Source organism: Streptomyces sp. NRRL B-1347, from assembly GCF_000720325.1.
GTDB lineage: Bacteria > Actinomycetota > Actinomycetes > Streptomycetales > Streptomycetaceae > Streptomyces.
This window is the reverse complement of sequence record NZ_JOJM01000063.1, coordinates 1-102429: the sequence shown is the minus strand read 5'-3', so window position 1 is coordinate 102429 and position 102429 is coordinate 1. Positions and strand designations below refer to the sequence as shown.

Genomic DNA, 102429 nt, shown 5'->3' with positions numbered 1-102429 from the left:
CCCGCGGGCCCCGTCACCTTCCCCTCCGCGCCCGAGCGGCCCGCCGCGCCCCCCACCCCGGCCTCCACGGAGAGCAGCTCCGCCACCGTCCCGGCCTCGCGCACCCCGGAGACCCCGGCGGAGCCGGACGCCCAGGGACCCGTCGTCGAAGCCCTCGAACTCCCCGCCAGGGCGTACGTGGGCGACGGCCCCCCGACCTACGAAGCCGAGCCGACCGGCCTGCCCGCCGCCGACCCGGACGACCTTGACAGCCTCGTCGCCGACACCGTGCTCGACGGCGCCCGGTACGGCTCCAGCACGCTGCGCGCGGTCTCCGTACGCGGGGACTCCGCCCGGTACCGGGCCGAGCCGCGCCGGGACGCGCTGCTCACCGCCCGCTTCGGGTCCGGCGACGACGCCCTCGTCCTGGTCGCCATGGCCACCGGCGCCCGCGCCACGGCGGGCGCCCACCGCGCGGCGGCCGACGCCTGCGCGTGGATCGGCCGGGCCGTGGGCCGCAGCCACGCCCGGCTCGCACAGGACATCAGGGCCGCGCGGCGCGGCGACCTGAAGTCGGGCCTGCACCGGCTCACCGACCGCAGCCTCGGCAAGCTGCGCGCCCGCGCCGCCGACCTCGGCCTCGAACCGGAGGAGTACACGGCATCGCTGCGCTGTCTGCTGCTGCCCGCCGACCCGCGCTGCCGCACCCGGGTGTTCTTCGGCGTCGGCTCCGGCGGCCTGTTCCGGCTGCGCGGCGGTGAGTGGCAGGACATCGAGCCGCGCGTCGCCACCGCCACGGGCGCCGCCGTCGTCGGCTTCGGCTCGCCGCCCGCCGAGACCTCCGACGGCGACCGGCTCACCATGGACCTGGGCATCACCACGCCCCCGAGCCCGTACGAACCCGCCCCGGCCCCGCCCCGCGACCCCTTCCGCTTCCGCGCCTCCGTCGCCCGCCCGGGTGACGCGCTGCTGCTGTGCACCGGCGGCCTCGCCGAACCGCTGCGCGGCGAGCCCGAGCTGTCCCGGCACCTCACCCGCCGGTGGGCCGAGGGCGGGCCGCCCGGCCTCGCCGCGTTCCTCGCCGACACCCAAGTACGGGTCAAGGGGTACGCCGACGACCGGACCGCTGCGGCCGTTTGGGAGGCGTGAGGGCGCCCCCTGTGAATTCATGGACCCATAGCGACCGAAGGGGTGCATGAAGACATGGCCAAGCAGAACGTCGCCGAGCAGTTCGTCGACATCCTCGTCCGCGCCGGGGTCAAGCGGCTCTACGGAGTCGTCGGCGACAGCCTCAATCCCGTCGTCGACGCGATCCGCCGCACCCCGCAGATCGACTGGATCCAGGTCCGGCACGAGGAGACCGCCGCCTTCGCGGCCGGCGCGGAGGCCCAGATCACCGGCACCCTCGCCGCCTGCGCGGGCTCCTGCGGCCCCGGCAACCTCCACCTCATCAACGGCCTCTACGACGCCCACCGCTCCATGGCCCCGGTGCTCGCCCTGGCCTCCCACATCCCGTCGTCGGAGATCGGCCTCGGCTACTTCCAGGAGACCCACCCCGACCAGCTGTTCCGCGAGTGCAGTCATTACAGCGAACTGATCTCCAACCCCCAGCAGATGCCGCGCCTGCTCCAGACCGCCATCCAGCACGCCGTGGGGCAGTCCGGCGTCAGCGTCGTCTCGCTGCCCGGCGACATCGCGTCCGAGCCCGCCCCGGACCAGGCCGCCGAGACCGCCCTCGTGACCTCGCGCCCCTCCGTGCGCCCCGGCGACGCCGAGATCGACCGGCTCGCCGCGATGATCGACGAGGCCGACAAGGTCACGCTCTTCTGCGGCAGCGGCACCGCGGGGGCGCACGCCGAGGTCATGGCCTTCGCCGAGAAGCTCAAGGCCCCCGTCGGGCACGCGCTGCGCGGCAAGGAGTGGATCCAGTACGACAACCCGTACGACGTGGGCATGAGCGGGCTGCTCGGCTACGGCGCCGCGTACGAGGCGACCCACGAGTGCGACCTGCTGATCATGCTCGGCACCGACTTCCCGTACAACGCGTTCCTGCCCGACGACGTGAAGATCGCCCAGGTCGACGTGCGGCCCGAGAACCTGGGGCGCCGCTCGAAGCTGGACCTCGCCGTCTGGGGCGACGTGCGCGAGACGCTGCGCTGCCTCACCCCGCGCGTCTCGCCGAAGTCGAACCGCAAGTTCCTCGACAAGATGCTGAAGAAACACGCCGACGCGCTCGAAGGCGTGATCAAGGCCTACACCCGCAAGGTCGAGAAGCACGTCCCGATCCACCCCGAGTACGTGGCCTCGGTCCTCGACGACCTGGCCGACGATTCGGCGGTCTTCACGGTCGACACCGGCATGTGCAACGTCTGGGCGGCCCGCTACCTCACCCCGAACGGCAAGCGCCGCATCATCGGCTCCTTCAGCCACGGCTCCATGGCCAACGCGCTGCCCCAGGCGATCGGCGCCCAGTTCGTCGACCGCGGGCGGCAGGTCGTCTCCATGTCCGGCGACGGCGGCTTCACCATGCTGATGGGCGACTTCCTCACGCTCGTGCAGTACGACCTGCCGGTGAAGGTGGTCCTCTTCAACAACTCCTCGCTCGGCATGGTGGAGCTGGAGATGCTCGTCGCGGGCCTCCCCTCGTACGGCACCGCCAACCACAACCCCGACTTCGCGGCCGTGGCCCGTGCCGCCGGGGCCTACGGGGTGCGCGTGGAGAAGCCCAAGCAGCTCGCCGGGGCCCTCAAGGGCGCCTTCGCCCACAAGGGCCCCGCCCTCGTCGACGTCGTCACCGACCCCAACGCCCTCTCCATCCCCCCGAAGATCAGCTCCGACATGGTCACCGGCTTCGCCCTCTCCGCCAGCAAGATCGTCCTGGACGGCGGAGTCGGCCGCATGGTCCAGCTGGCCCGCTCCAACTTGCGCAACATCCCGAGGCCTTGAGCCACCGCCCGCCGCATCAGGCCGCCAGGGCCTCACGGAGCGTTGCAGGCTTGAGTCCGAAGGTGGCGCGGGCGTCGCTGTCGTCCACGGTGAACGGGCGCTCGGACATGTAGCTCATCTCGGCGAACTCGCGCCACAGCGGATCGGTGAAGGACAGCAGCGCCAAGTCCCGTTCGGTGAGCGGATCCAACCGCGGTTCGGGCGCTCCGTGGAGTGCGGCGAGCTCGGTCGCGGCCTCGCGCACGGTCGTGGTGATGACCGGGGCGTGCCAGGCCCGTCCCCAGGCCCGCTCGTCGCCGCTGACCGCCACCAGCGCCGCCGCGACGTCCTCGGTGTAGGAGAACGAATGCGCGGCATCGGGGTTGCCGAGGACGAGAGCCAGTTCGCCCTCGCGGACCCGGGGCGCGATCAGCAGGGTGAACGGTGAGACCGCGCCGGAGCCCAGGTACTGGCCGGCTCGCACCTCGGTGACCCGCAGCCGCCCTTCGTCGTGCGCGTCCTTGGCCCGCTGCCACAGGTCGGCCCGCAAAGGCCAGGACCGACTCCCGGGCGGGAAGCACCCCGCCGCGGGGGAATCGCTACGCCGGGCGCAGCCGTAGCGTCAGGATCTGGAAGGGCCGCAAGGAGACGGCGAGGCCCGCTGCGGTGGTGGTGGCGGGGCGCAGGGGCCGTTCGAGGAGGTCCGTGACCTCCGCGCGGGCCACGGGGAACGCCGCCGTCAGCACGGCGCGGGCCCGGCCGCCCCGGGACTCGTAAAGGCGCACCACCACGTCCCCGCTCCGGTCCTCCGCCAGCTTCACCGACTCCACCGTCACCCCGGGGTGGTCGACCCGCACGAGCGGCGCGACGTCGCCCGCCTCCGCCACCCGGAGCGGCAGGTTCAGCGCGAGCCCCTCGGCGACGGCGTCCCCCACCTCCGCCCCGGGGAGCAGCGCGTACGTGAAGCGGTGCGGGCCCACGTCCGTGTCCGGGTCGGGGCTGTGCGGCGCCCGCAGGAGCGTGAGGCGCACGGTCGTGCCGAGCCCGTCGGCGTGCTCGGCGCGCGTCACGTCGTGCCCGTACGTCGAGTCGTTGAGCACCGCGACTCCGTAGCCGTCCTCCGCCACCCGCAGCCACCGGTGCGCGCAGATCTCGAACCGGGCCGCGTCCCAGCCGGTGTTGGCGTGCGTGGGCCGGTGGACGTGCCCGAACTGGATCTCAGCGGTGGACCGTTCGGCGTGCACGTCCAGCGGGAACGCGGCCTTGAGCACCTTCTCCGACTCGCGCCAGTCCACGTCCGTGACCACGTCGAGGCGGCGGCTGCCCGCCGCGAGCCGCAGCTCCTGCGTGATCCGCGAGCCGTTCCCGAAGGCGCGTACGACCCGTACGGAGGCGCGCAGCGGCCCGTCCTCGACCAGCTCCACGGACTCGGCGGCCGTCAGGTCGGCGTGCCGGTGGCGGTAGTGCTTGTCCAGGTCCCAGGCGTCGTAGCGGGTGGGGTGGTCCGGGTGCAGCTGGAGGAGGTTGCCGCGGGCGCCGGGCGCGAGGACCTCGCGGTCGTGGTCCAGGTCCCGCACGGAGGCGAGCAGCCCGTCGGCGTCGACGGTGACGCGCAGGTGCTCGTTCGTCAGGATGATCTCGGTGCCGGTCCGCGTCGCCGACGTCACCGCCTCCGGGGCGCGCTCGTGCCCCGCGGCCACGGTGAGGCCGCGGGTGCCGAGCGGGCCCACGTGCACATGGGTGAGCGCGCCGCCGTGCTCGACGACCTCGCTGCGCGCGTACGGTGACGCGTTCAGCACGCAGATGCCGCCGGAGCCGGAGCCGGACCCGGACCCGAGGTGACGTACCGCGTCCGTCGTGATGCCGTCGAGCTCGGCGAGCACGCGCGCGTAGGTGTCCCGCGCCTCCCGGTGCACCCACGCGATGGACGAGCCCGGCAGGATGTCGTGGAACTGATGCAGCAGGACCGTCTTCCACAGCCGGTCGAGGGCGTCGTACGGATAGGCGTAGCCGGAGTCCTTGAGGGCGGCGGTGGTGCACCACAACTCGGCTTCCCTGAGGGCGTGTTCGCTGCGCCGGTTGCCGCGCTTGGTCGCCGCCTGCGTGGTGTACGTCGCCCGGTGCAGCTCCAGGTACAGCTCGCCGGACCACACCGGGGCCCGCTCGCCGTACTCCTCCTCGGCCGCCGCGAAGAACGCCGACGGCTTCTCGATCTCGACCCGCGGCGAGCCCTCCAGGGACCGCAGCCTGCGGGCCCGCTCCAGCATCTCGCGGGTCGGCCCGCCCCCGCCGTCGCCCCAGCCGAACGGCACCAGGGAGCGGGTCGCGCGCCCCTTCTCCGCGAAGTTCCGCTCGGCGTGGGCCAGTTCGGAGCCGAGGAACTGGGAGTTGTACGTGTCCACGGGCGGGAAGTGCGTGAAGACGCGCGTGCCGTCGATGCCCTCCCACCAGAAGGTGTGGTGCGGCATCTTGTTGGACTGGTTCCAGCTCAGCTTCTGGGTGAGGAACCAGCGCACGCCCGCAAGCCGCGCGAGCTGCGGGAAGGCGGCCGTGTACCCGAAGGAGTCCGGCAGCCAGATCTCCTCGGTCTCGACCCCGAACTCCTCCTGGAAGAACCGCTTGCCGTGCACGATCTGCCGGGCCAGGGCCTCCCCGCCGGGCATGTTCGCGTCCGACTCCACCCACATGGAGCCGACGGGCGCCCAATTGCCCGCCGCCACCGCCTTCTTGATCCGCTCCCAGATGTGCGGCTGGTGCTCCTTGACCCATGCGTACTGCTGCGCCTGCGAGCAGGCGAAGACCAGCTCCGGATAGTCATGCGCGAGCGCCGTCACGTTGGCGAACGTCCGGGACGCCTTGCGCACCGTCTCGCGCAGCGGCCACAGCCACGCCGAGTCGATGTGCGCGTGACCGGCCGCCGATACGCGGTGGGAGCTGGCGTGCGCGGGCCGCGCGAGCACCTCGGCCAGCTCCGCGCGGGCCGCGGCGGCGGTGCCCCGCACGTCGTGCAGATCGAGCGCGTCGAGCATGTCCTCCAGGGCCCGGAGGATCTCGTGGCGCCGCGGCCGCGCCGCGTCCAGCTCGCCCATCAGCTCGGACAGGACCTCGATGTCCAGGAGCAGATGCCATACGGCCTCGTCCAGTACGGCCACGTCGGCAGCGGCGAATCGGTACATCGGCTGATCGCCCGCGGTCAGGACGTCGCCGAGCCGGGTCGGCACGAAGTCGTGCAGGACCGTCGGGTTGGCCGCAGCCTCAAGCAACAGGCGCACCGGCTCCCCGCCCTGGGCGCGGGCCGCGACGGGAACGTGGCGGTTGCGCGGGTGAATGCCCTTCAGCGGGACCCCGGAGGCGTCGTAGACGAGGCCCTCGGCCTGGAACCCGGGCCCCTCGCCGGTGAACCCCGGATCGACGACGACCTCCACCCGCCGCCCGCGCCACGCCTGAGGCACCTGCCCCTCCAGCCGGAACCAACTCGTCGACCAGGGCTTTCCCCAGGCGGTGCCGGTGTCGAAGGGCTCGTACACCGCGTCGAGCGCCTCGGTGACGGGCGCAGGCTCGCCGACCGCGTGCCACACGGAGAGCGCGAGCGGCACGCGGTCGGCGTACTGGGCGGGCCGGATGAACTGCCGCACCGCGCGCTCCAGGCGCTCTTCCACCAGCAGTCGGTCGTCGTGCACGGCGGCTCCTCCACATGGTCGATCCCGAGTGGTACTCGGCTTCACTTCCCCTCAACCCATCGGCGCATCCGCTTCGTTGGTTGACGAATGGACATGAGTGGCGCCAAGTGGGGCGGGCATGCATCCCGTGAGCATGTTCGATGACGGACTTGTGGGCGGGGGTCATGGTCAGGTACGCGCAAGGAGGTGCCGCCATCGGTTGGGGGGCGGCCTCGGTGAGACGAGAGGACCATCAAGTCGACGGTGTGACGAGTGAGAGCGGGCTCCAGCTGCGGCGCAGACTGGTCCGCTCCGACCTGCGGGCGGTGTCCGAGGCCCGGGCCGCGCTGCGGGACCTGCTGCGGCGCTGGGGGCGCACCGGCTCGTCCGACGTGGCCGAGCTGCTCACCAGCGAACTGGTCACGAACGCCCTGGTGCACACCGACCGCGACGCGGTCCTGACGGCGACGGTGGGGCCGCGGCGGCTGCGGGTCGAGGTCCGGGACTTCGTGGGACGGCGACCACGGGTGCGGACCCCCGCGGCGGGCGACGCCACGCACGGCCGCGGCCTGATGCTCGTCCAGTCCCTGGCGGACGCGTGGGGCGTACGGGCGCACGGCGTGGGCAAAGCGGTGTGGTTCGAGCTGGACGCGGACAGCTTCTAGCCCTTTGCCGGTCCGGGGGCTCCGCCCTCGGACCGCCGGTCCGGGGGCCGGGCCCCCGGACCGGTGAAGGGCGCCCCGCGAGGTCAGCCGAACTGCTGCTCCAGATCCTTCAGCTTGCGCTCCAGCGAGTCGAGGCGCGGAATCGTCTGCGTGTCGTCCTCGGCCGTGAGGTCGACCGTCACGGTCTCAGGTCCGCCCTTGACGGCCTGGAGGGAGGGACGGGACCGCACGGGCAACTGCTCCTGCTGCGGCGGGGCCGCTATGGCAGGGTCCGCGCCGACCTGCGCGGACCCCACCGACTGCGTCACGGCCGGGACGTCGACCTGCCGGCCCCCGCGCCCGTGGTAGCCACGGCCCCTGCTGATGGCCTTCAACTGCGCCCGCTCCAGCTTCTCCTGGTCGCGGCGGCGCGTCCTGGCCTGCTCCTTCTCGCGCCGGTCCTCGCGGACCTCCTCGACGGCCTCGTCGAGCGTGCGCACGCCTTCGAGGAGCATCAGCGACCACGCGCCGAACGTCTCCCGGGGCGCCCGCAGCCACCGTACGATCCGGATCTGCGGCAGCGGCCGCGGTACGAGGCCCTGCTCGCGCAGCGCGGCGCGGCGGGTCTGCTTGAGCGCCCGGTCGAAGAGGACGGCGGCGGACAGGGACATCCCGGCGAAGAACTGCGGGGCGCCCGCGTGGCCGAGCCCGCGCGGCGCGTGCACCCAGTTGAACCAGGCGGCTGCCCCCGCGAACGTCCACACCAGGAGCCGCGAGCCGAGCGCCGCGTCCCCGTGGCTGGCCTCGCGCACCGCGAGCACGGAGCAGAACATCGCGGCCCCGTCGAGCCCGAACGGCACCAGGTACTCCCAGCCGCCCGACAGGTTCAGGTTCTGCCGGCCGAAGCCGACCAGGCCGTGGAAGGAGAGGGCCGCGGCGACGGCCGCGCAGCAGAAGAGGAGGACGTAGGAGGCGGTGCCGTAGACGACTTCCTTGCGCCTGCGGCGCTCCTCGTTGCGCTCCCACGAGTCCTCGGCGGGGGCCGCCTTCGTCTGGGCTTTCTTGCCCCGTGCGAGCACCGCCACCGCCACTGCCATGCCCAAGAGCAGGACGCCGCCGGGCAGCAGCCAGTCCAGCGATATGTCGGTCAGTCTCATCTGGGGTCCCTTGCGTCGCGGTAGGGCGTTTCGGGCGCCATAGTGACCCACGCCCGACGGCGCTCAAGGGGTTTTCCGGCAAGAGGACGCCAAGTGGGTGGCAAGGACCGCGCCACGCCGGGAATCGTTCGAACTACTGCCAGGAATATGCGAGTTGAGTTCGATTAGGTGTGCGCGGGGGGGTGGCGGGACGGGCCCGCGCGGCGGCCGGGACCGGCGGCGGGCGGGCCGGAGAGCGTCAGGCGGCGGCCGTGGCGGCCAGCTTGGCGACGCGGTCCGCGTCGCACATGCGCGGGCAGGTGACGCAGGTGTCCTCGGGCTTCAGCGTGTAGAACATGCAGCAGCTGGCCCGGTCGCGGGTGGGCAGCTTCTCGCCGTTCGGCCCGGTCAGCTCACGGAACGCGGCCGTGCCGACGTACGGCTTGGTGGCGCCGGGGAGCAGCCGCTCCAGCTCGGCGGTGGCGCGCTGCTCCTCGCCGAGGAGGTGGGCGACGTACCAGATGCCCTCGACGATCTCGTCCGTCGCCATGGCCCACAGCGCGCGCCCGCGGCGCCGCATGCGCGGCCCGAAGCCGTCGAGGAGCGGGCCCAGGTGCTCGGCCACGGCGGCCCGCACCTCGGCGCGCAGCGCCTCCTCGTCCGGTACGACGACGGCGCCGGGCAGCCCGGCCGCCGGGTCGTCCGGCAGACAGGCGAAGGAGGTGGGGCGCACGGCAAGCGTGCCGAGCGCGCGCTGGAAGGAGACGTGCTCCACGGGGTAGCGCGGGACGCGGCGGTGCAGGAACCACGGCACGGTGATCAGCAGGACGGCGGGCCAGGCGTAGCGGTGCAGCGCGAAGCTGGCCACGACGTCGGGGCGGGCGCGCTGTCCGTAGTCCTTGAGGACCTGTGCCTCGTCCCAGGCGAGGAACTCCTCGAACTCCGGACCGGCCGCGGCGAGCCGGGCGACGGAGACCCAGCCGTCTCCGTGCGGCGCCTGTTCGTCCTCGGCCAGCTCCTGGATCCGCAGCCCGGGGTACACCTCGGTGAGGCGGGCGTAGGAGCCCGTGACGGGGCTGTGGCGGGGCGCCGTGTGCCGGGCGCCGGGCTCCAGGGTGGGAACGGACATGCGGGACCGCCGAATCACGATCGATTGCAGGTAAGCCTAACCTTACCCAACATGATCGAGGTTTCAACTGGAGTGCGGTCCGCCTAAGGTGCTTCTCGGATGATTCGGGTCGTACGTTTTGCGTCCGGCGCGATCCCATACGTGACGGGTGGGCCGCGGGAGCGCGGGAGCGGGAGGTAACAGTGGAGCGGGCCGGAGCGCGTGCGACGGAGGCCTCCCCCCGCTGCGCCGGCGCGCGGGTCCCGGAGCAGGCCGGGGCGGAGGGCGCGGACCGGGGGACGCGCGGCGGCGTGCGGCGCAGCTCCGTGCGCGGCCAGGTCCTCGACGCCCTGCGGGCCGCGCTCGTCGACGGCGACCTCGCCCCCGGCGAGGTGTACTCGGCGCCCGCCCTCGGGGAGCGCTTCGGGGTCTCCGCGACGCCCGTGCGCGAGGCCATGCAGCAGCTCGCCCTCGAAGGCGCGGTCGAGGTCGTACCGAACCGGGGGTTCCGGGTCGCGCGGCGCGGGGCGCGGGAGCTCGGGGAGCTGGCCGAGGTGCGGGCCCTGATAGAGGTGCCGGTGATGCTGCGGCTCGCCCGCAGCGTGCCCGCTGGGCGGTGGGAGGCGCTGCGGCCGCTCGCGGAGGCCACGGTGGCCGCCGCCGCGGCCGGTGACCGGGCCCGCTACGCGGACGCGGACCGGGCCTTCCACCGGGCCCTGCTCGGGCTCTCCGGCAACGGGCAGCTCGTCCAGGTCGCGGACGATCTGCACCGGCGGTCCCAGTGGCCCCTGGTCACCGGGCCCGTGCACGCCCGCCGCGCGGACCTGGTCGCGGACGCGGCCGAGCACACGGCCCTCCTCGACGCGCTGGTCGCGGGCGACCTGGGCGTGGTGCAGTCCCTGGTGCGGGAGCACTTCGCGGGCAACGGCTGAGCCGCGCCTTGTCGCGCTGACGCGCTCGTCCTCAAACGCCGGACGGGCTGAATGACCTCGGTGCGGGCCGGACGCTTTCCGCGGATCCGCGGACGAGATCCGGTCCGCACCGGCAACCATCCAGCCCGTCCGGCGTTTGAGGACGAGGCGCGGAGCGCCGACAAACGGGGGGTACGGGGGGCGGAGCCCCCCGGAGCGGGAAGGGGCGGGTCTGGGGCGCGCCGCGTGGGTTAGGCCGCCGGGGCCGGTGGGGTCAGTTGGGGGGCCAGCCAGGAGGGGACGTTGCCGAGGAGGCGGAAGAGGCGGGTGGCCTCGGCGCGGAGGCGGGAGGCCTCGGGTTCGGGCTCGGCGTCGGCGAGGGCGGCGAGTGCCGGGGCCGTGCCGACGAGGAAGCCCAACTCCTCCCGGAGCCGCAGGGATTCGGTGAAGCCGTGCCGGGCCTCCGCCAACTCCCCCTCGCGCAGGGCGAGTCCGGCGAGGTGCCGCCAGGTGAAGGAGAGCAGGAGGGAGTCCTCGTGCGCGGTGGCCCCGGCGTGGGCGCGCCGGTACGCGGCCCGCGCGGCCTGCGGCGAGTCGGCGAGGTGCTCCGCGACCAGGCCGCGCCGGAAGTCCAGGAGGGCCCGCCCGATCGCCCCGGGCGCGAGCAGCGCGGCGGCGCGGCCGAGCGCGGTGCGGGCCTCGTCGGCCCGGTCACGTACCCCCAACACAGTTGCGGCGTAGGCGAGTTGGCCGCGCTCGCAGGCGGCGGCGCCGCGCGCGTCGTCATCGTCGGCGACGGCCTCCGCCGTCCGCAGGCTGTCCTCGGCCTCGCCCCACCCCTCCCCGGTGAACAGGCAGCGCTCGACGAGCAGGGAGGTTCTCTGGAGCGCGGCGGCCGCGCCCTCCCGGGTCGCGAGCAGTGCTGCGGCGTCGGTCCAGCAGCCGCGCGAGCGCAGCCGCCATACCGCGGTCTGGAGTGGATCGTGCCCTGAGCCATTTCCCGTACCAGACATGGCGGTATGCGCCACGTTGCCCTCCCCTAGCGCACCATTGAGCTGTTGAGTCGTGGGCGAATCTCAGCACGGATCGGCGCGCCTGGCCAAGAGGGTGGGTGAAGGATTTCACAAAGTTGGGGGAGGCGGATGGTGTCGTTTTGGGCCGGGCCGACCGGCTCGCGCCCGCGCGCGCGGCTCAGCTCATCCGCAATGCCAAGAAGAAATCCAGCTTGTCTTCCAGGCGGGCGAGGTCACGGCCCGTCAACTGCTCGATTCGGCCCACGCGGTAGCGCAGTGTGTTGACGTGGAGGTGCAGCCGGGTCGCGCAGCGCGTCCACGAGCCGTCGCAGTCGAGGAACGCCTCCAGGGTGGGGATGAGCTCCGCCCGGTGGCGGCGGTCGTACTCGCGCAGCGGATCCAGAAGCCGGGCGGTGAACGCCCGGCGCACGTCGTCGGGCACGAATGGCAGCAGCAGCACGTGGGAGGCCAGCTCCTGGTGGCCCGCGGCGCAGACCCGGCCGGGCCGGGCGGCGGCCACCCGGCGGGCGTGCCGGGCCTCTTCCAGGGCGCCGCGCAGGCCCTCCGCCGAGTGCACGGCCGCGCTGACGCCGAGGGTGAGGCGGCCGTCGTCGGCGAGGCCCGCCGAGAGGGGCTCGCGCACGGCGGCGAGGAGCGCGTCGGCGAGCAGGCCCGCGTCGCCGCCCTCGGCCTCCGGGGACATCGCGGGCAGCGGCACGAGCGCGATGGCCTCGTCGCCGGTGTGCGCGACGGCGATCCGGTCGGACGGGTCGGGGCCCGCGGTCGCCGGGTCGACGAGGATCTCCTCCAGGAGCGCCTGGGCGACGGGACCGCTCTCGATCCCCGCGCGGCGCCCGCCCGCGGCGTCGGCCGAGGGCCCGCCCTGCACGTCGTCCCACTCCACCCGGGCCACCACGACCTGCCAGTGCGGGGCCGCGCCGAGCCCGGGGAGCAGCACCGGCGCCGCGACTCGCAGGCGCGCGGCGATCTCGGCGGGCGCGGCACCCGTCTGGACCAGTTCGAGGACCTCCTGCGCCAGGCGGCGGCGCACCGTGCGCGCCGCGTCCCTGCGGTCCCGCTCCACGGCGATCAGCTGGGTGACGCCCTGGAGCAGGTCAAGCCGCTCCTCGGGCCAGTCGCCCGCGTCGGCCTCGACGGCGAGCAGCCAGTCGGAGAGCACGGTCTCGCGCACGTCCCGGGAGGCGCTCGCGCTGCCCCGGCCGCTGGAGCGGATGGGGAACAGCGAGTACGTCAGGCCGTCCACGGCCACCCGGTGCGGCCCGCGGCGGCCGGTGCGGGCGGCGGCCAGGTGCTCCCCGGCGAGCCGCGCGCGGATCCGGGCGGACAGGCCGGGCGCGCCCGCGGCCGCCCCTGCGATGGCGCGCCCGGCGGGGGAGAGCACCCAGGCGCGCAGGTCCAGGTCGGAGCCGAGCAGGTCGAGGACCACGTCCGGGCCGCCGCCCGCGGGGCCCGACGTCATCAGGCGGCGGTGCCGGTCCACGACGGCCGCGAGGTCGCCCGCGCGCTCGCCGGAGACCTGGCGCACCACGTGCTCGGTGATCGTCGCGAACGCCACCGACTCGTTGACGGCGAAGAGCGGGAGCCGGTGCCGGGCACAGGCCTCGACGAGGTCCTCGGGGATGTCGCCCAGCTCGGCCTCGCCCGCCGCGAGCGCCGCGACGCCCGCGGTCGCGAGGATCCGGACGAAGGGCTCCGTGTCGGCGGCGTCCCGGCGCCAGGCGAGGCCGGTGAGCACCAGCTCGCCGCCGCCCAGGTAGCGGCTGGGGTCGCGCAGGTCCGTGGTCATCACGCCCCGCACGGTGCGGTCGAGCTCGTCCTCGCCGCCGAGCAGCCTGAGGCCGAGGGCGTCGGTGTCAAGGAGTGCGCGCAGCCGCATGGTGTCGTCGCCGCCGATCTGTCTCGATTTCGTGTGCGCCCGGCCGCGCCGGGGGCTCCGGGGGCCGTGGGCCCCGGTGTCCTGGCGGTTTCCGGGGGAATCCGAAGAGGTTACTGAGGCCTGTTCTTCATATGAATCTACAAGACTCGCGGCTTGGCCTGCCAACTCCTTCATGGTTTCGGTGACTGACCCCATCGGAGGAGCGGGCGGTGTACTTGCCCCACTCCGCGTTAACAGCACATGAACGAGCAGTCGAGAGGCGAACGGCCCACTTGGCCGGATCGATCGCCTCCACTCGGAAGCCGCGCCCCCGCCTCCACCCGGAAGGCGGACAGCCGCTTCCCCCGGAAGGCCGCGACAGGCGTTCACGATCAGCAGCACCGCCACCGGTACCCGAGCACCGCGTACGAGCACGACGTACGAGAGCGACGTACGAGCACCGGTCGCGCGCACCGCGTACGAGCACCGCGTACGCACACCGAGCACGATGACGACGCACGATTACGAAGAGAGAGCCACTCATGGACTTCCTTCGCCCCGCCAGCTGGGAGGAGGCGCTCGCCGCGAAGGCCGAGCACCCCACGGCTGTGCCGATCGCGGGTGGCACCGACGTCATGGTCGAGATCAACTTCGACCACCGGCGGCCGGAGTACCTCCTGGACCTGGGCCGCATCGGTGAGCTGCGGGAGTGGGAGGTCGGCGAGGACACCGTCCGGCTCGGCGCCTCCGTTCCGTACACCGACATCATGGAGAACCTGCGCGCCGAGCTGCCCGGTCTCGCGCTCGCCTCGCACACCGTGGCATCGCCGCAGATCCGCAACCGCGGCGGCGTCGGCGGCAACCTGGGCACCGCGTCCCCGGCCGGCGACGCCCACCCGGCGCTCCTCGCCGCGGGCGCCGAGGTCGAGGTGGAGTCCGTGCGCGGCACCCGGCTGATCCCGATCGACGACTTCTACACCGGCGTGAAGCGCAACGCGCTCGCCCCCGACGAGCTGATCAGCGCCGTGCACATCAAGAAGGCGGAAGGACCGCAGCAGTACTCGAAGGTCGGCACCCGCAACGCGATGGTCATCGCCGTGTGCGCCTTCGGCATCGCGCTGCACCCCGGGACCCGCACCGTGCGCACCGGCATCGGCTCGGCCGCTCCCACCCCGATCCGGGCGAAGGCCGCCGAGGAGTTCCTGAACGCGGCCCTGGAGGAGGGCGGCTTCTGGGACAGCAAGAAGATCATCACCCCGTCGGTCGCCAAGCAGTTCGCGGAGCTCGCCTCGGGCGCCGCCAACCCCATCGACGACGTCCGCGGCACCGCGAGCTACCGCCGCCACGCCGTCGGCATCATGGCCCGCCGCACGCTCGGCTGGACCTGGGAGTCCTACCGCGGCACGGGCCGCAGCACGGAGGGAGTCGCGTAATGCGTGTCAACTTCACGGTCAACGGCCGTCCGCAGGAAGCCGACGACGTGTGGGAGGGCGAGTCCCTGCTGTACGTGCTGCGCGAGCGCATGGGCCTGCCGGGCTCCAAGAACGCCTGCGAGCAGGGCGAGTGCGGCTCCTGCACGGTCCGCCTCGACGGCGTGCCGGTGTGTGCCTGTCTGGTCGCGGCCGGGCAGGTGGAGGGCCGGGAGGTCGTCACCGTCGAGGGCCTCGCCGACTTCGCCAAGCAGCGCGCGGAGCACGCGGGCTGCGCCGCCGAAGCCTCGGGCGCCTGCGGGGTCTCCCTGGACCAGGCCAAGCGCTGGCAGGCCTCTCCCGCCGACTCCCAGACCGGCGAGGGCACGGAACTCTCGCCCATCCAGCAGGCGTTCATCGACGCGGGCGCCGTCCAGTGCGGCTTCTGCACCCCGGGCCTGCTGGTCGCCGCCGACGAGATGCTGGAGCGCAACCCGGACCCGTCGGACGCCGACATCCGCGAGGCCCTCTCCGGCAACCTGTGCCGCTGCACGGGCTACGAGAAGATCCTGGACGCGGTCCGCCTCGCCGCCGCGCGCCAGACCGAGGAGGTCTGAGGACATGGCCGACACCCGTACGACGGGCATTCCCGCCAACGTCACCCAGGGGGCGCAGACCAAGGGCGGCATCGGCGAGTCCACCCTCCGCCCGGACGGCACGCTCAAGGTCACCGGCGAGTTCGCGTACTCCTCCGACATGTGGCACGAGGACATGCTGTGGGGCCAGATCCTGCGCTCCCCGGTCGCGCACGCCGAGATCGTCTCCATCGACACCGGCGAGGCCCTCGCCACCTCCGGCGTCTACGCGGTCCTCACGTACGACGACCTGCCGACCGACGTGAAGAACTACGGCCTGGAGATCCAGGACACCCCGGTCCTCGCCCACGGCAAGGTCCGCCACCACGGCGAGCCGGTGGCCCTGGTGGCCGCCGACCACCCGGAGACCGCGCGCCGCGCCGCCGCCAAGATCAAGGTCGAGTACCGCGAGCTGCCCGTCATCACCGACGAGGCCAGCGCGACGGCGCCGGGCGCGGTGCTCGTGCACGAGGGCCGCGACGACCACCACGCGGGCCACGTGCCGCACCCGAACATCGTGCACCGCCAGCCGATCGTGCGCGGCGACGCGGCCGCGGCCGCGCGGCGGGCCGACGTGATCGTCACGGGCGACTACACCTTCGGCATGCAGGACCAGGCCTTCCTCGGCCCCGAGTCCGGCCTCGCCGTGCCGGGCGAGGACGGCGGCGTCGACCTGTACGTCGCCACCCAGTGGCTGCACTCGGACCTCAAGCAGATCGCCCCGGTCCTCGGCCTGCCCGAGGACAAGGTGCGGATGACGCTCGCCGGCGTCGGCGGCGCGTTCGGCGGCCGCGAGGACCTGTCGATGCAGATCCACGCCTGCCTCCTCGCGCTGCGCACCGGCAAGCCCGTCAAGATCGTCTACAACCGCTTCGAGTCCTTCTTCGGGCACGTCCACCGCCACCCCGCCAAGCTCCACTACGAGCACGGGGCCACCAAGGACGGCAAGCTCACGCACATGAAGTGCCGGATCGTCCTGGACGGCGGAGCGTACGCCTCCGCGTCCCCTGCCGTGGTCGGCAACGCCTCCTCGCTCAGCGTCGGCCCGTACGTCGTCGACGACGTGGAGATCGAGGCCATCGCGCTCTACAGCAACAACCCGCCGTGCGGCGCCATGCGCGGCTTCGGCGCGGTCCAGGCGTGCTTCGCGTACGAGGCGCAGATGGACAAGCTGGCCGCGGCGCTCGGGATGGACCCCGTCGAGTTCCGGCAGCTCAACGCCATGGAGCAGGGCACGATCATGCCGACGGGGCAGCCGGTGGACTCGCCGGCCCCGGTCGCCGAACTCCTGCGCCGGGTCAAGGCGATGCCGCTGCCGCCCGAGCGCCAGTGGGAGACCACCGAGGGCTCGGACGTGCGCCAGCTGCCCGGCGGCCTGTCCAACACCACGCACGGCGAGGGCGTCGTCCGGGGCGTCGGCTACGCGGTCGGCATCAAGAACGTCGGCTTCTCCGAGGGCTTCGACGACTACTCGACCGCCCGGGTCCGCATGGAGGTCGTCGCGGGCGAGCCGGTCGTCACCGTGCACACCGCGATGGCCGAGGTCGGCCAGGGCGGCGTCACCGTGCACGCGCAGATCGCCCGCACCGAGCTGGGCGTCACCCAGGTGACCATCCACCCGGCCGACACCCAGGTCGGCAGCGCGGGCTCGACGTCCGCGTCGCGCCAGACGTACGTCACCGGCGGCGCGGTCAAGAACTCCTGCGAGGCCGTCCGCGAGAAGGTCCTCCAGATCGGCCGGGAGAAGTTCGGCACGTACCACCCGGCGTGGGCCACCGCCGAACTCCTCCTGGAGGGCGGCAAGGTCGTCACCGACGGCGGCGAGGTCCTGGCCGACCTCGTCGACGTGCTCGAAGGCGAGGCCGTCGACATCGAGCTGGAGTGGCGCCACCGGCCCACCGAACCCTTCGACCTGCGCACGGGCCAGGGCAACGGCCACGTCCAGTACTCCTTCGCCGCACACCGCGCCGTCGTCGAGGTCGACACCGAGCTCGGCCTGGTCAAGGTCATCGAGCTGGCCTGCGCGCAGGACGTCGGCAAGGCGCTCAACCCGCTGTCCGTCCTCGGCCAGATCCAGGGCGGCACCATCCAGGGCATGGGCATCGCGGTGATGGAGGAGATCGTCGTCGACCCCAAGACCGCGAAGGTCAGGAACCCGTCCTTCACGGACTACCTGCTCCCGACCATCCTCGACACGCCGACCATCCCGGTCGACGTCCTCGAACTCGCCGACGAGCACGCCCCGTACGGCCTGCGCGGCATCGGCGAGGCCCCGACCCTGTCGTCGACGCCCGCGGTCCTCGCCGCCATCAGGAACGCGACGGGACTCGAACTGAACAGGACGCCGGTCCGCCCGGAGCACCTCACCGGAACCTGACCGGCCCCCCCCGCTCTCCGGGCGGTGTGCGCCTCCCAGGAACGTCACACTTCCCTCAGCCCACACCGCCCGGAGCTCCAAGTGCCGCGCCGCTCGCGGTCCTCGTGCTCCCTGTGAGCCCCCCGTTCGTCTCGGGCCGTCCCCCGGGTCGTGCAGCCAGTCACCATCCCAAATCCCGCGGCTTCACGCGGGTGCCCCTGTGAACCTTGGGAGTAGGCACCATGACCCAGCAGTCCCTGGAGCCCAAGACCACCGCGGAGGACGCGGGCCGCGGCTCGCGCGTCCCCGCCGGGCGGTCTTGGCTCGACCGGTACTTCCACATATCCCACCGGGGATCGACGGTCGCGCGCGAGGTGCGCGGCGGCATCACGACCTTCATGGCGATGGCGTACATCGTCCTGCTCAACCCGCTGATCCTGTCCGGCAAGGACGCCGCGGGCGACACGATGGGGCAGAAGGCCCTCATCACCGCGACCGCCTTCGCCGCGGCCGTCACCACCCTGCTCATGGGCTTCGTCGGCAAGGTGCCGCTCGCCCTGGCGGCCGGGCTCTCGGTGTCCGGGGTGATCGCCTCCCAGGTGGCGCCCGAGATGACCTGGCCGCAGGCCATGGGCATGTGCGTGATGTACGGCGCCGTGATCATGCTCCTGGTGGTCACCGGCCTGCGCGAGCTGATCATGAACGCGATCCCGCTCGCCCTCAAGCACGGCATCACCATGGGCATCGGCCTGTTCATCGCCATCATCGGCCTGGTCAAGGGCGGCTTCGTCCACCAGGGCAAGGCGACCCCGCTCACCCTGGGCCCCGCCGGTGAGCTGGCCGGCTGGCCCGTCCTGCTGTTCGCGGGCACCCTGCTGCTGATCTTCATGCTCCAGGCCCGCGAGACGCCCGGGGCGATCCTCATCGGCATCGTGACCGGCACGGTCGTGGCCGTCGCCCTGAACGCGATGGACGTGATCAACCCCAAGCAGTGGGCCAACGGCGCCCCCGAACTGCACGGCAGCGCCGTCTCCACGCCCGACTTCTCGCTCTTCGGGGACGTCGAGTTCGGCGGCTGGGGCGAGGTCGGCGCGATGACGGTCGGCATGATCGTCTTCACCCTGGTCCTCGCGGGCTTCTTCGACGCGATGGCCACGATCATCGGCGTCGGCACCGAGGCCAACCTCGCCGACGACAAGGGCCGCATGCCCGGCCTGTCCAAGGCCCTGTTCATCGACGGCGCGGGCGGCGCGATCGGCGGCGTCGCCGGCGGCTCGGGCCAGACCGTCTTCGTGGAGTCCGCGACGGGCGTGGGCGAGGGCGCCCGCACGGGCCTGGCCTCGGTCGTCACCGGTCTGTTCTTCGCCGCGTGCCTGTTCTTCACGCCGGTGACCGCGATCGTCCCGCAGGAGGTCGCGTCCGCCGCGCTCGTCGTCATCGGAGCGATGATGATGATGAACGCCCGGCACGTCGACTGGGCCGACCGAGCCACCGCGATCCCGGTCTTCCTGACCGTGGTCCTGATGCCCTTCACCTACACCATCACCACCGGTGTGGCCGCGGGCGTCATCAGCTGGGTCGCCATCAAGGTCGCCCAGGGCAAGGCGCGGGAGATCGGGGCCTTCATGTGGGGCCTGACCGTGATCTTCCTCGTGTACTTCGCCCTCAACCCGATAGAGAGCTGGCTGGGCGTCCACTAGGCGCTTCGCCGTCCGCGAGGCGCCCGGGCACCCCGCCCCACGTTCCGAACCCCAAGGAGGCCGACATGCTGGACATCGCCGAAGAGCTGCACCGGTGGGTCGAGCAGGGGCGCGACTTCGCGGTCGCCACCGTGGTGGCCGTCAGCGGCAGCGCGCCCCGGCAGCCCGGCGCCGCGCTCGCCGTCGACCGTGACGGCACGGCGATCGGCTCGGTCTCCGGCGGCTGCGTCGAGGGCGCCGTCTACGCGCTGTGCGAGCAGGCCCTGGAGGACGGCGAGACCGTCTTCGAACGCTTCGGCTACAGCGACGAGGACGCCTTCGCCGTGGGCCTGACCTGCGGCGGCGTCATCGACATCCTGATCACACCGGTCCGCGCGGACGGTCCCGCGCGGCCGGTGTTCGCCGCCGCCCTCGCCGCCGCGGCCCGGGGCGAGGCGGCGGCGGTCGCGCGGATCACCTCCGGGCCCGACGAGCTGCTCGGGCGGGCGCTCCTCGTGCGCGGCGACGCGCGGACGGCCGGGTCCCCCGGCCACGAGGGCGGGCTCGGGGGACACCCCGAGCTCGACCGGACGGTGGCGGCGGAGGCCCGCGCCCTGCTCGACGCGGGCCGCACCGCCGCCGTGGAGATCGGCGCCGACGGCTCCCGCTGCGGCCGCCCGCTCACCGTCCTGGTCGAATCCTCCGTACCCCCGCCCCGGATGATCGTCTTCGGTGCGATCGACTTCGCGTCGGCGCTCGTACGGGTCGGCAAGTTCCTCGGCCACCACGTCACCGTGTGCGACGCGCGGCCCGTCTTCGCCACCCGCGACCGCTTCCCCGAGGCCGACGAGATCGTGGTGCGCTGGCCGCACGAGTACCTCGCGGACACCGAGGTCGACGGCCGCACCGTGCTGTGCGTGCTCACCCACGACGCCAAGTTCGACGTGCCCCTGCTGCGCCTCGCGCTGCGCCTTCCGGTCGCCTACGTCGGCGCGATGGGCTCGCGCCGCACCCACCTGGACCGCGAGGCGCGCCTGCGCGAGGTCGGCGTCACGGACCTGGAGCTGGCCCGGCTCCGCTCCCCGATCGGCCTCGACCTCGGGGCGCGTACGCCCGAGGAGACCGCGCTCTCCATCGCCGCGGAGATCGTGGCGAACCGCAGGGGCGGCGGCGGCCGCTCCCTGACGGGCGCCCACACGCCCATCCACCACGACGCCCCCGCGCCCCGCAGCATCACCTCGGTGGCGTGAGCCACGGCTCCGTGCGCCCTTCCTCGCGCCCGTGCCGCTCCGGCGGGTTTCGGGAGCCGGTGCGGAGCGTCACCATGGAGGCATGGATCCCCAACGGCACGCCAGAGTGGACGAGTTGACGCGCGATCCGTATCCGCTGTACGCGCGCGCCAGGAGTGCCGAGGGGCTCACGTACGTGCCCGAGTTCGGCGCCTGGCTGGTCGCCAGGGACGCCGACGTGCGGGAAGTGCTGCGGCGGCCCGACGTCTTCTCGTCGGCGAACGCGGTCCGCGGGGGCGTGCGGCCGTCCCCCGCGGCGCTGGCGGTCCTCGCCGACGGCGACGGCGGCAGCCCCCGCGGCCGCGTGGTGGTCACCTCGGACGGCCTCGCCCACCAGCGCCTGCGCGCGCCGATCGTGCGCGGCCTCGGCCCGGCCCGGGTGGCCGCCGCACTGCCGTTCGCGGCCGCGCGCGCCGAGGAGCTCGTCGAGGCGTTCGCGGACGACGGCCGCGTGGAGCTGATGGAGGCGTACGCCATGCGCCTGCCGGGCCAGGTCATCGGGCACGTCCTCGGCTTCGACCCGGCGGACGTGCCGCTCGTCGTGCGGGCCGGGCACCGCACCGAGGCGCTGCTCTCCCAGCCGCTGAGCGAGGAGGAGCAGGTGGCGGCCGCGCACGACATGGTCGCCCTCAAGCGCCTCCTGGACGGCTATGTGCGCGAGCGGTACGCCGCGCCGCGCGACGACCTGTGCAGCGAGCTGGTCACCTCACTGGTGCAGCCGGACGACGCGGAGGAGGGCGAGGCGGGGCTGCTCACGCTCGCCCAGCGCACCGAGCTCGTGGCCCATCTGAACAACTTCCTGCTCGCCGGGCACCTGACCACGACCGCCCTCATCGGCACGGCGTTCCTGCACCTGCTGAGCCACCCCGACCAGTGGCGGATGGTGTGCGCGGACCCGGAGCGGATGATCCCGGCCGCCATCGAGGAGACGGCCCGCTTCGACGCCGCGCTGCAGGCGTTCCGGCGCGTCACCACGCGGCCCGCGACGCTCGCGGGCACCGAGCTGCCCGTGGGCGCGGAGCTCCTGGTCGCCTTCGGCGCGGCGGGCCGCGACGACGCGCGCTATCCGCGCCCCGACGTCTTCGACATCACCCGGCCCGCCGTCGCCCGGCACGTCGCCTTCGGCCTCGGCGCGCACGCCTGCCCCGGGGCCCAACTGGCCCGGGAGCAGGTGCGGTTGACCCTTGAGCTGTTCATACGCCGGTTCCCGGGGCTGCGGATCGCCGAGGACGGTCCTCCGGTCACGATGCGGCCCACGCTCATCCACCGCGCCCCGGAGGCCCTGCACCTCACCTGGTGAGGGCGCCTCGCCCGGTGAGGCGGCCCGTCAGCGGTAGACCTTGCCCGGCTCGGCCTTGCCCGGCGCGAGGAGCTGGGGCACGGTGACGAAGACGTAGCCGCGCTTCTTCAGCTCGGTGATGATGCCGGGCACGGCGGGCACGGTGCCCTTGTAGATGTCGTGCAGCAGGATGATGCCGTCGCGGCCCGACTGTTCGAGCACCCGCTTCTGGATCAGCGCGGAGTCCTCGGTCGTGTAGTCCTTCGCCGTCACCGTCCAGAGGATCTCGGCCAGGCCGAGCTCGCGGGAGATCTTGTTGACGGTGTCGTTCGTGCGGCCCTGCGGGGGCCGCATCAGCGTCGGCTTCTTGCCGATGAGCTTCTCGATCGCCTTGTTCGGGCGCTCCAGCTCCGCGCGTGCCTCCGCGGGCTTGATCTTGGTGAGGATCTTGTGCGACCAGGTGTGGCTCGCCACCTCGTGCCCCTCGCGGTCCATCTGCTTGACCAGCTCGGGGTACTTCACGATGTGGTTCTTGCCGAGCGTGAAGAAGGTCGCGGGCACCTTCTCCTTCTTGAGGATCTTCAGCAGGCGCGGGGTGTTCTCACTGGGGCCCGCGTCGAAGGTGAGCGCGATGCACTTGGCCTTGCGGCAGTCGACGGTGCCGAAGGCGGCCCGGTCCTTGCCCTTCGCGTCCGCAGCGTCCTTGCGGACGGAGCTCGGGGAGACGGTGTCGAGCTTGGTGCAGCCGGTGAGGGCGAGAGCGGCCGCCACGCTCGCGGCGAGCGCGGCACCGGCGAACCTGGTGCGCGGGAGCAACCTCTTCCCTGTGTTCGTCATCTTGCGGTACGGAGTGGCTATCGGACGCATGCGCGCACTATACATGCTGTGTATACGTCCCGTTCATAGCGCCTCGGGAGCCCGATGAGCGGGACGTTCACGCCGCCCGCCCTCCACGCGCGCCGAGCGCCGGGCGGACGCGTCACCAGGCTTTGCGCGATCGCTCCTGCGACGGGTGGGGCGGGTGTGCCGCACGCGCCTGCCGTGGGTGGCCGGTAGTCGGCGCAATCTCATCTGGCGGTCCGGCCGCGTCGCACCGCAGCATGGCCAGTTGCCCGCGACCTCGCCAGGGGGTCACGGGTGTGCGAAACGGGGGAACGACCATGCCAGGGACAGGACTGTCATCAGCCATGCCCGCACGCGGGCGGGGCACGTCGAAACGGGGGGCGCCCCGCCAGGAACTCCGCCAGGAAATCCGCCAGGAACTGGGCAAGGAACCGCGGCCCGACGGGGAGGCGGCGCCACCGAATGATCAGGGAGCATCCCTTCAGCAGGGCAGGGGGGTGCTCGTCGGAGCCTTCGCCCTGCTCGACGCCCTGCGCCGCCGCGGCGGCGAGGCCGGCCTCACCGAGCTCGCCCTCGCCTGCGCGCTGCCCAAGGGCAGCGCGCACCGCCTCCTCGACCAGCTGGGCCTGCTCGGCGCCGTGGAGCGCAGGGGCAACCGCTACGCCGTCGGGCCGCAGCTCTTCCGGCTCGGCCAGGCCTGGCAGCCCTACCCGGGGCTGCGCGCCGCCGCCCGCATTCCGGTGCACCGGCTGCGCGCCTCGACCGGCGCCAGCGTCGTGCTGACCGTGCTGCGCGACGAGCTGGCCCTGACCGTGGCCTCGGTGCCCGGCCGGGTCGAGGGCGTGGTGCCGGTGCGCAACGGCATGAGCTTCCCGCTGGACACGGCCGCGGGGCGGGTGTTCACCGACGGCCCGCGCGGCCCGGTCCTGGACCGCGAGCAGATCCAGGAGGGCGTGTCCTGCGTCGCCATGCCCGTGCGGGCGCCGGACGGGCTCACGGTGGCGTCCCTCGCCGCCGTGGTGCCCGCGCGGCAGCAGCTCACGCAGGTCGCGGCCGCGACGGCCGCCGCGTCCGCCGCCATCGAGAGCCGTCTGACGCGGATGCCGCCGCGCGAGGTGGCGGCGCGCTCGGCACTGCTGCGTTACTGAACGCCGGCTTCCGTACGCGGGGGCCGCGCGGGTGTTCCGGTGAGCGGAACTCCCATAGCGCGGCCCCCGCCGCATTCGTCAGGGTGAGGTCACCCAGGGGTCGGGGAGACACCGGCCGGATTCGGGAGAGGGCAGCACCCGCGCGGGGCCGAGGCAACGGACGCGGCCCCCGTGTCCCTCTGAGCCGCACGGCGCTCCTGGGACGGGTCGAGCGGGCGACGGTGACGCCCTGGCCGCGGCCGCTCGACTCCGGCTCCGACGGGCCGCGGACGGGAGCGCGGTCCCACGGCGGGGGAGCGGTCTCCCAGGGACAGGGAGCGGGCTCCCACAGGAAGGGCGGGGGCTGTCCGGATGGTGGTGTCGATCTTGGACGCACAGGATGAACGGGTCGGGGTTCCGGCCCCACCATCCTGTCCTTCCAAGGGAGTTCACTGTGATCGACCGATCGGCAACCGATGTGGCAACCGATGCGGCACCCGACCGTTGCGGCCGCTCCTCCCCGCGTGCGCGCTCGGCGTCGTCGTCCCGGCGGCGGGCCGTCGCGGCGGTGGCGGTCCTTGCCGCCGCCCTGGGCGCGGCGGGCGCGCTGCCCGCCTCCGCGGCGTCGTCCCACGGCCCGCGTGACGCCGTGCGCAAGGACGTGGAGCGCCTGGTGACCGACGCGAAGTTCCCCGCGGCGCTGGCCGCCACGGTCGGCCGCGACGGGCGTGCGCGCGACTACACGGCCGGTGTCGCGGACGTGCGGACGAAGGGGAAGGTGCCGGTCGACGGGCGGGTGCGCGCGGGCAGCAACACCAAGACGTTCACCGCGACGGTCGTCCTCCAGCTGGTCGGCGAGGGCAAGGTCGACCTGGACGCGCCCGTCGAGAAGTACCTGCCGGAGCTGCTGCGCGGCGACGGCATCGACGGCCGGGACATCAAGGTCCGCCAGCTGCTCCAGCACACCAGCGGACTGCCCGAATACACCGTCCACATACTCAAGGACGTCTTCGGCAAGGCCCGCCACACCTACTACCAGCCCCGCGACCTGCTCGACATCGCGCTGAAGCACAAGGCCGACTTCGCCCCCGGCGACGGATGGGCGTACAGCAACACCAACTACGTCGTCGCGGGACTGCTGATCGAGAAGGTCACCGGGCGGCCGCTGGCCGAGCAGCTCACCGAGCGGGTCATCGACCGCGTCGGCCTGCGCGACACCTACTTCCCCGGCGTGGGCGACGAGGGCATCCGGGGCCCGCACCCCCGCGCCTACGACGCGGTCAGGCCCGGGGCGCGGCTGACGGACGTCACGAGGATCGACCCCTCCTGGGGCTGGGCCGCGGGGCAGCTGATCTCCACCCCCGGCGACCTGAACCGGTTCTTCTCCGCGCTGCTCGACGGCAAGCTCCTGAAGCCCGCGCAGCTCGCCCAGATGCGCACCACGGTCAAGGTGCCCGACGGCTTCAGCCAGGTGAAGGGGGTGCGGTACGGACTCGGCCTGATCCGCACGCCGCTCAGCTGCGGGGGAGCGATGTGGGGGCACGGCGGGAGCATCCCCGGCTACTACACCTACCCCGGCGTCACCGAGGACGGCCGCGCCGCCACGGTCGCCGTCACCGCCAACAGGGAACCCACCAAGGACGCCTTCGCCAAGGCCGACGCGCTCGTGGACGCCCAGCTGTGCCGGAAGTGAGCGGGGCCGGTCCTGCGGTGCGCCGGTGCCGCGCCCGTCCACCGCGCCGCTACGGCGCGTTGGTGAAGGCGCGGCGGTAGGAGCGGGGCGGCACGCCCCGGCGGCGTACGAACTGCTCGCGCAGCACGGCGGCGCTGCCGTAGCCGACCCGGCGGGCGATCTCCTCGACCGGCAGGTCCGTGGTCTCCAGGAGCTCCTCGGCGCCGCTCAGGCGCAGGTTCCGCAGCCAGGCGTGCGGGGTGGTGCCGGTCGCTGCGGTGAAGCGCCGGGCGAAGGAGCGCTTGCTCATCATGGCGCGCCGGGCCAACTCCGCGACGGGAAGCGGCTCGTGGAGGTGTGCGCGGGCCCAGGCGAGCACGTCGGCGAGCCGCTCGTCCCGGGCGTCCTCGGGGACCGGCGCGGCGAGGTACTGGGCCTGCCCGCCGTCGCGGTGGGAGGGCAGCACCATGTCACGGGCGACGGTGTTGGCGAGGGCCGCGCCGTGCTCGCGCCGCAGCAGGTGGAGGCACATGTCGAAGCCCGCGGCCGCCCCCGCGCCCGTGACGATGCGCCCCTCGTCGACGTACAGGGCGTCGGACTCGACGCTGACGTCCGGGTGGCGGCGGGCGAGGAGTTCGGCGAACCGCCAGTGCGTGGTCGCCCGCAGGCCGTCGAGCAGACCGGCCGCCGCGAGCGCGAACGCGCCGACGCAGTGGGCCGCGACCAGCGCCCCGCGCTCGTGGGCGGCCGTCAGGGCGTCGAGCACGGCGGGTCCGGGAGGAGTGCGGAATCCGGCCGACGGCAGGGCGATCAGCAGCTCGGCGGCGGCGAGCCGGTCCAGGCCGTGCGCGACGGTGACCGGCACGCCGACGTCGGTGGTGACGGGGCCCGGCCGGTCGGCGCAGAGCGCGAAGTCGAAGGCGGGCAGGCCCGCGCCGTGCGGAGCGAACACCTCGGCGACGACGCCGACGGCGAGCATGCCGACCCCGGGCGGAGCGTAGGCGGCGACGTTGGTGAAGGGCGGCACGGGGGGCAGTGTGCCATGTGGCACGAATCCTGCGATCGTCGGCAGTACTGCCACTCGTGGGCCGCTGACCTGCTCGGAAGGATGGAGGGCATGACAGACGCACCGCCCGGCCGCAGCGCCGCGTACACGATCCTGACCACCGGCTACGTGGGCTCCACGGGCCCCGGCGTCGCCGCGACCGTCTCCTACGTCTCCGACGCGGGCCGCCACTTCGTCTTCGACCCGGGCATGGTGGCGAGCACCGACGACATCCTCGGCCCGCTCGCCGGACTCGGGCTCGGCCCCGACGACATCACCGACGTGGTGCTCAGCCACCACCACCCGGACAACGTCATGAACGCGGGCCTGTTCCGGCGCGCCCGGGTCCACGACCACAAGGTGGAGTACCTCGGCGACCAGTGGCGCAACCGGGATGCCGAGGGGCACGAACTCACCCCGTCGCTGCGGCTGATCCGCACTCCCGGGCACAGCCCCGAGGACATCACGCTGCTCGCGGGCACGGCCGACGGCGTGGTGGCCTTCGCCGGTGACCTGTGGTGGCACGCGGCGGGCCCGGCGGACGACCCCGTCGCCCCCGACCGCGACGTCCTGCGCGCCTCCCGGCGCCGGGTCGTGGCGGTGGCGGACCTGATCGTGCCCGGGCACGGCGCCCCCTTCGCGCCCGACGCGACCACGCCGCTCTAGCCGCTCCAACAGCTGTGGCCGGGCCCCCACTTGGGTGGGGGCCCGGCCACAGCTGTTGGAGCCCAACCCCTCAACATCTCCGGGGCGAAACGGGATTGTCAACGCTTCGGCGGCCGCGCGGGGCGCGGGGTTTGCGCGGCGTGCCGGACGGTGCGGGACGTGCGGTCGCGGCCGGGTGTCCCGTCCGTCCCGTCAGCGGGACATTCCATTCGGGGTGAACAACAAGTCACCTCTGGCGCGATATCGCTCAGAAAGTCTTGTAGGGATTCCGTCGGCCGGTCTAACGTGACGAACAACCGTGGTCGATGAACATCATTTTCCCTTTTGGGCAACTTCCGTGCAGGAGGCAGCAATGCGTTTTTTCGAGTGCTGTCGATGCCTGCCGGGTTCCGGACTCTGGAAGCCCATAGGGAAGTGGCATTACGCTCGGCCAGGCGAAGGGGCCAGAAGGTTTTATGATACATGCTTTTCTTGAATCGATGAGTCCGCTTACTGGACTTCCGATTTCGTCAGGGGCGTGAATCGATGGGGAGGGCTGTCGTCCTGCCGTCCCGGAAATCACTGGTTCCGGCTGCACGCCGTTCGATTGTCATTCGGACTTCCGGCACCCGCCGCACGCAGGGCGTGCCGGTTCAGGACCGCTCACACCGCACACGGAGAGATCAAAAGAAGGGCGCCCCCATGCAGGGTTCAGCAACTAACGAAAAGGAAGCTCGCGCAGTGAGTGCAGCGGATGTGGAGCAGTCGGCTCTGAAGTGGCTGCGTACCGAGTTGGACGACCAGGAGATCAGTGGCTCCGACAACTTCCTCGACATCGGCGGCCACTCGCTGACCTTCTCGAAGCTGAACGTCTTCCTCGGGGACTCGTTCGGCATCGTCCTCGACATGAAGACGACGTACGACGGGACCCTGGCCGCGGCGCTCGTCGCCGCTCAGCCGATCGACAACACCGCGCCGACCAGTAAGTAAAGGGAGTCACCAGACATGACCAGCAGCCCCGTGCGTACGGAGTTCTCGCTGTCGGACGAAGAACTCGCGTTCTTCCGCAAGAACGGCTACATCGGTCCGCTCACCATCTACACGCCCGAAGAGATGGACCAGATGTGGAAGACCGTCCAGCGCGAGACGCTCGACCGGTCCCACGCCGCGTACCCGGAGGTGGACAAGGGCGTCGGCGCCCCGAACATCTTCAACTACGACCGGCACCTGGACGTCGACCTGCTGGCGCGGCACGTCATGAACCAGCGGATCACCGACCGCGTGGCCTCGATCCTCGGCCCGGACCTGCTGTGCTGGCGTTCGGAGTTCTTCCCGAAGTACCCCGGCGACGAGGGCACCGACTGGCACCAGGCGGACACCTTCGCCAACGCCAGCGGCAAGCCGCAGCTGCTGTGGCCCGGTGAGTCCGAGGACTCGTTCGGCGCCGGCACGCTCACCGTGTGGACCGCGTTCACCGAGTCCAACCGCGAGAACGGCTGTCTGCAGGTCATCCCCGGCACGCAGCACCAGATGAACTACGACGAGACCAAGCAGATGGACTACAACGAGGGGCGCATCAACTCCGAGGTCAAGGACGGCGTTCCGCGCGGCTTCTTCGGGTACGACTACCGGCAGCTGCAGAAGGACCCGAACTGGAAGCCCAACGAGGACGACGCGGTCGCCTTCGAGATGGAGAAGGGCCAGTGCATCATCTTCTGGTCCACCCTGATGCACGCCTCGCTGCCGAACATCGCCACCGGTAAGAACTACCGCATGGGCTTCGCGACGCGTTACGTGCCCACCTCGGTCCAGATCTACCCCGGCACCGACCACATCGAGGAGTACGGCGGGAACATCTCGCTGGACAAGTGGTCGGCCGTACTGGCCCGCGGCCGCGACGAGTACGGCCACAACAAGATCGCCACGGAGACGCTGCGCGGCACGAAGTACCTGCCCGCGTAACCCCGACGGCGACGAGCCCCGCGCCGCAGCCCAGCGGCGCGTCGGAGAGGTGACGACCCGCGGCCCCGCCCCGGCCGCGGGTCGTCACTTGGGCGCTGTGCCGGGGCACACCGGTGCGGCGCCAGGGGCACAGCACCACCAACTGCCGATCACAGCCGGGCCGCCCGCCGGAGCTTCGCGCCCGCGGCGGCCCCCGCGATGCCACCCGGGGGACTGCACCACCGTGACCACACCGAGCACACCCCGACCCGCGGTCGCCTTCATCCCGCCGTCCTGCTGCGGAGCGGGCTACTTCCGCCGCCTGCGGCGGGAGCTCGGCGACCGGGTCGCCTTCCACGCCCTGGAGCTGCCCGGCCACGGCCGCCGCTACCAGGAGGCCCCGCTCACCGACGCCACCGAGGCCGTCGCGGACCTCGTCGCACGGATCGACACCCCGCTCGACGCCCTGTACGGCGAGAGCCTCGGCGCCTACCTCGCCCTGGGCGTGGCGGACGTCCTGAAGCAGGAGCGGCCCCCGCTGCTGCTCGCCGCGTCCAACTCCCCGCCCTCGGTGCGCGATCGCATCGACGTCGAGGGCCTCGACTCCATCGAGTCCGCGGTCGCCGCGCTGCGCGCGATGGGGGGAGAGATCCCCCCGGAGGTGATCAGCGACCCCGAACTCGCCGCGGGCGCCTACCCGTTGATCCGCGCCGATCTGAACCTCGGCCAGTCGTGCATCGACCTCGTCCGCGGGAGCGCCGCGGCCGGGAACCTGACCGTGCTCGCCGGGACCGAGGACACCGCGCTTACCCGTCTGGAGGCGTGGGCCGCGCACACCCGGGGCCGCTGCGAGGTGACGTCGCTGCCCGGCGGCCACCTGCTGTCCGCCACGAACCCCGCGGCCGTCGCCGAGCGGGTCCTGGAGGCGCTGGCCCGCGGCTGAGGCCGCCCCCTCTTCCGCTGTTCCCCCTTCTGCTGTTCCCCGTCCGCCGCCCTGTCCCCACGTGTTCCACCCCGGGCGCCCGTCCCCCTTCGTTCCCTTCCTCGAGAGGAATCCCGATGGTGCTGTCCCAAGCGCCTCTTCCCGCGATCAGCCACCATCAGATGCTGGTCTTCCTGCTGCAGGTCGGACTGCTCCTCGGTGTCGCGGTACTCCTCGGCAGGCTCGCGACCTGGCTCCGCCTGCCCCGCGTGGTCGGTGAGCTGTCCGCGGGCGTGCTGCTCGGCCCTTCGGTGTTCGGGAACCTGCTGCCCGACCTCCGTGACTGGCTGCTCCCGCACGACGCGGCGCAGATGCACCTGCTGGCCGCGGTGGCGCAGTTGGGCGTGCTGCTGCTCGTCGGCATCACGGGCGCCCACATCGACGTCGGACTGCTCCGCCGCAAGAGCAAGGTGATCGGGTACGTCAGCGTGGGCAGCGTGCTCCTGCCGCTGGCCCTGGGGGTGGGGCTCGGCTTCCTCATGCCGGAGTCGCTGATGGCCCCCGACGCCGAGCGCGGCACCTTCGCCCTGTTCGTGGGCGTCGCGATCGCGGTCAGCGCGCTCCCGGTGATCGCCAAGACCCTGCTCGACATGGACCTGCTGCACCGCAACGTCGGCCAGCTCATCATCGGCGCTGCCGCGATCAGCGACATCGTCGGCTGGATGCTCCTGTCGATCGTCGCCGCGATGGCCACCCGCGGTCTGCACACGGGCCTGGTCCTGGAGTCCGTCGGCTATCTGATCGCGGTCCTCGCCTGCACGCTCCTGGTGGCCCGGCCGGTGGCCCGCAAGGTGCTCCAGTACACCGACCGCTCGCCGCAGTCGGACGTCAGCGTCGCCGCGATCGCCGTGATGATCCTGCTGTCCTCCGCGGGCACGCTCGCCCTGGACATGGAGCCGATCCTGGGCGCCTTCCTCTGCGGCATCGTGATCAGCTCGCTCGGCGTCACCGCCCGCCGTTCCCTCGACTCCATGCGTACGTTCGTGATGTCGACGCTCGCCCCGCTGTTCTTCGCCACCGCGGGACTCCAGGTCGACCTGGGCGCGCTGACCCGGCCCACGGTGCTCCTTGCCGCGGTGGTGACCCTGCTCATCGCCACCCTGGCCAAGTTCGCGGGCGGTTACATCGGCGCCCGCATGGGCAGGCTCGACCACCATGAGGGCCTTGCCATCGGCGCCGGTCTCAACGCCCGTGGTGTCGTGGAGATCGTCATCGCCACCGTCGGACTCAACCTCGGTGTCCTGACCACCGCCACCTTCACGATCGTGGTGCTGATCGCCGTGGTCACCTCGATGATGGCCCCGCCGTTCCTGCGGCACGCCACCCGGGGCATGCCGACCACCACCGACGAGCACGAGCGGCAACGGGAGCTGGCCGGACAGGCCTCCTGACCGCCGCCTCAGACCCACGGGATCCGGTAACGCCAGGGCCCGCCCCCGAGATGCGGGGGCGGGCCCTGGCGCTGTCCGGATCCTTCGGCTACGCGGCGCCGAGGTGCTCGGCGAGCAGCGCCGGGGTCGGCGCCTGGAACACCGCCCGCACCGGCACCCGCAGGCCGAGCTCCGCGCGCGCCCGCCCGCTCAGCCGCACCGCGAGCTCCGACGTCCCGCCGAGGTCGAAGAAGTTGTCGTCGACGCCGACCTCCTCCCGCTGGAGCAACTCCGCGAACAGGTCGGCCAGGGCGCCCTCCCGCCCGGTGCGCGGCGTCCGGCCCGCGTCGGCGTCGCCCGCGCTGCCCGCGCCGCGGCGCGGAGCGGGCAGCGCCGCCCGGTCCAGCTTCCCGTTCGGGGCCAGCGGCAGCCGGTCCAGGACCACGAACGCGGACGGGATCATGAAGGTGGGCAGCCGGTCGACCACGTAGCGCCGAAGCACCCGCGAGGTCAGCCCGGCCGCCGCCGTGCCGCCCGGCTCGGCCGGCACCACATAGGCGACGAGCGCACCGCCGCCCGAGCCCGCCGCGGGCCGGAGCGTGACCACGGCCTGGACGATGTCGGGGTGCGTGACCAGGGCGCCCTCGATCTCGGCGGGCTCGATGCGGATGCCGCGCAGCTTCATCTGGCCGTCGTCGCGCCCGAGGAGCTCCAGCTGCCCTTCGGCGTTCCACCGGGCCAGGTCGCCGGTGCGGTACATCCGCTCGCCCGCAGGGCCGAACGGGTCGGCCAGGAAGCGCTCCGCGGTCTGCCCCGGCCTGGCGTGGTAGCCGCGGCCCACCGCGCCCGCCACGAACAGCTCGCCCGCCACGCCCTGCGGGACCGGCACCAGGCCGGGGCCGAGCACGTAGGTGCGCATGTTGCCCAGCGGCGTTCCGATGGGCACGCCGCCCTCGCCGCGCCAGCCGTCGGGCACGGTGAACGTGGTGGCGTAGAAGCTCTCCGTCTGGCCGTAGGCGTTGACCAGGGTCGTGTCCGGGAGCGCCGCCCGCACCTGGTCGGCCAGGGCCGCCGTGAGCTTCTCCCCGGCGAACACCGCCGTGTCCACGGTCAGGCGCCCCTGGAGCCGCTCCAGGACCTCGGCGAACACCGAAGGGACCGTGTGCAGGACCGTGCCCGACCACTGCCCGCGCTCGCCGAGCTCCAGCACGTCCCGGACGACCTCGACGGTGGCGCCGGTGCTCAGCGCGGTGAACACCTCGAACACCGAGACGTCGAAGTTGATGGAGCTGCTCGCCAGCATCCGCGCGCCGGGCCGCATGTGCACGGTGGCGGCAAGGCGGATCACGCCGTTGACGATGTTGGCGTGCGAGAGGGCCACGCCCTTCGGGGTGCCCGTCGAGCCGGAGGTGTACATCAGATAGGCGAGGTTGTCGGGCCGCAGCGGCTGCGCGTGGATCACGCCGGAGCCGTCCCCGGTGGGCTCGTCGAGGCCCAGCTCTTCGATCAGGCAGCACGTGATGTCGTGCTCCGGCAGCGTCCGCACGGTCTCGGCGTCGGTGAGGATCAGGCCCGGCGCGGCGTCCTGGAGCAGATGGCCGAGGCGGCGGCTGGGGTAGCGGGGGTCGATCGGCAGATATCCGGCGCCGGACTTCAGGATGCCGAGGAGCGCCACCACCAGGTCGGCGGAGCGCGGCAGGGCCAGGCCCACCACCGACTCCGGGCCGACCCCGGCGGCGAGCAGCGTGCGGGCGAGCCGGTCGGTGCGCTCGTCCAGTTCGCGGTACGTCAGCGACACGTCCCCGCAGACCACCGCCACGGCGTCCGGGGCCGCGGCGAACTGCGGCGCCACCAGCTGCGGGATCGTCACCGGCGGGGTGGGGGCCGCGGTGTTCACGAAGTCCACGAGCAGCCGCTGCCGTTCGGCCTCGTCGAGGACGTCGACCGCGCCCACCCGCACCGCGGGGTCCGCGGTCACGTGCCGCAGCGCGCGGAGGTAGCAGGCCGCCAGGTACTCCGCGCCGTCGGCGTCGAACAGGTCGGCGGCGTACTCGACCGTGCCGTGCAGCGCCGCGCCGTCCGCCGCGGCGCGCAGCCGCAGCGCCAGGTCGTAGGGCGTGCTGTCCAGCGGCGCGGGCCACGCGGTCACGCTCACGCCGGGCAGCGCGACGGTGGGTGCCGGACCCTCGCGCAGGTCGAACACCACCTGGAACAGCGGGTGGTGGGCCAGCGAGCGCTGCGGGGCGAGCGCCTCCACCAGGCCGGCGAACGGCAGGTCCCGGTGGGCCTCGGCGGCCGCCGTCCTGCGGCGCACCTGATCGAGGAGGTCGGTGAAGGCCGGGTTGCCGCTCAGGTCCGCCCTGAGCACCCAGGCGTCCTCGAAGGGGCCCACACAGCGCGCCCAGGCCGCGTCGGGGCGCCCCGCGGCGGACGAGCCGATGGGGATGTCGGCGCCGCTGCCCAGCTGGTGCAGGACCACCGCGAGGGCGGCGCGAAGGACCGCGTCGGCGGGCACCCCGCGCCGCTCGGCGAGGCCGGTCACCGCCGCGGCGAGCTCCTCGTCCACGACCAGCGGGACCCGGCCCGCGCGGTGGCTCGCCTCCGGCGGCCGCGGCCGGTCCGCGGGCAGCGGCAACGGCGCGGGCGCGCCCGCGAGTTCGGCGCGCCAGAAGGCGGTGTCGCGCGCGAAGGCGCCGTCCGGCCCGCTCTCCTCCTCCAGGAACTTCTGCTCCCACCGGGCGAATTCCGCATAGGGAACAGGCGAGTCGGGCCAGACCGGTGCGACGCCTTCCCGGCGCGCGGCACAAGCGGTCGCGAGATCGTCGGCCAGCGGCCGCAGCGATTCCTCGTCCGCGGCGATGCGGTGCGTCACCAGGACGAGTACGTGTTCCTCGGGAGCGGACCGTACGACAGCGGCGCGTACCGGAATGTCCGTGGTCAGATCGAAGCGATGGGAAACCCGCGCGGAAATCTCATCGGCCACCTCGTCGGGCGCCACTTCGACCACGGGAATATCGAGGCCGATCTCCGCATCGGGCACCACGCGCCGACCGGGAACTCCGTCGGCGTCCTCGGCGCATATCGTGCGCAACCCTTCGTGACGGGCCACGACGTCCCTGACGGCGCGCACGAGGGCGGCCGTTTCGAGGGCTCCGGTCATCCGCAGCACCAACGGAATGTTGTGCATGGCCGACGGGCCCTGAATTCGGTGGACGAGCCACTGTCGGCGCTGCGCAAGCGACAACGGATTCATGCGTGCCTACTCCCTGTTTCGTCCGGCGTGGTTCGAGTCTGTCGGGACCGTCCGCGCCGTGCCATAGTTCCGAGGTATTCCTCGGAACACTGCCTGCGCATTGCCGTGGCCGACCTCGATGCGCGATTCTCGACGCGTCATTTTCGACAGAACCCGGTCGCGTTCCGGCTGTCCCGTCGACGGGACCGGCGGAGCCGAATGCCGTGGCGGCCGGGGCCCTCTCACGCATGAGCCGGAACCGACCGGAGCCGAACGGAGAAATCGTGCACATCACCGTCGATGAACAGTCCTGTGTCGGGGCGGGCCAGTGCGTCCTGTCCGTCCCCGACGTCTTCGACCAGGACGAGATGACCGGCCGGGTCGTCCTCCTGGAAGGGCGTCCGCCCGCGGACCTGGAGGACGACGTGGTCGAGGCCACCCGCGCCTGCCCGGCCCAGGCGATCACCGTGACGGACGACTGATCCTCCGGGCCGCACGAGCCGAATCCCCCGGTCGCCGGTAGGCGGCCGGGGGATACGGCTTTGTGGGGGGATGGGGTGCCGGACCGTCCGATGTGGAGCGGAGGTCCGGCGCCCCGAGCACCCGAGGGCGAGCGGGGCGGCGCTGCCCTCGTGGGGGTGGGTCAGCTCGTGAGGACCGCCTTCATGACCGATCCGTCGGCGACCGCGGCCAGGGCGTCCGCGTGCCGGTCGAGCGGGAAGGCCGTCACCAGGCTCGCCAGGTCGAACCGGGCGGCCAGCGTGGGCAGCAGCCGCACGTACTCGACGAGGTGCGCTCCGGTGAAGGCCCAGGAGCCGATGACGTCGAGCTGGCGGTAGACGATCTGGTGCGGGTTGACCAGGGTGTCACCGGCGTCCGTGTACTGGCCGATGACCAGGTAGGTGCCGCCCCTGCGGGCCAGGTACAGGCCCTGGGCGACGGCCTGCGGGACCCCGGCGCACTCGATGACGAGGTCGGCGCCCTGGCCGCCGGTGAGCGCGCGCACCTCGTTGAGGATGTGGTCCGGGTCCGTGGCGTCGGCGATGTTCAGGTGGACGTCGCCGATGCCGGCCCGCGCCGCGGCTTCGAGGCGCTCGGCCGGGCCGCCGATGACGATGACCTTGGCGGCCCCGGAGATCTGGGCGAACGCGGCGGCCGCGAGGCCGACCGGGCCGCTGCCCTGGACGACGACGACCTCACCGAGCCGCACCGGGCGGCGCTCGTACAGGGCGTGCACGACGGTGGGGCCCGCGCAGGCGAGCGACATCGCGGCGAGCGGGTCGACGCCCTCGGCCGCCTTGACGACGGTGGTGCCCTCCTGCAGGACGATGTGGTCCGCCCACGAGCCGGACAGCTCCGGGCCGTCCACGGTGGAGCGGTTGACCCCGTACGTACGGCGGTTCTCGCACAGCGTCGGCTCGCGGTGGATCCGGCACGGGGGACAGGTCCCGCAGGCGATGGACGAGGCCCACATGACGGAGTCGCCGGGCTTGAGCTCGGCGCCGAGGGCGTCGTGCGTCAGGCCCTCGCCCAGCTCCCGGATCACGCCGAGGCCTTCGTGGCCGAGGACGAGCGGGGTGGGGATCGGCAGGTGGCCCTGGTGCAGATGCAGGTCGGTGCCGCAGATGCCGCCGTAGCCACAGGCGACGATCATGCCGCGCGCCGGGGCCGCGGGCAGCGGGTACTCGCGCAGCGCCAGGGGCTTGCCGAACTCCTCCAGGACGACGCCGCGGCCGGTGCGGGCGGTCATACGGTCACCTCTTCGAGGTCGTCGAGGAAGGTGCCGTCGAGGGGGGCGAGCGGCGTCGAGTCGCGGCACACCACGTAGTCGGGGCGGGACTCGCCGGGCCAGCTCGGCAGGTTGCTGACCTCGTTGTACGTCGCGATGAGCAGACGGCGGGCGAACGGCGACATGTTGGGGGCCGAACCGTGCACGATCTCCGAGGAGAAGAGCACCACGGACCCGGCCGGGCCCTTCGGGCTGGTCATGCCGTGCCGGTCGACGAGGGCGGCCAGCTGCTTCGGGGAGAGCGAGATGTCGTCCGGGTCCAGGTGCTGGCTGGACTTCCGCTCCTCCTTGCGGCCCTCGTGCACGAGGCCGTCGCGGTGCGAACCGGGCAGGAAGATGACGGGGCCGTTGAACTCGGTGACGTCGTCGAGGAAGACGCCCACGTTGACCTGGACCGGGGCGGGCAGGTTGTCGGAGATCTGCCAGGCGAGGAAGTCCTGGTGCCAGGCCCACTTGTCGCCGCCGAAGGCGGGCTTGGCGTTGATCTTGAACTGGTAGACGTACACGTCGTCGGTGAGCAGCTGCTGGGCGGGGACCAGGATGCGCGGGTCCCGCATGAGGCGGGCGTATTCGGCCTGCCGGAGGTGCGAGGAGTAGACCGCGCGCACCTCGTCGCCGCCGTCCTCGATGATGCGGTGCGGCCCCGGCGTGTTGCAGTCGCGCTGGAACGCCGTACGCAGCCGGTCCACCTCGTTCTCGTCCAGCAGGGAATCGAGGAGTAGGAAACCGTTGTCCCGGTACTGCTCCAACTGCTCCTGGGTCAGACGCATGGTTCTTTTCGCTCCTTAGGCGAGGGGAGTTCACGTAGGGGGCGCGCACCTGAGTTCGCGCCGGGGTTTCACCCCATAAAGTGGCCGCCGTCCACGATGAGCTGCTGCCCCGTGATGTAGGCCGATCGCGACGTCACAAGGAATTCGAGAGCGTCGGCGATGTCCTGCGGGGTGCCGATCCGCTTCTGGGGAATGGAGTCGATGACGGCCGCGCGCCGTTCCGGCACGTCGAGCCGGTAGCGCTCGGTGACTTCCGGGGTGTCGGTAAAACCGGGGAGCAGGGCGTTGACCTGGATATGCGGAGCCAGTTCAAGGGCCATGCACTTGGTGAGCTGGAGCAGCCCCGCCTTGCTGGCGCAGTAGTTGGCGCCGTTCGCCCGCGGGCGGATCGCCGTGGTGGCACCGATATTGACGATGGAGCCGCCGCCGGCCTCGATCATGGCGGGCGCCAGTGCCTGGCTGAGATGGAAAGGACCGGACAGATTGGTCGCGACGACCTGGTCCCAGTCCTCTTCGGTCATCGAGAGGAAGGACCGGTCGCGGTTGACCCCGGCGTTGTTCACCAGGATCCGGGGGGCGCCGTGCTCGTCGAGGATCCGCGCGCAGGCGTCGCGGATCTCGGCGGGCCTGCCGACGTCGACGCGGACGGGCACGATGTTTCCCTCGCCCGCCTCCGCCGCCTCTTTGGCCGCGGTCTCGTCGCTCCGGTAGAGGGCGAGCACCCGGTGGCCCAGGGCGCACAGGCGCAAGCTCAGCGTCAGTCCGATGCCCCGGGTGCCGCCGCTGATCACTGCCGTCGCCATGAGAACTCCACAGAGGTGCGTGCTGCGGGGCGGTCGGCCGGCCACGAGGTCGCCCCGGCGTCGGGCAGCCCGGGCAGATCGCGCACGTCCATCACCCCGCACAGACGAATGGATCGGAAGAAGTGGTTCGGATCAGGCCGTCGCCCGCGGTGAGTTGGGCGGGGAATATCCCCGGGCGTACCGCCGGTGGAATTCCGGACGCGTCGCCCAAGGCTCCCGGCCTGCGCACACACCCTCATGCCTGCGCCCTGCCGGGGTCAAGCAGGGAAAGAGTGCCTGACAAGACCGCTTCGCGGCATCTCGGATGTCCTGTCCACAGGACACGGGGGCGTCGCACGGGCGAGCTGCCGGTGAATGACGTGCGGGCGGGTGCGGGGAATTGCCGGTGCGCGCACTTCCCGGGTTTCGCACCCCATGGAAGGGGAAAGTCGGGCCCCCGCACGTGTGGTGCAGAACACTACGGGCCGGGCCGCCGGACATCGACCCCTGTGCCGAAGAGCCTCCTTCGTGGAGGTGCGCGCGAGCTCGCCGGGCAACGCGGGGGAAACACCCGGCAGATGCCCGGCGATTGCTCTTCCGCGGCTTTCCGTGAACGCTGTTCGAGCCGCGCCCGACCTGCCCGCGGGCCGCATCGCCGGAGGCCAATCGGATGTCCTGTAGACGGGACACGCGGGCCGTCTCGCAACGCCCTGCCAGGGACTCTTCATTGCTTGACCCCGGCAGGGCGCAGGCATGAGGGTGTGTGCGCAGGCCGGGAGGCTTGGGCGACGCGTCAGGAATTCACCGGCGCCGATGCGCCCGGGGATATTCCCCGCCCGGTCATCGCGGGTGACGGCCTGATCCGAACCACTTCTTCGATCCATTTGTCTGTGTGGGGTGATGGATGTGCATGCTCCGCTGGAGCGAAACCGTCCGCTGACGACCAAGGATGGTGCGGCCGGACGGATCCTCGACACGACGGTGCTCGAGCTGTTCGCCCAGCAGGTCCGGCGGACTCCCGACGCGCTCGCCGTGGTCTCCGGACCCGAGACCCTGACCTTCGAGCAACTCGACGCCAGGTCCGACGTGTTGGCCGCGGGCCTCGTGGCGCGCGGCGTGCTGCCCGAGTCGCTCGTCGCGGTCGCGCTGCCGCGGTCGCCGGAGACGGTCGTGGCCGTCCTCGCCGTACTGAAGGCGGGCGCCGCCTATCTGCCGCTCGACCCCGACTACCCCGTAGAGCGCGTCGAGTTGATGCTGAGCGACGCCCAGCCCGTCCTCCTGGTGAGCACCGGGGCCGACGTGCAGCGCCTCAGCAGCTCCTACCGCACCGTGGACGTGGCCGAGCTCGCCGACGCCGGAGCCGGGGCCGTCGACGTCGTCGTGCACCCGCTGACGCTCTCGTACGTGATCTACACCTCCGGTTCGACCGGCAGGCCCAAGGGCATCGGCGTCACCCACCGCGATGTGGCGGCCCTGGCCCAGGACCAGCGCTGGCACCACGGCATGCGGATGCTGCTGCACTCGCCGATGGCCTTCGACGCCTCCGTCCTGGAGATCTGGGTGCCGCTCCTCAACGGCGGCGCCGTCGTCGTCGAGCCGTCCCCGGACCTCACCCCCGCCGTCCTCGCCGGCCAGGTGGCCCGGCACGGCGTCACGGTCGTCTGGCTCACCAGCGCGCTCTTCAACCTCCTGGTGGAGGAGGACGCGAGCTGCCTGACCGGCCTCCACGAGGTGTGGGTCGGCGGCGACCGCGTCTCGCCGCAGTCCGTCGCGCGGGCCCTGGAGGCCTGCCCCGACACGGTCGTCGTGAACGGCTACGGGCCGACCGAGACCACCGTCTTCACCACCAGCCACCAGGTCGACCCCGCCGTCGCCAAGCCGGACGAGGAGGTGCCCATCGGGCAGCTCTTCGACACCCTCGAGGGCTACGTCCTCGACGAGCGGCTGCAGCCCGTGGAGCCCGGTGCCATCGGCGAGCTGTACGTCGCGGGTGCAGGCGTCGCCCGCGGCTATCTGCGCCGTGGCCCGCTGACCTCGGACCGGTTCGTGGCCAGCCCCTTCGGCCCCGCCGGCGAACGGATGTACCGCACCGGCGACCTGGTGATCCAGAACGCGGACGGCGAGCTCGTGTACCAGGGCCGCGCCGACCACCAGGTCAAGGTGCGCGGCTACCGGATCGAGCTCGGCGAGATCGAGGCGGCCCTGCTCGCCCATCCGGCGGTCGCCCACGCCGCCGTGATCGCCCGTCAGATCGGCGCGAGCGACGCGGCCAAGCAGCTCTTCGGCTACGTGGTCCTCTCCCAGGACGGCGCGCCCGCGCCGGACCCGGCGGACTTCCCCGCCGAGCTGCGCGAGTTCATCGCGCAGCGACTTCCGGAGTTCATGGTTCCGGTCGCCCTCATGGTGCTCGACCGGTTCCCGCTGACCCCGAACGAGAAGCTGGACCGGGCCGCCCTCCCGGAGCCGCGCTTCACCAGCACCGCCTACCGCGCGCCGCGCACCGGGACCGAGGAGGTCCTGACGGCTGTCTTCGCCGAGGTCCTCGGCCAGCCCCGCGTCGGCGTCGACGACGACTTCTTCGCCCTCGGCGGCGACAGCATCCAGTCCATCCAGGTCGTGTCGCGGGCCAAGGCCCAGGGCGTCCTGGTCACCTCGCGGCAGGTGTTCGAGCACCGGACCGTGGCCGAACTCGCCGGCGTCGCCGCCGCCGACACCGGGGACACCGGCCCCGTCCTGGCCGAGCTCGACGGCGGCGGAGTGGGCCACATGCCGCTCATGCCGGTGGCGCACTGGATCCTGGAGAACGGCCCCGGCTTCGACTCCCTGCTCCAGGCCGTGGTCCTGGAGCTGCCGCACGACATCGACCGGGACGGCCTGGCCGCGACCCTGACCGCGGTCCTCGACCGGCACGACCTGCTGCGCGCGCGGCTGCGGCCCGACGGACTGCTCGTCACCCCGCCCGGCTCCGTGGCCGCGGACCCGCTGATCCGCACGGTCTCCTGCGACGGCCGGTGGTCGGGCGAGTCCTGGCGGACCCTGCTCGTCACCGAGCTCCAGGACCTGGCGGGCCGCCTCGACCCGGTGGCCGGGACCCTCGCGCAGTTCGTCTGGTTCAAGCCGCCCACCGGCCCCGGACGACTCCTGGTCGGCCTGCACCACATGGTCGTCGACGGCGTGTCCTGGCGGATCCTGATGCCCGACCTCGCCGCCGCCTGGCAGCAGGTGCGCGCTGGCGAGACACCGAAGCTGACCGCCCCCGCGACCTCCGTACGACGCTGGGCGCACGCCCTCGTGGAGGAGGCGGGCAGGCCGGAGCGGGTGGCCGAGCTCGCCCAGTGGACCTCGATCCTCGACGGACCCGACCCGGTCCTGGGCACCCGGCGCCTCGACCCGGCCGTGGACGTGCAGTCCACCGTCGAGAAGGTGCGCGTGGTGCTGCCGAGCGCCGCCTCCGAAGCCCTCCTCACCTCCGTCCCCGCGGCCTTCCGCGGCGGCGTCAACGACGTGCTGCTCGCCGCCCTGGCGATGGCCGTGGCCCGCTGGCGCCGCACGCGCGGCGTCGAGGAGCCGTCGACGCTGCTGCGCCTCGAAGGGCACGGGCGCGAGGAGGAGTCGGTGCCCGGCGCCGACCTCTCGCGCACCGTCGGCTGGTTCACCAGCTTCTTCCCGGTCCGCCTCAACCTGTCCGGGATCGACGTCGAGGACGCCTTCGCCTCCGGCCCGGCCGCGGGCGCCGTCATCAAGGCGGTCAAGGAGCAGCTGCTCGCCCTGCCCGACAAGGGCCTGGGCTACGGCCTCCTGAGGTACCTCAACCCCGAGACCGCACAGGCGCTGCGCCCGCGCGGCCTCGGCCAGATCGGCTTCAACTACCTGGGCCGCTTCGCCACCGGCGACCTGCCCGACGAGCTCGGCTTCACCCAGACGTCGGACGCCGCGGACTTCACCGAACTGGCCGAGCTGGACGCCGGGCACGACCCGGCCATGCCCGCGCTGTGCGAGGTGGACATCAACGCGATGGTCACCGACACCGCGGCGGGACCGCGCCTGGGCGCGGTCTTCGGCGCCCCGACCGGGGTCCTCACGCCGGCCGAGGTCGGCGAACTGGCCGAGCTGTGGCAGTCCGCCCTGGAAGCCCTGGTGCGGCACGCGTCCGCCCCCGGCGCGGGCGGTCTGACGCCGTCGGACGTGCCGCTGGTCAACGTCTCGCAGGGCGAGCTGGAGACCTGGGAGAAGCAGTACCCGGGCCTGGCCGACGTGTGGCCGCTGACCGATCTGCAGGCCGGTCTGCTGCACCACTCCAAGCTGGCGGGCACCGGCGTGGACATGTACCAGGTGCAGCTGCTCTTCGGCTTCGACGGGCCGGTGGACGCGGCGCGGATGCGGGCGGCGGGCCAGGCCCTGCTCGACCGGCACGCGAGCCTGCGCACCGCCTACGTGCCCGACGTCTCCGGCGACATGGTGCAGCTCGTCGTCTCGGGCGTGACCCTGCCGTGGCGCGAAGTGAGCGTGACGGAGGACGCGTTCGAGTCCTTCCTCACCGAGGAGCGCACCACGACCTTCGACACCACCGAGCCGCCGCTGCTGCGGATGACCCTGGCGCACGTCGGGGCCGACCGCACCGAACTGGTCCTCACCGCCCAGCACGTCCTCTTCGACGGCTGGTCCGAGCCGATCCTGCTGCGCGAGCTGCTGTGGCTGTACGCCGACGCGTCCGCCCTGACCAAGGCACCGTCCTTCAAGGAGTTCCTCGGCCACCTCCAGCGCCGCGACGACGCGCAGCGAAAGCTGTCGGTACGCGCCCACACCGACGCCCTCGAAGGAATCGACGAGCCGACGCTGCTCGTGCCCGCGGAGACCGAGGGCGGCGACAGCGGCTTCGGCGAGCTCGACCTCGCGCTGGCGCCCGACGAGGCCCGCGCGCTCGTCCGGCGGGCCGCGGAGACCGGCAGCACGCCCAGCAACGTCGTCCAGGCGGCCTGGGCCGTGGTCCTCGGGGAACTCACCGGCCGCACCGACGTGCTGTTCGGTGCCACGGTCTCCGGCCGCCCGCCCACGCTCGCGGGCGTGGCCGACACGGTCGGCCTGTTCATCAACACCGTGCCGGTCCGCGCGCGCTGCGCACCGGGCAAGACCCTCGCCCAGGTGGCGACCGAACTCCAGGCCTCGCAGGCCGCCCTGCTCGACCACGACGACTGCGGCCTGGCCGACATCCACGAGGCCACGGGCCTGGACGCGCTCTTCGACACCCTCGTCCTGGTCCAGTCCCACCCCTTCGATAACGCTGCCATCTCCGAGGCCAGCGAAGCGGCCGGCCTTCCCGTGCCCACCTTCCGCAACATCGCGGGCGGGAACTACCCGCTCATGGTGATGGCCGAGCTGGACCCGCTGCTGCGCCTGCGCCTGCAGTACCAGCGCGGCGCCTTCGACCGGGCCGGCGCGGCCGACGTCGCGGAGCGGCTGCTGCGCGTGCTGCGGGCCTTCCTCAGCGACCCCCACAGCCGGGTCGGGGCGATCGGCGCGACCGAGGCCGACGCCCGCACGTCCGCGGACCGTCCGGCGGCGGCCCGGGCCGCCTCCGACGAGCTGGTGCCGCAGTTGTTCGCGCGGCTCGTCGCCGAGGCCCCGGACGCCGTGGCCTTCGTCGCGGACGGGGTGACGACCAGGCGCGAACTGGACGAGCGGGCCGACCGCCTCGCCGGTGAACTCCTGCGGCACGCCGTGGAGCCGGACTCCGTCGTGGCCGTCTGCTGCGTCGACCCGGTGGACCGCACGGCCGCCCTGCTCGCCGTCCTGAAGGCGGGCGCCTGCGCCCTGCCCCTGGACGCCGAGGACTCCGCGGAGTGGACCGGCTCCGTCGTCCGCGACGCCGCGGTGAGCGCCGTCATCGTCGACAAGGAGACCGACGACCGCGGCTGGGGCGCCCTGCCCCGGATCACGGTTCCCCTCAGCGCCCTGGACGCCGCTCCCGCCGCCCCGCAGGTCCGTCCGCTTCCCGGCCGGCTCGCCCTGCTGGCGTACGCCGCGGACGCGACGGCCAGGCCGCGGGCGCTCGCCGTCACCCACGCCGCTCTGGTGCGCGGCGTGCCCGGCTTCGCCGCCGAGGCGGCGGCTCTGGAGACGGGGCCCGCCACACCGGCCGCCGACCTCCTGCTCGCCCTCGTCGCGGGCCGCACCGTCGAGATCCGCGACGGCGCGCCGGAAGCCCGCCCGCAGGTCGCAGAGCCCGCCCGGGCCCGCGTCCTCAGCCCCTCGCTCGCCCCCACCGCGCCCGGCGGCACCGGCGAGCTGTACGTCACGGGCGAGTACGGGCGCGGCTACCCCCGGCACGCCGCCCGCACCGCCGAGCACTTCGTCGCCGACCCCTACGGCCCCGCCGGAGCCCGGCTGTACCGCACCGGACTGCGGGCCCGCGTCACCGCCGACGGCGGATTCGAGCCGCTCGGCCTCACCGCGGACCAGGCCGGGGGCCAGCAGGCGCTGGCAGGCGTCCTGTCGGGCCGCGCCGACGTGGCCGACGCCACCGTGGTCACCGCGGGCACCGGACCGGTCGCCTACGTCGTCGCCGCGGACGGCGCCCGTCCCGACCTCGACGAGCTGCGGGACTTCGCCGCGCAGCGCCTTCCGCACCGGCTCGTCCCGCGCGCGGTCGTGCTCCTGGACGAGCTGCCCAGGACGGCCACCGGACGGCTCGACGCGAAGCGGCTGCCCGAAGCCGCCGAGGCGCCGCGGCAGGGCCGGGCAGCGGGCAGCGAGCGCGAGGAGTTCCTGACCCGGATCTTCAGCGAGGTGCTGCAGCGGGAGAGCGTCGGCGTCGACGACAACTTCTTCGCCATGGGCGGCAATTCACTGCTTGCGACCCGCCTGATCGGCAGGGTGCGCAACGAGCTGGGCGTGGAGCTCACCATCCGCTCGATATTCCAGTACAAGACCATCGCCGAACTGGCGGCCCACTGGGACGAGATCGTCACAGCGAGCGGCCCCCGACTGCGCAAGATGAGCTAGGGAGAAACCCAGCATGTCCATAGTGAGCCCCGAACTTGCCGGTGAGACCCCCTACGTCTGGCGCGCCCGGCAGCCGCAGAGCAGGCACCGGCTGATCTGCTTCCCGCACGCCGGTGCGGGCGCGACGGCCTACGCCGAGTGGGCCGCCCTCCTGCCGCCCGAGATCGAACTCGTCGCCGTGCAGCTGCCCGGCCGCCAGGACCGCATCGCCGAGGAGCCGTTCAGCGAGGTCGGCCCGCTGGTCAGCGTGCTCACGCACGCCCTGCGGCCCGTGCTCGGCGGTTCGTACTCGTTCTTCGGTCACTCCTGCGGCGCCGCGCTCGCCTTCGAGCTCGCCAAGGCCCTGCGCGCCAAGGGGCAGACAGGGCCCGAGCACCTGTTCCTGTCCGCGCAGGCGGCCCCCGGCGCCACCGGGATCCGGCAGCTGCACGACCTGTCCGACGACGAGTTCCGCGACGCGATGCTGACCCTCGGCGGCATCGACGAGGAGATCGCGAACGACGAGTTCGTCATGGACTCCCTCGTGCCCGTCCTGCGCGCGGACTTCAGCCTCTGGGAGCGCCACCGCACGGCTCCCGAGGCGCCGCTCGACTGCCCCATCACCGTGCTCGCGGGGGAGGAGGACCCGCAGGCGCCGAAGGACTCGCTGGACGGCTGGCGCGAGCAGACGAACGCCGAGTTCACCCTCCGCTTCTACTCCGGCGGGCACTTCTACTTCCTCGACTCGCCCGACATCGTGGTCTCGGCCATCGCCGAGAAGATGCTGGGCGCGGTGGCGGGGAGGACCGCATGACGAGCCCGGACGCCATCGGCGCACTCGACGAGATCACCGGGCGGATCACCGCGGCCGCCCTGACGGTGCCCGGCGTCGGCGACGCCGTGGCCGTGGCCCGCAAGGGGGTGCGGACGGCGGCGGCCGCCCCGCGCCCCGCGGCCGCGCCGCCCGCGGCGGAGGAGCAGGACCTCGGCGACGCCCCGCCCGCCCTTCTGTACGGCGGCCCCGTGCACGCCCCGGACGGCGCGCCCGCCACCTTGCAGGAGGCCCTGTGGCAGGCGGCCGAACAAGCCCCTGACAAGGGGACGGTCTACCTCACCAAGGGACACGACGACGTCTTCCAGAGCTACGCGGAGCTCCTCGCCGACGCCGAGCGGGTCCTGGCCGGACTCCGCGCCGCGGGCCTGCGCCCGGGGGACGCCGCGCTGTTCCAGTTCGACGACAACAAGGCCTTCCTGACCGCGTTCTGGGCCTGTGTGCTCGGCGGCTTCGTACCGACCCCGGTCGGCGTGGCCACGACGTACCGGGCGGAGAACGAGACCAACCGCAAGCTGCACAACGCCTGGAAGCTGCTCGGGCGGCCCGTGCTGCTCACCGACGACGCCACTGCGGAGGCGCTCGCCGGGGTGCGCGAGCTCTGGGGCGAGCCCGAGGTGCGCATCCGGACCGTCGCCGAACTGGTGGCCTTCGAGCCCGACACCGACTGGTTCCCCGCCACCCCCGAGTCCCCGGCGCTCAACCTGCTCACCTCGGGCAGCACCGGAATGCCCAAGTGCGTGCACCACACCCACGCGAGCCTGGTCGCCCGGTCGCTCGCCGTGATCCAGCACTCCGGCCTCTCCGGCGACGACATCAGCCTCATCTACATGCCGTTCGACCACGTCACGGTCGCCTTCTACAACGTCCGCGACGTCTTCGCGCGGTGCCTGCACATCAACGCCACGACCGAGCACGCCCTGGGCGACCCGCTGCTCTGGCTCGGCTGGGTCGACCGCTACCGCGTGACCAACACCTGGGCGCCGAACTTCGTCTACGCCCTGGTCAACGAGCACGCCGAGGAAGTCCGCGACAACCGCTCCTGGGACCTGTCGTGCCTGCGCGAGATCGTCAACGGCGGCGAGCCGGTGATCGCCTCGACCAGCCACCGGTTCCTGGAGCTGCTCGCCCCCCACGGCCTCGCCGCCGACGCCATGCGCCCGGCCTGGGGGATGTCCGAGACCTGCTCCGGAGTGACGTACACCCAGCAGCATCGCGACGACCGCGCCGCGGGCACCGTCGCCATCGACCCCGCGTCGCTGACCGGGACCGTCCGCCACGTCGCCCCCGACGACAAGGAAGCGGTCGTCCTCTCGACGGTCGGCAGCCCCATCCCGGGCGTGCAGCTCCGCATCGTGGACGACTCCGGCCGGGAGCTGCCCGAGGAGCGCCTCGGCGAGCTGCGCATCCGCGGCGTGACGCTGATGCACGGCTACTTCGCCAACGAGGAGGCCAACCGCGAGGCGTTCGACGAGGACGGCTGGTTCCGCACCGGCGACCTCGCCTTCGTCCACGACGGCGAGGTCGTGATCGCCGGGCGCAAGAAGGACCAGATCATCGTGCGCGGCATCAACTACATGGCGCACGAGGTCGAGAGCGTCGTGGAGCGGGCCGCGGGCGTGAAGGTCACCTTCTCGGCCGCCGTCGGGGTGCGGGAGCCCGGCGCCGACTCCGACCAGCTGGTGGTCTTCTTCGTGCCGGTGCGCTGGGACGCCGACGCGCTCGCCGGGGTCAGCGAGGAGCTGCGCGCCCTGCTGCCCCGCGAGGTCGGCATCGCGCCCGACCTGCTCGTGCCCGTCACCGAGGCGGAGTTCCCGAAGACCGGCAGCGGCAAGGTCCAACGGGCCGCGCTCGCCGCCGCGTTCCGCGCCGGGACGTTCGCCGACCGCGCCATCGGCGGCGACACGGCCGAGGAACCGCCGGACACCTGGCTGTTCCGGCGGCAGTGGAGCGAGCTGCCCGCCCCCGCCGCGGCGGCGGACGTCCTGCCCCCGCCGCTGGCGGGCGGCGGCGATCCGCACGCCCGCCTCACCGCGGCGACGGCGGAGCTCTCCGCCCTCGTCGGGGCGCTCGCCGACGGGACGTACGGCCGCCCGCCGCTGCTCCTGGTCACCTCCGGCGCGGTGTACGTACGGGACGGCGACGCCGTCGACCTCGGCACCTGCGCGCTGCCCGCCCTGGTGCGGACCGCCGTCGCCGAGAACCCCGGGCACGTGATCCGCCAGCTCGACCTGCCGGCCGACCCCGACGCCTGGCCCGCGGCCGTGCGCACCGAGCTCGCCGACCGGACGGGCACGGGCATCGTCGCCGCGCGCGCGGGCCGGCGCTTCAAGCCGCAGGTGGCCCCGGTCGCCGACGAGGCCGCACCGGCCGCGGCCCCGCTGGTCCCGGGCGGCCTCTACCTGGTCACCGGCGGCCTCGGCGGCATCGCGCACGAGATCACCGGCTACCTCGCCGCCGCCTACGGAGCGCGCCTCCTGCTCGTCGGCAGGTCGCCCGCCGAGGGCGAGAAGGCGGCCCGGCTCGCCGAGCTGTCCGCGCTCGGCAGCGTCGTGTACGAGCAGCTCGACATCACCGACGGGGCCGCGCTGGAAGCGGCGGTCGCCGCGGCCGAGGCACGCTGGGGCCGCACGCTCGACGGCGCGCTGCATCTGGCGGGGGCCAACCCCACGGGGCAGTGGGCCGACCTCGAACAGCACACCGTGGCGGCCGAGTCCGAGGAGACGTTCGCCGCCCAGTACGGGGCGAAGGTCGCGGGCACGCTCGCGGTGGCACAGGTGCTCAGCACCCGCCCCGACGCCTCGCTCGTGCTCTTCGGCTCCGTCAACGGAGAATTCGGCGGACATTCCTTCGGCGCCTATGCGGCGGCCAATGGATTCCTGGCCGGATTTGCAGATCACTGGCATCATGAGCGTCGCCGTACGGTGCATTGCCTGGCCTGGAGCATGTGGTCCGGCATCGGTATGAACCAGAATCAGTCCGATGCGCCCGCGCGCAGCCGCGGTTTCCGTTCCATTAACGCGTCCGACGGTCTGCGGCTGTTCACCGAAAGCATCGTGACACCGCACCACTACCTCATCGTCGGCCTCGACCTCGCCCATCCGGCGATCGTGGACGAGCTGGTCCCCGAGCAGCTGCGGATCGGTGAGCTGCTCGTCGCCTACACCGCCGACGGAGTCGAGGCGGAGGCCGTGCACGCGGCCGTGGCGCCCAGCGTGCGGGACTGCCCGGTCCCGGTGCGCCTGGTGCGCGTGGACCGCGTCCCGAGGGACGCCGCGGGCGCCGTCGACGTCGCCCAACTGCTCGCCGACACGGCCGCCGACCGGCCCAAGCGCACCTTCACGGCGCCCGCGAACGACCTGGAGCGGCAGATCGCAGGCCTGTGGTCGGACGCCCTGAACCACCCGGAGGTCGGCAGGGACGACTCGTTCTTCGACCTCGGCGGCAACTCGATCCGGGCCACGCGCCTGCTCGCCCTGGTCGACGAGACGTTCGCGGTCCGGGTGCCGACGCAGGAGCTCTACGAGCGCCCCACCGTCGAGGCGATGGCGGAGTTCGTCACGCGGCACACGACGGACTGAGCGGTCGCGCGCCGCCGTCGGCGGCGCGCCGCCGACGCCTGTGGTCACGGCCCCGGCCGGTGTCCCGATGTCCTGTCGCCAGGATAAATGGGGCACCGGCCGAGTGCTGGTCCACCCTGAATTCGCTTGACCCCAGGGGGCGCTGAGGGAAAAGTTGGTGTCGCTCCGCCGTCAGCCCGAAGTGCCCGCCCGACGCCCCGCTCGAAGCGAATTGCGCGGCAGGCACGAAACGGCCCGATGGACCGGCTCGCCCATTCGAGATTGACGAAACCCACGGACGTCGAGTTCGCGCGCCACCGCGCCTTTATTTGCGTATGCAATTGGCTCGTCTGTGCAGGAAGACCCACCGAGGAGTAAACGCGAAATGATCCCTCTGTCCTTTGCGCAGCGCCGGCTGTGGTTCATCGACCGGCTCGAGGGCCCGTCGGCCACATACAACGTTCCGTTCGTGCTGCAGCTGGACGGAGCGCTGGACGTGGACGCCCTGCGCCTGGCGCTGCGCGATGTCGTGACCCGGCACGAGAGCCTGCGCACGCTGTTCGTCGAGGACGACGAGGGCAGGCCCGTGCAGCAGATCGAGCCTGCCGACGACCTCCTGACGGACCTGCCAGTCCTCGACGTGGCGCCCGACGGCCTGGACGCCGCGCTCGCCGAGGCCGCGTCCTACCGTTTCGACCTCTCCCACGAGATCCCGGTGCAGGCACGGTTGCTGCGCACCGCCCCCGACGCCCACGTCCTGGCCCTCGTGGTGCACCACGCCGCCGCCGACGGCGAGTCGATCGCGCCGCTGAGCCGCGACCTCGCCACCGCCTACACCGCCCGGTCGCGCTCCGAGGCGCCGACGTGGGACGAACTGCCTGTCCAGTACAAGGACTACACGCTGTGGCAGCGCGAGTACCTCGGCGACGGCGACACCCCCGGCAGCGTGCTGCACACCCAGCTCGACTACTGGCGCCGCGAGCTCGACGGCGCGCCGCAGCAGCTGCGCCTGCCCACCGACCGCCCGCGCCCCTCGAAGGCCAGCCACGAGGGCGACACCGTCGTCTTCACGGTCGACGCCGAGCTCGTGGCCGCCGTCGACGCGGTGGGCAACCAGCGCGGTCTGACGCGCGCGATGATGATGCAGTCGACCCTCGCCATGCTGCTGCACCACCTCGGTGCCGGTGAGGACGTCTCCATCGGCTCGACCGTCGCGGGCCGCACCGACAGTGCGCTCAACGACCTGGTGGGCTTCTTCGTCAACACCTGGGTGCTGCGCACCGACCTGTCGGGCAACCCGACCTTCGAGCAGGTGCTCGACCGTGTCCAGGACAAGGCGCTGGGCGCCTACGAGAACCAGGACGTGCCCTTCGAGCGGCTGGTGGAGGCGCTGAACCCGGAGCGCTCCACCGCCTACCACCCCTTCTTCCAGGTGATGTTCAGCTGGCAGAGCACCGCTCTGGTCGAGATGGACCTGCCGGGCGTGAAGGTCGCGCTGAAGGCGATCGCCAACGAGACGTCGAAGTTCGATCTGGAGTTCAACTTCGCCTCCGATGAGCAGGGCCGTGTGCACTGCACCCTGGAGTACGCCACCGACCTCTTCGACCGGGCCACCGTCGAGGCCATGGGCGAGCGTTTCCTGCGGATCCTGCGGGCCCTGGCGGCCGATCCGGGCAGCCGCATCGGCTCCGTGGACGTGCTGTCCGCCACCGAGCAGACTGTGTTCGCCGGGCGCAACGAGACCGCGGAGGCAACGCCTGAGGGCACCGTCGCCCAGCTCTTCGAGCGGCGTGCCGCGCTGATCCCCGACGCGATCGCGGTCACCACCGACACCCAGGACCTGACGTACCGCGAGCTCGATGAGCGCGCCAACCGTCTGGCGCGTGAGCTGATCCGGCGCGGCGCGGGCCCCGAGACGCTCATCGGCCTGGCGGTGCCGCGCACCGCGGACCTGGTGACGTCGCTGCTGGGCATCCTCAAGTCCGGTGCGGCCTATGTGCCGATCGACCCGCGCTACCCCAGCGCCCGCCTCGGTCACATCCTGGCCGAGGCGCGGCCGCAGCTGATCCTGACCGATTCCGAGACGGAGTCGGTGCTGCCCGCGGGTGATGCCCCCCTGCTGCGGCTCGACGAGCTGGACCTGGACAGCGGCGCGGCGGACACCCCCGAGGTGGGCCTGCACCCGCACAACACCGCGTTCGTGATGTACACGTCCGGTTCGACCGGCAAGCCCAAGGGCGTGGCGGTCACCCACGTCGGCGTGGTCAACGGCGTCACGCGCCTGGCCGCGGTGGTGGGCCTGGAGTCCGGCTCGCGGATCCTCGCGGGCACGTCGGTGAACTTCGACGTGTCGGTGTTCGAGATCATCACGACCCTGTCGGTGGGCGGCACGGTTGAGGTGGTGCGTGACGCGCTGGTGGTCGCCGAGCGGGGCGGCTGGAACGGCAGTGTGATCAGCTCGGTTCCGTCGGTCTTCGCCGAACTCCTGGACCAGGTGGGCGGGAAGATCCAGGCCGACGCGGTCGTCTTCGGCGGCGAGGCCCTGTCCGCTTCGCTGGTGGCGCGTGCCCGCGAGGCGATCCCCGGCGTCCGCGTGATCAACCCCTACGGGCAGACGGAGTCGTTCTACGCGACGGCGTTCCAGGCCGAGGAGGGCTGGAGCGGTTCGGCTGGGGCGCCGATCGGTGTGCCGCTGGGCAACATGCGCACCTATGTTCTGGGTGTGGGTCTGAAGCCGGTGCCCCCGGGCGTCGTGGGTGAGCTGTATGTGGCGGGCGAGGTGGCGCGTGGCTACTTCGGCCAGGCCTCTTTGACCGCGGAGCGGTTCGTCGCCGACCCCTACGGCCCCGTCGGCCACCGCATGTACCGCACGGGTGACCTGGCGCGCTGGAATGCCGATGGTCAGCTGGAGTACGCGGGCCGTGACGACGCGCAGGTCAAGGTGCGCGGCTTCCGCATCGAGCCCGGCGAGGTGGAGGCGGCGCTGACCGCCCACCCCGGTGTCGCGAAGGCCGCCGTGGTCACCCGCCAGCATCAGGGCAGCACCCAGCTGGTGGGCTACGTGGTGGCCACGCAGCTGTGGGAGTCCGGCGAGGTGGCGAACGTCGGCGACGTCGACGTCGACCTCACCGCGGCCGTGTCTTCGCGCGAGCTGCGCAGGTTCGTCTCCGACCGACTGCCGGAGTTCATGGTGCCGTCGGTGTTCGTGATGCTCGACCGGCTTCCCCTCGACCCCAACGGCAAGCTGGACCGCAGGGCCCTGCCGGAGCCGGAGTTCACCGGCAGCGACTACCGGGCGCCGCGCAACGCGGTGGAGGAGGTCCTCGCCGGGGTCTACGCCGACGTGCTCGGCCTGGAGCGGGTCGGCATCGACGACGACTTCTTCGCCGTCGGTGGTGACTCCATCCGCTCGATCCAGGTGGTCGCCCGGGCCCGGAGCCGGGGCGTGGAGGTCACGCCGCGGCAGATCTTCGAGTCGCGCACGGTCGCCGAGCTGGCCGAGCAGGCCGCCAGCGGCGTCCAGGCCGGTCCGGTCCTTCAGGAACTGGAGGGCGGCGGCACCGGTTTCGTGCCGCACCTGCCGGTCGGCCACTGGCTGGACGAACTGGGCACCGGTGTCGACCGGTTCACCATGTCGATGACCGTCGACCTGCCGGTCGGCATGGACGAGGCCGCCCTCGTCGCCACCCTCTCGGCGGTCCTCGACCGCCACGACGCGCTGCGCTCGCGCCTGGTCACGGGTGCGCGGCCCGGCCTTGAGGTGTCCGCCGCCGGTTCGGTGGACGCCGCTTCCCTGATCCACCGGGTCGCCTGCGACGGCACCTGGGCACAGGGCTGGCACGAGCAGGCCGCCGCCGAACTCGACGCCGCCGCCGACCTGCTGGCCGCCGAGGCCGGGGTCATGGCCCGGTTCGTATGGTTCGACGCGGGCACGGAGCGCACCGGACGACTGATCCTCGTCCTGCACCACCTCGTCGTCGACGGCGTGTCCTGGAGCATCCTCCTGCCCGACCTGGCCGCCGCGTGGAAGGACATCCGCGAGGGCCGCACCCCCGATCTTGCGCCGGTGGGTACCTCGGCACGGCGCTGGGCGCACGCCCTGGCCGACGAGGCCGCCTCCGCCGAGCGCGGCGCGGAGCTGGCCCTGTGGCGTTCCATCGTCGCCGGGCCCGACCCGGTCCTGGGCAGCCGCCCGCTCGACCCGGCCGTCGACACCGTCTCGACCATCGAGTACGTCCACCAGGACCTGTCGGCGAAGGCCACCGAAGCGCTGCTGACGAGCCTGCCCGCCGCCTACCGCGGCGGCGTCAACGACGGTCTGCTCGCCGCGCTCGCCCTCGCGGTCGCCAAGTGGCGCACCCAGCGCGGCATCGACGAGACGGCCGCGAACTCGCTGCTGCTGCGCATGGAGGGCCACGGCCGCGAGGAAGCCGCCGCACCCGGCGCTGACCTCTCCCGGACGGTGGGCTGGTTCACCAGCATGTACCCCGTCCGCCTGGACATCACGGGCGTCGACCTGGACGAGGCACTCGCGGGCGGCGCCGCCGCGGGCACCGCGGTCAAGGCGGTCAAGGAGCAGCTGCTGGCGGTGCCGGACAAGGGCATCGGCTACGGCCTGCTGCGCTACCTCAACCCGGAGACCGCCGAGGTCCTCAAGCGGTACGCCACCGGGCAGATCTCGTTCAACTATCTGGGTCACTACGCGGGTGCGGCGAACATGCCGGAGAACCTGCGCGGCCTGGGCTTCACCCAGGTCGAGGGCACCACCGAGCTGGTGGCCGAGCTGGACGCCGCCATGCCGGCCCTGGCCGCGCTGAATGTCACCGCCTACGTCGCCGACAGCGAGCAGGGGCCGCGCCTGAGCGCCCGGCTCGACTACCCGTCCGGCCTGTTCACCCAGGCCGAGGTGACCGAGCTCGCCGAGCTGTGGCACACCGCCCTGGAAGGCCTGGCGCAGCATGCCGCGCAGCCGACCGCGGGCGGCCTCACCCCGTCCGATGTGCCGCTGGTGAGGGTGGGCCAGGGCGAGCTGGACGCCTGGCAGCAGACGTACGCGGGCCTGACCGACGTGCTGCCGCTGACGGCGATGCAGGAAGGTCTGCTGTTCCACACCGAGCTGGCCGGTGCTTCCTTCGACACCTACCAGATGCAGTTCGACTTCCACCTGGCCGGTCCGGTCGAGCCGGAGCGGATGCGGGCGGCCGGACAGGCCCTGCTGGACCGCTTCCCCAACCTGCGGGCCGCGTTCACCACCGACAGCGCGGGCGACCGCGTCCAGATCATCCAGAGCCACGTCGAACTCCCCTGGCACGAGGAGGACCTGAGCGCCTTCGACGAGCAGGAGCGCGCGGAGCGGCTCAAGCAGTTCCTGGCCGCCGAGCACAAAACCCGCTTCGCCGTGGCCACGGCCCCGCTGCTGCGGATGTCCCTTGTCAAGCTGTCGGCCGAGGCGTGGGAGCTGGTCTTCACCGCCCATCACGCCCTGTTCGACGGCTGGTCCATCCCGCTGCTCATGCAGGACCTGATGCGCCTGTACGGCTCGGCAGGCGATGCCTCCGCACTCGGCAGGCCCGGCACCTACCGGGACTTCCTGACCTGGCTGTCGCGCCAGGACAAGGACGCCACCACCCAGGCCTGGGCACGCGAGCTGGAGGGCGTGGACGAGCCCACGCTGCTGCTGCCCGTCACCTCCGACGAGCCGGGCCAGTCCACCGGCGCCGGGCAGATCGACGTCCCGCTCACCGCCGAGCAGTCCCGCGCCCTCTCCCGCCGCGCCAGCGAGCTGGGCGTGACCCTCAACACCGTCGTCCAGGGCGCCTGGGCGATGCTCCTGGCCGGTCTGACCGGCCGTCAGGACGTGGTGTTCGGCGCCACCGTCTCCGGCCGCCCCCCGCAGGTGCCGGGCGTGGACGAGATGGTGGGCCTGTTCATCAACACCCTGCCGGTGCGGGTGGACTGCGCGCCCGGCGCCTCCCTTGGCAGCGTCCTGAGCACGCTCCAGGACCGCCAGGGCGCCCTCCTCGACCATCACCACCACAGCCTGCTCGACCTGCACCAGAGCACCGGTCTGCGGGCGCTGTTCGACACGATGGTGGTCTTCGAGTCCTACCCGATCGACAGCGCCGGCCTGTCCGAGGCGTACTCCGCCGCGGGGATCTCGGTGACCGGCATCAGCCCCCTCAGCGGCACCCACTACCCCCTGACCGTCATCGCGGTGGCCGAGCCGCACCTGAAGGTCACCCTCCAGCACCAGCACCACCTCCTGGACACCGAGCGCGCCCGGGACATCTCCGTGCGCCTGGGCCGCGTCCTGGCCCAGCTGGCGGAGGACCCGCGGGCCCCGTTCGGCTCGATCGACCTGCTGGAGCCGGCCGAGCGCGAGCAGCTGCTCGTCGCGGTCAACGACACGGCTGCCGAGACGCCCGAGCTGACCATCCCCGGCCTGTTCGAGCGGCAGGCCGCGCTGGTGCCGGACAAGGTCGCGGTGACCTACGGCGACGTGGCGTACACCTACGCCGAGCTGGACGTGCGCTCCAGCCGCCTCGCCCGCGAGCTGGCCAACCGCGGCGTCGGCCCCGAGACCGTGGTGGGCCTGGCCCTGCCGCGCTCCGCCGACCTGGTCACTGGCATGCTCGGCATTCTCAAGGCCGGTGGCGCGTATCTGCCAATCGACCCGAAGTACCCGAGCACGCGCCTGGACCACATTCTGTCGACCGCGCGTCCGCAGCTGGTCCTCACCGACGCCGACACCGTCGGCGTGCTGCCCGAGACCGGCGTCCCGAACCTGTTCCTCGGCGACCTCGACCTCGAAGGCGCAGCCGACGGCGGCGAGTTCACCCGGGCGCGGCCGCACAACGCCGCGTACGTGATGTACACCTCGGGCTCCACCGGCACCCCCAAGGGCGTGGTGATCAGCCACTCCAACGTGGTCAACGGCGTGCTGCGGCTCGCCGAGCGCGTCGGTGTCGACGCGGACACGCGGATGCTCGCGAATTCGTCGGTCAACTTCGACGTCTCGGTCTTCGAGGTCGTCACCACCCTCGCGCAGGGCGGCACCATGGAGGTGGTCCGCGACGCCCTGGTCCTGGCCGAGCGCCAGGAAGTGACGGCGAGCGTCATCCACACGGTGCCCTCCGTCTTCGCCGAGCTGGGCGAGCGCCTGCCCGCCATGACCGGCCTGGAGACCGTCGTCTTCGCCGGTGAGGCACTGCCCGCCACGCTCGTGCACCGCATCCGCGAGACCCTGCCCGACGTGCGCGTCGTCAACGCCTACGGCCAGACCGAGTCCTTCTACGCCACCACCTTCGCCATCGAGGCGGGTCAGGAGTGGCAGGCCGTCGACAACACCCCCGTCGGCACGCCGCTGGGCAACATGCGCACCTACATCCTCGGCGCGGGCCTCGCCCCCCTGCCCCCGGGCGTGGTCGGCGAGCTGTACGTCGCGGGCAACATCGCCCGCGGCTACTACGGCCAGGCCGAACTGACCGCCGAGCGCTTCGTCGCCGACCCCTACGGCCCCGCCGGCGCACGCATGTACCGCACCGGTGACCTGGCCCGCTGGAACGCCGACGGGCAGATCGAGTACGTCGGCCGCCAGGACGACCAGATCAAGATCCGCGGCGTGCGCGTCGAGCCCGCCGAGATCGAGGCCGCCCTGGCCACGCACCCGGCCGTCGGCCAGGCCGTCGTGGTCCCGCACGACGGACCGGGCGACAAGCAGCTGGTCGCCTACGTGGTCCCGGACCTGGACGGCACCGAGTACATCGAGGAGTCCGCCAAGCAGGTCGACGAGTGGGAGCAGATCTACGACGAGGTCTACTCCGCCACCGGCACCGAATGGGGCGAGGACTTCACCGGCTGGAACTCCAGCTACACCGGCGAGGAAATCCCGCTGGACGAGATGCGTGACTGGCGCGACGCCGCGGTGGCACAGATCCTGCGCCAGGGCCCGCGCCGCATCCTCGAACTCGGCGTCGGCTCCGGCCTGCTCATGGGCCACCTCCTCAACGACGACAACATCGAGGAGTACTGGGCCACCGACCTGTCCTCGCAGGTCATCGGCCGACTCACCCAGGAGGTCGAACAGGCAGGCTTCGCCGACAAGGTCACCCTGCGCCACCAGACCGCTGACGACACCACCGGTCTGCCCCGGGGGCACTTCGACACCGTCGTCCTGAACTCGGTGATCCAGTACTTCCCGCACGCCGCCTACCTGGACGACGTCCTCGCCAAGGCCCTGGACCTGCTCGCGCCGGGCGGCCGCATCGTGGTCGGTGACGTCCGCAACGCGGGCACGCTGCACCTGATGCGCACCGGCGTGCAGCGCACCCAGTACCCGAACGAGGCGCCGACGGCGGCCCACGCGGCCATCGCCCGCTCCATCCTCACCGAGCCCGAACTGGTCCTTGACCCCGAGTGGTTCCACCAGTTCGGCGAGAAGCACGGCGCGGCCGCGGTCGACATCCGCCTCAAGCCGGGCCAGGCCCACAACGAGCTGACCCGCCACCGCTACGAGATCTTCGTGCACAAGGACCCGGTGGACGCGCTCGACGTCAGCGACGCGCCCGCCGTGGACTGGACCCGCCAGGTCGGCGAGCTCTCCGCCCTGGAGGAGCTGGTCCGCGCCCAGGACGGTCCCGCGCTGCGCGTCACCGGCATCCTCAACGCCCGGATGATCGAGGAGGCCGACTGGGCCGCCGAGGTCAAGATCGTCGACGCGGCCCCCGCGGCCGAGTCCGCCGTGGACCCGGAGGCCCTGCGCGAGTGGGCCGCCGCGCACGGCTGGAGCGTCCTGATGACCTGGTCGTCGGCGGCGGGCGAGAGCTTCGACGCGGTCGTCCTGACCGACGCCGCCGCCGTCGAGCGGCCGGTGCGGGGCGGCTTCGTCCCGTCGCGCCGCGCCGACCTGTACCTGGCCAGCGACCCGGCCGCGGCCACCCAGATCGGTGTCCTGGTCGGCTCGCTGCGCGGCTACCTCCAGGAGCGCCTCCCGGCCCACCTGGTGCCCGCCTCCGTGGTGGCCATCGCCTCCGTGCCGCTCGCCGCCAACGGCAAGCTGGACCGCAGGGCGCTGCCCGCCCCCGAGCTGTCCTCGCAGGCCGGCGGCCGGGCCCCGCGCACCCTCCAGGAAGAGCTGCTGTGCGACCTGTTCGCCGAGGTCCTGGACCTGGAGCGGGTCAGTGTCGACGACAACTTCTTCGACCTGGGCGGTCACTCGCTGCTCGCCACCAAACTGATCAGCCGCATCCGCGCCACCCTCGGCGCCGAGGTCGAGCTGCGCACCTTCTTCGCCCACCCCACGGTGGCGGGGATCGTGCCGCACCTGGACGGCAGCGTCCGCACCCAGGCGCCCCTGGTCCGCGTCACCGAGCGGCCCGAGCACCTGCCGCTCTCCTTCGCCCAGCAGCGCCTGTGGTTCGTCGACCAGTTCGAGGGCCCGTCGGCGACGTACAACATGCCGATCGTGCTCCGGCTGAGCGGTGAGCTCGACATCCCGTCCCTGGAGACGGCGCTGAACGACCTCGTGGCCCGCCACGAGACCCTGCGCACGATCTTCCCCGCGGTCAACGGCAAGCCCGAGCAGCGGATCCACTCCGTCGAGGACGCGCGGGTCACCCTGGCCGTGCGCGACTTCGACAGCGAGGACGAGGTGGCCACGGCCCTCACCGAGGCCGCCCGGTACGCCTTCGCCCTGGAGAGCGAACTGCCCCTGCGCGCCCAGCTGTTCCGCAGCGGCCCGCAGGAGTCCGTCCTGTCCCTGGTGGTCCACCACATCGCGGCCGACGGCTGGTCCTACGCCCCGCTGGCCCAGGACCTGGCCGCCGCCTACACCGCACGCGTCGGCGGCTCGGCCCCCGAGTGGGCCGAACTGCCGGTGCAGTACGCCGACTACACCCTGTGGCAGCACGAGCTGCTCGGTGACGAGAGCGACCCGGACAGCCTGTACAGCAAGCAGTACGCCTACTGGGCGGAGCAGCTCGCGGGCCTGCCGGAGAAGGTCACCATCCCGACCGACCGGCCGCGTCCCGCCGTGCTCAAGGGCACCGGCGACCTGCTGCGCTTCACCCTCGACGCCGAGCTGCACCAGGGCATCGCGGACCTCGCCAAGGCCACCGGCACGACGCCCTTCATGGTGCTCCAGAGCACCATGGCGGCCCTGCTGACCCGCCTCGGCGCGGGCACCGACATCTCGGTGGGCAGTGGCATCGCGGGCCGGACCGACGAGAACCTGAAGGACCTGGTCGGCCTGTTCGTGAACCTGCTGGTGCTGCGCACGGACACCTCGGGCGACCCCACCTTCGCCGAACTCCTGGCACAGGTGCGCAAGACCAGTCTGTCCGCGTACTCCCACCAGGACATCCCGTTCGAGTCCCTGGTGGAGAAGCTCAACCCGGAGCGCCAGCCGTCCGTCCACCCGCTGTTCCAGATCGCCCTGGCGCTCCAGAACAACGAGGCGGCCCGGTTCGAGCTGCCCGGACTCCAGGTGGAGGCCGACGGTTCCGGCACCGGAACCGCCCGCTACGACCTCCTGCTCAGCCTGGACGAGACCTTCGAGGACCGGACCAAGCCCGCGGGCATCTCGGTCGCCGCCGAGTACTCCGACGAGCTGTTCGACGCCTCCACCATCGAGACGCTGCTCACCCGCTGGCAGCGGCTGCTCACCACCGCGGTCACCAACCCTTCGCACCGCATCAGTTACGCGGACCTGCTCACGCCTGAGGAGCGCCGTCAGCTGCTCGCGGCCGAGAGGGACCAGGGCGAGCAGGTGGCCGTACCGGCCACCTTCCCCGAGCTGTTCGCGGCCCGGGTGCAGGCCACCCCGGACGCCCTCGCGGTGGAGTCGGTGGACGTGACGTGGTCGTACGCGGAGCTGGACGCGCGGGCGAACCGCATCGCGCACTGGCTCCGTGCGCGCGGCATCGGTCTGGAGCAGCAGGTGGCGGTGGCCATGCCGCGCTCGGCCGACCAGGTCGCGGTGGCGTTGGGCATCCTGAAGGCGGGCGCCGCCTACATGCCCGTCGACCTGGACTACCCGGCGGACCGGATCACGTACATGGTCGACGACGCCGCCCCGGCCGCCCTCCTGGTGACCCGGGCCGCGATCGAGGACCTGCCCGAGGGCCTGGCCACGGATGTCATAGCCGTGGACACCGACGAGGTGCGGGCGGCCTGGCAGGCCGCCCCGGACACCACCCCCGCCACGGGGCTGCGTCTGGAGCACGCCGCGTACGTCATCTACACGTCGGGTTCGACGGGCCGGCCCAAGGGTGTGACGGTGCCGCACGCGGGCATCGCCGCGCTCAGCCACTCCACCCAGGAGCGGCTCGCCATCACCGCGGACGCGCGGGTGCTGCAGGTGGCGGCGCCGAGCTTCGATGCCGCGTTCTGGGAGCTGGTGCAGTCCCTGACCACCGGCGCGGCCCTGATCGTGCCCGCGGAGCGGCGCCTGGTCGGTGACGATCTGGTGCGTACGCTGGCCGAGCGCCGGGTGACGCATGTGATGCTGCCGCCCAGCGTGCTGGCCGCGCTGCCCGCCGACACCCCGCGGACCCTGACCGAGCTGCGTACGGTGACCGTCGGTGGCGAGGCCTGCCCGCCCGGTCTGGCCGCGGCCTGGTCGCAGGGGCGGCGTTTCGTCAACGCCTACGGCCCCACCGAGACCACCGTCTGCGGATCCATCTCCACCCCGCTGACCAGCGACCACAGCCCGATCGGCACCGCCGTGGCCGACAACCGGGTGCGCGTGCTCGACGAGCAGCTGGCTCCGGTGCCCGAGGGCACCCCCGGTGAGCTGTACGTGGCGGGCCCGAGCCTGGCCCGCGGCTACCTCGGCCGCCCCGGCCTGACCGCCGAGCGGTTCGTCACCGACCCCTACGGTCCGGCGGGTTCGCGGATGTACCGCACGGGTGACGTGGTGCGCCGGGGCGCGGACGGGCAGCTGGAGTACCTGGGCCGCAGCGACGACCAGGTCAAGCTGCGCGGTCTGCGCATCGAGCCCGGCGAGATCGAGGCGGCCCTGGCCGAGCACCACAACGTGGCCCAGGTCGTCGTCCTGGTCCGCGAGGTCCGCGGCACCAAGCAGCTCGTCGGCTACGTCGTCCCGGTCGGCGCCCGCGAGGCCGCCGACGACTTCGACATCACCGCCGGTGTCTCCGCCAAGGAACTGCGCCGCTTCGCCGCGGGCCGCCTGCCGGAGTTCATGGTGCCCTCCTCCTTCGTCCTCCTCGACGAACTCCCGCTGACGCCGAACGGCAAGCTCGACAAGGCCGCACTGCCCGAGCCCGAGGTGCCCGGCGGTGCCTACCAGGCGCCGCGCACGCCCGAGGAGCAGGCCCTGGCCGCCGCGTACGCGGAGGTCCTCGGCCTGGAGCGGGTCGGCATCGACGACGACTTCTTCGCCGTCGGCGGTGACTCCATCCGCTCCATCCAGGTCGTCTCCAAGGCCCGCGTCCACGGCATCGAGATCACGCCGCGGCAGGTCTTCGAGTGCCGTACGGTGGCCGCCCTCGCCGTGGCCGCCGCGACCGGCGGCCAGGCCGCACCGGTCCGCGAGGAGCTGGAGGGCGGCGGCATCGGCCACATGCCGCTGCTGCCGATCGCCCGCTACATCACCGAACTGGGCGGCGGCTACGACCGGTTCGTGATGTCGATGGCGCTGAACCTGCCGCGGGGCATCGACGAGAGCGGTCTCGTCGCCACGCTGTCCGCGGTCGTCGACCACCACGACATGCTCCGCGCCCGCCTCGTCACCACGGGCGAGACGGGTCTCGAGGTCGCCGAGCCCGGCACCGTCGACGTGGCCTCGCTGATCCGCCGCACGCCCAGCACGGGCGACTGGCAGGACGAGGCCTGGCGCGACGAGGCGAAGGCCGCGCTCGACGCCGCCGTACGGGAGCTGAACCCCGCGGCCGGCGACATGGCCCGGTTCGTGTGGTTCGACGCCGGTCCCGACACCGCGGGCCGACTGATCGTCGTGCTGCACCACCTGGTGGTCGACGGCGTGTCCTGGCGGATCCTCGTCCCGGACTTCGCCGAGGCCTGGGAGCAGGTCCGCGAGGGCCGCACCCCCGAGCTCGCCCCGGTGCCCACCTCGATGCGCCACTGGGCCCACGCCGTCACGGAGGAGGCCGCCTCGCCCGAGCGGACGGCCGAACTCACGCTGTGGCAGAACATCGTGGAGGGCCCCGACCCGCTGCTCGGCTCCCGGCCGATCGACCCGGCGGTGGACACGCGCGGCACCATGGAGTCCGTGGAGCTGCGTCTCGGCTCCGAGGCCACGGAGGCGCTCCTGACGGCGCTGCCCGCGGCCTTCCACGGCGGGCCCAACGACGGTCTGCTGACCGCTCTCGCCCTGGCCCTGACGCAGTGGCGCAAGAAGCGCGGCGTGGACGAGTCCTCGCTGCTCCTGCGCCTGGAGGGGCACGGCCGTGAGGAGGCGGCGGCGCCGGGTGTGGACCTGTCGCGCACGGTCGGCTGGTTCACCACCATGTTCCCGGTCCGTCTGAACGTCGACGGCTTCGACATCGACGAGGCCGTCGCGGGCGGCCGCTCCGCGGGCCACGCCATCAAGGCCGTCAAGGAGCAGCTCAACGCCATCCCCGACAAGGGCATCGGCTACGGCCTGCTGCGCTACCTCAACCCGGAGACCGCCGAGGTCCTGGAGGCGCGCCAGGCAGGGCAGGTCACCTTCAACTACCTGGGCCGGTTCGCCGACGGCGACCAGCCGGGCGGTGGCGGTGGCTGGGCCATCGCGTCCGACATGGAGGGCATCGCCGCCGAGCTGGACGCGGACATGCCCGCCCTGTCGACGGCGGAGATCAACTCCTACGTCGTGGACACCGCGCAGGGCCCGCAGTTCAGCGCCTCCGTCAGCTACCCCGCCGGGCTGCTCGCCCGCGAGGAGGCGCAGGACCTCGCGGACCTGTGGCACACCGCCCTCGAAGGCGTCGCCCGGCACGCGGTCACGCCGGACGCGGGCGGCCTGACGCCTTCGGACGTCTCGCTCGTCAAGGTGCGCCAGCGCGACCTCGAGCAGTGGGAGGAGCAGTACCCGGGCCTCCAGGACGTCTGGCCGATGACGGACGCGCAGTCCGGTCTGCTCTTCCAGAGCCAGCTGGCCGACACCTCCTTCGACGCCTACCACGTGCAGTTCGCCATGCACCTGTCCGGCGACGTGGACCCGGAGCGGATGCGCGCCGCCGGGCAGACCCTGCTCGACCGGTACGCCAACTTCCGTACCGCCTTCGTGTCCGGCGCCTCCGGCCAGCAGGTCCAGCTGGTCCTCGACCACGTCGACCTGCCCTGGCAGGTCGTGGACCTGCGGGACCTCGGTGAGCAGGCCCAGGAGGAGGCCTTCGAGAAGCTCCTCGCGGAGGACCAGACGGCGCACTTCGACCCGGCGGCGCCGCCGATGATGCGCATGGCCCTGGTGCTCCGCAGCGACGAGCTCTCGGAGCTGGTGTTCACCGTCAACCACGTGCTGTTCGACGGCTGGTCCTTCCCGCTGATGCTCCAGGACCTCATCCGCGCCTACGCGGCGCACGGGGACACCTCGGCGCTGCCGCGGGTGCGGCCCTACCGCGACTTCCTGGCCTGGCTCGGCAAGCAGGACCAGGAGGCGGCCTACGAGGCCTGGGCGCGGGAGCTGGACGGAGTCGAGGAGCCGACGCTGCTCGCCCCCGCGGCGGCCACCACGGCCGTCCCCGAGGGCCAGGACGCCACGGACCACGTCGACCTGGCGCTGTCCGCCGGGATTGGCCAGGAACTCCAGCGCCGGGCCGGTGAGTTGGGCATCACGCTCAACATGCTGCTCCAGGGCGCGTGGGGCGTGGTCCTCGGCCATCTGACCGGGCGTCAGGACGTCGTCTTCGGTACGACGGTCTCCGGTCGTCCGCCGCAGGTGCCGGGCGTCGACGAGATGGTGGGCCTGTTCATCAACGCCCTTCCGGTACGCGTGCAGTTCACGCCCCGGGACAGCCTCGCGGACCTGCTGACCGGGCTCCGCGAGCGCCAGGCGGTCCTGATGGACCACCAGAACCTCGGCCTCACCGAGATCCACAAGGCCGCGGGCGTGGGCACCCTGTTCGACAGCATGATCATCTTCGAGTCGTTCCCGATCGACCGGGACGGCATGTCCGAGGCGCACGGCGAGGCCGGCGTCGCGATCACGGGCATGCGCATCCACAGCAGCACGCACTACCCGATCACCCTGGGCTCCGACCCGAACCTGAGCATGGCGGTCATCGAGTACCGCAAGGACCTGTTCGAGCGCGCCGAGATCGAGCGGATCGCCGCCTTCCTCAGCAAGGTCCTCGACCGGCTCGCGGAGGACCCGCACGCCCCGCTGGCTCAGCTCGAGCTGGTGGACGAGGCCGAACAGGACGTGGTGCTGCGGCAGTTCAACGACACCGCGGCGGAGGTCCCGCAGCAGACGGCCATCCGTCTGGTGGAGGAGCAGGTCGCGCGTACTCCGCAGGCCACCGCCGTCGTGCACGAGGGCGAGCGGCTCACCTACGAGGAGGTGAACACGCGGGCCAACCGGCTGGCGCGGCACCTCGTGGAGCGGGGCATCGGTCCGGACACCCAGGTGGCCGTGGTCCTGCCGCGTACCCCGGAGCTGGTGGTGGCGATCCTGGCGGTCCTGAAGTCCGGTGCCGCCTACGTCCCGATCGACCCGGGCTACCCGGGTACCCGGCTGCAGCACATCCTGGACACGGCCGGGCCGCGTCTGGTGCTCACCGACACCACGGTGGCCGACGTCCTGCCCGAGCGGGTGACGGCCGAGCTGCTCCTGCTCGACCAGACGGACGTGTCCGCGTACGCGGGTACGGATGTGTCCGACGGCGAGCGGACGGGTGTGCTGCACCCGGACCACCTGCTCTACCAGATCTACACCTCCGGCTCGACGGGCCTGCCCAAGGGCGTGGGTCTGACCCACGCCAACCTGGTCAACGCCCTGCACGGCATGGTGGACCAGGTCGGTCTGGAAGCGGGCCCGAAGATGCTGGCGAGCACCTCGATCGGCTTCGACGTGGCCAGCTTCGAGCTGTTCTTCACCCTGACCCGGGGCGGCAGCGTCGAGGTGGTCCGCGACGTCCTGGCCCTGGCCGAGCGCGACAGCTGGGACCTGGACGTGGTCAGCTCGGTGCCCTCGGCCTTCGCTGAACTCGTCGACCAGCTCGGCGGGCGGGTGACGCCCAAGGCGCTGCTGTTCGGCGGTGAGGCCCTCACCCCGGCCCTGGTGGACCGCATCCGGGCGCAGTGGCCCACTGTGCGGATCGTCAACTGCTACGGGCCCAGCGAGGCGTTCTACGTCACCTCGCACGTCCTGGACAGCGAGGCCTCCTACCCTGCGGGGGTGCCCATCGGGCGGCCGCTGAACAACCTGCGCGGCTATGTCCTGACGCCCGCCCTGACCCCGGTCGCCCAGGGCGCCGTCGGCGAGCTGTACATGGCGGGCGCGGGCGTGGGCCGCGGCTACCACGACCGCTCGGCGCAGACCGCCGAGCGCTACCTGGCCGACCCCTACGGCCCGGCGGGCGGGCGCATGTACCGCACCGGCGACCTCGCCCGCTGGACCCAGGACGGGCACCTGGAATACCTCGGCCGCGCCGACTCCCAGGTCAAGATCCGCGGCTTCCGCATCGAACCCGGCGAGGTCGAGGCAGCCGTCGCGGCACACCCCCAGGTCGCCCAGGCCGCGGTGATCGCCCGCGCCACCGCGGGCAGCAAGCAGCTGGTGGCCTACGCGGTGCCCGAGACCGGCGCGGAGCTCGACGTGGCGCAGCTGCGCACCTTCGTGGCCGAGCGGCTGCCCGAGTACATGGTCCCGGCGGCGTTCGTCACCCTGGAGCGCCTGCCGCTGTCGCCCAACGGCAAGCTCGACCACCGGGCGCTCCCGGCGCCCGACCTGTCGGGGACGGCGGCCTACCGGTCGCCGCGCACTCCTCAGGAAGGCGTCCTGGCCAGCCTGTTCGCGCAGGTCCTGGGGGTGGAGAAGGTCGGCATCGACGACAACTTCTTCGACCTCGGCGGCCACTCGCTGCGCGCAACCCGCCTGGTCAGCCGGATCGCGGCGGTCCTCATGATCGAGGTGCCGATGCGGACGGTGTTCCAGGCGCCCACCGTCGCGCAGCTGGCCGAGCGCCTCACGGCGGGCGGCGAGGGGGCCGGGACCGAGAGCACCGACCCGTACGGGGTCGTCCTGCCGCTGAAGAGCGGCGGCAGCGGCACTCCCGTGTGGTTCATCCACCCCGGTATGGGCCTGTCCTGGTCGTACCTGGGCATGGCGATGCAGCTCGGCGACCGGCCGGCGTACGGCATCCAGGCCCGCGGCTTCGACGGCTCGCCGATCCCGGAGAGCTTCGAGGCGATGGTCCTGGACTACGTGGAGCAGATCCTGGCCGTCCAGGAGGAGGGTCCGTACCACTTCGTCGGTCACTCCATGGGCGGTACCCTGTCCCACGCCGTCGCCGCCGAACTCCAGCGCCGCGGCCACGAGGTGCCCTTCATCGCGCTCCTCGACGCCGCGCCGACGAGTGCCTTCGTCTCCGGTGACGTGGTGCTCGACCGGTCCGTGGGCCGGGAGTTCCTCGCCGGTTACCTCCCGGGCGAGGAGGAGGACGCCGAGCGTCAGACGCTCATCGAGAACGGCGCCCTGATCATGTCCGAACACGTACGGATCGCGCGGGAGTTCACCCAGCCCGTGTACCGCGGCACGGTGTTGTACTTCAACGCGACGCTCAGCCCGGAGGCCCAGGCCTCGTTCTGGGACCCGTACGTCGAAGGGGATGTGCGCGTCAGCGACATCCACGCCACGCACTTCGGCCTGACCGCACCCAAGGTCGCGGCCGAGATCTGCGCCGTCATCAACCGCCACCTCGCGGACTGACGGAGCAGCACGCGGTGTCGGGTCCGGCCCACGCGGCCGGGCCCGGCACCGCCCCCGTCCCCCCTCACCAGCCGGGTGAGGGGGGACGGCAGTACCTCTGTTCCCCCTCACCTGCCAGGTGAGGGGCTCTTGCGGCCAACCACAGAAGAAGAGAGATCAGCGTGTCGGAGCAGATCATCACCCTGAGCAACAAGACCGTGAGCGACCCGGCGGAGTACGGGTCCTTGCGCGATCACGGCCCCCTCTTCCGGGCGGCCATCGAGGGTCTCGAGTCGCCGGTGTGGTTCGTCGCCGGCTTCGACGACTGCAAGGAGATCCTCCACGACTCCCGCTTCATCCGGGACCAGTCCAAGCTGCCGGGTGCGGAGGGCCCGAGCCTGACGGACGAGATGCTCGAGCAGGTCGGCATGCCGCGGGAGTACTTCAAGTACTTCGGTCTCCTCGGTCTGTCCGACGGCGAGGAGCACACCCGGATGCGCAACGTGGTCGCGCGCGCCTTCACGGCCCGCCGCGTCAACGCGCTGCGCGCCGGTCTGGAGAAGAGTGCCGCGGACACCTACGCGGCGCTTGCCGCGAAGGGGGAGGGCGACCTGATCGGGGAGCTCGGCTACCCGTTCACGGCCGCCGCCATCTGTGAGCTCATGGGTGTGGACGAGGCCGACCGGCCGAAGCTCATGGGCTGGATCATGGAGTTCGTCTCGTACGACACCGAGCGTCTCGTCGCGGCCATCGGCAGCATCGTCGACTACTACAAGGACCTCATCGCGCGCCGCCGTGCCGAGCCCACGGACGACCTCATCTCCGAGCTGGCGAAGCCCGGTGGTCCCGACCAGGACCTGCTGACCGACGACGTCATCATCGCGATCTTCCTGCTGCTCACCAGCACGGGCATCGCGCCGCCCGCGCACTTCCTCGGCCAGGCGATACTCGCGCTGCTCCAGCACCCCGAGGAGCTGGCGAAGCTGCGTGCCGAGCCGAAGCTGCTCGCTCGCCGGGCCGTGCCGGAGCTGATCCGCTTCGCCACGTCCGTGCCGACCGGTGGTCCGCTGTACGCGGCCGAGGACTTCGAGTTCCGCGGCTGCCCGGTGAGGACCGGAGACGCCGTCATCCCGTCTCTGGTGGGCGTCAACCACGACCCGCGGCAGTTCCCCGACGCGCTCAAGCTGGACGTCGCCCGTGACATGGGTCCCGGCGTCGGCCACCTCTCCTTCGGCAGCGGTTCGCACTACTGCACCGGTGCGGCGCTCGCGCAGCTGGAGACGGAGATCGTCATCAACACGTTCCTGATCCAGAACCAGACCATGGAACTCGCGGTCGCGCCCGAGGAACTCCAGTACTTCGACGTCCCCGGCAAGGGAACTGCGCTCGGCGCCCTGCCGGTTCGTTTCTGAACCCCGTTTTACGTCCCCACGCACCATCTGCACGCGAGGCCGTCCGGCCCAACCCCCGAGGGGCCCGGGCGGCCTCACCTTTTTCCCGAACGGTGTCAGGGGTTTCACCGAGCGGTGTCAAAGGCGGAGCCCATACCCAGGGGCGTGGCCATGTCGTGGCCAGTCGCGGCCGGGGGAAGATCGTGCCGTGTCCGAAGTTCCCGCATCCCGTCGGATGCGCGGTACACCGGCTATTGCAGTTCTTGCAATGGCAGCCTTTCCCTCGTCACTACTGGGGCCGTTAAAAAAGCGTACACGTCGTAGGTAGGTGCCAACACCACGAACTGTGAAGTGATAGGAGGAACGGCCGAAACAGACCGTTGTCCGGCCAGGACGAAACCAAGGCTGAGCGGCGCCCGCAACGGGGTTACAGGGGCTGCTTCTCGCACTGCTGAGCGGCCCTCCTGTGGAGCGCTCCGGAGGGCGTGGATCCGGTTTCACCTGCTGATTGTCCGCGAATGCGCAGGCCTGTCCGAAGGGAGTCCGAGGCCGCGGAGCCGGCCGTTACTCGCCCTGCGGAGCCGGAGACGGCGGGTGCGTCGAGCAAGCCCCTGACACTTGTGCACTTGTACAGGTCGAAAGGATTCGGGCTGAAACTGTTCGGTGGGGACGCGAGGCCCCTTTCGCCTCGGGGTCGGGCGCCGGAGTGGTCGATTGCCGAGGTCAAACGGAAGGGCATCCGTGAGGGCACCTCTCGTCGCCCGAAAGGGCAATCATGGCAGGCCTTCCGGCAGTCATCACCAGCGGCGCCGTGTGCGCCGTGCCCCCGGGTGGCGGCGCGCGACGAAATCCGGACATGGGAAATGAGGGATCGGTGGAGAGTTCACTCTTCTCCTCCGAGGGGTCAAAGGGCAAATGATGAGGGACGGCTCCGCATTTCGGTTCTGTCGAAATCCGTGAGAGGCGGCCCGCCGTCGTTGCTGCCCCTGTGGGCGGGCGATGGCGTGCGATGCCGCGCGGGCGGGCTTATGGCCAGCGACGACATCTCCTGTACGCGAGGGGAGTGGCGGTCGGCCGCTTACCGCTCACCGCTCAGGAAAGCGGAACCCACTCGTCACTGCGAGCGTCCGATCACCCAAGGTAATGACCTCGGGCACCTTCTGGCAAGCCGAAAGGCAGGCGGGATCCGGCTCCGAGAGCACCGTCAAACCGCATTCATCAGTCGAATGACCATGGCGTGATAGCGCCCCTTGACCATGTTGAAATGCCACAGCGAGTCTGTTTGAGGACCGGAGATCCCAGAAGCGTTCTCCGGTCTCATGTTCCACTCGCGCATGGAGGTTGCATGGACATCGAGATGAGCACCGAGGTAGACCGCGACCTCGGTGAACTAGAGGTACTCGAGATGGACGAACTGCAAGTCAGCGGTTCGTCCACGGCCTATAACTACATCGCCAGGAATGCGGACCGTTTCTCGGACGCATCGGCGGGCTGACCGGCCCGACTGAGCCGCTGGGTGAAGAGCTCAGCAGCATGAGGAGCTCCACTGCACGGGGAGCTCACAAGGCCTTCCGCGTTCTCCGGCGCCCTGCACATGGCCGGCGTGCCGCCCGCTTGTGAGCTCCCTCGGCCCCGTCTCCGCGATAGCCGTCGCCCCACTCCGACTTCCAGCACCTTGCGTACCTCGGTCGGCTCCACCGTCCGGATCAGGACGGATGGCATGGATCTCTTGCTGCTGTTTCCACCGTTGACGGAGGCAACCCTCTTTCCCTATCTGAGCCTGCCCTATCTCGCCGGTCACGTCCGCCGGTCCGGCTACAGCGCGCATCAGGTCGATCTGAGCATCGAGCTGGTCCATCGGCTCCTGGACGGCCCGGCCCTCGTGCGGGCGGCCCATGACCTGGACGAGGCACGGGATCTGCCGACCTGGTACCGGGCGGCGGTGGCCGATGCGGCCCTGGAACATCTCGACGAGCTGCGCGACTTCGTCCTGACGAAGGCCCCGGCGCCCCGCCTCGGCCCCGTACGCGCGGTGCGACTGGCCCGACAGGCCACCCAACTGCTGTTGCGCGACTCGGCGTTGTCGCAAGTGTGGGACGACTTCGACCCCCTCGACCAGGCGGTGCTCCGGCTGTCCGAAGCACAGGTCGGCTCCCTAGACTCCGCCACCCGGAATCTGCACGGACTACTGACGAAGGCGCTCGACGAGTCAGCGCCGCGGGCGGTCGGCATATCCGTCGAAAGCTGACGGCACTACTGGACGGCGCCCCCGCCTCGGACTTCCGGCAACAGGAACGGGAGGCGTTCCTGAAAGCGGGCCTCGTCCACTAGGTCGGCTCCTTTCTGTGGTGGCTGCCGTCCCGGATCACGCGCTGGCCGGTGGTGGGCTGACGGTGCGCTCCCTCAACGCGGCCGAATGGGACCGCACGTACGACTCCACGCTCGCCGGACGGGACGAGGAACCTCCACCGGTGCTCGGCGAACTCCTGGCCGAGTACGCTCCGCCACCCACTCGTGTCCTGGACGTCGGCTGCGGCCTCGGCACCACCGCACGCCGACTCGCCGGCCGCTCCTACACCGTGACGGCCTGCGACTTCTCGGCCCGCGCGATCCAGGAGGCCCGGCGCCGCACACCGCCCGACGCCACGGTGCGGTACGAGACCCTGGACGTCACCACCCACACACCCTCGGCGGGCCCGTTCCCGGTGGTCCTCGACCGCGGGGTACTGCACACCTGCCCCACGCACCACGAACGCCGTACGTTCGCCGCGGCGATGGCCCGCATGCGCGGTCCCAACGGCCTGTGGCTCCACGTCGGTGCCGCCGCCCTCAGCGAGGAAGACGCCCTGGACCAGTCCACCGGCCCGTCCTTGGCCACCGAGGAGACGTTCCTCAACGCGGTGGCCCCGTGGTTCACCGTACTGGACCTCCGTATCGCCGATTTCGGCCACCAGAAGGGCGTGACGGACTGGCCGGCTCGGGATGCGGTGCTCCGGAGGAGGGAGGGCTGAAGCGTCTGCCGCAGATGCGGCCCAGGTGGTCCGGTTGGGCGTTCTCGGTGGCCTCCGGTATGAATCGGTGTGTGACCTGACCACGGACACTGGTGGTCAAGTACTCACGGATCCATTGAGGAGGAGCGGTCGGTGGCGGAGCAGCCGGTGTTCGTGCTGGGCGAGGGGTTGCAGGCGCTGGAGGCCGCGGCATTCGAGACGGAGGCGGAGTTCCAGGACTTGCTGGCGCTGCATCCGCGGGTGCTGGACTTCGGGACGCTCTCCGACGGGCGGCCCTTGCGGCTGGTCCTCGTCGCCCGGGAGATGGGCGTCGCGACCAGCGCGGACAGCGGTCCGACGTACTGGCTGGACCACCTCTTCGTCGATGCCGACGGCGTGCCCACGCTGGTCGAGGTCAAGAGGGCCACCGACACCCGCATACGCCGGGAAGTGGTCGGCCAGATGCTCGACTACGCCGCGAACGGCGCCCGCTACTGGCCCGCCGCACTGCTCCAGCGCTCCTTCGAGGAAACCTGCAAGGCCGACGGCCGCTCCCTCGGAGAGGCGTACGCGGAATTGCTGGGCGAGGACTCCGAGCGTTCGCCCGAGGTCTTCTGGGCGATGGTGGAGGAGCGCCTGGCCGCGGGCCAGATGCGGTTGCTGTTCGTCGCCGACCGCATTCCGCTGGAGCTGCGGGCGATCGTGGAGTTCTTGAACCGCCAGATGCGACAGGCGGACGTGTACGCGGTCGAGTTGAACCAGTACCGGGGCGAGGGCGATCTGAAGGTCCTCGTCCCTCGTGTCTACGGAGAAGCCGCCACGGCCGCGAAGACCGCTCCGGGACAGCGCGGCCCGCAGAAGACGCTCCCGGACGAGATGGACGCCGCGATCGAGAGCCGCTGCACGCCGGAGGTGCGTGGGGTGGCGAGGGCGCTGTTGCAGCACGCCCAGCGGAGGGGACGGCTGGTGGGTGGTACCGCCGTGTACCCGAGCATGAACGTCCACTACCGGGTGGCGGGCCAGTGGGTCCCGGTCGGCACCGTGTCCCTGTACGAGAACCCGGGGGCTCGGGCGGAGCTGGCCTTCAGCTTCGGCGCCATCACCAAGCGCCTGGGCGTCGAGGCGGCGGCCGCGTTCGCCGCAGCCCTGCCGACGGTGGGCGGGCTGGGGCAGAAGCTGGCCGAGCAGCGGGCGGCGGGGTTCCGCGGCTGGCCGCAGGTCCCTTTGCCCGCACTGGCCGCCGAGCCCGGCGCGGTGGAGCAGGTCCTCTTCGCCATCGACCAACTCGTGGACGGCTAGGATCCCCCTTCCTCTTGAGACCGCCGGTACGAGCCTCCGACGAAGGGGTCTGGCTCCTCGCTGAGTGACTGCTGTCGTCTCGTGAAGCGCTGGTCGGGATGGTGAGGGGCCGCGGCCTCACGACCTGCGACGCCCGTCTGCGCCGCGCAGTTGCTGGCGGAACTGTTCACGCAACCGCCGGAGTGGAACGTCGCCGCCGAGCCGTCGGAGGAACTCGCCCGCCTCCCATGTGATCAGGCCGCCCTGGCGGGAGGGGTAGAGGCCGACGTGGTCGATGCCGAACTCGTCGTCGTAGTCGAGGAGCAGGTATCCGGCGAGTGGGTAGAACTCGTCGCGGCCCAGGCGGCGGGGGTCTTTGGTGGCTTTGCAGTCCAGTAGGAGGCCGTCGAGGACGTCATCGCGTCAGCCCGATACCCCCTCCGGACGCTCGATCACGAGTCGTGATGCTTGGTCACCACCATGGTGGTCCCTTCGAGTGCCGTTCCCACCGGCGTCTTGGCCCACTGAGCAAGCAGCAGTGGGTTCTCGTCCATGGACTTCAGCAGGCGGGCGATCCCGTCGGCGTCTGGTGTAGGGGGAAGAGCACAATTGAGCACGGTGCTGCCGGTCGCACTGGTGTGTTCTCCGTATTCTTCGTGGGGGTCGTCGGGTTCCCAGCGCCCGATCTCGATCTCCCACGAACTGTCGTTGTCAGAGGGTTCCGGCGCTTGGACGGTCAGGTAGAAGCCGTCAGAGTCGTAGGGCTCGGCAAACAGCTCGCAGCTGGGATCATCCAGATGAGCCCACGTGCCGCCGCTCCTGGAGTGTGCGGTGACCAGCACTCGGAGGCCAGTGACGGCCTTCTCCCGATCCTCCGGGGTGCGGTCATCCTCGCGGCTGTCGAGCTGCGCGCGTCCGGTCGCTCAGTGTGTCCATTCCGTCGTTGTACTTCACGAATGGATGGCCGAAATCCCAGTGGCGCTCGGGCTCCGGTGCATCTCCCGAAAAGTTCCTGAGAGGTCGTCGAGTGCTGTTCGCAACTCGCGCTCTTCTAGCTCCAGTTCGGAACGGATCGCCCTGCTGACGGTATCAGGCACGGCCACCAAGGCATTCTCCAAGTCGACCAGCCTTGATGAAGCCGTAGGCAGACGTACTCGTACCACAGGCTGTGTGCGCCATTGAGGAGTTCGACTCGGGCGGCGGCGTCAGTCGGCGCCGCAATGTGCTTGCGCGGGTAGTGGCCCACACGTTGTTGCCTGCGGTCGTGAATACTGACAGGGACGGTGATCAAGGCGGAGATCCGGTTGAGGGCGTCGACGATGGGAGCCGCGAGGCATGAATCGCTGAGGCTCGTCACCGTCTCTGTGATCGTGAAGGCGTGCCCTGAGGGGGGCAGTTGCTCGATCGACTGGGGGAGATCACCCTCGAAGCCGAGCCACCAGGTCCCCTCTCGTGCTAGGGGGAAGCCGTAGGCACAACCCGCCGGCGTGGCCGTCTCGGCAAGCAGCATCGAGAAGCCCGGGCGCCGTACGGAGTCCGCGAGGCGGTGCAGGAAGTCCTCCCTGCGGCGGTACGTCTCGCCGGTCGTGGCGTCCGAGGACTCGACGTACAGATCCGCCAGGTCCTCCCGGAGCGTCTCGGCCTGCCAGCGATTCACGCGGCGCAGCCGCACCGCGTCCAGGGCGGCGCGCTCGTGGCGCAGCCCGGAGCCGGCGGCCGTCATCGCGCACCTGCCGACGACAGGGGCGTGGACCGCGGTGGGGCGGGCGGGTCTCCGGTGCGGCTGGCCGGTGTGCCGTTCAGCAGGAACGCGCAGCCGGTGAGGGTGAGGACTCGTCGTAGTGAGGGCGGTGGGTGGTGCAGCCACAAGGTGCCGCCTGCCCCGCGCGCCTCCGCAGAAGCGTGCAGGAAGGAGCTGAGGCCGCTCACGTCGCAGAAGGAGACGGCGGTCAGGTCGACGTCGAGCGTGCGCATCCCGTCGTCCGGGCACTCCCGCAGGGACGCGTCGGCCAGGGGCGCCGTTTCGAGGTCGATCTCACCGGCCCAAGGTGATCAGCGCCCGGCAGTGCTTGTCGTGCCGGTAGACATTCAGCTGAGGCAGGGACGTGGCGCCTCCGTTCCGCGAGACCGGCCGGGGTGGGTGAGTGTGCATGCGTGCCGCTGTGGTGACGAGGGGCAAGGTGGTGGCGGTGGCCATGGCGGTTACTTCGCCACGGCGGATGCCATGAGCGGTTCGGCGTCCGCTTGGTCGATCTCCGGTGGCACGACGAGCAGGTCCCATCGGCCACGGCCCGGGGTGAGCAGGCAGATGCTGTGGCGGCCGTGCGCGCCGGACGTTCTGTGCAGGCGTACGACTCGGTTGGCGATAAGTACACGGCCGGGCGTGGTGGACCACATCGACGCGTGCACGCTGACGGCGGCGATGTGCCCCCAGGACGGTGGCAAGGCTGCCAAGAGCGGCGGAAGTTCGACCATCAGGTCTCGGGAGCGGGGCCACCAGGCGCCGTCGATGCGGCGTGGGATCGCTTGGCGGGGCGTCACGCGCAGACGCACCTCAGGTCGGAGCGGAAGGGGACGGTCTTGGGGGTGTGCGGTTGAGGTCATGGGGGCTCCTGTGTGGGGCGAGACGGTCCGTTTGCCCGGTGAGTTCAGACGCGGCGGGCCGCGACGCGGTCCGGAGTGGGCCAGCGCACGTCGTACACCCAGCCGAGGCGTTCGAGCAGGCGGATGACGGCGGCGGAGGGGTCGAGCTGGCCGCGTTCGACGCCGTGGCGGGCGCTGGTGGGGTCGGCGTGATGCAGGTTGTGCCAGCTCTCCCCGAAGGAGAGCAGGGCCAGGGGCCACAGGTTGGTGGCCCGGTCGTGACGCCGGGTGCGGAAGGGGCGCCGGCCGATCACGTGGCACAGTGAGTTGACGCTCCAGGTCACGTGGTGGAGCAGCGCGATGCGGACGAGGCCTGCCCATACCAGGGCCGTGGTGGCGTGGACCCAGGTGCCGCCGATCGCCCAGCCGAGCGCGAAGGGGAGGGCGAGGGTCAGGACGCACAGGGCCGGAAAGGCGCGGGAGACGGCGCGGATGTCGGGGTCGGCCAGCAGGTCGGGGGCGTAGCGCTCGGCCGGAGTGGGGTCGTTGCGGAACAGCCAGCCGACGTGGGCGTGGGCGAGGCCGCGCAACTGGCCGCGCAGGCGCGTGCCGTAGCGGTAGGGGGAGTGCGGGTCGCCGGGCCGGTCGGTGAAGGCGTGGTGGCGGCGGTGCGTGGCGACCCAGCCGATGACGTCGCCCTGGAAGCTCATCGACCCGGCCACCGCGAGCACGATCCGCACGGGCCGGGCGGCCCGGTATCCGCCGTGGGTGAGGCCGCGGTGGAAGCCGACCGTGACGCCCAGGCCGGTGAGCGTGTAGAGGACGAGGGCGAGCAGGACGTCGGCGGGATGAATGAGGCTGCCCCACAGGAGCCACCCGGCCAGGCCGAGCGCCATGAACGGGAGCACGACGATCGTCACCGTCACGGTCACGTACAGGCGGTCGCCGGGGCCGCGCGGAGGCGGCGGAGCCTCGGAGGGAAAGGGCGTCGTCCCGTCGTACGTCTGGGATGTGGTGAGGTCGTGCGGCGGGACGGGAGCTTGCGAACGGGTGGTACTCCAGGTGGTGCTGGGGGACATGCAAGGCTCCTTGACCTCGGTCCGGAAGGGGCGGGCCGGGGTCCGGGGCCAGCGAGTGCACGAGGGGCGACCCAGGGGTCAGGTCAGTTCGTCGATGTGGGTGCGCTGTACCTGGGAGCGGCTGTCGGCGAGCCAGGACCCGGGTGCCGGTTCCGGCACTCGGGTGAGCAGGGTGTCCACGGTCAGGTGGAGGCGGGTGCCGCTTCCCTCGCCGCCCACGGGATAGCTGCGGGGTTCGTCGCAGACGAGGACCCGGCTCGGGGCCTGTGCAACAAGGCGGGCCGCGTCGGGGTCGGCCGAGACGATGCGGACCTCGACGCGCCCGTCAGCCGACTGTTCCTGCGGGCTCGGCCCGGCGGCGCCGCGCTGAGTCGTCACGTGCCCGGTCATGCCCTTCGCCCCCTCGCGGCCCTGCGCCGCGGGCGGAGGCGTCCGCGCCCCCCGTCCCGGTGGTCGCGGCGGGTGCGAACGGCGGGCGGAGGGGCGGTGCCTGGTCGCGGCCACGCGGGGCCGCGGGTGCCGCGGCGTCCGGTGAGGCGACCGCTGTACTGGCGCTGCGCGATCCGTTCGGCATGCTGGTCGTTGAGACGGTGGATCACGAATGCTCCCAGGGTGATCAGCGTGAGGATGGCGGCGACGGTGAGGCCGGTGTCCGTGGCCCGTCACCTCCCCCCGACCGTGCCGACAGGTGGTGCGGCCATGGCGCCGCCCTCCGCCTCCCATGCCTCTGCCTGTGTGCGGCCCGGCGGGTCCGCCTCGGCCGGGGCCGCGGGATGGCGGCCAAGGTCGTCGGCGATCAGAGCGCTGCCCGTACGGACTATCCGGGGGTCGCAGGCGGCGGCCATGAGCCGCGCGGCGGCCGCCGCGCCGGTCTCCGGGGGGATGATCAGCAGGTCCCAGCGCCCGACGTGGTAGGAGAGCACCAGGAGTTGGTGCGGGTCCTGCTCGTCCTTGTACCAGCCCACCTTGACCACATGGCCGTTGACGGGGATCTTGCGCGGTACGACCGGCCAGTGCGTCGGGTTGACCGTGACGCGCGTGATGCGGCCCCACAGCGGGTCCAACAGGTCGGTCAGAGCGGGAAGTTCACGAGTGAGGTCGCGGGAGCGCGGCCACCAGGCGCCGTCGAGCAGCCCGGAGGACGGGCCCTGGGGCCTGAGGGACAGGCGCAACGGCGGGTGGGCGGAAGGCTCGGCGACCGGTGTGGCTGGCGGGGGTCGTTCGGTGATCACCGTCATGGTGTCGACCCGTCCCCGGACCTGTCGTGCCGGCCCGGTGCTGTTGAACCGAGAGAGATACCGGCATGGAAGCCGGTCGAGGGAATGCTCTCGGTACTACGCAGCGTACTCCTGCGGCAGCCCCGACCACGACTGCCTGGCCGTTACCTTCTGAGCGCCCCGCGCCTGTCCGGAAGCACAGTGGCCGGGAGCAGCCTGGTGGTGCCGAGGGCTCTGCGTGCACGGGCTCCGGCACCCGTGTCACTCTCGGTGAGTCACCGGACCGGCTCCGCGCGGGGGCGAGGTCACGCCATGGCCACGAACGCGTACTGCTTCAAGAGCGCATCCGCCAACGGCCACGCATTGAAGGCGGGTTGGACCGCGGTCGAGCAGGGCCCGCAGCGCCTGGTGACTTGCGGTACCGCAACCTGCTGTGGGCGGGCGAGGAGCTTTCCGCCTTCCTGGACTGGGACCGGGTCGGCGTTCGCCCGTACGCGGAGGAGGTCACGCCGACTGCACAGGTGCAGTTCGGGGTGGACGGTGTGTTCGACCTCGGCCGGGTGTCGGCGTTCGTGGACGGATGCCGGTCCGTCGTACCGCTGGAGCCATCCGCTCTGATGGACGGCGCGCGCCGGCTGTGGTGGAAGCGCATGACGGACTTCTGGCGGCTGGAGTTCCACTACGACCGCGGCGACCACTCGTGCGACGAGCTGTTCTCCGTGGACGAGGCGCTGCTCCACTAGTGGACGGGTCGGCCGGATCAGGTTGACAATCCCGCCGGGGCCGATGGCTTCGGAGATGCCGCCCCGGTCGGTGCCGATGCTGGGGGTCCCGTGCAGCGCGGCTTCGATGATCAGCCGAGGGAAGGCGTCCTCCACCACGGAGGGCACCAGCAACAGACGGTGGCTTCGGTAGAGCGGGGACATGTCGTAGACCCTCGGCACGAAGGTCACGTTGGCGGCGGCCTTGGCCTGAGGCATGCTGCGTGCTCCCTCTCCGGTGGCCTCGTGAGGGACGTTACCGCGTGCCGGGCGAGCAGGACGGTATGAAGACCCTGCCCTCCCGGCATCGCGCGGATGCCTACGGCCTGGAATTCGTCCGTGGTGGCGCCACGGATGATCGCTTGTTACTACTCGGCGCGGTCAACCCTGTTCGCCCGCAAGAGGCGTACGGCAGGGCAGAGCGAGGAAGGCCGTGCGGTAGACGTTGGGCGCCGGGCCGCGGTGCGACGATTCCGTCCTCGGTGCTACAGCCAATCCCGCCGCTTGAAGATGAAGTACAAGCTCACACAAACCACCGCCATCAGCAGGATCGCGAACGGATACCCGAGCCCCCACCCCAGCTCAGGCATGTTCTCGAAGTTCATGCCGTAAATGGTTCCCACCAATGTCGGAGCAAACAGGATCGCCGCCCACGACGAGATCTTCTTGAAGTCGTCGTCCTGGTGGGGCTGACCTGCGACGATGAAGGTGATTGGGCCTCTGACCTGTGCAAAGACTTCTTTCAGCGGCTTTCGGGTTGGTGTGGGGTTACGCAGCTGATTCTCCCCAGGCGCCCCCCACGGCCAACGAAACTCCCCAGATTCTCCCCAGGGGCGTGCTCCGAAACGGTTGGATGCGACTCGACGTCTGGGCTGGTCAGGGGCACGGTTTCCAACACAACATGTGACGCCCGGGTGTTGATGCGGCCGCTTGTGCGGGCTGTGCCGGGCAGGTGGAAGTCGGCGGGTACCTGGCAGTCCGCCAGTGATCGGGACTTCGCTTGCGTCGGCACCACGCTGAAGCGCGAGCTCGTGCTGTACCTGGCGGTGAATCTGAGCGAGGTCGACCTCGTCCCCGGTGGTCGTGAGCCTGTTCCATAATCCGGATCCGGTCCACGACCGAAGCCCGTGCAAGGCCGTGTGGCGCCCGCGCCTGGATGCTCGTGGGCTACCCGCGCCTGGGTGCTCGTGGGCTAAGGGCGCAGTAGGCGCATGGCGAGCACGGAACCGTCAGGGTGCATGGAGATGGGACCGTTCCAACGTGGGGCCCAGGTTTCGCTCGGCCAGGTGGACCGGCGTGCGTAGATCTCGCGGCGGTACTTTTCCACCCGTCCCTCCGCAAGGTGGCGGAAGAGGTCCTCCGCGACTCCGGAGAATGTCTCGACGCGCTTCCGGTTCAGCCGGAACACGTGGTCCGTGCCGACGAAGTCGATGCCGAGGAGCCGGTGGCGTGCGTCCTGGACACTGTCGGTGGCTGCGTGCGTCAAGCCTGTGAAGTGTCGTTGTCCTTGTCGTTTCGTAAGGTACGGGGCGGTCGCCCTTCCATCCCCAGCAAAGGCGGTGAGACCCGCTGCGGCAGTGCGGGCGAGAACGTGCTGGAACCACGCGTAGAGGTCCGGCTTCACGTGATAGCCGGGTTCGGGTTCCACGGGCTTGTCGCCCTCTGCGGGCGGCTGAATGCCGGGATAGACGTTCTCGTCTTCCAAGGTGTGATCAAGGACGCGGGCCGGGGCGTCCAGCCAGCCTCCATCTCCCTTGGCCTCCAGTGTGTGCACCGTGAGGGGGCCATCGAGGGGGAGTTCCGTGCTGAACACCAGGCACGGTGTCTCATCCCATGCTCCGATGTGTACTGCTTCGACGTGGGCGGAAGCCGAGGCGAGCTGAGTATGTGAGGCGGAGAGTCTGCTGTGGTTGCCTTTGCACGCGATCGGCAAGGCGCGAGAGGGCTCCCCGGGCCTCCATACTTCGGCGAAGAACTGCGGCCGGTACCGGTAGCCCGACCTCGGGCCAGAGTCCCTGCTGGTCAGGGCCCACCCTGCGCGCAGCGCGGTGTCGGCTGGCACGATCGAGACGAAGTGATCCGGGAAGCGCTTGTTCAGGAGTCGCGTGGCGAGCGCCGCCGCGAAACCGACCCCGAGTTCTCCCGACTGAAGGGCCTTGTAGTAGTCCGCAGTCTCTCGGCCCTCGGCCGAGAGGGCCATGAACGAGTCTGAGTTTCCATGGAGAGCTTGGCTGTACTTCAGGCAGCCCCAGTGCTCGGCGAGGCCGCGTGCCGCTCCGCGCCGGGCCAAGGTGATTGCCCGGCCGAAGGTGTGAAGTACATCCCAGGGGGTGAGTTGCACGAGTCGGTTCATGTCCTTGGCGGGTAGGGGCCGCAGTGCCGGCTTTCGTCGAAGCGGGTCGAGGTCCTTCTCCTTCCTTTGCTCGTCGTCGTCCGAGACTGCAGCGCTCACATCTCCGGCCAGCTCTAGGCTTGAGTGGACCGCGACGTTCGACGGCTCCGCAAGGTCTCCCAGTACCTCCGCCGTGATCTTCAACCTGTTCCCCCTCGTGATCCGTTGTGCCTGGTCTGAGCGTCGTGGCCTCGCAGCCGCGCAACGCTTTCGGTCTCGTCCGGCCTACGCGCTGGCTTCGGGTTGGGTGGCCGCGAGATCGTTGAGGGCGCTGTTCACGACGTACCAGGACACGGTGAGCGTGTCGCGGTCGGGAGTGTGCGCCTCACGGAACTCGGCCCGCGGGTGGACAAAATTGCGGTACTCGCGGAGGGCCTGGCTGAAGCGTTCGACGTCGATGTCGATCCAGCCTGCCTCGTGGCAGATGCCGATGAGCACCTTGAGGCCGATGAAATCGGGGTTCTTGCCGCGCAGCAGGGAGGCGTCGCGCTGCTGAACCACCGTGAGCAGGACACCTTCAAGGAGACTGCCCAGCATGATGATGGCTGCGACGTGGGCGCCGTTGGCATGGCAGGTGCGCGCTTCGTCCAGGCGCCGCTGGAGCAGCGCCGCCATCTGCGGCTCGTGGATGATGTCCGCCATCGTGGCCTTGAGCTCGACTGGTGCTTGCTGGCCCGGGTGCGCCAAGGCTGGGTCGCAGACGACGATCCTGGGCCTGCCGCCCGGGTTCTCCAGGCGGAAGCCTTCGTGTACGAGGAAGGTGTTGACCGCGTTGATCACGGTCGGAAGGAGGTCGGGTTCCTCAAGGTACTCGCGTGCGTCGGCGAGTCTGATGAGTACTTTCTCCAAATCCATGGGGCTCTCCCGACGAACTATGAGTTGCTGGAGCACCCATTCGCTGCGGTACCCGCCCTCGTACTCGGGCACATTGCGCCACCCGGCACTCTCCAGGAACTCGGCGATCTCGAAGCCTCTGCGGTAATAGAGGTGGTCGTCTCCACAGATGACACGGGCCAGTTCCTTGAGGGTGTTGCCGTCGAGCTGGCCCAGAATGGTCGGTTCCTGCGTCACGCGGCGTCCTCCGTGGTGTCTTCGGCTTCTTCATCAGGCTGTTCGTTGTCAGTGCCGTCTTCGACGGTGAGGGTCTCGTCCGAGGAGAGGTTGAGCGGCTTCCACTCGCCCGTGGGGCCGGGCGGTGGGGCGGCTGTTGCCGGACGGTTGTAGTTCGCAGGCCGGATCAACTGGCGATCGAGCTCTTCCCATAGACCGTTGAGCGCGGCGTCGGGGTCGAAGCGGAAGTCACTGTCCCGGATGCGCCAGAACTTCCACCCCACGCGCTGCAGTTCGCGGTCACGTCGCTGATCGTTCTCGATCTGCTCCCGCGTGGCGCGGTGGAAGGGATCGCCGTCGCACTCGACGGCGAGGCGGCCACGAGCTCCGACAACCACTAGGTCGATGCGCTTGCTCCCGGCTGGGAACTGGGGAACCACGTGGTAGCCCAGCTCCTTGATCCGCACGTACACCTGCTGTTCGAAGAGCGAGTCGAAGGGGGCCCTTCGGACGTCTGGAAGGACCGGGCCGATGTCGTAGGTGGCCTCCAGTGCGGCGGGCGGATTTTCCATGTATGTCAGGAGGTTGAGCCGCAGGTCGTGAGGTTTGAGGCGGTCAGGCGGGACCGAGTAGAAGAGCCACATCTGGTCCTGGGCCCGGCTGGCGGCGACGTTGTACGCCTGCTGGTCGCTCTTGGACCCGCCCGCGATGAGCGGTGGGTTGGTCACCACCATGGACAGCAGAATGATGTGGCGCTCGTCGCCCTGGAACGAGGCCGCGTTGCCGACGCGTATCCGGTGGCGCTCGCGCACAGTGGCCGGCAGTCGCTGCTCGATGAGGGATTCCAGGAGCCTGGTCTGCCCAAAGCCCTGAAGCACGATCACGCCCATAGTCTTGTCCTGATAGGCGGGGTCTTCTACCAGGCGGACCAAGCAGTCGACGACGGCCTCGGCTTCCTTGGGGTTGTGGATACGGCCCTCACGGCCCTTCGTCACAGCGTCTTCGACGAAGTGGGTGCGCAGCGGATCGAGTCGTTCGCCGCCGTACTGGCGCAGAGGCAGGAGCTTGTTGTCGTAGAAGGTGCTGGAAGACCAATTGATGATCTCGGGCACACAGCGGAAGTGCTCTTCGAGGCGGATTACCTTCGGGAAGAAGGTGGACAGCAGCTGGTAGAGGTTGGTGTGCGGCGTATAGAGCTCGCGCAGCCGGGCGGGCATGTCCGGTAGATGGGCGGCAAGTTTGTCCTGGATGGCCTGGAGTCGGCCCTTGCCCGTGACGGCGGGTGCGCACTGCTTATCGTCGCCGACGACAATCACGCGCGGAGCCAGCCACATGAGGAACAGCGCGTCCATGCCGGCCTGGCTGGCCTCGTCGACGATGACGACATCGAAGGCATCTCGCTTCGACTGCACCATCTCGGCGACCTGCGGAATGGGCATGACCCACGCGGGAACCGCGCCTTGGGCCACGGACATCGCATCGCGTGCCGCGGCCCGGAAGCGTCCTGCATGCCGCCCCTTGCCCTTGCCGTACGACGCCATGTGGGTCCGGTACGCCTGCAGTGCCGAGCGCTGTTCTTGAGTCATCCGCTCCAGGCAGTGCAACCTGCCCCAGGTCGCGGCGAGTTCACCGGTAACGCACTCCAGCCTGTCTTCATGCTCGCTCAGATCGCCTTCGAGCTTGCGCTCCAGGCCGGGCGTACGCTGCGTCCGTACGAACTGCGAAGCCTTTGCCCATGCCCAGGCTTGTTCCAGAGCTCCCAGCCGTTGCTCCCAGTCGGGATCGCTGGAGCTGTTCATGAGCTGGCCTGCGAGCAGAGGGTGCGTGGCGTGCAGAAGGCCGAGCAGCTCGGCGCACCGACGCGTATGGTGCTCCCGCTGGTGCGCGGCGGCCAGTGCCTCCACCGCCTCGGCATAGGCGTCCACGTCCTGGTCCCGGAGAGCCTGTATGAGGTCAATGGCCTCCGTGGACGGGTGCGTGCCACTCGTAGGTGCACGGAGGAGCTCGTCCCACGCGGCCAATTGCGCGACTGCCTGGTTGGCGGCGCGCCGACCCTTGAGCGCGGCCACAGCGGCGTTGAAGTCCTGCCACGCCCGGCGGGAGGTGATCATCAGACGCACGCCGTGATGTACCAGGAGTTCGTCAATGTGCTCTCTGGCCGTGCCGAATGCCTGGACGTGCTCGAGGTGCTCTGCTCGTGTGGTGAGTTCGGCCAGCCGAACCTCCACTTCCCCCGGGGCGACCGCGGCACTGACTTGCTGCCAGCGTAGGGCCGCGCCAGCGAGCGTGGCATGGGCCTGAAGGCGCACCATGATCATGTCTATCTCCTCGGCCGTCTTCGGCGCATGGCCGTCGACGGAGCAGGAGTCCAGCAACTCTCGAGCGTTCTTCTGAACCTTGCTCGGAAACCTGGATCGCAGGGTCTTACCGGCGGCCAGATAGTCTCGGAGCTCGGTTCCGACCGACACCAACTGGCCCGCCTGCTGGACGGTCAGGTCCTCGGGCACAGCCACCTGGTGCAGGCCCAAAGCGTCCATGCCCCGTGCGACCTCGCGGATCGCGTTCGTGGCGGCCGCCACGCGCTGCCACAGCGCGAGGTTGGACCGGGAGAGTCGGTCCGTCAGCGCCCGGGTGGTCCACGAGTCCGTATCCCAGCGCGTGGCGTCCGTGGGCACCCCCAGGTGATGGAGGGCCGTCTTGCAGGTATCGAGCAGCAAGGCCAATTCGGTGGTCACGGACGCGTCGAGGCCAGCGAGTACGTCTCGGACCTCGATCGTCTCCGCAGACAGCCCTCCGTCGCTGAGGCGGCTGGCCGCGAAGACGTCCGCGACCTGCTTGGGTGATGGCAGCTTTTCAGGAACAGGAAGGGCGCCGCCTGCACGCGGCTCACTTGCGCCGGCGCGCAGCAGGAGGAGAAGTTCTAAGGCTTGCTCTGCGGCCAGCGGCGGGAGGTCCTCGGAGGTGTCCGGGAGAACGTCGATCCATCCGAACTGCTCGGCACCGGCGTGGACCCGTTCCACGATCTCGGCGAGCGTTCCCGCGTACCCCGGCGCCACGCTCCGATGTCGGTATTCGCCCTCCCGGAGGGAGATCACCTGCTCGGTGAGCGTCTCGATCCGTCCACGCACCTGGTCTCGTTCGTCGGCGAGGCGGCGGATCTCGGCGCGCAGTTCATCGGGATCGCTGGTAGCCACCTGATCGGTGAGCGCGTTGATGGTGCGCTCGAGCTCACCCGCGCCCTCCTGACGAGTGGAGCTGAGCAGCAGCACACACAAGTCCCTCACCGCAGGAGGCAGCTTCTCCCGAAGCACGGTCAGTGCCTGGTCGCGGGCACTGGTAACGAGCACCCGCTGGCCCTGTGCGAGCAATGCGGAGACCAGATTGGCGATCGTGTGGGTCTTGCCCGTGCCGGGCGGTCCCTGGACCACCACACCGGTGTCGTGTTCCAGGCGCCCGAGCACGCTCCTCTGCTGCGCGTTCGTCTTACCGGGGAAGAGCGGATCGTCGCCGAACAGCGGCGGTTGTCCCTTCCTGTCCCAGGCAGATCGTTCCTCGGCGCTGAGCGGCAGGACCATCTGGGCCAGACCGAGCGGCGCATGCACCTCCGAAGCCACTGTTTCCGCGATCTGGTCGTAGAACCGCAGCAGGGAGTTGAGGTTGCGTGGGCGCATGACCAACGCCGGCGCGTAAGTGAGTCGTGCCCCACGCTCCGGTGCTCGAGGCGGTTCCCATTCCGCGCTGAAGCCCATGGGGAGCGTGGTCGCCCGCTCCTGCCACTGTGCCAGCTGCTCCAGAGCCTCGGGGCCCAGTGGATCCATCGCCCGAGCAGTGATTTCCTCTGAGAGGGCGGCCCCGCGCTCGCGTACCCATCCGTCGTCGCTGTCCAGGAAGTCCTGGTCCTCAAGACGCAGGGCGCTCTCCGACGACAGCCGCACTGTCAGTCTCGCGGTACGGCGGTCCGCTGATGTCTCGACGCGATGCGTGAACAGGTGCCGGTGCACCACGTCCTCGTTCGGCCCGATCGAGGTCAACAGGCCGACGGCCAGGATGAGTTCCGTCTGATCGTCCTCCTGGGTCAGCTTCTGGTGCCACGTATAGACCCGGTCGTAGAGCTCGCGCAGGGGCCGTTCCGCCTGCTCCCGCTTCGCCCACCTGCGCCATCGATCCAGCCATGTGCCATAGGCCCGCAGCACGTCACCAGCCTCTTCGCGGCGAAGGGCGCCTTCCCCCTCCCACTGCTCATGGTTGTCCGCCCTACGCACCAGCTCGTGCCCCGGCCCCTGTTCCGCGAGAGGCGGATCACCTCCGTCTGGGTTCAGGCAGCGCGCCGGGTCTACCCAGCCATCGAGCGAGGTGGGGAGGTCGGGCGGTGCGCTCTGCGGGATATGGTCGAGCGTCAAGAGCACGCCGTCGTCGCGTGGTGCGGGCTTGCGGACGGACTCCGGCAGCCGGGCCAACCACAGGCGTTCACGACCGCGGTCGTCACGCTGTCGCTGGTGGCTGCTGTGAACTACGTCGCGTAGGAACTTGACCAGCCCCGTCGTTTGCCCGATGACGTCAGGATCACTCGCGTGGCGTCGCGGAATGTTCACTACTCTCCCCTCGACCGCTGACGAACGTTTCAGGATGAGGGTCGTTCAGGGCCGTAACAACGGAATTGGGGGAGGGCGACCAGATTCGCTCTACGGCTCCGGTTCTGTACGTGTCTCCGGACGTGATGGGCCATCGCGTGCCGATCGGCCTGACGAATGTGTGGGTATCAGGGCTTCCTCTACGTGCCTCTGCGCACGTGAAGGACGATGCGGACGGGCCGTCGGGAGAATCTTGATCGCCAGGGCCTCAGACCTCGTGTACCTCATGCGTGATGCCACGAGCAGGCCGAGCGATAGATGCGGACCGTAATGAGCGATCACTGTTTGTGGCGCAAAATGGACGTCGAGGTTCGAGAACGCCAAGGAAACAGAGGCGTTCGCGCCGGGGCCCTCGATCATCAGCACCAGAGCCTCAGACGTCGCTCTCAACCGCTCCTGGAGTGGGAACGAATCCGTGTTCGGTGATGTTCGCGTCTGCCGTGTAGTGCTGTTCTTCCAGGTCAGCGCCACACGGCAGGATCGTGGCTCCTGTCCGAGATGGCTTGTGCCACGCTGTCCGCACAGGCACCGCTCATGCATGCAGGGGCATGCTGATGGAGATGTGCGCTGGTGGCCGTGCGGTCAGCCGGAGGCCAGGGCGCGCAGAGTGAAGGTGGTGCCTCCGTCACGGGATTCGTAGACGCCCTTGTCGGTCGCGGCGAGGATGCAGTCGGCGCCTACAGCGATCAGCGCCTGCGGCTGGTTGCCGGGGACAGTGCCGGTCTTCTTCCAGGTGGTTTCGTTGTCGGTGATGCGGCGGACTGCCACCTCACGGCGCGGCGACCGGCTCGGGCCGCCGCTCAGCCGGAAAGCCGTGAGTACCTGGGTGTAGGTGCTCGACGTGGTGCAGGGCTGGTCGAGGAGCTTAGCGACGGTGTAGACGATCGATCGGTTGTCGCTTGCCCGCTGCTGCCGTCGAATCCGGCCGGGCGCCAGCGCCTACGCGAAGGCAGCTTCATCAGGCGCGTGCGAGCGTAGCCATCCCAAGACCGCAGCGCGGCAGACCTCTGCAGCCTTTTCATGGAGCTGGCCCTCCGCGATCCGTGTCGGCGTCGGTGTCACGAAGCCGGTCTCCTCGTCGACTTCCAGAAGGCTGTTGCCGTGCGTCAGCTGGGAGCGGGTCTCGTAGAGCAGTTTGTGGGTGCGCTCATCGTCTGAGCCTTCGGTCGGTGGCGCATGTTTAGCCACAAACTTCTGAAACAGCCTCGTCGGACCCACTCCGATGACTCGATCGCATTCGGGGCACTTCGGTTGCCCAGAGGGAACGGTCGTCAGCGCCTCCACCGCTTGTACCAACGATTGGAAGCTCGCGGAGTGCGAGTCGGCAAAAACCTTCCGCGCAAGGTGTAACCAGTAGGCAGCACGCAGGAGCTTTCGGCGATCGTCAGGTGTGAGCTGGAGGTAGGTGTCGAGGTACGTCGCCATGTCCTCGCGCAGGGTCAGCGTCGCCCCGTCCTCGATCCCGCGCGGAATTGGTCCTAGAGCGATGTCCGGTAGACCGTCCTGCTCCGAGAGCGAGTCTGGCCGTCCGTTTAGCATCCCTGGGACGTAGTAGCCCTGTTGTGCGTATTCGCTCCGCATTTCTGGCATCGGCGCTTCCGGGTTCAGGGCGCTCAAGGTCGGTATCAGTATCCAGCCCTGCGCCGACTGGCCCGCCAGCCTGAGGCCAGGCACGAGCAGGGTCAGAAGAAGCGCCAGCTGTCGGGGTTCACGGCCGGAGCGCAGACTGTTGACCCATGGGTCAACAGCGCCATCGAACTGAATCTCGCAGATGAGCGGATGGTCAGCTGTCTCGTGGGGCGGCTGCGGGGACCCTGCTGGCACTTGGCGCAGGACGATCCGGTCGCGATACCGCCAGTAGCCCACGACCGGCACATGTGCGTACAACACGAACCGGGCCACCTTCGGGACTGGCGCTGACACCAGCTTGTCCTCGATCTCCGTTTCGATCTGCGCAACCAGCTCCTCCGGGAACCCTTCTGCCGGGATCAGACCGCAGATTCTCCCGGTCCTCCTGCTGTAGACCACGGTCAACGTGATGGAACCGTTGGTCAGTTCAATCTCGCGCGCTGTCGTGTATCGACCGAGAGGGAAGAACCGTGTCAGCAGATTCACCAGCTCGCCGTCGTCCACTTCGGCCATGCGAAGCCGGCGCTCAAGGTCGAGTTGCCTGATCGCCGTCATGGTGTTGCCTCCGAATGCCTGAGACAGGGCAGATGCCCCCGGCGCGACCCAGCCTATTGTCCGAGCTGTACACCGACCGGGTCACGTCAGCAGCAGTCGCAGCCCCCGGGACAACCACACTGGCTCGCTTCGGACGTGACGGCGGTGGATGCGGGCGGGGTCGGGGCGCAGCAGCCCTTGCCCCGCCAGGCGTCGCGGCCTTCCTTCGCGGCGATGACCACGATGGCCAGAGCGGCGATCGGCCAGCCCAGGACCAGCCGAGGACGAGGTTGGTGAGCAAGCTGACGAGCAGGACGGGGCACAGGTAGGTGCACAGCAGCGTCTCCTTGGAGTCGGCCACGGCCGACGCCGAGCCGAGCTCGCGTCCGGCATTGCGCTGAGCTGCGGACAGGAACGGCAGGACGGCCAGCGAGAGTGCGGCCAGGATGATGCCGGGGACCGAGTGATCGGCTTCGCCGGTGTCGGTCAGGGCCTGTACGGAGCCGATGGGGTTTGGGCCGCGCCTGGAACCGTCACTCCAGACGGCACGGAGTGGGCGGCGCGGACGCGGCTGAATCGTCGTCGCTGTGAGCGGGCGAGGAGGCTTCGTTGGTCACGGAGGCCCCGGCGCCGCCCGCTGTATCCCGATAAGCAGGCCTTACATACTCAGCTGCGGTTGGGCCTCTTCGTCGGCCGGGAACGGGGTCCCGGCTCGAACGAACTCGGCTCCTCACCCCCGACCCACAAGGAGGCCCGCGAGGAAGGTCATGTTGTCCTTCTCGTCGTGGGACAGGGTGAGGGTGTGGTGGGGCAGGCGGCGTAGCAGGTCGAGGGTGTGCTCGGGGGTGAGCTGCTCGGTGGGCAGCAGGCCGAAGACGTCCGGGTAGCGGTCTTCGGTGGTGCTGTTGAAGAAGTCGTCCATTGTCAGGGCACGGTCGTTGTTGGTGAGGGCCGGGGTGGTGGCGGGGGTGATGCAGGGGAAGAGGATGTGGGCGGCGCGGCCTTCGGTGGCCAGGGTGAGGCCGAGCCATTCGGTGAGTTGGTCGGGGAAGAACTGGGGCTTGAGCTCCTTCCCCTTCTCGTTCCAGAGAGGCTTGCGGCGGCCGGTTGTGAGGGCGTTGGTCACGTCCTGGTGCTGGGTGGGGTGGAGGCATTCGCCGCGTTGGGTACGTTCGCGTACGGGGTCGTAGAGGTCGAGGGCGTCGAGCAGGCCGAGGCCGATGGCCGCGGCCGAGGGCCAGGGCAGGACGCGGATGCCGTGGCTGTCGGGGCGGACGAAGACGCGGTCGTTGGCGAGCAGCCGCCATCCGGCGCGGGCCAGCAGGAGTGCGGTTGTGGTCTTGCCCGCGCCCTTGCCGCCGAGAGTGAGGACGGTCTGTCCGTCGGGGTTGACGACGGCGGAGGCGTGCAGGATCGACCAGCCGTCGGCGAGGAGTTGGCCGCGTACGACTTCGCGGGCCAGACGGGCTGCGGCCAGGCATACAGGCAGGGGCTCGCGGCCGACGATGTGGAGGTGGTCGGGTTCGGAGCGGTAGGCGAGGTGTTCGTCGGGCTGGGTGGCCGTGATGGTGTGGTCGCCGGTGCGGCTGTGGAGCAGTCGCGCGTTGGCGTACGTGGTCTCCTGGTGGGGGCGGTCGGTTACGTTTCGGGTGTACGTGGCGACTGCGGCGGGGTCGACTTCGGCGGTCACCAGCGGGCCGGAGAACGGGGCGGTGGCGGAGGTGGCGTTCCACCACTGGCCGAAGTAGCGGATCATCCAGTCGGTCACGGCGCTGGTCTGGCTGAGGACTGTCACGGCGTGGTCGGCCGTGGTGATGCGGGTGGCGTGCTGGGTCACTGAGGTTCTTCTCCTTGCTCGGCGAGGTGGGATCGGAGGGCGGCGTAGGCGGCGCGGAGCTTGTTGTCGGCGTTGACCAGGCGTTGGGCCTCGCTCAGGTCCAGTTCGGGCAGGCACACCGTGGGCTGCCCGGCGGTGAAGTGCAACGGGATTCCTCGCCAGCGGTCGTCGTGGTTGACGCACAGTTCGACTACGCCGTCCGCGAGGCCGAGGGTGGCCCGCAGGGCGGCGAGGACGGCTCCGGCGGGTCCGGCTCGGGCGCGGCCGATGCCCTGGTTGATGCGGCGGGGGCGGGCACGGAGTTCGGCGCGGGCCTCGGCCAAGGGGACCGCGACGGGCAGGCCAGCGACGCGGGTGGCGGCGGCGCACACGACGGCGTCGTCACCGTGCTCGCCGATCACGTGGCCGTCGATGGCGTCCACGGGGACGTGCAGGTGGTGGGCGAGGGTGAGTCGGTAGCGCGCGGTGTCGGTGTTCGAGCCGACCCCGTACACCCGTCGGCAGCCGGAGACCTCGGCGAACAGGCGGGCCATCACATCGACCGGATTGGTCACCACGATCGTGGTGCCGGTGTAGCCCGCTAGGGTGCGGGCGAGACTGGCGACGATGGGCGCGTTGGCCGCCAGGCCAGCCATGCGCACGTCTGTGGTGGCGGTGTTGGTGAACTTCGCCCTGGGGCAGACAACGACCGCCGCGCAGTGGTTCATATCGGCGGGGTGGGCGATGCGGGCCAGGACAGAGGCGTCCAGGACCTGCTGCATGTCCTCCAGGTCGGCGACCAGGGCCTCGGCCGAGGACGGGGAGCCGGAGGCGATGAGGATCTCGCGGCACCAGCCCGTGCCCATGAGCAGGGCGGACACGGTCTGCCCGACAGCACCGGCCCCGATCACACCGATGGCCGCCACCGGGCCCTTCATGAGGCCGCTGCCTTGGCTGCCTCGCCCAGCACTATGGGCCATGCCGTGCTCGTCTTGTTCTCCGCCAGGACCGTGCTGGCCACGTCTAGCAGGCGGCACACCGCATCGGCCCGTTCGACGGCGGCGATCGCCTTCGGAGGCATGGGCAGCACCGCGGGGCAGGTGAGGTAGGTGGACAGGATGTTGACGGTGTCCATCAGCCACAGCACGGCCAGCTCCCGCAGCCACGCGGCCCGTTCGCTGTCGGTCAGATGCCAGACGCGCTTCCCCGCGCACGCTCCCAGCCCCGCGGTGACGCTCTCCACGGTGCCGCTGGGTGGCGGATCGGCGATCAGACCCAGGGTGGTGCGGGAGATCAGTTTGGCCAGGTCCGCCGCGTCACGGCCGTACGCGATGCCGGGGTCGAGGTAGCCGGGCGGCTCGTTGGGGCCGTGGGGGTAAACGATGTGCTCGGGCTTGAGGTCGCCGTAGACAAGCGGGCGAGGACCGGTGGCCGTCGCCTGCCCCAGGCGCCGCAGCCGGACCACGACCTCCCGCAGCACCGGCCCGAACTCCCCGGCCTGCCGCAGATAGGCGTGTCCGCTGATGCCGTTGAACTTCCGGCTGAATGTGGCGGGTATCCCCCGCTCGGAGATCTGTACGTGCTGGACACGATCGGCCATGCGCCGCATGGCTCCGTCCAGCTCGCGCATCGCCCGCACAGCCAGGTCCTCGGTACGGTCGGGCTCCTTCACCACCAGCTCGCCGAACGTGGGCCCGGGCAACGGCCTGGTGAACAGCACTCCGGCGCAGTAGCCGACGGCTTCGGGTACCCGTGCCCGGGCGAGCGCCAGCAGCTTGAGCTGCTCGGCCTCTCGCCCCAGCAGTGCCCCTCGTGAAGCGGTGTAGGCGGCCTGTGCCGCGCGGACGGCCTCCCAGGAGCCGCACGTCCCGCGCACCACGGACACGAGAGAAAGACCCAGGAAGGAGTACTTGGCGAAGAACTCCTCACCGTCCACGTCGAGGCTGCGGACGTAGCCGGTCACGCTGGGGGTGTGGGCGCCAAGCCGGATCTCCTGAGCGCGGGGCCAGACCTGGGCTGCCGCCTCCAGGATCTTCCGGTCTGCGTACCGGAACAGCTCGGCGGCGGTGTACGGGACTTCCACTGTTCCTCCCAGAGGAAGAGATCCGTCCGCCACCGACGACGGGCGGACCGCTTACGGGGCGTAGGGCGCCTGGTCGTGCACCAGCGCGGTGGGGAGTGCTGGGGCACGGGAGTTCAGACGGACGGAGGCGCCACATCAGGCGCCGCTATCGACACGGTGAGCTGGGCGGGGCTCACCAGGTCAGCGACCTGGTGCCGCAGGACCCAGGCCGGAGGCACCAGGTTGATCAGGGCCAGCACGATGACCGCCTTCAAGGAACCGTCGCGGATCTTGTCCTTGCGGCAGATGGCGCTGTCCTGCTCGCAGTCCTGCTTCGTACTGGTCACGGCTGCCTCCGTCCTGTTCCGGTCAGGTGGTGTGACAGCGGGCCGCCGGGCGGCATGGGGGTTGCTCCGGCGGCCCGCTGCTCTTCGGCACCGCACTCAGGCCCAACAGGCTCTGTACCGAGTGCGGTTGATGTTCAGTGAACGCGTGGCCGCGGACACGCAACAGGTGGGAGGGTGTAACCCCGCGTAGTTCCGCGTAACCCCGTCGGGAGGGGCGGATGAAGATGGAGAGGATCCAGAGCATCGCGGAGCTGATCCAGAAGGGGTGCGCGAAGCGCGGCTGGGGGCCGTCCAAACTGGCTCGTGAGCTGGGCATCGCCGAGGGCCGAGGACCCACGGCCATGTCCCGGCAGTACGCCCGCAAACTGATGGTCGGGGAGCGTAACCCCGAGTACTGGCTGCCCTACGTGATCCAGGTCTTAGGGATCAAGGCACCCCAGATCGGCGATGTGTCCGCGCCGATCTCCGGCCCCGCGGATACCGTGGCCTCAGTCCTGGCCTTAGGGAGGAGTGACGTGGACCGTCGGAGCTTCCTGACCGCCTCCGGCGGTGCGACCCTGTCTCTGCTCGGCGTGCCGGACGCCGAAGCCATCACCCGCCGCGTGCACAGTGCGCCAGCCGGAGCCGTACGGGTCGGCCAGGGCGAGGTGGACGCAGTCCTGGCCATGGTCAAGACCCTCGGCGACTCGGCGGCCGAGTATGGCGGCAGCCACGTACGCCGCTTGGCCATCGGATACCTCACCGACAACGCCGGGCCGTGGCTGGACGGCAAGTACACCGAGGCCACTGGCCGCCGCCTGTACGCGGCGGCGTCCCAACTCGCCCACCTCATCGGCTGGATGTACCAGGACGAGGGCGACGACGACGATCATCGGGACCGCGCCAAGCAGTACTACGCCCACGCCTTCCGCCTAGCGGACGAGGCCGGTGAGCCCGAACTCGCCGCGACCGCCCTGCGCGGCATGACAGTCCAGTCCATCGCGCTCGGCCCCCGCTACCGCGCGGAAGCCTTCGCCCTGGCGGAGAAGGCCATGGAGCACGCCCGCAGTCTCGACGACCCCCGCGCGGTCGCCTACTACCAGTCCACACTCGCCGAGGCCGCCGCCCTGGACGGCAACCACAAACTCGCCGCCAAAGCCCTGGCCGCCTCCCAGACCTCCATCGAACGCACTGCCACCGCGCCGCCCGGCCAGTCCTGGGCATCCCACTTCACCATCGGCCGCTGGGCCCACACCTCCGGCATGACCCTCGCCACAATGGGCGACCTGACCGGCGCCCGCGAACAGCTCCACCAGGCCCTGGAGATCCACGGACTCGACCGTCGCCGCAGCCGCGCCCACGTCCTCGGCAACCTCGGCGAGATCCACCTCCAGCAAGGGGACCTCGACGGCGCCATGACCGCATGGACTGAGTTCCTCGACTGCGCGGACGGCGTACGGTCCGTCCGCATCCGCGACGCTGCCCTGGACATGCGCGTCCGGCTCGCTCGCCACAAGAAGGTGGCGGGAGTCAGGGCCTTGGACGGGCGGGCCGCCGTGCTCCTCGACCGGCAGTAGCTCCCACTCGGCTGAACCTGGTTCCTACGCGGCCAGGTCGATGCTCACCCCGAGCAGGGACTGCAGCTCGGCGACCGTGTCCGCCTCGTGCCTCGCGAGCACGGTGGTGATGCCCAGGGCCTCGGCGGGCGGGAGGTTCACCGGATGGTCGTCGACGAACACACAGGCCGAGCCGGGCAGACCCAGACGCTCCAGCGTCAGCTGGTAGATCGCCGGGTCCGGCTTCGCGAGGCCGACAGCCTCGGAAATGACGTGCACGTCGAACAGGCTCCAGATGCCCACTTGTTCGTACGGGTTGAAGGGGTCCAGGCCGAAGCTGTTCGAAAGGAGTGCGAGCCGGTACCCCGCTTCCTTGGCGGCCCGCGCGAGGGCGGCCATGTGCCGTGCTGCAGGCACTCCGGTCCAGGCGCGCCCCATCAGGTTCGACGGTTCGACGTGCGCACCGAGCAGGCTCGCGGTGCCCTCATTCCACTTGGCCTGGCCGATCTGCCCGATCTCCAACGCCGCGTACAGCCGTCGGCCTTCGGGGTTGTCACCGAGAGAGGAACGCCATGCCTCGGGGTGGAGACCCTACGCCTCGCACCACGCGCGGTGCACGGGGCGCGGGTCGGCGGTCAGTACCCCGGCGAAGTCCAGGATGAGTCCGCGCGGGTCGTTGCGATCGGCGGCGACCTTGGCATGCGGCATGCTGCGTGCTCCCTCTCCGTTGGCCCTATGAGGGACGTTACCGCGTGCCGGGCGAGCAGGATGGTGTGAAGACCCTGCCCTCCCGGCATCGCGCGGATGTGAGCAACACCGTTGTACTGGCGACTGCTGCTGTGAGCCCGGGCTGCCCTGGACTAGGGGCTGGGGCCGTGGCGTTCGCCGAGGTGGTGGACGTGGCCGGTGGCGGAGAGGGCTCCTGGCCACCGGCCGCCGGTTCGTGCTGGGGCTTGCCTGTGTGCTCAGTCCTCGTGCGGCGGGGTGTCGACGGCACCCGCAGCGACGATGGTGGCCAGCCGGTCGTACTTGAGCATGTCCTCGTGGGTCATGAAGGGGACGAGGACTTCATGGTGCGGGATGACGTACTTGAACAGGAGCTCGGCCAGCTCCAGTGCGGCTGTTGCGGCCTCGGCTTTGGCTGTGGGGTTGTGGACGCGGATGCCTGCGGCCTGGAGTTCGTCCGTGGTGGCGCCACGGATGATCGCCTGTTCCTCCTCGGTGAAGGGGCGTCCGTCGAGGTGGCGGTAAACGAGGGAATCCGCAGGGAGGTTGAAATCCGTGTCGAACAGCAGGGCCATGACGTGGGGACGGGGTGTGGAGGCGTGAATGGGGGTCTCCTCAAAGGGGGCGGGATGGATGCTGATGTCGCTCATGGTCCGGACGGTCCCCGGTTTCGCTAACCGGGGATCGTCGGCTATGTTCCGGCGGCTTGTGTGGTCATCGCCGACGAGCGGAGGCGTTCGTCGGAGGGGCCACCGGCTGTGTGGCAGGCGTGGGGGAGGGGGTGCGTCGGCCCGCTTGCTGGGGGCTGTGCGGGGCGTATCCGGGCAGGCCCGCGGTACGGCGCAGGCGCCAGACGAGGACGTCGCTGATGGATTCGGCGGTGTCCAGTTCCCGGTGGGCGGCGGCCTCGACGAGCAGGGCCCGGGGATCGTGACCAGCCTGTTCGGCGTCGGTGAGGGTGGCGGCCAGGGCGATCCAGCCGGGCTCGGCCAGGATGGCCTCGGCGAGCTCGGGCAGGGCGGCGCGCATGGTGGCGGTGTGGTGGTGGCGTAGGGATGGGGCGATACGGCGACCCCGCTCCCGCAGCACGCTGAGAGATTCCGCGGCCGCTTGCTGGTAGGCGGCGAGCAGGTGCTCGGCGGCTTGGCGGGCGGCCTCGGCCTGCTGGGCGTGCTGTCGCCGGGCATGCCAGTGCACGGCAGCGATGACGAGGAAGAACAGCATGTCGATGGCCATGGCAGTGCTGGCCCTTTCCTCGCCCCGGCCCAGTGCCGGCCCGCCTCGGATCAGGTCGCGTGCGGCACGGCGCAGGTCCTGTGCGTGACGGAACTCGGCTCGGGTGTGGGAACGGGAGGCCCGCTCGAACTCCCAGGCTGCTTTGCGCAGTTCACCTCGGGTGTGAAGAGCTGAGGTCTTAGCGAGGGCGTCAAGGACCTCGCCGGTCACGGCGATCTGCGCGGCCGCCGCACCGTCATCGCCGCTGTGGTCGAGGACGAGCAGTGCCTGCCAGGCGGCCTGGGCGGTGGTGCGCCGTGCCGCGGCGGGTGCTGACGGGGAGGCGGCTGGGCTCCCCGGCCGTTCGCTGTCGGCGGTCTGCGCTGGGGTGGGGTTGGTGGTGAAGCGTTCCTGGATGCGGGGCAGGGAGAGGTCCGGGGCGAGGGTGGACCCGGCGTAGAAGATCGGCTCTTGGCCCTCGTTGCGGTCGTCGGGCAGAGCGACTTTGTAACCGCGCAGGTCACCGGAAGGCAGCACTTTGGTGCGGACGAGGAGCCCGGCGTCCTTGAGGCGGCCGAGGAACTCCTCGGTGGAGGCGGCACCGGCGACTGCCCGACGGACGGTCTCACGCAGTTCCTCGCGCGCGGGTCTGTCGCGGCCGTGGCGTTCGGCCTTGTGACGCTCAGCCCTGGAGGGTTGCTTGGCGGCGGTGCCGTCGCTGGGGGCGACGCGGCGGAGACCCAAGTCGGCTTCGATGAGGCGGGCTTCAGCCTGGGCGCGCTTGCCGGAGCGGTGGTGGTCGGGGCGGCGGCCGTCCTCGCGTACGAGGGTGGCGATGATGTGGATGTGGTCGTCGGCGTGGCGTACGGCTGCCCAGCGGCAGCCCGCGCCGTCGCCTGGGTCGATGCCGGTGGCCGCGACGATGCGTCGGGCGATGTCGGCCCACTGCTCGTCGGTCATGATCGGGTCGTCGGGCGCGGCGCGCACGGAGCAGTGCCACACGTGGTGGGCGGGCCGCTGGTCGGTGTCGAGCAGGTGGAGGGGCTGGTCGAGGAGGCGCGCCAGGTCCTTCTTCGTGGCCTTCGGGTCGCGGCCGGGGTCGGGGGCCATGTGGTCGAAGGAGGCGACCAGATGCGGATCGGCGTGCTCCTCGCGTGTGCCCTTGCCGTAGAGGTAGCGGAGCAGGCCCAGGGTGCTGCTGCCCTGGCGGTGGATGCTGGGGATCAAGCAGCCTCACCTTCCTGTTCCGGCTGGTGGGTGACGCGGTCTGCGGCCTTACCTACGGCGTTGGCCGCGCGCCGGATGTCGGCGAGCACCTCTTTGAGGTGCGGTGCGTCACCGCCGGAGTTGAGGGCCCTGGCGACCTGGTTGAGGTTGCTGCCGGCCCAGCCGAGCTGGCGGCGCATGGCGAACAGCTCGGTGAGCACATCGCGTTCGGTGGCGATGGTGGCGGCGGTGCGGGACTGGTCGCGGGCGGCGGCCAGCGCGGAGTGGGCGAGGAAGCCCGCCATGCTCATGCCGACGGCGTCGGCGCCGGCCTGGATGAGGGCGTGCTCTTGATCGCTGAGGCGGACGCTCTGGGCGGGGCGCTGCTTCTTGTCGCGCGGGCGCGCCTTCCCCTTGATCTTCGTCCGGCGCTTGCGGCCGGTGTTTCCTCGCTGCGATCCGCCCTCGGTCGCGGCCTTCCCGTCCAGTGCCCCCTGGCACTGGACGGGCCCCGCCACCCCCGGGGCGGGGTCGGGTTCGGGCGCTCCCCCTGCGGGGGAGTGTCCGAACCTCCAACTTGCTGCGCTTGGGGCTGCTGTGACCAGTGGTGCGGCTTTGGGGCGGTCAGGGTGAGAGTCGGGCATGCGGAGCGGCTCCGTTTCGGAGTGTGGCATTGGCGGGGATGGGTGGTCGGCCTGTGGAGAGCTGTCGGCGTGCGGGGGGGGGGAGTGCGCGGACCGCGTGCGGACCGGGTGAGGTGGATGGTCCGTACGCGGTCCGTGCGGGATTGCGTGGGGTGACCGGATATCCGGTCACCCCACGGGGAGACCGGTCAAGGAGCCTTGGTCCGCGCGCAGGCGCTGCATGAGCTCGGTGAGACGGTCCTCGGAGATGGGCAGCCCGGCTTCACGGATCGCGTCGCGCGCGACGGCTCGGCTGACCCTCCCGTGGGCCTCGACGGCTGTGCGGGCGATGGCGAGCAGCTCGTCCATCTCGGCGCCCGGCGGGCGGCCGGAGCGAGGCGCTTGAGTAGCGTCCGTGGTCGAGGGCGGTCCGGGCTCGTCCTGTACGAGGTCGGTGTCGGGCGAGGCGGGGGTGGGGTGCACGGGTGCGGCTGTGGTGGGGGTGGTCCGTGCGGTCTGCCGGGCGATGAGGATGTACAGATGGACTGCCCCGGCGAGGGCGAGTGGCGCGAGGGTGGACAGGAGGCCGACCGTCGTGTCGCCGAGCCTCAAGTTTCCCCTCGGGGTTTGCTGGTTGAGGCGCACGGCGTGCAGGGCGTTGGCCCAGATACTGGCGGCGGTGGCGGTGCCGAAGAGCGCCCAGACGTAGGCGCGGGCGCGGAAGGGGGCGCCGCGCAGGATGATCAGAGCTCGGACGCCGTAGGCGATGAAGCCGTCGATGACGAGCGGGAAGAGGTACGTCAGTAGTCCGCGCACGTGGATGGCGGTGGCCATCTGTTGCAGGGCATCGTACGAGAGTGCGCAGCCTGTGCTGCCAAGGGCGACGATTGCGGCGCGGTCCCACCCGGTGACGGAGTGGGAGGGAGTGTCGGTGTGGGCGGGCAGGTCGGGTTGGGGCATGCAGGCGGCTCCGTGGGTCCCTTGTGGCAGGGGTAGAGGGATAGTTGGTGGGCCCGTGGGGTCAGGCCGTGGTCGCAGGCTGTCGCCGCCGGTCGGGACCGGTGAGGACGACGCGGCGTGTCATCTCCGCCAGGCGCGAGGCCACGCGGTCGCCTATGGCGTCGCGCAGGGCGCCGATGGGAAGGTTGGTGGTGATGAGGGTGGGGAGCATCTCGGTGTAGCGGCGGTCGATGAGCCGGTACGTCAGCTCCTCCGTCCACTCCGACTGCTTGGCCGCGCCGAGGTCGTCCACGATCAGCAGTGGGCTGCGGCTGAGGACGTGGAGTTCGCGCTCGGGGTCGTGGCCGGAGCGCGGGCGCAGGCGGGCATGCAGGTCAGGGGTGTTGGTCGCCTCCCAGCGCAGTCGTACCCCGGCACTGAGCAGCGAGCGGACGGCTCCGTACGCCTGATGGGTCTTGCCGGTGCCGGTGGTGCCGACGATCAGCAGCGACGGACCGCAGGCGATGCCGCGCGAGCCGCCCGGGCCCGGCCGGGCGGCGCGGACGATCTCGTCCCCCCAGGCGGTGACCTGGGGGTGGGTGGCGAGGGCGTCGCGGTAGCGGGGCGGGATGCGGGCGTCGGCCAGTTGCAGTGCGGTCACGGGCTGCGCGGGCGGCTCGGCGGGCAGGGACGCGCGGTCGATGCCCCGGTCGGCGAGGATGCCGTCGAGGCGGGCCATCACCGTGCTGACACGCCGGGGTTGGCGGGCGGTGGCCGTGGTCACAGCTGGCCTCCGTAGGCCGCTTCGGCATCGGCGGGCGCGGGGTTGGTCCAGGCCCGGTGCGGGCCTGCGGCAGCCTGTGGTGCGGCGTTCATGGCCTCGTGCACGAGGCTGGGCAGGGTGCTGGGGTGCAGGCCCTTGGCGCGGTGCCGCTCCAGCCCGGCGCGTATGTGAGCAGCCGCGATGCCTTCGTCGAGCAGCTTGCGCACTTCCCGGCCGAGGTGCCCCAGCACGTCCTGGGGCGGGCGGTGAGCGCAGGCGACGGCGTAGTCGCCGATGAGCTGATGGGCCGAGACGGTCTCGGGCGCGGGGGCGCTCGCGCCCCCCAACGGAGTAGATCCTAGATCCCTGTTCCTAGGTCCTAGATCCGAACCGTGAGGGCTCACCGCATGCTCATGCACTTGTGGTGAAGGCTCACTGAATTCGCTCTGACCTGTGCCTTTGCGGCTCAGTGAGTCCTCCGTGTCTACGCCGTGAGCCTGTGCGGAGGGCTCCGTGAGCGTTCCGTGCGAGCGCGGTGAGCGCTCAGGTGCCAGGCCGAGGTCGTGGTGCGGGCAGTCGGGATGCCGGACCCCGCTGGGCCGGTTGACCTTCTGGTGCCGCGCGAAGGTGACGATGTGCAAGTACCGCTTCCCATCTGCGCCCTCGTAGCGGCAGATCAGACCGGCGGTGTGGAGCTGGTTGAGGTCGTCCTCGACACCCATCGGCCCGTGCTCGGGGCGCAGCGACCACAGCAGGCCGGCGATGACGGCTGCCTGGTCGCGGTACCGGCCGTGGTCGTCGGCCTGGGTGAGCAGGCCGAAGAAGGTCCGCTCGGCGGAGAGGGAGACGGCCGCCAGGGATTCGGACGCGAACGCCTCAGGCTTGATGGTGCGGATACGGGCGATGTAGATCGACCACCTTTTGCGAATCGGGGGCGGGGGATTCGGGCAGGGGATGGTGCGCTGGTGCTTGGACAACACAGCCACACCTACAGCCCAAAAGTCCAGAGTTCACTCGTGAACTCAGTACAACTTCCTGCGGGCCGTGCATTCAGTAGGCCCGGATCCCCGGTTGCTGAAATCAGTGTCGGTCAGCACATCGCTCACAGCAGACGAATAGTGCTTCCCTGAGGTGGCGTGCGGAAGCTACAACACGACCATGCCTCCACGACCTCTCCAAATCGGTCCCGCAGGACGGGCCGTCGCTCACGCCGTCGAGTCCACGCGCACCGCCCGCGGCTATTCCCAGCGTCAGCTTGCCAGCCGCGTCACCGCGCTCGGGCGCCCCATGACGTTCACCGCTGTCTCCCGCATCGAACGCAGGGTCCGACGCTGTGACATTGACGATCTCGTAGCCATTGCCATGGCCCTTGATGTCGCCCCGCACACCCTGCTCGGCTGTCGCGCTCAGTCGTTGGACCCGTTCGGCGAGGGCGCAACATAGCCGACGATCCCCGGTTAGCAAAACCGGGGATCGGCCGGAGCATTGAGTCTCCCGAGGCGGTCCCGTCTCCATCCGTCCCGTGGGGCCTTGTACAGCAGGGTCTGCGGTGACTGGAAAAGGGTCCTGCCGAGAAAATATCGCCACGGTCTGAAACAAATCGTCGTGACGGGCCGCTCGTAAACCCAAACTCCTAGCCGAAGGACCCCTTCTTGTCTGAAGTTGCCCTGCTTTCCCAGCGTCGTTCCTCCGCACTTCCGAATGCCTCCGCCGTAGGACAGGCATTCCTTGGCGTGCAGGCAGCGGCGGCCTATCTCGGTATCTCGCCGCGCACGCTCTACGTCTGGCGGCACCGGCGGCAGGGGCCGCCGAGCTTCCGGTTGGGGGCCCGTGGGCGGGTGACGTACCGGCTCGACGCGCTCGATGCCTGGATACGCGAGCAGGAGCTGGCCGACTCGCGCTCCAACCTAGCCCTCGACCCCGTGAGCGCGGCCCCGCAGCGTCGGGTCGACCACTCGGCTACGGCCTGACGCACCAGCGGTAGCGCCACCCTCACCCCCAACCCCGAGGACGTACTTGGCTGGCTACATAGAAGACCGCTGGATCAACAAGAAGAAGGACCCCACCAGCGGCAAGCGGGAGCGCACCGCCCGCTACGGGAAGGGCACCCGGTACCGCGTCGCTGGGATCCCCGGCGTACGGAACATGTCGTTCGACACGCTGGAGGACGCCAAGGCGTGGCTGCGCAGAGCCGGAACCGACAGCGAGCGCGGCGAGTTCGTCGACGAGTAATTGTCAAGAGTTGTGGATCATCGTGCCTCGGAGTTCTCGCCCGGCGGGCAGGGCGGGATCCCTCGAAGGCAGGCGTACGCCAGCTCATATGG

General features: G+C 71.2%; 66 protein-coding genes and 5 pseudogenes. 33 read left to right on the top strand and 38 right to left on the bottom strand.

Annotated features, from left to right (window positions below):
• Nucleotides 1-177: 177 nt before the first annotated feature.
• Both IG74_RS0135960 and IG74_RS0135955 read left to right on the top strand, forming a co-directional pair.
• On the top strand, nucleotides 178-1128 hold the full coding sequence (locus tag IG74_RS0135960; RefSeq protein WP_030685911.1) for a protein phosphatase 2C domain-containing protein: 951 nt from the start codon (nucleotides 178-180) through the stop codon (nucleotides 1126-1128).
• A gap of 54 nt (nucleotides 1129-1182) precedes the next feature.
• Entirely contained in the window at nucleotides 1183-2925 is a 1743-nt protein-coding gene (locus tag IG74_RS0135955) for a pyruvate dehydrogenase (protein ID WP_030685910.1), read from the top strand.
• A gap of 16 nt (nucleotides 2926-2941) precedes the next feature.
• On the opposite strand, the gene IG74_RS0135950 is transcribed toward IG74_RS0135955, so the two are convergent.
• Complete coding sequence (locus IG74_RS0135950) at nucleotides 2942-3454, bottom strand: hypothetical protein (RefSeq protein ID WP_051856127.1); 513 nt, start codon at nucleotides 3452-3454, stop codon at nucleotides 2942-2944.
• Nucleotides 3455-3503: 49 nt separating this feature from the next.
• Nucleotides 3504-6584, bottom strand: a complete 3081-nt coding sequence (locus IG74_RS0135945) for an alpha-mannosidase (protein WP_030685908.1) — start codon at nucleotides 6582-6584, stop codon at nucleotides 3504-3506.
• A 164-nt stretch (nucleotides 6585-6748) separates the two neighbouring features.
• Here IG74_RS0135945 and IG74_RS0135940 point away from each other — a divergent pair, with 164 nt between their 5' ends.
• A complete protein-coding gene (locus IG74_RS0135940) occupies nucleotides 6749-7228 on the top strand; it encodes an ATP-binding protein (protein WP_078869329.1) in 480 nt (159 codons plus the stop codon).
• A gap of 83 nt (nucleotides 7229-7311) precedes the next feature.
• Here IG74_RS0135940 and IG74_RS0135935 read toward each other — a convergent pair whose 3' ends face one another.
• Complete coding sequence (locus IG74_RS0135935) at nucleotides 7312-8364, bottom strand: DUF2637 domain-containing protein (protein ID WP_030685906.1); 1053 nt, start codon at nucleotides 8362-8364, stop codon at nucleotides 7312-7314.
• A 238-nt stretch (nucleotides 8365-8602) separates the two neighbouring features.
• Nucleotides 8603-9472, bottom strand: coding sequence for a (2Fe-2S)-binding protein (locus IG74_RS0135930; protein ID WP_030685903.1), 870 nt, complete (start codon nucleotides 9470-9472; stop codon nucleotides 8603-8605).
• A gap of 182 nt (nucleotides 9473-9654) precedes the next feature.
• Here IG74_RS0135930 and IG74_RS0135925 point away from each other — a divergent pair, with 182 nt between their 5' ends.
• A complete protein-coding gene (locus tag IG74_RS0135925; protein ID WP_051856124.1) occupies nucleotides 9655-10383 on the top strand; it encodes a GntR family transcriptional regulator in 729 nt (242 codons plus the stop codon).
• 230 nt (nucleotides 10384-10613) lie between these two features.
• Here IG74_RS0135925 and IG74_RS0135920 read toward each other — a convergent pair whose 3' ends face one another.
• Entirely contained in the window at nucleotides 10614-11390 is a 777-nt protein-coding gene (locus IG74_RS0135920) for a hypothetical protein (RefSeq protein ID WP_030685899.1), read from the bottom strand.
• A gap of 163 nt (nucleotides 11391-11553) precedes the next feature.
• Nucleotides 11554-13272 (bottom strand): PucR family transcriptional regulator, encoded by a 1719-nt coding sequence (locus IG74_RS0135915; RefSeq protein ID WP_030685897.1) that lies wholly within the window; start codon nucleotides 13270-13272, stop codon nucleotides 11554-11556.
• Nucleotides 13273-13793: 521 nt separating this feature from the next.
• Between IG74_RS0135915 and IG74_RS0135910 the strand changes: the two genes are divergently transcribed.
• The 6 genes from IG74_RS0135910 to IG74_RS0135885 all read left to right on the top strand — a co-directional run bounded on the left by IG74_RS0135910 (nucleotide 13794) and on the right by IG74_RS0135885 (nucleotide 21919).
• A complete protein-coding gene (locus tag IG74_RS0135910; protein ID WP_030685895.1) occupies nucleotides 13794-14684 on the top strand; it encodes an FAD binding domain-containing protein in 891 nt (296 codons plus the stop codon).
• Nucleotides 14684-15277 carry a (2Fe-2S)-binding protein gene (locus IG74_RS0135905; protein ID WP_030685892.1) on the top strand — a complete coding sequence of 198 codons (594 nt, stop codon included), beginning with the start codon at nucleotides 14684-14686 and terminating at the stop codon, nucleotides 15275-15277. Before IG74_RS0135910 ends, IG74_RS0135905 begins: the two co-directional genes overlap by 1 nt.
• Nucleotides 15278-15281: 4 nt before the next feature.
• On the top strand, nucleotides 15282-17672 hold the full coding sequence (locus IG74_RS0135900) for a xanthine dehydrogenase family protein molybdopterin-binding subunit (RefSeq protein WP_030685890.1): 2391 nt from the start codon (nucleotides 15282-15284) through the stop codon (nucleotides 17670-17672).
• A 221-nt stretch (nucleotides 17673-17893) separates the two neighbouring features.
• Nucleotides 17894-19351, top strand: a complete 1458-nt coding sequence (locus tag IG74_RS0135895; protein ID WP_030685888.1) for an NCS2 family permease — start codon at nucleotides 17894-17896, stop codon at nucleotides 19349-19351.
• 65 nt (nucleotides 19352-19416) lie between these two features.
• Nucleotides 19417-20580 (top strand): XdhC family protein, encoded by a 1164-nt coding sequence (locus tag IG74_RS0135890; RefSeq protein WP_030685885.1) that lies wholly within the window; start codon nucleotides 19417-19419, stop codon nucleotides 20578-20580.
• Nucleotides 20581-20662: 82 nt separating this feature from the next.
• Nucleotides 20663-21919, top strand: coding sequence for a cytochrome P450 (locus tag IG74_RS0135885; RefSeq protein WP_030685883.1), 1257 nt, complete (start codon nucleotides 20663-20665; stop codon nucleotides 21917-21919).
• Between the two features lie 27 nt (nucleotides 21920-21946).
• Here IG74_RS0135885 and IG74_RS0135880 read toward each other — a convergent pair whose 3' ends face one another.
• A complete protein-coding gene (locus IG74_RS0135880) occupies nucleotides 21947-22735 on the bottom strand; it encodes a polysaccharide deacetylase family protein (protein WP_051856133.1) in 789 nt (262 codons plus the stop codon).
• A gap of 503 nt (nucleotides 22736-23238) precedes the next feature.
• Here IG74_RS0135880 and IG74_RS0135875 point away from each other — a divergent pair.
• The gene (locus IG74_RS0135875; RefSeq protein ID WP_051856121.1) at nucleotides 23239-23889 is read left to right on the top strand and encodes an IclR family transcriptional regulator; all 651 of its coding nucleotides are present in this window, start codon (nucleotides 23239-23241) and stop codon (nucleotides 23887-23889) included.
• A 547-nt stretch (nucleotides 23890-24436) separates the two neighbouring features.
• A complete protein-coding gene (locus tag IG74_RS0135870) occupies nucleotides 24437-25561 on the top strand; it encodes a serine hydrolase domain-containing protein (protein ID WP_030685878.1) in 1125 nt (374 codons plus the stop codon).
• Nucleotides 25562-25610: 49 nt separating this feature from the next.
• Here IG74_RS0135870 and IG74_RS0135865 read toward each other — a convergent pair whose 3' ends face one another.
• On the bottom strand, nucleotides 25611-26519 hold the full coding sequence (locus IG74_RS0135865; RefSeq protein ID WP_051856131.1) for a GlxA family transcriptional regulator: 909 nt from the start codon (nucleotides 26517-26519) through the stop codon (nucleotides 25611-25613).
• Between the two features lie 138 nt (nucleotides 26520-26657).
• Between IG74_RS0135865 and IG74_RS0135860 the strand changes: the two genes are divergently transcribed.
• The 5 genes from IG74_RS0135860 to IG74_RS0135840 all read left to right on the top strand — a co-directional run bounded on the left by IG74_RS0135860 (nucleotide 26658) and on the right by IG74_RS0135840 (nucleotide 31544).
• Nucleotides 26658-27251 (top strand): MBL fold metallo-hydrolase, encoded by a 594-nt coding sequence (locus IG74_RS0135860; RefSeq protein ID WP_030685876.1) that lies wholly within the window; start codon nucleotides 26658-26660, stop codon nucleotides 27249-27251.
• 720 nt (nucleotides 27252-27971) lie between these two features.
• Nucleotides 27972-28220 (top strand): phosphopantetheine-binding protein, encoded by a 249-nt coding sequence (locus IG74_RS0135855; protein WP_158857887.1) that lies wholly within the window; start codon nucleotides 27972-27974, stop codon nucleotides 28218-28220.
• A gap of 15 nt (nucleotides 28221-28235) precedes the next feature.
• The gene (locus IG74_RS0135850) at nucleotides 28236-29192 is read left to right on the top strand and encodes a chlorinating enzyme (RefSeq protein ID WP_030685873.1); all 957 of its coding nucleotides are present in this window, start codon (nucleotides 28236-28238) and stop codon (nucleotides 29190-29192) included.
• Between the two features lie 223 nt (nucleotides 29193-29415).
• A complete protein-coding gene (locus IG74_RS0135845; protein WP_030685872.1) occupies nucleotides 29416-30114 on the top strand; it encodes a thioesterase II family protein in 699 nt (232 codons plus the stop codon).
• A 116-nt stretch (nucleotides 30115-30230) separates the two neighbouring features.
• Complete coding sequence (locus IG74_RS0135840) at nucleotides 30231-31544, top strand: cation:proton antiporter (protein WP_030685871.1); 1314 nt, start codon at nucleotides 30231-30233, stop codon at nucleotides 31542-31544.
• A gap of 88 nt (nucleotides 31545-31632) precedes the next feature.
• On the opposite strand, the gene IG74_RS0135835 is transcribed toward IG74_RS0135840, so the two are convergent.
• Nucleotides 31633-34776 (bottom strand): non-ribosomal peptide synthetase, encoded by a 3144-nt coding sequence (locus IG74_RS0135835; protein WP_078869321.1) that lies wholly within the window; start codon nucleotides 34774-34776, stop codon nucleotides 31633-31635.
• Between the two features lie 263 nt (nucleotides 34777-35039).
• Between IG74_RS0135835 and IG74_RS0135830 the strand changes: the two genes are divergently transcribed.
• Complete coding sequence (locus tag IG74_RS0135830; RefSeq protein ID WP_030685868.1) at nucleotides 35040-35237, top strand: ferredoxin; 198 nt, start codon at nucleotides 35040-35042, stop codon at nucleotides 35235-35237.
• A 161-nt stretch (nucleotides 35238-35398) separates the two neighbouring features.
• On the opposite strand, the gene IG74_RS0135825 is transcribed toward IG74_RS0135830, so the two are convergent.
• The 3 genes from IG74_RS0135825 to IG74_RS0135815 all read right to left on the bottom strand — a co-directional run bounded on the left by IG74_RS0135825 (nucleotide 35399) and on the right by IG74_RS0135815 (nucleotide 38117).
• Complete coding sequence (locus IG74_RS0135825; RefSeq protein WP_030685867.1) at nucleotides 35399-36505, bottom strand: zinc-binding dehydrogenase; 1107 nt, start codon at nucleotides 36503-36505, stop codon at nucleotides 35399-35401.
• Nucleotides 36502-37314 carry a phytanoyl-CoA dioxygenase family protein gene (locus IG74_RS0135820; protein WP_051856115.1) on the bottom strand — a complete coding sequence of 271 codons (813 nt, stop codon included), beginning with the start codon at nucleotides 37312-37314 and terminating at the stop codon, nucleotides 36502-36504. Before IG74_RS0135820 ends, IG74_RS0135825 begins: the two co-directional genes overlap by 4 nt.
• Before the next feature lie 68 nt (nucleotides 37315-37382).
• Nucleotides 37383-38117, bottom strand: coding sequence for an SDR family NAD(P)-dependent oxidoreductase (locus IG74_RS0135815; RefSeq protein WP_030685865.1), 735 nt, complete (start codon nucleotides 38115-38117; stop codon nucleotides 37383-37385).
• 879 nt (nucleotides 38118-38996) lie between these two features.
• Between IG74_RS0135815 and IG74_RS0135810 the strand changes: the two genes are divergently transcribed.
• The 10 genes from IG74_RS0135810 to IG74_RS52355 all read left to right on the top strand — a co-directional run bounded on the left by IG74_RS0135810 (nucleotide 38997) and on the right by IG74_RS52355 (nucleotide 73396).
• The gene (locus IG74_RS0135810; protein WP_078869319.1) at nucleotides 38997-45098 is read left to right on the top strand and encodes a non-ribosomal peptide synthetase; all 6102 of its coding nucleotides are present in this window, start codon (nucleotides 38997-38999) and stop codon (nucleotides 45096-45098) included.
• A 13-nt stretch (nucleotides 45099-45111) separates the two neighbouring features.
• Nucleotides 45112-45891: a thioesterase II family protein gene (locus tag IG74_RS0135805; protein WP_030685863.1), complete on the top strand. Its 780-nt coding sequence runs from the start codon at nucleotides 45112-45114 to the stop codon at nucleotides 45889-45891.
• Nucleotides 45888-49490 (top strand): SDR family NAD(P)-dependent oxidoreductase, encoded by a 3603-nt coding sequence (locus IG74_RS0135800; protein ID WP_030685862.1) that lies wholly within the window; start codon nucleotides 45888-45890, stop codon nucleotides 49488-49490. The genes IG74_RS0135805 and IG74_RS0135800 overlap by 4 nt, the downstream gene beginning before the upstream one ends.
• Nucleotides 49491-49854: 364 nt before the next feature.
• Nucleotides 49855-67359: a non-ribosomal peptide synthetase gene (locus IG74_RS48260; protein ID WP_051856110.1), complete on the top strand. Its 17505-nt coding sequence runs from the start codon at nucleotides 49855-49857 to the stop codon at nucleotides 67357-67359.
• A gap of 161 nt (nucleotides 67360-67520) precedes the next feature.
• Complete coding sequence (locus IG74_RS0135785; protein WP_030685859.1) at nucleotides 67521-68750, top strand: cytochrome P450; 1230 nt, start codon at nucleotides 67521-67523, stop codon at nucleotides 68748-68750.
• A 1324-nt stretch (nucleotides 68751-70074) separates the two neighbouring features.
• Nucleotides 70075-70224, top strand: a complete 150-nt coding sequence (locus IG74_RS52360) for a hypothetical protein (RefSeq protein ID WP_158857885.1) — start codon at nucleotides 70075-70077, stop codon at nucleotides 70222-70224.
• A gap of 225 nt (nucleotides 70225-70449) precedes the next feature.
• Nucleotides 70450-70977, top strand: coding sequence for a hypothetical protein (locus tag IG74_RS0135775; RefSeq protein WP_030685857.1), 528 nt, complete (start codon nucleotides 70450-70452; stop codon nucleotides 70975-70977).
• Nucleotides 70978-71077: 100 nt separating this feature from the next.
• Nucleotides 71078-71740, top strand: coding sequence for a class I SAM-dependent methyltransferase (locus IG74_RS48255; RefSeq protein WP_158857883.1), 663 nt, complete (start codon nucleotides 71078-71080; stop codon nucleotides 71738-71740).
• Between the two features lie 132 nt (nucleotides 71741-71872).
• Nucleotides 71873-73018 carry a hypothetical protein gene (locus tag IG74_RS0135765; protein ID WP_037826620.1) on the top strand — a complete coding sequence of 382 codons (1146 nt, stop codon included), beginning with the start codon at nucleotides 71873-71875 and terminating at the stop codon, nucleotides 73016-73018.
• A gap of 150 nt (nucleotides 73019-73168) precedes the next feature.
• Nucleotides 73169-73396 (top strand): hypothetical protein, encoded by a 228-nt coding sequence (locus IG74_RS52355; RefSeq protein ID WP_030685849.1) that lies wholly within the window; start codon nucleotides 73169-73171, stop codon nucleotides 73394-73396.
• Nucleotides 73397-73449: 53 nt separating this feature from the next.
• On the opposite strand, the gene IG74_RS53700 is transcribed toward IG74_RS52355, so the two are convergent.
• The 7 genes from IG74_RS53700 to IG74_RS0135730 form a co-directional block, all read right to left on the bottom strand.
• Nucleotides 73450-73839 (bottom strand): hypothetical protein, encoded by a 390-nt coding sequence (locus tag IG74_RS53700; protein ID WP_051856107.1) that lies wholly within the window; start codon nucleotides 73837-73839, stop codon nucleotides 73450-73452.
• A gap of 209 nt (nucleotides 73840-74048) precedes the next feature.
• Nucleotides 74049-74720 carry a hypothetical protein gene (locus IG74_RS53695; protein WP_051856106.1) on the bottom strand — a complete coding sequence of 224 codons (672 nt, stop codon included), beginning with the start codon at nucleotides 74718-74720 and terminating at the stop codon, nucleotides 74049-74051.
• Nucleotides 74717-74995 carry an STAS domain-containing protein gene (locus IG74_RS53690; RefSeq protein ID WP_234334556.1) on the bottom strand — a complete coding sequence of 93 codons (279 nt, stop codon included), beginning with the start codon at nucleotides 74993-74995 and terminating at the stop codon, nucleotides 74717-74719. The genes IG74_RS53695 and IG74_RS53690 overlap by 4 nt, the downstream gene beginning before the upstream one ends.
• A 204-nt stretch (nucleotides 74996-75199) precedes the next feature.
• Nucleotides 75200-75538 carry a DUF5994 family protein gene (locus IG74_RS0135745; RefSeq protein ID WP_234334554.1) on the bottom strand — a complete coding sequence of 113 codons (339 nt, stop codon included), beginning with the start codon at nucleotides 75536-75538 and terminating at the stop codon, nucleotides 75200-75202.
• A gap of 107 nt (nucleotides 75539-75645) precedes the next feature.
• Nucleotides 75646-76659 (bottom strand): acyl-CoA desaturase, encoded by a 1014-nt coding sequence (locus tag IG74_RS0135740; protein WP_030685841.1) that lies wholly within the window; start codon nucleotides 76657-76659, stop codon nucleotides 75646-75648.
• Nucleotides 76660-76737: 78 nt separating this feature from the next.
• A complete protein-coding gene (locus tag IG74_RS0135735; protein ID WP_051856103.1) occupies nucleotides 76738-77049 on the bottom strand; it encodes a hypothetical protein in 312 nt (103 codons plus the stop codon).
• A gap of 272 nt (nucleotides 77050-77321) precedes the next feature.
• The gene (locus IG74_RS0135730; protein WP_030685834.1) at nucleotides 77322-77897 is read right to left on the bottom strand and encodes a DUF5994 family protein; all 576 of its coding nucleotides are present in this window, start codon (nucleotides 77895-77897) and stop codon (nucleotides 77322-77324) included.
• Nucleotides 77898-78289: 392 nt separating this feature from the next.
• Between IG74_RS0135730 and IG74_RS46540 the strand changes: the two genes are divergently transcribed.
• Nucleotides 78290-78619 carry a hypothetical protein gene (locus tag IG74_RS46540; protein ID WP_420710001.1) on the top strand — a complete coding sequence of 110 codons (330 nt, stop codon included), beginning with the start codon at nucleotides 78290-78292 and terminating at the stop codon, nucleotides 78617-78619.
• Nucleotides 78620-78697: 78 nt separating this feature from the next.
• Here IG74_RS46540 and IG74_RS54790 read toward each other — a convergent pair.
• The 12 genes and pseudogenes from IG74_RS54790 to IG74_RS0135675 all read right to left on the bottom strand — a co-directional run.
• A pseudogene (locus tag IG74_RS54790) lies at nucleotides 78698-78802 on the bottom strand (hypothetical protein); the annotation flags it as partial.
• 320 nt (nucleotides 78803-79122) lie between these two features.
• Nucleotides 79123-79320 (bottom strand): annotated as a pseudogene (locus IG74_RS0135720) (CorA family divalent cation transporter); the annotation flags it as partial.
• Between the two features lie 509 nt (nucleotides 79321-79829).
• The gene (locus IG74_RS0135715; protein ID WP_030685829.1) at nucleotides 79830-81173 is read right to left on the bottom strand and encodes a hypothetical protein; all 1344 of its coding nucleotides are present in this window, start codon (nucleotides 81171-81173) and stop codon (nucleotides 79830-79832) included.
• An 81-nt stretch (nucleotides 81174-81254) separates the two neighbouring features.
• Nucleotides 81255-82100, bottom strand: a complete 846-nt coding sequence (locus IG74_RS52350) for a hypothetical protein (protein ID WP_030685827.1) — start codon at nucleotides 82098-82100, stop codon at nucleotides 81255-81257.
• Complete coding sequence (locus tag IG74_RS0135705) at nucleotides 82097-86671, bottom strand: AAA domain-containing protein (protein ID WP_078869313.1); 4575 nt, start codon at nucleotides 86669-86671, stop codon at nucleotides 82097-82099. Before IG74_RS0135705 ends, IG74_RS52350 begins: the two co-directional genes overlap by 4 nt.
• A gap of 621 nt (nucleotides 86672-87292) precedes the next feature.
• Nucleotides 87293-87478 (bottom strand): hypothetical protein, encoded by a 186-nt coding sequence (locus IG74_RS0135700; RefSeq protein WP_030685823.1) that lies wholly within the window; start codon nucleotides 87476-87478, stop codon nucleotides 87293-87295.
• 171 nt (nucleotides 87479-87649) lie between these two features.
• On the bottom strand, nucleotides 87650-88894 hold the full coding sequence (locus tag IG74_RS0135695) for a hypothetical protein (RefSeq protein WP_030685821.1): 1245 nt from the start codon (nucleotides 88892-88894) through the stop codon (nucleotides 87650-87652).
• A gap of 86 nt (nucleotides 88895-88980) precedes the next feature.
• Nucleotides 88981-89381: pseudogene (locus IG74_RS53680) on the bottom strand (cation transporter); the annotation flags it as partial.
• 222 nt (nucleotides 89382-89603) lie between these two features.
• On the bottom strand, nucleotides 89604-90710 hold the full coding sequence (locus IG74_RS0135690) for a hypothetical protein (RefSeq protein ID WP_037826618.1): 1107 nt from the start codon (nucleotides 90708-90710) through the stop codon (nucleotides 89604-89606).
• Nucleotides 90707-91627, bottom strand: a complete 921-nt coding sequence (locus IG74_RS0135685) for a lactate/malate family dehydrogenase (RefSeq protein WP_030685816.1) — start codon at nucleotides 91625-91627, stop codon at nucleotides 90707-90709. The genes IG74_RS0135690 and IG74_RS0135685 overlap by 4 nt, the downstream gene beginning before the upstream one ends.
• The gene (locus IG74_RS0135680) at nucleotides 91624-92772 is read right to left on the bottom strand and encodes a hypothetical protein (protein WP_051856084.1); all 1149 of its coding nucleotides are present in this window, start codon (nucleotides 92770-92772) and stop codon (nucleotides 91624-91626) included. The genes IG74_RS0135685 and IG74_RS0135680 overlap by 4 nt, the downstream gene beginning before the upstream one ends.
• A 113-nt stretch (nucleotides 92773-92885) precedes the next feature.
• Nucleotides 92886-93098 carry a hypothetical protein gene (locus IG74_RS0135675; RefSeq protein WP_030685813.1) on the bottom strand — a complete coding sequence of 71 codons (213 nt, stop codon included), beginning with the start codon at nucleotides 93096-93098 and terminating at the stop codon, nucleotides 92886-92888.
• Nucleotides 93099-93316: 218 nt separating this feature from the next.
• Between IG74_RS0135675 and IG74_RS0135670 the strand changes: the two genes are divergently transcribed.
• Nucleotides 93317-94654, top strand: a complete 1338-nt coding sequence (locus IG74_RS0135670) for a tetratricopeptide repeat protein (protein ID WP_234334553.1) — start codon at nucleotides 93317-93319, stop codon at nucleotides 94652-94654.
• A 24-nt stretch (nucleotides 94655-94678) separates the two neighbouring features.
• On the opposite strand, the pseudogene IG74_RS46535 reads toward IG74_RS0135670, so the two are convergent.
• The 7 genes and pseudogenes from IG74_RS46535 to IG74_RS0135635 all read right to left on the bottom strand — a co-directional run bounded on the left by IG74_RS46535 (nucleotide 94679) and on the right by IG74_RS0135635 (nucleotide 101010).
• Nucleotides 94679-95341 (bottom strand): annotated as a pseudogene (locus IG74_RS46535) (HAD-IA family hydrolase).
• Nucleotides 95342-95598: 257 nt separating this feature from the next.
• Nucleotides 95599-96009: a hypothetical protein gene (locus tag IG74_RS0135660; RefSeq protein WP_030685807.1), complete on the bottom strand. Its 411-nt coding sequence runs from the start codon at nucleotides 96007-96009 to the stop codon at nucleotides 95599-95601.
• Nucleotides 96010-96073: 64 nt separating this feature from the next.
• On the bottom strand, nucleotides 96074-97801 hold the full coding sequence (locus tag IG74_RS0135655; protein ID WP_030685805.1) for a relaxase/mobilization nuclease domain-containing protein: 1728 nt from the start codon (nucleotides 97799-97801) through the stop codon (nucleotides 96074-96076).
• Nucleotides 97798-98298: a plasmid mobilization protein gene (locus IG74_RS0135650; protein ID WP_030685803.1), complete on the bottom strand. Its 501-nt coding sequence runs from the start codon at nucleotides 98296-98298 to the stop codon at nucleotides 97798-97800. Before IG74_RS0135650 ends, IG74_RS0135655 begins: the two co-directional genes overlap by 4 nt.
• Nucleotides 98299-98592: 294 nt before the next feature.
• A complete protein-coding gene (locus tag IG74_RS0135645) occupies nucleotides 98593-99363 on the bottom strand; it encodes a DUF2637 domain-containing protein (RefSeq protein ID WP_051856081.1) in 771 nt (256 codons plus the stop codon).
• 61 nt (nucleotides 99364-99424) lie between these two features.
• Nucleotides 99425-100081: an ATP-binding protein gene (locus tag IG74_RS0135640; RefSeq protein ID WP_051856128.1), complete on the bottom strand. Its 657-nt coding sequence runs from the start codon at nucleotides 100079-100081 to the stop codon at nucleotides 99425-99427.
• 41 nt (nucleotides 100082-100122) lie between these two features.
• Nucleotides 100123-101010: a hypothetical protein gene (locus IG74_RS0135635; protein ID WP_030685796.1), complete on the bottom strand. Its 888-nt coding sequence runs from the start codon at nucleotides 101008-101010 to the stop codon at nucleotides 100123-100125.
• Between the two features lie 253 nt (nucleotides 101011-101263).
• Here IG74_RS0135635 and IG74_RS49920 point away from each other — a divergent pair, with 253 nt between their 5' ends.
• The 3 genes and pseudogenes from IG74_RS49920 to IG74_RS0135625 all read left to right on the top strand — a co-directional run.
• A complete protein-coding gene (locus IG74_RS49920) occupies nucleotides 101264-101548 on the top strand; it encodes a helix-turn-helix domain-containing protein (RefSeq protein WP_078869311.1) in 285 nt (94 codons plus the stop codon).
• Between the two features lie 290 nt (nucleotides 101549-101838).
• Entirely contained in the window at nucleotides 101839-102075 is a 237-nt protein-coding gene (locus IG74_RS54285) for a helix-turn-helix transcriptional regulator (RefSeq protein ID WP_030685793.1), read from the top strand.
• Nucleotides 102076-102121: 46 nt separating this feature from the next.
• Nucleotides 102122-102331, top strand: a pseudogene (locus IG74_RS0135625) (site-specific integrase); the annotation flags it as partial.
• Nucleotides 102332-102429 lie beyond the last annotated feature (98 nt).

What these genes read in the sequence shown, in the direction of transcription:
- IG74_RS0135885 (WP_030685883.1), top strand. Translation starts at nt 20,663, where the DNA reads ATGGATCCCCAACGGCACGCCAGAGTGGACGAGTTGACGCGCGATCCG.
- IG74_RS0135645 (WP_051856081.1), bottom strand. Translation starts at nt 99,363, where the DNA reads ATGCCCCAACCCGACCTGCCCGCCCACACCGACACTCCCTCCCACTCC.
- IG74_RS0135810 (WP_078869319.1), top strand. Translation starts at nt 38,997, where the DNA reads ATGGATGTGCATGCTCCGCTGGAGCGAAACCGTCCGCTGACGACCAAG.
- IG74_RS0135895 (WP_030685888.1), top strand. Translation starts at nt 17,894, where the DNA reads ATGACCCAGCAGTCCCTGGAGCCCAAGACCACCGCGGAGGACGCGGGC.
- IG74_RS0135940 (WP_078869329.1), top strand. Translation starts at nt 6,749, where the DNA reads ATGGTCAGGTACGCGCAAGGAGGTGCCGCCATCGGTTGGGGGGCGGCC.
- IG74_RS0135660 (WP_030685807.1), bottom strand. Translation starts at nt 96,009, where the DNA reads ATGAGCGACATCAGCATCCATCCCGCCCCCTTTGAGGAGACCCCCATT.
- IG74_RS0135685 (WP_030685816.1), bottom strand. Translation starts at nt 91,627, where the DNA reads ATGAAGGGCCCGGTGGCGGCCATCGGTGTGATCGGGGCCGGTGCTGTC.
- IG74_RS53695 (WP_051856106.1), bottom strand. Translation starts at nt 74,720, where the DNA reads ATGACGGCCGCCGGCTCCGGGCTGCGCCACGAGCGCGCCGCCCTGGAC.
- IG74_RS0135930 (WP_030685903.1), bottom strand. Translation starts at nt 9,472, where the DNA reads ATGTCCGTTCCCACCCTGGAGCCCGGCGCCCGGCACACGGCGCCCCGC.
- IG74_RS0135890 (WP_030685885.1), top strand. Translation starts at nt 19,417, where the DNA reads ATGCTGGACATCGCCGAAGAGCTGCACCGGTGGGTCGAGCAGGGGCGC.
- IG74_RS0135740 (WP_030685841.1), bottom strand. Translation starts at nt 76,659, where the DNA reads ATGTCCCCCAGCACCACCTGGAGTACCACCCGTTCGCAAGCTCCCGTC.
- IG74_RS0135775 (WP_030685857.1), top strand. Translation starts at nt 70,450, where the DNA reads ATGGATCTCTTGCTGCTGTTTCCACCGTTGACGGAGGCAACCCTCTTT.
- IG74_RS0135815 (WP_030685865.1), bottom strand. Translation starts at nt 38,117, where the DNA reads ATGGCGACGGCAGTGATCAGCGGCGGCACCCGGGGCATCGGACTGACG.
- IG74_RS0135805 (WP_030685863.1), top strand. Translation starts at nt 45,112, where the DNA reads ATGTCCATAGTGAGCCCCGAACTTGCCGGTGAGACCCCCTACGTCTGG.
- IG74_RS0135865 (WP_051856131.1), bottom strand. Translation starts at nt 26,519, where the DNA reads ATGCTCGCCGTCGGCGTCGTCGCCGAGGTGTTCGCTCCGCACGGCGCG.
- IG74_RS0135825 (WP_030685867.1), bottom strand. Translation starts at nt 36,505, where the DNA reads ATGACCGCCCGCACCGGCCGCGGCGTCGTCCTGGAGGAGTTCGGCAAG.
- IG74_RS0135640 (WP_051856128.1), bottom strand. Translation starts at nt 100,081, where the DNA reads ATGGCCCGCCTCGACGGCATCCTCGCCGACCGGGGCATCGACCGCGCG.
- IG74_RS0135915 (WP_030685897.1), bottom strand. Translation starts at nt 13,272, where the DNA reads ATGCGGCTGCGCGCACTCCTTGACACCGACGCCCTCGGCCTCAGGCTG.
- IG74_RS0135880 (WP_051856133.1), bottom strand. Translation starts at nt 22,735, where the DNA reads ATGACGAACACAGGGAAGAGGTTGCTCCCGCGCACCAGGTTCGCCGGT.
- IG74_RS0135735 (WP_051856103.1), bottom strand. Translation starts at nt 77,049, where the DNA reads ATGACCGGGCACGTGACGACTCAGCGCGGCGCCGCCGGGCCGAGCCCG.
- IG74_RS0135860 (WP_030685876.1), top strand. Translation starts at nt 26,658, where the DNA reads ATGACAGACGCACCGCCCGGCCGCAGCGCCGCGTACACGATCCTGACC.
- IG74_RS0135695 (WP_030685821.1), bottom strand. Translation starts at nt 88,894, where the DNA reads ATGACGGCGATCAGGCAACTCGACCTTGAGCGCCGGCTTCGCATGGCC.
- IG74_RS0135955 (WP_030685910.1), top strand. Translation starts at nt 1,183, where the DNA reads ATGGCCAAGCAGAACGTCGCCGAGCAGTTCGTCGACATCCTCGTCCGC.
- IG74_RS0135900 (WP_030685890.1), top strand. Translation starts at nt 15,282, where the DNA reads ATGGCCGACACCCGTACGACGGGCATTCCCGCCAACGTCACCCAGGGG.
- IG74_RS0135730 (WP_030685834.1), bottom strand. Translation starts at nt 77,897, where the DNA reads ATGACGGTGATCACCGAACGACCCCCGCCAGCCACACCGGTCGCCGAG.
- IG74_RS0135800 (WP_030685862.1), top strand. Translation starts at nt 45,888, where the DNA reads ATGACGAGCCCGGACGCCATCGGCGCACTCGACGAGATCACCGGGCGG.
- IG74_RS48260 (WP_051856110.1), top strand. Translation starts at nt 49,855, where the DNA reads ATGATCCCTCTGTCCTTTGCGCAGCGCCGGCTGTGGTTCATCGACCGG.
- IG74_RS52360 (WP_158857885.1), top strand. Translation starts at nt 70,075, where the DNA reads ATGGACATCGAGATGAGCACCGAGGTAGACCGCGACCTCGGTGAACTA.
- IG74_RS49920 (WP_078869311.1), top strand. Translation starts at nt 101,264, where the DNA reads ATGCCTCCACGACCTCTCCAAATCGGTCCCGCAGGACGGGCCGTCGCT.
- IG74_RS0135935 (WP_030685906.1), bottom strand. Translation starts at nt 8,364, where the DNA reads ATGAGACTGACCGACATATCGCTGGACTGGCTGCTGCCCGGCGGCGTC.
- IG74_RS0135905 (WP_030685892.1), top strand. Translation starts at nt 14,684, where the DNA reads ATGCGTGTCAACTTCACGGTCAACGGCCGTCCGCAGGAAGCCGACGAC.
- IG74_RS0135820 (WP_051856115.1), bottom strand. Translation starts at nt 37,314, where the DNA reads ATGCGTCTGACCCAGGAGCAGTTGGAGCAGTACCGGGACAACGGTTTC.
- IG74_RS0135910 (WP_030685895.1), top strand. Translation starts at nt 13,794, where the DNA reads ATGGACTTCCTTCGCCCCGCCAGCTGGGAGGAGGCGCTCGCCGCGAAG.
- IG74_RS0135850 (WP_030685873.1), top strand. Translation starts at nt 28,236, where the DNA reads ATGACCAGCAGCCCCGTGCGTACGGAGTTCTCGCTGTCGGACGAAGAA.
- IG74_RS0135840 (WP_030685871.1), top strand. Translation starts at nt 30,231, where the DNA reads ATGGTGCTGTCCCAAGCGCCTCTTCCCGCGATCAGCCACCATCAGATG.
- IG74_RS0135670 (WP_234334553.1), top strand. Translation starts at nt 93,317, where the DNA reads ATGAAGATGGAGAGGATCCAGAGCATCGCGGAGCTGATCCAGAAGGGG.
- IG74_RS0135835 (WP_078869321.1), bottom strand. Translation starts at nt 34,776, where the DNA reads ATGAATCCGTTGTCGCTTGCGCAGCGCCGACAGTGGCTCGTCCACCGA.